At 59.2% G+C, this 114,118-nt stretch carries 103 protein-coding genes, 5 tRNA genes and 1 pseudogene (2 of these 109 running past the window's edge); 58 read left to right on the plus strand and 51 right to left on the minus strand.

Features of this window, described 5'->3' with window-relative positions:
- The 7 genes from trpD to rpe all read right to left on the minus strand — a co-directional run.
- On the minus strand, nt 1–487 hold the 5' portion of the coding sequence (gene trpD, locus BQ9846_RS05750; RefSeq protein ID WP_075879682.1) for an anthranilate phosphoribosyltransferase. Its footprint begins 533 nt before the window's first position; the window shows 487 of its 1,020 coding nt (coding positions 1–487); it begins with the start codon at nt 485–487; its stop codon lies beyond the left edge, outside the window.
- Between the two features lie 32 nt (nt 488–519).
- The gene (locus tag BQ9846_RS05755; RefSeq protein ID WP_075879684.1) at nt 520–1,110 is read right to left on the minus strand and encodes an anthranilate synthase component II; all 591 of its coding nucleotides are present in this window, start codon (nt 1,108–1,110) and stop codon (nt 520–522) included.
- A gap of 274 nt (nt 1,111–1,384) precedes the next feature.
- On the minus strand, nt 1,385–1,813 hold the full coding sequence (locus tag BQ9846_RS05760) for a type II toxin-antitoxin system death-on-curing family toxin (protein WP_075879687.1): 429 nt from the start codon (nt 1,811–1,813) through the stop codon (nt 1,385–1,387).
- 5 nt (nt 1,814–1,818) lie between these two features.
- Nucleotides 1,819–1,986, minus strand: a complete 168-nt coding sequence (locus BQ9846_RS16760; RefSeq protein WP_165697902.1) for a hypothetical protein — start codon at nt 1,984–1,986, stop codon at nt 1,819–1,821.
- A 209-nt stretch (nt 1,987–2,195) separates the two neighbouring features.
- On the minus strand, nt 2,196–3,680 hold the full coding sequence (trpE, locus tag BQ9846_RS05765; protein WP_075881657.1) for an anthranilate synthase component I: 1,485 nt from the start codon (nt 3,678–3,680) through the stop codon (nt 2,196–2,198).
- 2 nt (nt 3,681–3,682) lie between these two features.
- The gene (locus tag BQ9846_RS05770) at nt 3,683–4,369 is read right to left on the minus strand and encodes a phosphoglycolate phosphatase (RefSeq protein WP_075879690.1); all 687 of its coding nucleotides are present in this window, start codon (nt 4,367–4,369) and stop codon (nt 3,683–3,685) included.
- A 19-nt stretch (nt 4,370–4,388) separates the two neighbouring features.
- On the minus strand, nt 4,389–5,090 hold the full coding sequence (gene rpe / locus BQ9846_RS05775) for a ribulose-phosphate 3-epimerase (RefSeq protein WP_075879693.1): 702 nt from the start codon (nt 5,088–5,090) through the stop codon (nt 4,389–4,391).
- Nucleotides 5,091–5,321: 231 nt separating this feature from the next.
- Here rpe and cysP point away from each other — a divergent pair, with 231 nt between their 5' ends.
- The 5 genes from cysP to BQ9846_RS05800 all read left to right on the plus strand — a co-directional run bounded on the left by cysP (nt 5,322) and on the right by BQ9846_RS05800 (nt 9,887).
- Nucleotides 5,322–6,392 carry a thiosulfate ABC transporter substrate-binding protein CysP gene (gene cysP / locus BQ9846_RS05780; protein ID WP_083651486.1) on the plus strand — a complete coding sequence of 357 codons (1,071 nt, stop codon included), beginning with the start codon at nt 5,322–5,324 and terminating at the stop codon, nt 6,390–6,392.
- A gap of 8 nt (nt 6,393–6,400) precedes the next feature.
- The gene (cysT, locus tag BQ9846_RS05785) at nt 6,401–7,258 is read left to right on the plus strand and encodes a sulfate ABC transporter permease subunit CysT (RefSeq protein WP_075879695.1); all 858 of its coding nucleotides are present in this window, start codon (nt 6,401–6,403) and stop codon (nt 7,256–7,258) included.
- A complete protein-coding gene (gene cysW, locus BQ9846_RS05790) occupies nt 7,258–8,085 on the plus strand; it encodes a sulfate ABC transporter permease subunit CysW (protein ID WP_075879698.1) in 828 nt (275 codons plus the stop codon). Before cysT ends, cysW begins: the two co-directional genes overlap by 1 nt.
- Entirely contained in the window at nt 8,082–9,176 is a 1,095-nt protein-coding gene (locus tag BQ9846_RS05795) for a sulfate/molybdate ABC transporter ATP-binding protein (RefSeq protein ID WP_075879702.1), read from the plus strand. The genes cysW and BQ9846_RS05795 overlap by 4 nt, the downstream gene beginning before the upstream one ends.
- A 90-nt stretch (nt 9,177–9,266) precedes the next feature.
- A complete protein-coding gene (locus tag BQ9846_RS05800; protein WP_075881659.1) occupies nt 9,267–9,887 on the plus strand; it encodes a YajG family lipoprotein in 621 nt (206 codons plus the stop codon).
- An 18-nt stretch (nt 9,888–9,905) separates the two neighbouring features.
- On the opposite strand, the gene BQ9846_RS05805 is transcribed toward BQ9846_RS05800, so the two are convergent.
- The 3 genes from BQ9846_RS05805 to BQ9846_RS05815 form a co-directional block, all read right to left on the minus strand.
- On the minus strand, nt 9,906–10,538 hold the full coding sequence (locus tag BQ9846_RS05805; protein WP_075879704.1) for a thiopurine S-methyltransferase: 633 nt from the start codon (nt 10,536–10,538) through the stop codon (nt 9,906–9,908).
- An 11-nt stretch (nt 10,539–10,549) separates the two neighbouring features.
- Nucleotides 10,550–11,188: a TIGR04211 family SH3 domain-containing protein gene (locus BQ9846_RS05810; protein ID WP_075879707.1), complete on the minus strand. Its 639-nt coding sequence runs from the start codon at nt 11,186–11,188 to the stop codon at nt 10,550–10,552.
- A 61-nt stretch (nt 11,189–11,249) separates the two neighbouring features.
- Nucleotides 11,250–11,576, minus strand: coding sequence for a DUF1820 family protein (locus tag BQ9846_RS05815; RefSeq protein WP_075879711.1), 327 nt, complete (start codon nt 11,574–11,576; stop codon nt 11,250–11,252).
- 196 nt (nt 11,577–11,772) lie between these two features.
- Between BQ9846_RS05815 and BQ9846_RS05820 the strand changes: the two genes are divergently transcribed.
- Both BQ9846_RS05820 and BQ9846_RS05825 read left to right on the plus strand, forming a co-directional pair.
- Entirely contained in the window at nt 11,773–13,827 is a 2,055-nt protein-coding gene (locus BQ9846_RS05820; RefSeq protein ID WP_075879713.1) for a transporter permease, read from the plus strand.
- Nucleotides 13,828–13,830: 3 nt separating this feature from the next.
- Nucleotides 13,831–14,586: a TlyA family RNA methyltransferase gene (locus BQ9846_RS05825; protein ID WP_075879715.1), complete on the plus strand. Its 756-nt coding sequence runs from the start codon at nt 13,831–13,833 to the stop codon at nt 14,584–14,586.
- Here the strand turns inward: BQ9846_RS05825 and mscK are convergent.
- Entirely contained in the window at nt 14,583–17,864 is a 3,282-nt protein-coding gene (gene mscK / locus BQ9846_RS05830) for a mechanosensitive channel MscK (RefSeq protein ID WP_075881660.1), read from the minus strand. The two genes, BQ9846_RS05825 and mscK, sit on opposite strands and share 4 nt — an antisense overlap.
- 195 nt (nt 17,865–18,059) lie before the next feature.
- Here mscK and BQ9846_RS05835 point away from each other — a divergent pair, with 195 nt between their 5' ends.
- The 4 genes from BQ9846_RS05835 to BQ9846_RS05850 all read left to right on the plus strand — a co-directional run bounded on the left by BQ9846_RS05835 (nt 18,060) and on the right by BQ9846_RS05850 (nt 20,221).
- Nucleotides 18,060–19,124 carry a phospholipase A gene (locus tag BQ9846_RS05835; protein ID WP_075879717.1) on the plus strand — a complete coding sequence of 355 codons (1,065 nt, stop codon included), beginning with the start codon at nt 18,060–18,062 and terminating at the stop codon, nt 19,122–19,124.
- An 80-nt stretch (nt 19,125–19,204) separates the two neighbouring features.
- Nucleotides 19,205–19,537, plus strand: coding sequence for an ElaB/YgaM/YqjD family protein (locus BQ9846_RS05840; RefSeq protein WP_075879720.1), 333 nt, complete (start codon nt 19,205–19,207; stop codon nt 19,535–19,537).
- Entirely contained in the window at nt 19,537–19,941 is a 405-nt protein-coding gene (locus tag BQ9846_RS05845) for a phage holin family protein (RefSeq protein WP_075879723.1), read from the plus strand. The genes BQ9846_RS05840 and BQ9846_RS05845 overlap by 1 nt, the downstream gene beginning before the upstream one ends.
- On the plus strand, nt 19,916–20,221 hold the full coding sequence (locus tag BQ9846_RS05850) for a YqjK family protein (RefSeq protein ID WP_075879725.1): 306 nt from the start codon (nt 19,916–19,918) through the stop codon (nt 20,219–20,221). Before BQ9846_RS05845 ends, BQ9846_RS05850 begins: the two co-directional genes overlap by 26 nt.
- An 8-nt stretch (nt 20,222–20,229) precedes the next feature.
- On the opposite strand, the gene BQ9846_RS05855 is transcribed toward BQ9846_RS05850, so the two are convergent.
- Nucleotides 20,230–21,414: a BaiN/RdsA family NAD(P)/FAD-dependent oxidoreductase gene (locus BQ9846_RS05855; protein ID WP_075879728.1), complete on the minus strand. Its 1,185-nt coding sequence runs from the start codon at nt 21,412–21,414 to the stop codon at nt 20,230–20,232.
- Nucleotides 21,415–21,577: 163 nt separating this feature from the next.
- Between BQ9846_RS05855 and BQ9846_RS05860 the strand changes: the two genes are divergently transcribed.
- Together BQ9846_RS05860 and BQ9846_RS05865 are read left to right on the plus strand one after the other, a co-directional pair.
- Nucleotides 21,578–22,675, plus strand: coding sequence for an efflux RND transporter periplasmic adaptor subunit (locus tag BQ9846_RS05860; RefSeq protein WP_075879732.1), 1,098 nt, complete (start codon nt 21,578–21,580; stop codon nt 22,673–22,675).
- On the plus strand, nt 22,675–25,788 hold the full coding sequence (locus BQ9846_RS05865) for an efflux RND transporter permease subunit (RefSeq protein WP_075879734.1): 3,114 nt from the start codon (nt 22,675–22,677) through the stop codon (nt 25,786–25,788). Before BQ9846_RS05860 ends, BQ9846_RS05865 begins: the two co-directional genes overlap by 1 nt.
- Before the next feature lie 22 nt (nt 25,789–25,810).
- Here BQ9846_RS05865 and BQ9846_RS05870 read toward each other — a convergent pair whose 3' ends face one another.
- Nucleotides 25,811–26,236: a DUF3617 domain-containing protein gene (locus BQ9846_RS05870; protein ID WP_075879736.1), complete on the minus strand. Its 426-nt coding sequence runs from the start codon at nt 26,234–26,236 to the stop codon at nt 25,811–25,813.
- Nucleotides 26,237–26,464: 228 nt separating this feature from the next.
- Here BQ9846_RS05870 and ahpC point away from each other — a divergent pair, with 228 nt between their 5' ends.
- Complete coding sequence (gene ahpC, locus BQ9846_RS05875) at nt 26,465–27,028, plus strand: alkyl hydroperoxide reductase subunit C (RefSeq protein WP_075879738.1); 564 nt, start codon at nt 26,465–26,467, stop codon at nt 27,026–27,028.
- A 168-nt stretch (nt 27,029–27,196) separates the two neighbouring features.
- On the plus strand, nt 27,197–28,753 hold the full coding sequence (gene ahpF / locus BQ9846_RS05880; RefSeq protein ID WP_075879740.1) for an alkyl hydroperoxide reductase subunit F: 1,557 nt from the start codon (nt 27,197–27,199) through the stop codon (nt 28,751–28,753).
- 80 nt (nt 28,754–28,833) lie between these two features.
- Here the strand turns inward: ahpF and BQ9846_RS05885 are convergent, their stop codons facing one another.
- From BQ9846_RS05885 to hemA, 5 genes are read right to left on the minus strand one after another with little or no spacing between them, the layout of a single operon-like run.
- The gene (locus BQ9846_RS05885; protein WP_075879742.1) at nt 28,834–29,592 is read right to left on the minus strand and encodes a HesA/MoeB/ThiF family protein; all 759 of its coding nucleotides are present in this window, start codon (nt 29,590–29,592) and stop codon (nt 28,834–28,836) included.
- A gap of 13 nt (nt 29,593–29,605) precedes the next feature.
- Nucleotides 29,606–30,109 carry an Lrp/AsnC ligand binding domain-containing protein gene (locus tag BQ9846_RS05890; RefSeq protein WP_075879744.1) on the minus strand — a complete coding sequence of 168 codons (504 nt, stop codon included), beginning with the start codon at nt 30,107–30,109 and terminating at the stop codon, nt 29,606–29,608.
- 20 nt (nt 30,110–30,129) lie between these two features.
- The gene (gene prmC / locus BQ9846_RS05895; RefSeq protein WP_075879748.1) at nt 30,130–30,987 is read right to left on the minus strand and encodes a peptide chain release factor N(5)-glutamine methyltransferase; all 858 of its coding nucleotides are present in this window, start codon (nt 30,985–30,987) and stop codon (nt 30,130–30,132) included.
- On the minus strand, nt 30,984–32,075 hold the full coding sequence (gene prfA / locus BQ9846_RS05900) for a peptide chain release factor 1 (protein WP_075879750.1): 1,092 nt from the start codon (nt 32,073–32,075) through the stop codon (nt 30,984–30,986). The genes prmC and prfA overlap by 4 nt, the downstream gene beginning before the upstream one ends.
- Nucleotides 32,072–33,385 carry a glutamyl-tRNA reductase gene (gene hemA / locus BQ9846_RS05905; RefSeq protein WP_075879753.1) on the minus strand — a complete coding sequence of 438 codons (1,314 nt, stop codon included), beginning with the start codon at nt 33,383–33,385 and terminating at the stop codon, nt 32,072–32,074. Before hemA ends, prfA begins: the two co-directional genes overlap by 4 nt.
- A 171-nt stretch (nt 33,386–33,556) precedes the next feature.
- Between hemA and BQ9846_RS05910 the strand changes: the two genes are divergently transcribed.
- The 13 genes from BQ9846_RS05910 (at nt 33,557) to BQ9846_RS05970 (ending at nt 48,067) form a co-directional block, all read left to right on the plus strand.
- Nucleotides 33,557–35,335: a tetratricopeptide repeat protein gene (locus BQ9846_RS05910; protein ID WP_075879756.1), complete on the plus strand. Its 1,779-nt coding sequence runs from the start codon at nt 33,557–33,559 to the stop codon at nt 35,333–35,335.
- Nucleotides 35,336–35,393: 58 nt separating this feature from the next.
- Complete coding sequence (gene lolB, locus BQ9846_RS05915; protein ID WP_075879759.1) at nt 35,394–36,032, plus strand: lipoprotein insertase outer membrane protein LolB; 639 nt, start codon at nt 35,394–35,396, stop codon at nt 36,030–36,032.
- An 8-nt stretch (nt 36,033–36,040) separates the two neighbouring features.
- Nucleotides 36,041–36,892 (plus strand): 4-(cytidine 5'-diphospho)-2-C-methyl-D-erythritol kinase, encoded by an 852-nt coding sequence (gene ispE / locus BQ9846_RS05920; RefSeq protein ID WP_075879762.1) that lies wholly within the window; start codon nt 36,041–36,043, stop codon nt 36,890–36,892.
- Between the two features lie 23 nt (nt 36,893–36,915).
- Nucleotides 36,916–36,990, plus strand: a tRNA-Gln gene (locus BQ9846_RS05925).
- A gap of 58 nt (nt 36,991–37,048) precedes the next feature.
- Nucleotides 37,049–37,990: a ribose-phosphate pyrophosphokinase gene (locus BQ9846_RS05930; protein WP_210433173.1), complete on the plus strand. Its 942-nt coding sequence runs from the start codon at nt 37,049–37,051 to the stop codon at nt 37,988–37,990.
- 96 nt (nt 37,991–38,086) lie between these two features.
- Nucleotides 38,087–38,728 (plus strand): 50S ribosomal protein L25/general stress protein Ctc, encoded by a 642-nt coding sequence (locus BQ9846_RS05935; RefSeq protein ID WP_075879765.1) that lies wholly within the window; start codon nt 38,087–38,089, stop codon nt 38,726–38,728.
- A gap of 108 nt (nt 38,729–38,836) precedes the next feature.
- A complete protein-coding gene (gene pth, locus BQ9846_RS05940; protein ID WP_075879768.1) occupies nt 38,837–39,430 on the plus strand; it encodes an aminoacyl-tRNA hydrolase in 594 nt (197 codons plus the stop codon).
- 96 nt (nt 39,431–39,526) lie between these two features.
- Nucleotides 39,527–40,618: a redox-regulated ATPase YchF gene (gene ychF / locus BQ9846_RS05945; protein WP_075879771.1), complete on the plus strand. Its 1,092-nt coding sequence runs from the start codon at nt 39,527–39,529 to the stop codon at nt 40,616–40,618.
- A 143-nt stretch (nt 40,619–40,761) separates the two neighbouring features.
- A complete protein-coding gene (mltF, locus tag BQ9846_RS05950; protein WP_075879774.1) occupies nt 40,762–42,171 on the plus strand; it encodes a membrane-bound lytic murein transglycosylase MltF in 1,410 nt (469 codons plus the stop codon).
- 49 nt (nt 42,172–42,220) lie between these two features.
- A complete protein-coding gene (locus BQ9846_RS05955) occupies nt 42,221–43,555 on the plus strand; it encodes an efflux transporter outer membrane subunit (RefSeq protein ID WP_159437909.1) in 1,335 nt (444 codons plus the stop codon).
- Nucleotides 43,552–44,775 (plus strand): efflux RND transporter periplasmic adaptor subunit, encoded by a 1,224-nt coding sequence (locus tag BQ9846_RS05960; protein ID WP_083651488.1) that lies wholly within the window; start codon nt 43,552–43,554, stop codon nt 44,773–44,775. The genes BQ9846_RS05955 and BQ9846_RS05960 overlap by 4 nt, the downstream gene beginning before the upstream one ends.
- Nucleotides 44,772–47,894 (plus strand): efflux RND transporter permease subunit, encoded by a 3,123-nt coding sequence (locus tag BQ9846_RS05965; RefSeq protein WP_075879782.1) that lies wholly within the window; start codon nt 44,772–44,774, stop codon nt 47,892–47,894. The genes BQ9846_RS05960 and BQ9846_RS05965 overlap by 4 nt, the downstream gene beginning before the upstream one ends.
- Before the next feature lie 96 nt (nt 47,895–47,990).
- A tRNA-Met gene (locus tag BQ9846_RS05970) sits at nt 47,991–48,067 on the plus strand.
- Between the two features lie 84 nt (nt 48,068–48,151).
- Here BQ9846_RS05970 and BQ9846_RS05975 read toward each other — a convergent pair.
- Entirely contained in the window at nt 48,152–49,453 is a 1,302-nt protein-coding gene (locus BQ9846_RS05975) for a M18 family aminopeptidase (RefSeq protein ID WP_075879784.1), read from the minus strand.
- A gap of 233 nt (nt 49,454–49,686) precedes the next feature.
- Between BQ9846_RS05975 and BQ9846_RS05980 the strand changes: the two genes are divergently transcribed.
- Entirely contained in the window at nt 49,687–51,741 is a 2,055-nt protein-coding gene (locus BQ9846_RS05980) for a carboxy terminal-processing peptidase (RefSeq protein WP_075879786.1), read from the plus strand.
- A gap of 70 nt (nt 51,742–51,811) precedes the next feature.
- Here BQ9846_RS05980 and BQ9846_RS05985 read toward each other — a convergent pair whose 3' ends face one another.
- The 4 genes from BQ9846_RS05985 to BQ9846_RS06000 form a co-directional block, all read right to left on the minus strand.
- Entirely contained in the window at nt 51,812–52,174 is a 363-nt protein-coding gene (locus BQ9846_RS05985; RefSeq protein ID WP_075879788.1) for a metalloregulator ArsR/SmtB family transcription factor, read from the minus strand.
- A gap of 124 nt (nt 52,175–52,298) precedes the next feature.
- Nucleotides 52,299–52,374, minus strand: a tRNA-Asn gene (locus BQ9846_RS05990).
- A gap of 38 nt (nt 52,375–52,412) precedes the next feature.
- Nucleotides 52,413–52,488: transfer RNA gene (locus BQ9846_RS05995), tRNA-Asn, on the minus strand.
- Nucleotides 52,489–52,533: 45 nt separating this feature from the next.
- Nucleotides 52,534–52,609 (minus strand) — tRNA-Asn (locus BQ9846_RS06000).
- 191 nt (nt 52,610–52,800) lie between these two features.
- Here BQ9846_RS06000 and miaB point away from each other — a divergent pair.
- The 5 genes from miaB to lnt all read left to right on the plus strand — a co-directional run bounded on the left by miaB (nt 52,801) and on the right by lnt (nt 58,243).
- The gene (gene miaB, locus BQ9846_RS06005; protein ID WP_075879792.1) at nt 52,801–54,144 is read left to right on the plus strand and encodes a tRNA (N6-isopentenyl adenosine(37)-C2)-methylthiotransferase MiaB; all 1,344 of its coding nucleotides are present in this window, start codon (nt 52,801–52,803) and stop codon (nt 54,142–54,144) included.
- An 82-nt stretch (nt 54,145–54,226) separates the two neighbouring features.
- Entirely contained in the window at nt 54,227–55,291 is a 1,065-nt protein-coding gene (locus tag BQ9846_RS06010; RefSeq protein ID WP_075879795.1) for a PhoH family protein, read from the plus strand.
- Entirely contained in the window at nt 55,288–55,782 is a 495-nt protein-coding gene (gene ybeY, locus BQ9846_RS06015) for an rRNA maturation RNase YbeY (RefSeq protein ID WP_075879798.1), read from the plus strand. Before BQ9846_RS06010 ends, ybeY begins: the two co-directional genes overlap by 4 nt.
- A gap of 52 nt (nt 55,783–55,834) precedes the next feature.
- Nucleotides 55,835–56,710: an HlyC/CorC family transporter gene (locus BQ9846_RS06020; RefSeq protein WP_075879801.1), complete on the plus strand. Its 876-nt coding sequence runs from the start codon at nt 55,835–55,837 to the stop codon at nt 56,708–56,710.
- 45 nt (nt 56,711–56,755) lie between these two features.
- A complete protein-coding gene (gene lnt / locus BQ9846_RS06025) occupies nt 56,756–58,243 on the plus strand; it encodes an apolipoprotein N-acyltransferase (RefSeq protein WP_075879804.1) in 1,488 nt (495 codons plus the stop codon).
- Between the two features lie 65 nt (nt 58,244–58,308).
- On the opposite strand, the gene phaC is transcribed toward lnt, so the two are convergent.
- From phaC to prmB, 5 genes are all read right to left on the minus strand, one after another.
- Nucleotides 58,309–60,189 carry a class I poly(R)-hydroxyalkanoic acid synthase gene (gene phaC / locus BQ9846_RS06030; RefSeq protein WP_075879806.1) on the minus strand — a complete coding sequence of 627 codons (1,881 nt, stop codon included), beginning with the start codon at nt 60,187–60,189 and terminating at the stop codon, nt 58,309–58,311.
- 145 nt (nt 60,190–60,334) lie between these two features.
- Nucleotides 60,335–60,766, minus strand: a complete 432-nt coding sequence (locus BQ9846_RS06035; protein ID WP_075879808.1) for a phasin family protein — start codon at nt 60,764–60,766, stop codon at nt 60,335–60,337.
- A gap of 137 nt (nt 60,767–60,903) precedes the next feature.
- Nucleotides 60,904–61,368, minus strand: a complete 465-nt coding sequence (locus BQ9846_RS06040; protein ID WP_075879810.1) for a DUF6489 family protein — start codon at nt 61,366–61,368, stop codon at nt 60,904–60,906.
- Nucleotides 61,369–61,456: 88 nt separating this feature from the next.
- On the minus strand, nt 61,457–62,548 hold the full coding sequence (gene aroC / locus BQ9846_RS06045; protein WP_075879812.1) for a chorismate synthase: 1,092 nt from the start codon (nt 62,546–62,548) through the stop codon (nt 61,457–61,459).
- 13 nt (nt 62,549–62,561) lie between these two features.
- Nucleotides 62,562–63,539, minus strand: coding sequence for a 50S ribosomal protein L3 N(5)-glutamine methyltransferase (gene prmB / locus BQ9846_RS06050; protein ID WP_075879814.1), 978 nt, complete (start codon nt 63,537–63,539; stop codon nt 62,562–62,564).
- Between the two features lie 160 nt (nt 63,540–63,699).
- On the opposite strand from prmB, the gene BQ9846_RS06055 reads away from it, so the two are divergent.
- Nucleotides 63,700–64,266, plus strand: coding sequence for a Smr/MutS family protein (locus BQ9846_RS06055; RefSeq protein WP_075881663.1), 567 nt, complete (start codon nt 63,700–63,702; stop codon nt 64,264–64,266).
- Here the strand turns inward: BQ9846_RS06055 and BQ9846_RS06060 are convergent.
- Complete coding sequence (locus BQ9846_RS06060) at nt 64,189–65,250, minus strand: patatin-like phospholipase family protein (protein WP_083651489.1); 1,062 nt, start codon at nt 65,248–65,250, stop codon at nt 64,189–64,191. The genes BQ9846_RS06055 and BQ9846_RS06060 overlap by 78 nt on opposite strands.
- Nucleotides 65,243–66,208, minus strand: coding sequence for an alpha/beta fold hydrolase (locus BQ9846_RS06065; protein WP_075879816.1), 966 nt, complete (start codon nt 66,206–66,208; stop codon nt 65,243–65,245). The genes BQ9846_RS06060 and BQ9846_RS06065 overlap by 8 nt, the downstream gene beginning before the upstream one ends.
- Nucleotides 66,209–66,486: 278 nt before the next feature.
- On the opposite strand from BQ9846_RS06065, the gene BQ9846_RS06070 reads away from it, so the two are divergent.
- Nucleotides 66,487–66,912, plus strand: a complete 426-nt coding sequence (locus tag BQ9846_RS06070) for a LexA family protein (RefSeq protein ID WP_075879818.1) — start codon at nt 66,487–66,489, stop codon at nt 66,910–66,912.
- Nucleotides 66,909–68,216, plus strand: a complete 1,308-nt coding sequence (locus tag BQ9846_RS06075) for a Y-family DNA polymerase (protein ID WP_075879820.1) — start codon at nt 66,909–66,911, stop codon at nt 68,214–68,216. Before BQ9846_RS06070 ends, BQ9846_RS06075 begins: the two co-directional genes overlap by 4 nt.
- Here BQ9846_RS06075 and BQ9846_RS06080 read toward each other — a convergent pair.
- Together BQ9846_RS06080 and BQ9846_RS06085 are read right to left on the minus strand one after the other, a co-directional pair.
- Entirely contained in the window at nt 68,213–69,670 is a 1,458-nt protein-coding gene (locus BQ9846_RS06080; RefSeq protein ID WP_075879822.1) for a sodium-dependent transporter, read from the minus strand. The two genes, BQ9846_RS06075 and BQ9846_RS06080, sit on opposite strands and share 4 nt — an antisense overlap.
- A gap of 83 nt (nt 69,671–69,753) precedes the next feature.
- Nucleotides 69,754–70,977, minus strand: a complete 1,224-nt coding sequence (locus tag BQ9846_RS06085) for a YbfB/YjiJ family MFS transporter (RefSeq protein ID WP_422821878.1) — start codon at nt 70,975–70,977, stop codon at nt 69,754–69,756.
- Nucleotides 70,978–71,166: 189 nt separating this feature from the next.
- Between BQ9846_RS06085 and BQ9846_RS06090 the strand changes: the two genes are divergently transcribed.
- A complete protein-coding gene (locus tag BQ9846_RS06090; RefSeq protein ID WP_075879824.1) occupies nt 71,167–72,432 on the plus strand; it encodes a M20/M25/M40 family metallo-hydrolase in 1,266 nt (421 codons plus the stop codon).
- Between the two features lie 139 nt (nt 72,433–72,571).
- Entirely contained in the window at nt 72,572–73,345 is a 774-nt protein-coding gene (locus tag BQ9846_RS06095) for a metallophosphoesterase (protein ID WP_075879826.1), read from the plus strand.
- 9 nt (nt 73,346–73,354) lie between these two features.
- On the opposite strand, the gene BQ9846_RS06100 is transcribed toward BQ9846_RS06095, so the two are convergent.
- On the minus strand, nt 73,355–73,942 hold the full coding sequence (locus tag BQ9846_RS06100) for a TetR/AcrR family transcriptional regulator (protein ID WP_075879831.1): 588 nt from the start codon (nt 73,940–73,942) through the stop codon (nt 73,355–73,357).
- Between the two features lie 239 nt (nt 73,943–74,181).
- On the opposite strand from BQ9846_RS06100, the gene BQ9846_RS06105 reads away from it, so the two are divergent.
- On the plus strand, nt 74,182–76,065 hold the full coding sequence (locus BQ9846_RS06105) for a diguanylate cyclase domain-containing protein (RefSeq protein ID WP_075879833.1): 1,884 nt from the start codon (nt 74,182–74,184) through the stop codon (nt 76,063–76,065).
- Nucleotides 76,066–76,152: 87 nt separating this feature from the next.
- On the opposite strand, the gene BQ9846_RS06110 is transcribed toward BQ9846_RS06105, so the two are convergent.
- From BQ9846_RS06110 to BQ9846_RS06120, 3 genes are all read right to left on the minus strand, one after another.
- Nucleotides 76,153–76,896, minus strand: coding sequence for a cytochrome c peroxidase (locus tag BQ9846_RS06110; RefSeq protein ID WP_075879835.1), 744 nt, complete (start codon nt 76,894–76,896; stop codon nt 76,153–76,155).
- A gap of 218 nt (nt 76,897–77,114) precedes the next feature.
- The gene (locus BQ9846_RS06115; protein WP_144049385.1) at nt 77,115–78,143 is read right to left on the minus strand and encodes a hypothetical protein; all 1,029 of its coding nucleotides are present in this window, start codon (nt 78,141–78,143) and stop codon (nt 77,115–77,117) included.
- 221 nt (nt 78,144–78,364) lie between these two features.
- Nucleotides 78,365–80,122: a hypothetical protein gene (locus BQ9846_RS06120; protein WP_144049386.1), complete on the minus strand. Its 1,758-nt coding sequence runs from the start codon at nt 80,120–80,122 to the stop codon at nt 78,365–78,367.
- Between the two features lie 296 nt (nt 80,123–80,418).
- Between BQ9846_RS06120 and BQ9846_RS06125 the strand changes: the two genes are divergently transcribed.
- Nucleotides 80,419–81,414, plus strand: coding sequence for a hypothetical protein (locus tag BQ9846_RS06125; protein WP_075879841.1), 996 nt, complete (start codon nt 80,419–80,421; stop codon nt 81,412–81,414).
- A 153-nt stretch (nt 81,415–81,567) separates the two neighbouring features.
- Here the strand turns inward: BQ9846_RS06125 and BQ9846_RS06130 are convergent, their stop codons facing one another.
- The gene (locus BQ9846_RS06130) at nt 81,568–82,011 is read right to left on the minus strand and encodes a hypothetical protein (RefSeq protein ID WP_075879843.1); all 444 of its coding nucleotides are present in this window, start codon (nt 82,009–82,011) and stop codon (nt 81,568–81,570) included.
- 291 nt (nt 82,012–82,302) lie between these two features.
- On the opposite strand from BQ9846_RS06130, the gene BQ9846_RS06135 reads away from it, so the two are divergent.
- The 5 genes from BQ9846_RS06135 to BQ9846_RS06155 all read left to right on the plus strand — a co-directional run bounded on the left by BQ9846_RS06135 (nt 82,303) and on the right by BQ9846_RS06155 (nt 86,311).
- Complete coding sequence (locus BQ9846_RS06135; RefSeq protein WP_075879845.1) at nt 82,303–82,854, plus strand: carboxymuconolactone decarboxylase family protein; 552 nt, start codon at nt 82,303–82,305, stop codon at nt 82,852–82,854.
- Nucleotides 82,855–82,907: 53 nt separating this feature from the next.
- Entirely contained in the window at nt 82,908–83,519 is a 612-nt protein-coding gene (locus tag BQ9846_RS06140; protein ID WP_075879847.1) for a sigma-70 family RNA polymerase sigma factor, read from the plus strand.
- Between the two features lie 21 nt (nt 83,520–83,540).
- Nucleotides 83,541–85,319: a cation:proton antiporter gene (locus BQ9846_RS06145; protein WP_075879850.1), complete on the plus strand. Its 1,779-nt coding sequence runs from the start codon at nt 83,541–83,543 to the stop codon at nt 85,317–85,319.
- 120 nt (nt 85,320–85,439) lie between these two features.
- Nucleotides 85,440–85,637: a zf-HC2 domain-containing protein gene (locus tag BQ9846_RS06150; protein WP_075879854.1), complete on the plus strand. Its 198-nt coding sequence runs from the start codon at nt 85,440–85,442 to the stop codon at nt 85,635–85,637.
- Entirely contained in the window at nt 85,634–86,311 is a 678-nt protein-coding gene (locus BQ9846_RS06155) for a DUF3047 domain-containing protein (RefSeq protein WP_075879857.1), read from the plus strand. The genes BQ9846_RS06150 and BQ9846_RS06155 overlap by 4 nt, the downstream gene beginning before the upstream one ends.
- Nucleotides 86,312–86,321: 10 nt before the next feature.
- Here the strand turns inward: BQ9846_RS06155 and BQ9846_RS06160 are convergent, their stop codons facing one another.
- The 4 genes from BQ9846_RS06160 to BQ9846_RS06180 form a co-directional block, all read right to left on the minus strand.
- Nucleotides 86,322–90,497 carry a HEAT repeat domain-containing protein gene (locus BQ9846_RS06160; protein ID WP_075879860.1) on the minus strand — a complete coding sequence of 1,392 codons (4,176 nt, stop codon included), beginning with the start codon at nt 90,495–90,497 and terminating at the stop codon, nt 86,322–86,324.
- Between the two features lie 43 nt (nt 90,498–90,540).
- Complete coding sequence (locus BQ9846_RS06165) at nt 90,541–93,726, minus strand: hypothetical protein (RefSeq protein WP_144049387.1); 3,186 nt, start codon at nt 93,724–93,726, stop codon at nt 90,541–90,543.
- Between the two features lie 2,425 nt (nt 93,727–96,151).
- Nucleotides 96,152–97,039 carry a hypothetical protein gene (locus BQ9846_RS06175; RefSeq protein WP_075879865.1) on the minus strand — a complete coding sequence of 296 codons (888 nt, stop codon included), beginning with the start codon at nt 97,037–97,039 and terminating at the stop codon, nt 96,152–96,154.
- Nucleotides 97,036–97,710, minus strand: coding sequence for a hypothetical protein (locus BQ9846_RS06180; protein ID WP_075879867.1), 675 nt, complete (start codon nt 97,708–97,710; stop codon nt 97,036–97,038). Before BQ9846_RS06180 ends, BQ9846_RS06175 begins: the two co-directional genes overlap by 4 nt.
- Before the next feature lie 51 nt (nt 97,711–97,761).
- Between BQ9846_RS06180 and BQ9846_RS16940 the strand changes: the two genes are divergently transcribed.
- The 4 genes from BQ9846_RS16940 (at nt 97,762) to BQ9846_RS06195 (ending at nt 99,687) form a co-directional block, all read left to right on the plus strand.
- A complete protein-coding gene (locus tag BQ9846_RS16940; RefSeq protein ID WP_235818923.1) occupies nt 97,762–98,193 on the plus strand; it encodes an RpnC/YadD family protein in 432 nt (143 codons plus the stop codon).
- 23 nt (nt 98,194–98,216) lie between these two features.
- Nucleotides 98,217–98,705 carry a hypothetical protein gene (locus BQ9846_RS16945; RefSeq protein WP_235818924.1) on the plus strand — a complete coding sequence of 163 codons (489 nt, stop codon included), beginning with the start codon at nt 98,217–98,219 and terminating at the stop codon, nt 98,703–98,705.
- Between the two features lie 281 nt (nt 98,706–98,986).
- Nucleotides 98,987–99,337: a toxin-antitoxin system TumE family protein gene (locus tag BQ9846_RS06190; protein ID WP_075879869.1), complete on the plus strand. Its 351-nt coding sequence runs from the start codon at nt 98,987–98,989 to the stop codon at nt 99,335–99,337.
- Nucleotides 99,334–99,687, plus strand: coding sequence for an HVO_A0114 family putative DNA-binding protein (locus BQ9846_RS06195; protein WP_075879871.1), 354 nt, complete (start codon nt 99,334–99,336; stop codon nt 99,685–99,687). The genes BQ9846_RS06190 and BQ9846_RS06195 overlap by 4 nt, the downstream gene beginning before the upstream one ends.
- Before the next feature lie 143 nt (nt 99,688–99,830).
- Here BQ9846_RS06195 and BQ9846_RS06200 read toward each other — a convergent pair whose 3' ends face one another.
- From BQ9846_RS06200 to BQ9846_RS06215, 4 genes are read right to left on the minus strand one after another with little or no spacing between them, the layout of a single operon-like run.
- Nucleotides 99,831–100,103: a CopG family antitoxin gene (locus BQ9846_RS06200; RefSeq protein WP_075879875.1), complete on the minus strand. Its 273-nt coding sequence runs from the start codon at nt 100,101–100,103 to the stop codon at nt 99,831–99,833.
- Nucleotides 100,100–100,378 carry a BrnT family toxin gene (locus BQ9846_RS06205; RefSeq protein ID WP_075881665.1) on the minus strand — a complete coding sequence of 93 codons (279 nt, stop codon included), beginning with the start codon at nt 100,376–100,378 and terminating at the stop codon, nt 100,100–100,102. The genes BQ9846_RS06200 and BQ9846_RS06205 overlap by 4 nt, the downstream gene beginning before the upstream one ends.
- Nucleotides 100,379–100,412: 34 nt before the next feature.
- Nucleotides 100,413–100,607 (minus strand): hypothetical protein, encoded by a 195-nt coding sequence (locus BQ9846_RS06210; RefSeq protein ID WP_075879878.1) that lies wholly within the window; start codon nt 100,605–100,607, stop codon nt 100,413–100,415.
- Complete coding sequence (locus BQ9846_RS06215; protein WP_083651490.1) at nt 100,604–100,882, minus strand: hypothetical protein; 279 nt, start codon at nt 100,880–100,882, stop codon at nt 100,604–100,606. The genes BQ9846_RS06210 and BQ9846_RS06215 overlap by 4 nt, the downstream gene beginning before the upstream one ends.
- Before the next feature lie 240 nt (nt 100,883–101,122).
- On the opposite strand from BQ9846_RS06215, the pseudogene BQ9846_RS16480 reads away from it, so the two are divergent.
- Both BQ9846_RS16480 and BQ9846_RS06225 read left to right on the plus strand, forming a co-directional pair.
- Nucleotides 101,123–101,251 (plus strand): annotated as a pseudogene (locus BQ9846_RS16480) (JAB domain-containing protein); the annotation flags it as partial.
- Nucleotides 101,252–101,445: 194 nt separating this feature from the next.
- Entirely contained in the window at nt 101,446–102,405 is a 960-nt protein-coding gene (locus BQ9846_RS06225) for an Rpn family recombination-promoting nuclease/putative transposase (protein WP_075879880.1), read from the plus strand.
- A gap of 185 nt (nt 102,406–102,590) precedes the next feature.
- On the opposite strand, the gene BQ9846_RS17085 is transcribed toward BQ9846_RS06225, so the two are convergent.
- The 3 genes from BQ9846_RS17085 to BQ9846_RS06235 all read right to left on the minus strand — a co-directional run bounded on the left by BQ9846_RS17085 (nt 102,591) and on the right by BQ9846_RS06235 (nt 104,525).
- On the minus strand, nt 102,591–102,719 hold the full coding sequence (locus BQ9846_RS17085) for a hypothetical protein (protein WP_268874669.1): 129 nt from the start codon (nt 102,717–102,719) through the stop codon (nt 102,591–102,593).
- 75 nt (nt 102,720–102,794) lie between these two features.
- Entirely contained in the window at nt 102,795–103,148 is a 354-nt protein-coding gene (locus tag BQ9846_RS06230) for a hypothetical protein (protein ID WP_075879882.1), read from the minus strand.
- Between the two features lie 81 nt (nt 103,149–103,229).
- Entirely contained in the window at nt 103,230–104,525 is a 1,296-nt protein-coding gene (locus BQ9846_RS06235) for a FliC/FljB family flagellin (protein WP_075879884.1), read from the minus strand.
- A 245-nt stretch (nt 104,526–104,770) separates the two neighbouring features.
- Here BQ9846_RS06235 and BQ9846_RS06240 point away from each other — a divergent pair, with 245 nt between their 5' ends.
- Nucleotides 104,771–105,157: a hypothetical protein gene (locus BQ9846_RS06240; RefSeq protein WP_075879886.1), complete on the plus strand. Its 387-nt coding sequence runs from the start codon at nt 104,771–104,773 to the stop codon at nt 105,155–105,157.
- A 52-nt stretch (nt 105,158–105,209) separates the two neighbouring features.
- Here BQ9846_RS06240 and BQ9846_RS06245 read toward each other — a convergent pair whose 3' ends face one another.
- Nucleotides 105,210–105,770, minus strand: a complete 561-nt coding sequence (locus tag BQ9846_RS06245; protein ID WP_075879889.1) for a hypothetical protein — start codon at nt 105,768–105,770, stop codon at nt 105,210–105,212.
- Between the two features lie 187 nt (nt 105,771–105,957).
- Here BQ9846_RS06245 and BQ9846_RS06250 point away from each other — a divergent pair, with 187 nt between their 5' ends.
- From BQ9846_RS06250 to ligD, 4 genes are read left to right on the plus strand one after another with little or no spacing between them, the layout of a single operon-like run.
- Nucleotides 105,958–107,214: an exonuclease SbcCD subunit D gene (locus tag BQ9846_RS06250; protein WP_075879893.1), complete on the plus strand. Its 1,257-nt coding sequence runs from the start codon at nt 105,958–105,960 to the stop codon at nt 107,212–107,214.
- Nucleotides 107,211–110,129 carry an AAA family ATPase gene (locus BQ9846_RS06255; protein ID WP_075879895.1) on the plus strand — a complete coding sequence of 973 codons (2,919 nt, stop codon included), beginning with the start codon at nt 107,211–107,213 and terminating at the stop codon, nt 110,127–110,129. The genes BQ9846_RS06250 and BQ9846_RS06255 overlap by 4 nt, the downstream gene beginning before the upstream one ends.
- 41 nt (nt 110,130–110,170) lie before the next feature.
- The gene (locus BQ9846_RS06260; protein ID WP_075879899.1) at nt 110,171–110,671 is read left to right on the plus strand and encodes a DNA polymerase ligase N-terminal domain-containing protein; all 501 of its coding nucleotides are present in this window, start codon (nt 110,171–110,173) and stop codon (nt 110,669–110,671) included.
- A gap of 13 nt (nt 110,672–110,684) precedes the next feature.
- Nucleotides 110,685–111,614 (plus strand): non-homologous end-joining DNA ligase, encoded by a 930-nt coding sequence (gene ligD / locus BQ9846_RS06265; protein ID WP_075879901.1) that lies wholly within the window; start codon nt 110,685–110,687, stop codon nt 111,612–111,614.
- A 27-nt stretch (nt 111,615–111,641) separates the two neighbouring features.
- On the opposite strand, the gene BQ9846_RS06270 is transcribed toward ligD, so the two are convergent.
- Nucleotides 111,642–112,640 (minus strand): zinc-dependent alcohol dehydrogenase family protein, encoded by a 999-nt coding sequence (locus tag BQ9846_RS06270; RefSeq protein WP_210433175.1) that lies wholly within the window; start codon nt 112,638–112,640, stop codon nt 111,642–111,644.
- Nucleotides 112,641–112,774: 134 nt separating this feature from the next.
- Between BQ9846_RS06270 and BQ9846_RS06275 the strand changes: the two genes are divergently transcribed.
- Nucleotides 112,775–113,776, plus strand: a complete 1,002-nt coding sequence (locus BQ9846_RS06275) for an adenosine deaminase (protein WP_075879904.1) — start codon at nt 112,775–112,777, stop codon at nt 113,774–113,776.
- Here the strand turns inward: BQ9846_RS06275 and BQ9846_RS06280 are convergent.
- Nucleotides 113,770–114,118: the end of an aminotransferase class I/II-fold pyridoxal phosphate-dependent enzyme gene (locus BQ9846_RS06280; RefSeq protein ID WP_075879908.1), read on the minus strand. Its footprint extends 2,429 nt past the window's final position; the window shows 349 of its 2,778 coding nt (coding positions 2,430–2,778); its start codon lies off the right edge, out of view; the stop codon is at nt 113,770–113,772. The genes BQ9846_RS06275 and BQ9846_RS06280 overlap by 7 nt on opposite strands.

Below are 114,118 nucleotides of genomic sequence, written 5' to 3' on the forward strand. Positions count from 1 at the left end.
CGTGGCGCATCGCTGGGTGGTGGTTGGGCGCAAACATAAAGCCCACACCCACGCGCTCGATGCAGCGCGCGACTTGCTCGGGTTTTAAGTCGAGATAAATACCGGCGATATCAAAAAGATCAGCGCTGCCAGAGGAGGACGACACGCTGCGGTTGCCGTGCTTGGCGACATGCGCGCCGGCGGCGGCGGCGACGAAACTGGCGGCGGTGGAGACATTAAACAGGTTGGCCCCGTCGCCACCCGTGCCCACGATATCCACCACGTTGTCGGCGTTAAGTTCAACGCGATTCATCAGCTCACGCATCACCTTGGCCGCCGCGCTGATTTCCACGGCACTTTCCCCCTTCATGGCCAACCCCACTAGCAGGCCGCCAATCTGGGCATCGCTCGCCTCACCGGTCATGATCTGACGCATCAGCGCGTGCATCTGGTCAAAAGAGAGGTCTTCGCGGCACATGACCGCATGAATAGCGTCTCGCATCTGCATGAAAACGTGCGCCTCTTAGTTAAGAATGGCCGTTAAGCGCGCTCAAGGAAGTTAGCCAGTAACGCATGGCCTTGGCGGGTCAAAATGGATTCAGGATGGAACTGAACCCCTTCAATATCGAGTTCGCGGTGGCGAAGCCCCATAATAAGCCCAGGGGTAATATCATCGTCACTCGTCCAGGCGGTGACTTCCAAACACGCGGGCAGGCTCTCTTTCTCCACCACAAGCGAGTGGTAGCGCGTAACTTCTAAGGGGTTTTCAAGCCCGGCAAAAACACCCTGGCCGGTGTGCTCAATCACGGACGTTTTGCCGTGCATGACCTGCGGCGCACGCACCACCTTGCCGCCGTAAACCTGACCAATGGCTTGATGCCCGAGGCAAACGCCCAGAATGGGCAACTTGCCAGCGAAGTGACGAATCACCTCCATGGAAAGCCCCGCCTCACTTGGGGTGCAAGGCCCAGGAGAAATGACCAAATGGGTTGGCGCCAGTGCTTCCAGTTCGGCAATGCTAATTTCATCATTGCGATGCGTTAGCACCTCGGCACCCAGCTCACCGAGATACTGGACGATGTTGAATGTGAAGCTGTCGTAATTATCCAGCATGACTACTTTTTTCGACATAAGCCTTTGAAACTCCTGAAACCGGCTATCAAAAGGCTCATTCGTTACCCAGCCTGTTACCCAGGTTGATCATCGCGCCTTTTGCTAATGCTGATCATTGTAACGCTAGGCGCTGGCTGGTGCTACGCTAACGCCTTTACAGGAGATAACGCCACTGGCTGAATTTTGCAGGCAGTGCGCCCTGGAGATCTTGGGCGAAAAACAAGCAGAACATGCTACCGTTGAGGACGCAGAAGGCGAAACGTAGTGAAAGTCTGAAGGGGCCGGGTCGGGATTAGTGATTTAAGCGCGATGAGTCGTATTCTCGCACCCAGTAGGCGAGTAGGTTTGCTATATCCTCTTCATTATAGGCATGCATGGCCGCGCCTTCCCAGAGCTGCACAATGTCCTGTTCTGGCATTGTTAACTCGTACCCGTTCAGCAATAAAAAACGGTAAACAGCATCCGCCGCAGTGCGCTTATTCGCATTCATAAAGGGATGGTTCTGTACGATACCCAATACGCTCGCCAAAGTGGCCAAATCTTCAGTTTGATTGTAGTACCGATGCATGCAAGGCTTTTGCAGGGCGCTTTCTAATCCACCCTGATCACGGATACCAAAAGGCTCACCCGGGGTGAGCCTTAGCATTTCTTGATTTATCTGTATTAGCTCTGGAACAACTAGGTAGCGGATGCCATCACTCTCTGAACCACAGTCGCTCATGCCGCCTATACCTTGGCAAGCTCGCGGTAAGCATTCTCGTACCGCTCCAGCGACATTTTCCCGGCTTTTTCGAACTGAGCCTGCTTATCCCCAAGGCACGGACGCGCTTTCACTTGCTCACCCTCCTTACGTGCAGGAATGATAAGACGCCCCTGTTTAAGCAGTGCTGACATGGTGACCTCCAAAATTCTCTTTCATCTGAAAAAAGCCCCTAACGAGTTCGCCAGGGGTATTCAGATGACACATTAAACGTACGCCTCAGATAAAAATTATTCAACTCATTAATGGCGGGGATTACTACCGAGCCGCAACCTAACGCTCCTGGGTCAATCACTAAAGGCATAGCCATGATACTGCAACGCGGGCGCAGCGTGCAGGGGCGTTAAAGATTATCCAGCCCGCGTTCGGCCATCGCCACGGCACGGAACAGCGCACGCCCTTTGTTTAGCGTTTCCTGCCACTCCATTTCTGGCACCGAGTCCGCCACGATCCCGGCGCCTGCTTGAACGTGTACTTGACCATCTTTGATTACCGCGGTGCGAATGGCGATGGCGGTATCCATATTGCCGTGCCAAGAGAGGTATCCCACCGCGCCCGAGTAGATGCCCCGCTTGACCGGCTCGACCTCATCGATGATCTCCAGCGCGCGAATTTTCGACGCCCCGGACACCGTGCCCGCCGGGAAGGTCGCGCGAAGGGCGTCCATGGCCGTGAGCCCGGGTTTCAGCTTACCGGTGACATTGGAGACGATATGCATCACGTGCGAGTAGCGCTCCACCACCATCTGATCGGTGACCTCGACGCTGCCCACTTCGCTGATACGGCCGACATCGTTGCGGCCCAAGTCGATCAGCATCAGATGCTCGGCGCGCTCTTTGGGGTCGGCCAAGAGCTCTGCTTCCAGCGCCTTGTCTTCCTCTTCGGTTTTCCCCCGTTTGCGCGTACCCGCAATCGGCCGCACCGTGACCTCGCTCCCTTCGGTGCGGGTGAGGATTTCCGGTGACGAACCAACGACCTGATGATCATCGAGGTTGAGGTAGAACATATACGGCGAAGGGTTAAGGCTTCTCAGCGCGCGGTAAAGATCCAGCGGCGCGGCCTGATACGGCGTCGTCATGCGCTGAGAGGGCACGCACTGCATAATGTCACCCGCGAGTACGTACTCTTTTATTTTCTCCACCGCCGCTTTAAAGCCCTCCTGGGTAAAGCCGGAGTCAAAATCACTCTCCTCGACCGCACTGCGCCCCGTGCCACCGCCTTGTGGACGCGAGTAGGCATCGCGCAGGCGGCTTTCCAGATGCTCAAGATGGCGCTCGGCCTGCGCCAGCGCATCCGGCACGTCCGGGTCGGCGTGGGTCAAAAGCGTCAAGCGTCCCGACAGGTTATCGAACACCACCAGATCGTTGCACACCATCAGCAGGATATCCGGCACGCCGATAGGATCGGGCTTCTCCACGCCGCGCAGGCGGGGCTCGATATAGCGGATGGTGTCATAGCCAAAATAGCCAACCAAACCGCCATCAAAACGCGGCTGATCATCCAGTTTGGGCACCTTAAAACGCGCCTGGAACTGCTCAATCCAAGTTAAAGGATCGTCCACCTCGGTCACGCCCTGACTCTGATCATCCTTGATATGGTGAACGTTAAACCCACGCACTTCGATGCGCTCGTGACACGGCAGCCCGATAATCGAGTAGCGACCCCATTTCTCCCCTCCCTGCACGGATTCCAGCAGAAACGTCCAAGGCGTGTTGGCGAGCTTAAGGTAGGTGGAAAGCGGGGTGTCCAGATCCGCCAGTACGTCGCGGGAAACAGGAATGCGGTTGTAGCCCGCCTCGGCGAGCTCGGCAAAATAGTCCGGGGTCATCATCAGGCTTTCCCTGTCGTTGAACAAAGCAGATCGCTTAGGGTATCGAGTAGCATATCGGGATGGCTATCACCTATCGGCTCGCCGTGGTTATAGCCGTAGGGCAAAGCGAACGTCGTGAAGCCCGCTGCCTTACCGGCCTCTATATCGTGGCGCGAGTCCCCCACCATGGCGCACGCCCTCGCCGGAACGCCAAAACGCTTGGCGGCGTGCAAAAGCGGCAGCGGGTCGGGCTTTTTACGTGCCAGTGAATCGCCCCCTAGGCACAGGTCAAAATACGCCGCGAGCCCAAAGTGCTCAAGAATGGGAGCGATAAAGCACTTGGGCTTGTTGGTGACCAGCACCAGTATCAAACCGGCCTCTTTGAGGGTGGAGAGCACCTCGGAGGCACCGGGGTAAAGCCGCGTTAGCCGGTTAGGCGCCTCGGCGTAGTGGGCTAAAAAACCTTGATAGCTGCGCGCCTGCACCTCTTTGGAGGGCGCCTCATTCAGCGCCCAGGTAAGGGCTCGCTGCATCAGTATGGGGGCACCGTTGCCCACCCAGTCGCGAACGTGCGCCTCTTCAGGCGGCGTTAAGTCTTGGTCTTTCAGTGCTTTTTGTACCGCCACGGTAAGATCCGGCACGGAATCGATCAGCGTGCCGTCCAGGTCGAACGCGACCAACCGCTTATCCTTGAGCCATGAATGCACCGCGCTCCCCTCCCTTTTGCTAGCGCGCGGCGCTTTCGAGTTTGGCGCGCATTTCTTGGATCACCGTATCGTAACCGTTGGGGTCACCGGATTTGAAGGCGTTAAAAATCGCCGACCCCGCCACAAACGTATCCGCCCCGGCGGCGGCGACCTCGGCAATATTGTCCACTTTGACACCGCCATCCACTTCCAGGCGAATATCGCGCCCGGACGCATCGATTTTGGCCCGCGCCTCGCGCAGTTTGTCCAGTGTCCCGGGAATAAACGCCTGGCCACCAAACCCGGGGTTAACGCTCATCAATAGCACCATATCGACTTTATCCATCACATAGTCAAGATACGACAGCGGCGTGGCGGGATTGAACACCAGCCCCGCCTGGCATCCGCCGTCGCGGATAAGCTGCAGCGAGCGGTCGATATGTTCGGACGCTTCAGGGTGGAAGGTGATCATGCTCGCCCCGGCATCGATGAAATCGCCAATCAGCTGATCCACCGGCTTGACCATCAAATGCACGTCGATAGGCGCGCTCACGCCATGATCGCGCAGCGCCTGACACACCATCGGCCCAATCGTCAGATTGGGCACGTAGTGGTTATCCATGACATCGAAGTGAACCCAGTCCGCTCCCGAAGCGAGAACGTTATCCACTTCCTCCCCTAGGCGGGCGAAGTTCGCGGAGAGAATCGAAGGCGCTATCACAAAATCGCGGGAGGTCGTCATGAGGGAAACCTTGTCTAGCCAAAAAAACGCATGATACCAGAGCCAAGCCCCTCGGTTCTGCGTTTGCTATCGCATCGCGCCTATATACCCCACGGCGTAACACCCAACGCCGTACACATATATTCTTAAATAGAATATAAATCACGATTGTAATTCCACAAATGCAGGTTTACCCTTTCCTATTATTAGCCTGAGCACGTCAGGCCCACACGCTATCAAAGGAGCCTCATCATGCTATTCCTCAGCAAACCGCTATCTACCAAACAGCTCCCCACCCGCAAAAAACGTTTATGGGGTAAAAACCTTGGTCGCAGCGTCTTCGCGCTGGCGATTGCCGCTAGCGCCTCCACGACCGCCGTGGCACAGGAAGCGCCGCGCGAGCTATTGAACTCGTCTTACGATATCGCCCGCGAGCTTTTCGCGGCGATCAACCCAGAGTTTGAAGCCTGGTGGCAAGAAGAGCATGGCGAAGCGGTTGAGGTAAGCCAGTCCCATGGCGGTTCATCCGCCCAGGCGCGCGCCATTTTGCAGGGTTTGCGCGCGGACGTGGTGACGTTTAACCAAGTGACCGACGTGCAAGTGCTCGCCGATGCCGGCCTAGTCGCGAAAGATTGGCAAGACGCCTTCGATAACAATGCCTCGCCTTACTACTCCACCACCGCTTTTTTGGTGCGCGACGGCAACCCCAAAGAGATCGACAGCTGGGAAGACCTCGCCCGTGACGATGTCGAGATCGTTTTCCCCAACCCCAAAACCTCGGGTAACGGGCGCTATACCTACCTTGCCGCCTGGGGTTTTGCCGAGCAGCAGTTCGACGGGGACGAGGAGCAGATTCATGACTTTATGCGCACCTTCCTGAGCAATGTCGTGGTCTTCGATACCGGCGGCCGTGGCGCCACCACCAGCTTCATCGAGCGCGGCATGGGCGATGTCTTGATCAGCTTCGAATCCGAGGTCAACAACATTCGTGGCGAGTACGGCAGCGACGACTACGAAGTCGTGGTGCCGCCGGTGAGCATCCTAGCCGAATTCCCGGTGGCCGTGGTCGAGGAAAACGCCGAGCGCAACGGCAACGAGAAGCTGGCGCGTAGCTACCTGGAATACCTCTACACCGAAGAGATGCAGCGTCTGCTCGCCGGCTTTAACTACCGTGTGCACGACGAGGACGTGGTGGCCGAGTTTGCCGATCAATTCCCCGAGACCAAGCTTTTAGAAGTCGAAAATGTCTTTGGCAGCTGGGATAACGCCATGGAAACGCACTTCGGCAGCGGCGGCCTTCTCGACCAGCTCCAGCGCCGTTGAGGTCACCCATGAGCGCCACCCTTAGCCTTCGAATTAACCGCTCGAAACGGGTACTGCCGGGCTTCGGCCTCTCCATGGGCATCAGCGTGCTGTTTATTTCGCTGGTTTTGCTGCTGCCCATGACGGGCCTGTTTGGCCAGTTGGCCGAGCTAAGCCTCGCGGAATACTGGGCGATTGTGACCGAAGGCCGCGTCGTAGCGAGCTACATGGTCACTATCGGGGCAGCGGCGGTCGCCGCGATAGTGAACGCAATCTTCGGCCTGCTGCTGGCCTGGGTCCTGGTGCGTTACGACTTCCCGGGTAAGCGCCTTTTAGATGCGTTAATGGACTTGCCCTTTGCGCTGCCCACGGCGGTTGCCGGTATCACGCTCGCCACGCTCTACGCCAGTAATGGCTGGATGGGGCGTCTGCTGGAGCCACTCGGATTTCAGGTGGCTTACACCTGGGTTGGCATTGCGCTGGCCATGGCGTTCACCAGTATTCCTTTTGTGGTGCGCACGGTGCAGCCCGTGTTGGAGGATATGCCCACCGAGGTGGACGAAGCCGCGATGTCGCTGGGCGCACGCGATGGCGCCGCGTTCCGTCGCGTGATTCTTCCCCACCTGTGGCCCGCCATTGTCACCGGCACCGGGCTTGCGTTCGTGCGCTCGCTGGGCGAGTTCGGCGCGATCATTTTCATCGCCGGCAATACACCCTACGAGACCGAAATCACCGCCCTGATGATCTTCGTCAAACTCCAGGAGTATGACTACGCAGGCGCCTCGGCGATCGCGTCGGTCGTGCTCTTTGTATCGCTTGCGCTTCTGCTTGCTATTAACGTTTGGCAAGGCCGCTTTATTCGTCGCCTACACGGAGGAAAGGGTTAATGCGTCGCATCGGTGATGCCCCAGCGGTGCGCCGCGCGCTGATTGGCGCGGCGGTACTGCTATCGGCGCTGTTTCTGCTACTGCCGCTGGTAGCGATTTTCGCCCAGGCGTTTTCCCAGGGCGTCAGTGTATTCTGGGCCAACGTCAGCGACCCTTATACGCTGCACGCCATTGGCCTGACACTCGCCGTGGCGCTGATGACCATTCCGATCTGCCTGGTGTTTGGCGTCGCGCTGGCGTGGCTGGTGACACGCTTTAGCTTCCCCGGCCGGCGCGTTTTGCAAACGCTGATCGATATCCCCTTTGCCGTCTCGCCGGTGGTGGCGGGTCTTATTTACCTCTTGCTCTACGGGCGCAACGGCTGGATGGGCACCTGGCTGGATAGCTACGATATTCAGCTCATGTTCGCCTGGCCCGGCATCTTGATGGTGACGGTGTTTGTCACCTGCCCGTTTGTTGCCCGCGAACTGATTCCCTTGATGCAGGCGCAAGGGTCACGCGAAGAGGAAGCAGCGGTCACCCTCGGCGCCCGTGGCTGGACCACCTTTCGGCGCGTCACGCTGCCTAACATTCGCTGGGCGCTGCTGTACGGCGTGATTCTGACCAATGCCCGGGCCGTGGGTGAATTTGGTGCGGTATCGGTGGTTTCCGGCGCGATTCGCGGCCAAACCAACACCTTGCCGCTGCACTTAGAGCAGCTTTACCAGGATTACAACACCGTTGGCGCCTTCACCAGCGCCGCCCTATTGGCCCTCATTGCCCTACTGACACTGGCCGCCAAAGCTGGCCTTGAGTGGCGCGCATCGCGCCGGGAGGCACTTGCATGAGCATTCGCTTACACAATATTGGCAAACACTTCGGCGCCACCCGAGCGCTGGAACCGATCAACCTGGATATCCACGAAGGCGAACTGGTTGGCCTTTTGGGCCCTTCAGGCTCGGGCAAAACCACCCTGCTGCGGATTATCGCCGGGCTGGAAGATGCCGACCGCGCGCGCGAGTCCAGCAAGATTCTGTTTGGCGAGCGCGATGTGACCCATGTCCACGTGCGCGACCGCCGTATCGGGTTCGTATTTCAGCACTATGCCCTGTTTCGTCACATGACGGTATTCGATAACGTCGCCTTTGGCCTCACGGTGATGCCACGCAAGCAGCGCCCTAGCAGCGGAGAAATCCGTTCGCGGGTATTCCGTCTGCTGGAAATGGTTAAACTGGAGCACCTAGCGAACCGCTATCCGGCCCAGCTTTCCGGCGGTCAACAGCAGCGGGTGTCGCTTGCGCGCGCATTGGCAGTAAAGCCCGATGTGTTACTGCTGGACGAACCGTTTGGGGCGTTGGATGCCAAGGTGCGTCAGGAGCTGCGCCGCTGGTTGCGTCACTTGCACGATGAGCTTAACTTCACCAGCGTGTTTGTCACCCACGACCAGGAAGAAGCGCTTGAGCTCTCCGACCGGGTGGTGGTGATGAGCAACGGCCGCATCGAGCAGGTCGATTCGCCGGAAGCGCTCTACCGCGCACCGAAAAATCGCTTTGTGTTTGAATTTCTGGGTGATGTAAACCACCTGGAAGGCCGCGTGCGCGATGGTGTCCTCACCTGCGGCGACGCGCGTTTGAACGTTGACCTGCCCGATGGCCACGAGGAGCTGTTGCTGCGCCCACACGAGGTGCGCCTGGCAGAGTCGCCTTCCGCCGAGAGCCACCTACCGGTCACCATTACCGCCATTTCACCGGTGGGTGCCGAAGTACGGGTGGAACTCGAAGCGGACTGGCTGGCAAAGCCGTGGCTTGCCACCGTGCGCCACGCCGATTTCGAGCGCTTATCCCTACGCCGCGGGCTACGTCTCTACGCTCACCCACGCCAGTGGCACCGCTTCGAGGATGAGACCTCCGCCCATGAAGCCGCTGCACGCGCAGCGTGATGGTTGATACGCAATGACAGTATAATGACGCCGAAGGCCTACTTCCCTTTAACGTCGCGCGACTCGAAAGCGTTGCAAACGGAGATCACCATGCATCGGCGTCACTTCATCACACACAGTATCGTCACACGTGGCATCCAACTCTTGTGCGCACTCCTGGCGAGCCTCTGGCTTGCCGGCTGCGCTAGCCCCCACTACCTTACGCTCTCCCCCACCCGCAGTGTCGATGTGCCCCAAACCGGGCAAGGGCAAAGCGTGACGGTCATTGCCCAAGACGGCCGTGAATCGGATGTGATTGGTCGACGCAGCCATACGGGCATGTCCACCGCCACGATCACCGTTAGCAGTCACGAGCTAATACCGCGCTTACAGCAAGAAGCCGAACGCGCCGTGCGCGATATGGGCTTCTCGCCCACGACCGAAGAAGCCGAGGGTCGTCCCTTGTTGATTCTGGAGTTGGCACGCCTTGACTATCTGCATGGGGACAGCAGCCAGCCAGTGCTGGATGAAGCCCGGCTTGAAGGCGTTTTTCGCGCTATCGCCCAGCACAAAGGCACGACCTATACCGGCACCTACACCTCGCGGCGCACCCAGAGCTTCGCGGTTAAACCCGGCGAAGCCGCCAATACGCGCATGCTGAATGATTTATTAAGCGACGGGCTGAATCGTGCGTTCAGCGATCGCGACCTTGCCAAGCTGCTGGCACGATAGGATCTATATCAGCAGAGCCTATTCACGCGGCCCACGTCGCTCTAGCGCCCAGACACTCTCCGTGAAGCCACGCGCGTCGGGCGCTCCCTCTTCCCACTTTTCCAAGCGGAAATTCGGCCTAAACAGCTCATCAATCTCGGCGTGACTAACATGGTAGGGCGGGCCGGACTCCCCGGCATCATGGTGAAGGCTGATCAGTAGCCCTTTGGCACCGGGGGGCACCAGCTGCGCAAGATGAAACGCGTAGCGACGCCGAGTGGCCGGTGGCAGCGCAATCAGCGAGGCGCGGTCGTAAAACGCCTCCACTTCATCTACCTGCTGGATGTGCAGGTGAAAAAAATCGCCCTGCCATAGCTCAACGCTGCCTTGCCGGGCAATATCAAAACCGGCTTGCCGATAGCGCGACACTTCTCCGCGACGCTCAGCGAGAAACTGCTCGATCGCCTCGGGCGCAAGCTCCACGCCCAACACCGGGTGACCTTGCTCGGCGAGCCAGCGCATATCAAGGCTTTTGCCACACAGCGGCACCAGCACCTTGGCGCGGCTGGGTATTTCAAGCGCTTTCCAGTGGCGCACCAGCGCGGGATGGGTTTGGGCCAAATGAAAGCCAATGCGCCCTTCACGCCAGCGCTTTAGCCACTGCTCGCGCATTCAGACTCTCCTTACTGAAACCAACGGTCGCGTTTTTTACGTCGACGCGGCAAGTGCGGCACAATCAAACCCACCACCAGCCCGGCACCAGCGACCCCACCGCCGTACATAAAGTAGCGCAGCAGCAGATCTTCCTCTTGGGTATCAAGGCGCGCCTTGAGCGAGCGGACTTCTTGACGCAGCTCATCGGATTCCTGAACTAGGGCCGCATTGCGGGCCTCTAGCTCATCAATTCGCGCTTCGCGCACCTCAAGGGTTTCTCTCATTGAGACGACGCGCTGCTCCCACTCCTCGTTGATACCCGCAAGCTCTGCCGTCAGCGCCGCTACCTGCGCCTCCAACTCAGGCAATCGCTCACTTGCGCTCGGGGAGTCTTGAAGCTCGTTGCTTAACACCCATACGGTATCGCCGTCTCCATCGCGCACGCGGGTGTAATCGCCGCTGGTTTCGAGCACCTCAACCTGCTCCCCGGCGGTCAGCGTACCTACAATGCGATAGCCATCGGTCGGGCCACTACGCACGTAGGTGCTCAGCTCATCGGACACCCAGGCGGTACTCCCCGATTGAGCGACGGTGGTAGCGCTTACGACGCTAAGCCCGATACCAAGCGCCATGGCAGCGGCGCGCAAACGATAGGTTGTCACTCGCATAAACAGTGCCTTAAACGTTATGGACCTTTATACAAAGCGCTGCGCCGCCTCTGGCGCCGCCTCACTCGTTTCGTGGTGGCATGGGGAAGGGGCGCGGAAACTCTGCCACACGAGCATCACTTTTAACCGCTTTAAGTTGACCTTCTCGCTCAACTTCGTCAATGCGCACGATGGCATTCAGCGGCAAATAGCTGCGAGTAACGCCTTCAAACGTGCGCTCAAGCTTCTCGGTGGCCGGGTCAATCACCATGCGACCGGCATCGGCGAAGACAAACTCTTCCACTTCAATAAACCCCCATAGTTCGCTTTGAAAAATTTCGCGAACATAGAGTTCCCACACTTCACCTTGTTGGTGTACGACGACGCGGTAAATCGGCTTGGCCGCCATCTTGGCCCAGTCCTCTATTGACCATGATCAGGCCTGCTAGCCTACCATAGCTCGGCTTGTGGCGCCCAAAAGCGTTACGTGCGAACCTGGGGCATTACGCCTTATGACGGTGCAAAGCATCCGCGACTTGTTAAAACATCAAGAAGAACGAGACTTCTATGTATAATTCCCCCACTGGCTGGGATAAGGAGTCACCGTGACGTCGGAAAACGATACGTCTCCCCAGAGGGACGATAAACGTAATTTGCTAGTCGATAAGCTGGACGATGCGATTCACCAGCTCGCGCAAGAGCCCGCATTTTCCAAAGCAGCAAAATTGCCCCAAATGATGGAGTCTGCCCGGCAGGTCCTGCTTGAGCCAGGCGGGTGTGAGGCCATAGAAGCGCGCGCCGCTGAGCTGGAAGAAGCCGGCGTGTTTAGTGGTTCCGACTGGGAAACGCCGCAGTACCTTGTGCCATCCCTCACCACGTATGCGCTGAAAAGTCCCGACGCCAACATGGTAGTGATCGAAGCATTGAGCGAGCTACGCCTTCTGGCCGTGGCCAAAGGCAATTACGCCCACGACAGCGTTTCTGCCGAGCACGCTCACCACTACCTGACCCAGGTCATGGCGATCAACCTCTGGCTGCTGTTTTCCGCCCCCACAGAAGCCGAGCGTGAAACCCAGGGTAAGCTCGCCAATATCTCACGCCAACTGTTCCAGCATTTGGCCGAGCGTATCGGTTACGAACACATTGTCGATCAGCTTATTGATGAAATCTGGCGCATCCTGAAACAGCGCCCCATTCAGGTGGATGCCATCAAGTTGATGATCACCCAGATCGCCTTGTGTCAGACCAACCCGGAGATCGACCTTGGCGCCAGCGGCCAAGGGGCGGCGCGCCTGGTGAGCTCGCTCTACGGCCCCACACAAGCGTGCCAGGAGGACCCTGGGGTCGGCATTTATCGCGACCGCCTCGAGCGTATGGATAATGCGGCGCTGCAAGCCGAAGCGACCGGTTTTGCCCGCGCCATGCACGACACCGGCTTGGTCTCGCCCTACCACCCGGTGCTACTGCGCCACTTGCTGGAATCGGGCGATCATCTTGTCTCCGAGGCGCTGGGCCTCTCCTCCACCGGGCGCGACTGCTTGCTTTGCTACCGCGAACTGGTGCATGCGCTGATTCGCGGTGGCGTTTATCCTTCCACCCCGCAAGCGGTATACGGCCTTGCCTTGATGCTAGAGCGAGGCATTCTCTACCAGCCGCCCGTGGCACCGGCCATGTGGCGCCAGCTAGGGTTAAAGCTCTCCGAATGGTCACAAGCGCGGCTCAATATTGCCTTCGGCGAAACCGCCTCCCCACGCGCGCGACTCCTCGAAGGCGTGATGTGCATGCTCGGCCAGCCTTTGGGCGTGGGCCAAGGGAATAACCCCACCTGCCAATCCGCCCGCGCGCTTTCGATGTGGGCCTACAACGACCCCGACTATCTGTTGCAAATGGTCGCTTGGGCAGCACGGGACGACGAGATCATCATGCACTTTGAGGGCCAGCCTATCTCTTCGATGGCTAGCCTAACGGGCGTCGCCACTGAGCTGCCGATAGACCTTGACCCGGTGTCGCTGATTGTGGTGCCGCACCTCGATCGCATCTATGCCGAAATGGGGCGTCGCTGCATCTTCCGCGATGGCGATCCACACCGCTGGGTGAACCCCGAGTTTCACGGCTGGTGGTCGGGCCGGGGCTTTCGTATCAACGTCGACGTGGGTACCGGCCAGCTCACCGGCGTAGACGAATTTTTACGCCATTTCTACGCGAGCTACCACCCTTACTACAATGGCAATCAACCGCTCATACACCCGCAGCCTGCGGGCATTGCGGTCACCGACAGCGCCGCGCGCTTTATCGGCTGGCACGCCATTACCATTTTACGCGCCTCGCTCGACCCTGAAGGCCAGATGCGTATCTACTTCTACAACCCCAATAACGACAGTGGCCAAGACTGGGGTGACGATGTTGTGGTGAGCACAGCCGGTCATGGTGAACGCTTCGGCGAGGCCTCGCTACTTTTTGAGCAGTTTGCCTCACGGCTCTATATTTACCACTTCGACCCACTGGAGAGCGGTGAGTTAGCCACCATTAGCGAGGACGAGCTTGAACGCGTGAAAGGGTATTTGTACCGCAGCTGGGGCAGCGATCGCATCCCCCCCGCCGAGCGACAAGCCGACGAAGGCCCCGTTTCGCCTCCCCCTTCGGACGGATCCACAGAATAAGCCATGCCACGCCTCGACCAACTGCTGGTAAGCCAAGGGCTGGCCACGTCTCGCACACGCGCCCAGCGGCTCATCCGCCATGGACGCGTCTCGCGTCTGGATACCCACGCCATACTGACCAAAGCTAGCGAAAAACTGCCGGATGACACGCCACTACAGGTGGAAGACGACCCGGAGGAGCGCTACGTCTCACGGGCGGGGCTCAAGCTTGAAGCCGTACTCAGTGCGCTGAATAAGCGTTTCGATGGTCAGGTGGTGCTCGATGTCGGGCAGTCCACCGGCGGCTTTAGTGACTGCGCCCTGCGCGTTGGCGCGCGACACGTGATCGGTATCGAAGTCGGCCATGGGCAGCTGGCGCCTTCACTGCGCGACGATCCTCGCGTCACCTGTTTGGAGGGCATCAACGCCCGCGCCATGCGCGACCATCCAGCACTTGCGGACACGCTAAAAACGCATCCCCTCAACATAGCGGTGATGGATGTCTCTTTTATTTCGCAAACCTTAATCCTGCCGGAAATCGCCGCGCTGCTGTCGGCGGGTGGCGAGCTGATTTCCCTGGTGAAGCCGCAGTTCGAGCTTGACCCTGCGGCGCTGGATAAGCGTGGCGTGGTGCGCGACCCTCGCCGCTACCGCGAGGTGGAAGAGAAACTTCGCGCGGCCTGTGCTGCGTGCGGTTTTGCCATCGCCCACTGGCAGGAGAGCCCGATCACCGGCGGCGATGGTAATCGGGAATTTTTGCTCCATGCCATTAAAGACTAGCCACTTGGCTCACCACCAAGCGTAACGGACTGCACGCGCACAGGGGCTGTTTCGTCGCCGTGCAGCCATACGTCCATTTGTTCAAAAGCGACCCGTATACCCGCCTCACGAAACAACTCGTCGACACGGCAGTTCACTTCATCGGCGGCGTATAGGCGATCAAGCAGGTCATTAACAAAAATGCGCAGCTCGAAGTTGAGGCTATGAGGCCCGTAGCTGAGACAGAAGACTTGCGGCTCCGGGTCGCTTAAAACACGGGAGTTTTCTGCAGCCGCCTGGTGCAGCAACTCATGGACTTTAGGTAAATCCGAGCCGTGAGAGACGCCGTATGTGAGCACTACTCGGGTCACGTTGTCCGATAGCGACCAGTTGATCAACTGGTCGGTGACGAAGGTTTTATTGGGGATAATGATTTCCTTACGGTCGAAATCGGTCACCGTGGTGGCACGAATGCGAATCCGGCTCACCGTGCCATGCAGGTTCCCCAATGTAATCGTGTCCCCGATGCGAATTGGGCGTTCGAACAGAATAATCAAACCGGAAATGAAATTGGCGAAAATCTCTTGCAGCCCAAAGCCTAAGCCAACGCTAAGCGCGGCCACCAGCCACTGCAGCTTGTTCCACGAAACGCCAAGCGTGGCGAGCGCCATCACCACACCGGTACCCACAATCGTGTAAGAGAGTAGCGAGCTGATGGCATAGGCACTGCCCTGCTTTAGCGCCAGACGCGAGAGCACCATGACTTCTAAAAGCCCCGGCAGGTTACGCGCCATGATAAAGGTAATCCCGACAATCAATAGCGCCGTAAACAGATCCGACATGGAGAGTACATTTTCCACCAGCTCCCCTTCCGCCGCCTCTAGTAGGGTAACCTGATCCAGATATCTCAACACCCCCAACAAATCAGCCCAAACGACGTACAAAAGTGCGGAGAATGCCAGCAGCAGGATTAGCCGCGAAAGACGCAGCGATTGTGTGTTGATCTGCTCCATATCCAGCGGCGGCTCCTCCACGACTTCTAGCCCGCCCTCGGCCCCCTCTTGAACTTGCGCACTGCGTCGGGCTAAAGCACGACGGTAAGCCAGACGCCGAGCAGCTACGGCCAAACTGCGCACTGCCGTGGCTTCTACGACCACCCACAAACCCAAAATGTAGAGCGACACCACATAGCGCTCAATCAGCTTAAGCGCCGTATATTCATAGCCCCACGCGACAATACCCAATAGCACAAGCGGGATTACCGCCATCGACATCCCCAGCACAAGGCGCAACAGATTCACCCCGAAAAAAGGCACATGGGCCAACACCAGCTTTGCCAACAACAAGCTCATGGCCAAAAGCCCCAGCATAAAGAGCGCAAACGCCGTTGGACGCATCGCTAACGGGGTTTGTATGGCCTCGGTCATCGCCGCGATCGAGACCACCGGAATCAGGGCGATCCCCAGCCCAGTGAGTAAACGCCTTACACGGGCGTTATAAGCCGCGGGCCAATTGAAATGGCGCTCAGCTACGCCATCTGTCATCAATAAACGCCGCCCCAACGCAATCACTCCCCACAGCAGCGCGAGCTGTATCAATGCCGGGGCCTGCAAACCAAGACCCAATCCAGCCAGCAAACACCCTCCCGGCAGCGCCAAGAGCACGTTTAAGCACACGGCTTTGGGCGTATGTAGTTGGGTATCGCTTTTCAGCCGACCAATTTGCGCATGCAGCACCGCCAAGCGTTTTTTAATCCGCCGCCGCAGGGCCACCAGTACAGCCGCTAACAGCAGCAGTGGCCCACCGCTTACCCCCTTCCAAGCCTCACCCTTCCAAGCCTCAATGGAAAAGCGCGACGCCACGACTGAACGCCACTCCCCTTCGGACCATTCACTCTGCAGATAGTCGGGTAAGCTACGTAACCAATTCATATCAAGCGGTCGGCTATTGGCTACCCAGAACAGCTGCTCATCAATGGTTTCGCGCAGCTCGCGCGTGGTGTAAACAAGTTGCTGATGGTTGAGTTGAAGCTCAATGGCCGCACTCAACAGCGTGCCATAGGCCTGCTCAAGTGGCTCAACCAGTTCCCGCCGCGACTGATAGAGGCGTGTCAGGGAGTCCACCAAACCTGGCGTGACCTCAACGCCAGCCTCTTGCAGGCGTTGCGAGGCAAGCCGCTCGCCTTGGCGCAACTGATCCCGCTGGCGAATCAGGTCGAACTGCTTTAAGCGCAAATCAGCAATCTCATCTTGCAGTTCGCGCCGCGTGGTAACGTCCGGCAGTGCCTGGCGCTGCTCGCGAAGAATCCTCGACAACAGCTGACTGCCCCGAATCGCGTCGATTTGCTCGTTTAGCGTGCGTTGAAGCTGGCGGATATTATCGAGTTGCCGCTGGGTCTCCATATTTTCCCGCACTATGCTGCTGGCTCGATCAGTTGCCTGTAATAGCTCTAAGCTCAGCGTTTGGTTGACCTGCTGCGCACGGGCAACCACCGGATGCCCCCCCGCAATCAGTGGGTCATCTCTTGCGGCATCGGCAATCGCTTGCTCGGACAAAAGTCGCCGTTTACGCTCGATCTCCCCTTGCAGCCGCTCAAGGTATATTTCTTGGTGGGCAATCTGCAGGGCAATGAGCTCCTGCCGCTCTTGAGCTATCTCGCGAAGAAGACTGTTCGAACTTAATTCGCGCTGATGAAAGCTGATTTCGCGCTCTGCCACCGCGCGTTCTAACCGAATCTGGATCAGCTCTGGATCTTGCGACTCGGAAAGCTGGCGATCAGCCAAGCGGGATGCGTGAGCGTCATGCTCCCGGCGCAAACGCTCCACGCGCTGTAGCGCAGAAACGATCGCTTGCTGTGCCCGCTCCGGTAATGCTTGCGCGGCCAATAATTGTGCATTTATTTCCGCCAGTTGGTTTTGTTGCTGCTGCAGCGCGGTGACCGCTTGGGCCTGTTCCGCTTCAAGCACATCAAGCGGCTTTTCACTTAACTGCGCCATCGAGGGTTGCCCCGGGTCTTGCGCCATCTGTTTGATCGCACTTTCCAAGCGTCGCAGCTCACCGGGAGCACTCGCGATACGCTGCTCCAACGTTTCAAGGCGCGCTTTGAAGGTGGCTAAACGATCATAGGCTTGCAGCGATGCTTCAAGCGCGGCCTTATGGCGTGTTTGCTCAGCGCTTAGCTCGCTATCGCTTTGCGTTAACGGCTCTAAACGCTCGCGCAGCACCTCCTTGGAAGGCACGCCGTCCAAAGTGACCGCCCACGTCGCGTTGGACAAAAAGCTCAGACTTAGATAAAGCACACACAAAAAAACAGGACGCCGCCAGCCAAAAACTTTGCCCACCCCCTCCCCCCTTTATGAAGGCGCTTATAAGCAGCGCTCGAGCGTATTGTCAGCGCTTACTTTCGTCAGCGCAATCGAGATGAGTTGACATCACAGGGCAGCGTGATAGAAACAACCTTGGCATTTGCCATCCCCTCAATACGAGTCATTAACATGGTTACCCGTTTTCGATGGTTAGCGACGCTTATTGCCATGACGCTGGTTGTGGCGTTTGAAGTCAGTGCACAAGAAACCGAGCGTGAGGCCCAGGCCATTAAAGCGCGTATACAAGCGCTCAATAGCGAGCTAAACGCGCTGCAAGCCGAGCTTGATGCCTTGGAAAACCCAGCGGAGGATGGCGCTCAGCAGACATTTTTTAAGTACGCCGATACAACCCAAGCGGCAACCAGGGAGCAGGCGGTCGCCATCGAGGATATCAACGAGCGGCGTGATTTAGAGCAAGCCTCCAACCGTAACCCCTTTTCGATTACCACGCATCGCACCAACTATTTGCTTCCCCTTAGCTACAACACCAACCCGAACCGCGACAGCTTTCGCGCTATCGAGCCCGACACGGCGCCAAGCCCGACGGAGTTAAAGTTCCAGTTCAGCACCAAAGTAGACATTGCAAGCGGACTTTTTCTTGGCCACGGGGATCTTTACTTTGGTTACACACAGCGCAGTTGGTGGCAAGCCTTTAACACAGAGGCATCGTCCCCCTTTCGTGAAACCAATTACGAGCCAGAGCTTTTCATCGACTTTGATAACGCCTGGAGCGTATTCGGCTGGGTGAACGCGCGAAACCGCCTTGCCTTGAACCATCAGTCCAACGGTCGCTCTGACCCGCTGTCCCGCAGCTGGAATCGAATCTATCTCGAAAGCATTTTTCAGCGCGGCGATTGGGCGTTTATGCTCTCTCCTTACTGGCGCATTCCCGAAGCGGCAAGCGAGGATGATAACCCCAACATTCACCACTACATGGGGTATGGCGATATTAGCCTTGCGAAACGGCTTAATCACAATCACGAAATTATCGCGCAGTGGCGTGGTAACCCCAGCAAGGGCCATCACGGCGCCCAAATTGATTACAGCTGGCCCACGTTTAATAACCTGCGGGCACACGTGCAGTACTATTACGGCTACGGCGAGAGCTTGATTGATTACGACCACCGGGTACATCGGTTAAGCGTTGGCTTTAGCTTAAATCCGCTGTTTACCCCCAGCGGCTTAAATCGCTAGTGTCCGTCTTGTCTCATTCACTGTGACTGCTATGCTTAAAGTGACATTCACGTAAATACCGACCGTCAAAGGAAGACCTCATGGCAAAACGTCCGTCTAACTACTCTGCTCAGTCTGAACAGCTTAAAGAGGATCTGCGCCAGCTTAGCGACACCGTTGAAGAACTGGTCAACGCTACGGCCCAAGACGCAAGCTCTGAAATGAGCGACCTACGTGCTCGCGCTGAACGGCGTCTCAAAGACACGCGCGCTCGCTTGGAAGCCCGCGGTGAAAAGATCTATCACGACACGCGTGACACGCTTTCATCGCAAGCGGACTGTTGCGATCGCTACGTGCATGAAAACCCATGGACTAGCATTGGCCTCGGCGCGGCTGCCGGCGTTGTCGTAGGATTGCTGCTTGGGCGTAAATAATGGCGCTAGGGCCTAGCCAGCGCGTATTCGCCGCCGCCAAACGTCTCCTTACCACGCTGCTTGCCAACGGCGAAACGCGATTGCGTTTAGCGGTTCTGGAATTAGAAGAAGAGCGCGCCCGCTTACTTACGCTCATTCTGCTTGCCGGTGCGAGTCTCTTGTTGTTGCTTCTGGGAGTGGCCACACTCACAGCGCTAGTGATTATTCTCTTTTGGGACAGCTACCGCATCGCGGCGATTGGCGTAAGCGCCGGTGTTTTGCTTTTCGCCAGCCTCATACTGGGTATCATCGCTATTCGCCAAGCGAGACGTCACACGCTGCTAAAAGAGACGCTGAATCAACTCTCGACAGACCGAGCGCTAATGGAGCTAGACGACGATGCCGAGCCGCAAGAGAAACGCTGAGACGCAAGCCCTGTCGCGTGCTGAACGCAAACAAGAGCTATTAAACCGCTTAGAGCAGCAGCGTATCGACATGATGGTGGAAGGTTTGCGCCTGCAACGTGCAGGCGCCCCGTTAGACGCCACCTGGCAACGGCTCGCCCGCTATAAAACCCCACTGACCCTGCTTGGCGGCATTGTCGCGTGGAAAGTGTTACGCCAGCCCGACCGGCTCATCTATATCGGCAAGCGCGCCCTTACCGGCTACGTGGCGTTGAAAAAACTTAAGCGACTGACCCAATAGGCCAGTGTTCAGCACGCCTGCCCGCATGCCACACCACTTGCCCACGCCCATTGGAAGTTGAAACCGCCAAGTTCGCCCGTCACATCAAGCACTTCGCCAATAAAACGCAGCTGAGGCAACGCTTTCACGCTGAAGTCTTTAGAAGAGATCGCCGCGGTATCCACACCCCCCAGCGTGACCTCCGCCGTGCGCCACCCTTCCGTGCCCGAGGGCTTCAGCGCCCATGCATTCAGTCGCGCCGCCCAACTATCCAGCTCGACATTACTGTACTGGGCAAGCGGCCGGCTCTCCTGGGCAGACGCGTACCACGCCATAAGCGCCTGCGCTAAGCGCTTGGGAAAGCGCTCGCCTAACCAGGTCGAAAGCTGCCGTTTGGGGGTGGTATCACGGGCCTCGCGCAGCGTTGTGGCAACATCCTCATCGGGCAGCAGGTTAAGCATCAGCGTGTCCCCAGGCTGCCAGATACTCGAAATCTGCAGCATCACCGGGCCTGAAACGCCGCGATGGGTAAAGAGCATCGGCTCACGAAACTGCTTTTCTCGGCAACTCACCGATACCTCGAGGCTAACGCCTGAAAGCTCGGCAAAGCGTGACTTCCACGGCTCGCTCAGGGTGAACGGCACTAGTGCGGGGCGCGTCGGCAGCACATCGAGCCCGAACTGGCGGGCAATCTCATAGCCAAACCCGGTCGCCCCCATGGTAGGAATCGACAGCCCGCCGCTGGCGATCACCACCACGCCGGCATCAATCCGGCCTGCGGATGTCATCAAGCGCATGCCCTCTCCTTGGCGCTCGACGCTTTCAATTTGCGTTTTCAGCCGTACTTCTACGCCCGCCCACTCACATTCGGTGAGCAAAACGCGAACCACGTCTTTGGCCGAAGAGGCGCAAAATAGCTGCCCGGGGGCTTTTTCCACGTATTCAACGCCGTGGCGTTCGATGAGTTCGACGAAATGCTCAGGGCGATAGCGCTTAAGTGCCGAGATGCTGAAATAAGGATTTTCCGAGTAAAAGTGCTGTGGGGTGGTGGCGAGATTGGTAAAGTTACAGCGTCCGCCACCGGACATAAGAATTTTTTTACCCGCTTTATTCGCATGATCGAGCAGCAGTACACGACGCCCGGCATAGCCCGCTTGCGCCGCGCACATTAGGCCGGCGGCACCTGCGCCGATCACCACCACATCAAACGTCATCTTGGGTACCCCATGAATAAAGCGCCTAGGGTACCAGTTGCCCGCTGAATCGCCAGCGCAAAGAGCCTGCGGGGTTTTGATGTACATGCGGGTAAATGTGGTATAGCTTTTGCATAACTAACCAATGCCTATCCGGGCTCCACTGCAACTCGTTGAGACGCTCATGCAACGTACCCCTTCTCGTGATGCTCAGCGCTTAACGCTGGCATTTGTCTTGTTATTCACCCTTGGCGCTATATTGCCGAGCAGTGCTGCGTGGGCACAATCGCCCCCGCCAGTTATCGCCGCAAGCGCCACGTTGAAAAGTTGGTCAGATCCGATCGACGCGCTGGGTACCCTACGAGCAGACGAAAGCATCACGCTCTCTACCACAGTGACGGATACGGTGATGGAGATAAACTTTCGTGATGGCGAGCTCGTGGAAGCCGGGCAACATCTGATTCAACTCAACGATGCCGAAGAACGCGCGCAACTCCGCGCCGCCCGTGCGCTTGAGGATGAACGGCGCAATGCCCTGAATCGCGTTATGCAACTGCAAGAGCGCAACCTCTCGGCGCGCGCCGACGTCGAGGACAATCAAGCGCGCTTACGCCAAGCCACCGCCGAGGCCGAAGCATTAGAAGCGCGTTTAGCCAATTACCGCATAGAAGTCCCGTTTAGCGGTCGTGTCGGTTTTCGCGATATTAGCCTTGGCACCCTGGTCACACCGGGCATGGACCTGGTCACGCTGGATAAGCTTGACGTGATGCAGCTCGACTTTAGCGTCCCCGAAGTCTACCTCGGCGAGCTTTCTCCAGGGCTTACCCTCACTGCCACTAGCGCGGCCTACCCCAATAGTGACTTTGAAGGCGAGGTCGCGACAATCGGCACCCGGGTCGACCCCGTATCCCGCAGTGTTACCGTGCGCGCTGAAGTCGAAAATCCCTTGCTGCGCTTACGCCCGGGCATGCTCATGCAGGTAACGCTTGCGCCCGCACCGCGAGAAGCGCTGGTGATACCGGAATCGGCCATCGTGCCCGAAGGCGCGACCCATTATGTATGGTACCTGCACGCCGAGGATAATAATCGCGTTGCTTGGCGCGAGGTAGCACTCGGTTCGCGGCGCGAGGGTGAAGTGGAGATCGTCGCCGGGCTCGAACCTGGCGACTGGGTCGTTGCCCACGGCACCGAGCGCGTGCGTGAAGGCCAAACGCCCGACCTGCTTGGCGTGCTCGATGAGGAGACCAGCGTCTCTGAGCTGATACGCCAGGAGAGCCGCTGATGCGTTTATCGGACATTTCCGTTCAGCGCCCGGTACTTGCGACCGTATTAGCCGCGTTAATTGTCGCCTTTGGCCTGCTCGCCCTTGAGCGCTTGCCACTGCAAGAGTACCCCTCGATTGATCCCCCCGTGGTCGGCATTGATACGCGCTACCCCGGTGCCTCGGCAAGCATCGTCGAAACGCGCATTACGCAGTTATTGGAAGACCGCATTTCCGGGGTCGAAGGCATCGAGGTCATTTCATCAAGCAGCGAGGATGGGCGCTCCAGCATCAACGTCGAATTCAGCCTGGATATGGATATCGACGCGGCGGCAAACGATATTCGCGATCGCATTTCCGGCTCACTCGATAACCTCCCCGAAGAGGCCGACCCACCCGAAGTGCAAAAAGCCGACTCAAGCTCCGATGTGGTGCTGTGGCTAAGCCTCTCAGGCGAAAACTACAGCATGGCCGAGTTAACCGACTACGCCGACCGCTATCTGGTCGATCGTCTTTCGGTACTCCCCGGGGTTGCCCAAGTCCGCGTGGGTGGCGGGCGTGAATACGCCATGCGCGTCTGGCTCGACGCCAACGCCCTGGCGGCCCGCAAACTCACCGTGGGCGACGTGGAGCGGGTTCTGCGCGAGGAAAACGTGGAGCTGCCCGGCGGGGCGATTGAATCACGCGAGCGCCAATTCATCGTCCGGCTGCCGCGTAACTTCAGCACCCCCGCCGACTTTCGTTCACTGGTGTTGGCGGAAAGCGACAACGGCTATTTGATTCGCCTGGATGACGTCGCTCGCGTGGAAATCGGCGCGGTCGAGGAGCGCACTATTTTTCGCGGTAACGGCGTGCCAATGGTGGGCTTGGGGTTAATGAAGCAGTCCACCGCCAACGTGCTGGAAATTTCCCAAGGCGCCCGCGCCGAGATGAAACGCCTTCAGAACACCCTGCCCGATGGCATGACCTTGGGCATGAACTTCGATGCCTCGGTATTCGTATCCGGCGCGATCAAGGAAGTGGTGATCACGCTGTTTGTCTCGATGAGCTTGGTCGTGGTGGTGATCTTTCTCTTTTTGGGCAATATTCGCACCACCTTAATCCCCGCCGTGACAGTACCCATCGCGCTCATCGGCGCCTTTGCCGCCCTAGCCATGATGGGCTTCACCATCAACTTGCTGACGCTACTCGCGCTGGTACTCGCCATAGGGCTGATCGTGGATGACGCCATTGTGGTGCTGGAAAATATCCACCGACGCATGCAGGAGTACGGTGAATCCCCGCTGGTCGCCGCGTATCGCGGCTCACGTCAGATTGCCTTTGCGGTGATTGCAACCACCCTGGTGCTAATCGCCGTCTTTGTTCCCTTGAGCTTTTTGCAAGGCGATATTGGTCGACTTTTTTCGGAGTTCGCCCTGACCCTCGCAGCCGCCGTGGCGCTATCGAGCCTTCTGGCGCTAACGCTCACGCCGATGATGGCGTCGAAAATTCTTAAAGCCGATATGCATGACAGTCGTATCGCCGTCGCCGTACAAGCGGTGTTAACCGCTACCCGCAGTGCGTATCGCCGCCTGCTTAAGCGCGTACTCGCGCTACGCTTTTTGGTCGTCGCGCTTTTTGCCGCGTTGATGGCTGCCATGGTATGGCTAAACGCCGAAGTGCCCAACGAATACACCCCGCAGGAGGATCGCGGTAACTTTTTCGTCCTCGTCAACGGCCCGCCCGGCGCGACCTACAACTACATGCTCGACTACATGGATGAAATCGAAGCGCGCTTACTGCCGATGGTGGAGAAAGGCGAAATCGAGCGCGTGGTGGTGCGCGCGCCACGCGGCTGGGGCAACATCGAAAACTTCAACAGCGGCTTTGTGATCGTCAATTTGGCCGACTGGGATAGCCGACGCAGCGCCTGGCCGATCATGCAGGAAATTCGTCAAACCTTAAGCGACCTCCCTGGCGTGCGCGCCTTTCCGGTAATGCGCCAGGGCTTTGGCTCCAGTGCCGAAAAGCCCGTGCAGTTTGTGCTCGGCGGCGGTACGTATGAACAGCTTGCCGAGTGGCGCGATACACTCATGGAACATATCGAAAGCGATAACCCGCGCTTAACCGGGTTAGAGAGCGACTTTGAAGAGAACCAGCCGCAGCTGCGGGTGGATATCGACTACACCCGCGCCGCGGCGCTTGGCGTAACCATTAGCGAAATTGGCCGCACCTTGGAAACCCTGCTCGGTGGGCGCAGCGTTACCCGCTATGTCGATGATGGCCAGGAGTACGAGGTGATTCTGGAAGGGGAAACGGGTGCCCACCCAAGCCCCCGGGCGCTGGAAAACATCCAAGTGCGCTCGGCACGTTCAAATGAGCTGATTCCGCTGGCGAGCCTGGTTACCATGACCGACTTTGCCGGCCCTAGTACGCTGAATCGCTACAACCGGCTGCGGGCAGTCACCATTGAAGCCAACCTGGCCGACGGTTACTCGCTCGGCGAGGCGCTGACCTACCTCGAAGAAGCGGTCAATGAGGTGCTCCCCGCCGAAGCGCAAACGGATGTCAAAGGCGCCTCAAGGGACTACCAGGAAGCCAGCGGCGCGACGACATTTTTGTTAGGGCTGGGCATTTTGGTGGTGTTTTTGGTGCTGGCCGCGCAGTTCGAGAGTTTCGTGCATCCATTTGTGATCATGCTCACGGTGCCGTTGGCGATAAGCGGCGCCCTGCTCGCGCTCTATCTCACCGGGCAGTCGCTGAATATCTATAGCCAAGTAGGGCTGGTGATGTTGGTGGGACTTGCGGCGAAAAACGGGATTTTAATCGTGGAATTTGCCAACCAGCTACGCGATCAGGGCGTAAGCTTTCACGACGCCCTGGTGGAAGCCGCCGTTACTCGCCTGCGCCCCATTTTGATGACGGCGGTAACCACCATGGCGGGCGCGATTCCGCTGGTGATCTCCAGCGGTCCGGGTGCCGAATCACGCCTGGTCATTGGTACGGTGATCATCGCAGGGGTCGGTGCCGCGACGCTCTTCACACTCTTTGTGGTCCCGGTGGCGTACGATCTGCTCGCCCGCCGTACAGGTTCACCGGGTGCGGTGAAAGCCCGCCTCGATAACGAATTAGCGCACGCACCGGAAGGGCATTAACCGCACCCTGAAGTTCGAGCGCTTAGCAGTCACCTATGCGCTCGCCTTCGATATGCGTATTCATGGTCATTTCGCCCATGGGTGACTGAGTGAAAATTTCCACGTCGCCTTCGACTCGCTCACCCATGAAGCGCATTTCGCCGTCGATAGTGGCTTCGCCACCATCGGCCCGGCACACCATGCTGTAAGAGAGGCCATCGGCATTGATGTCCTGGTTTAGCAGCTCGCAGCCCTCTTCCTCTTCGATGAAACCGAAATCCGCGCTATCGAGCTCTTCTTGGGTAATACACTGGCGGTCGGTATCGGTCTGCTCGGGAATTTCCATATCGGCATCGATCTGGGTGACACTGACAAACTCCCAGTTACCCGGCGTCAAATTGGGGGTTTCAGCCTGAGCGGCCAACGGCAGCGCGAAAAGAGCCGCAACGGCTAATGGGCGTACAATCATCGTCATTCTCACTTTTGGCTATGGGTTGATAGCATCATCGTAACTGATTCACTGTACGGATGCCCGGCTCGCCCTCGTTCTTACGGTGTATGGGCGCACCAACATCGCCAACATAGTCACCCTCTATCGACTATATGGCATTTCTTAATTTCAGCTATTTCGCCTCTACGACTAAAATGGCAGCTCATTTAAGTCGTAGCGTATTAAATCCACAAGGAGATGAACTCGATGTCCCTTATCAACACCGAAGTAAAGCCGTTTAAAGCCACTGCCTACCACAACGGCGAGTTTGTTGATGTTTCCAGCGACAACCTAAAGGGCCAATGGTCAATCTTCTTCTTCTATCCGGCCGACTTCACCTTTGTTTGCCCGACCGAGCTAGGTGACCTGGCGGATAACTATGAAGCCTTTAAGAGCCTAGGCGTTGAAATCTACAGCGTCTCCACCGACACCCACTTCACCCACAAAGCGTGGCACGACAGCTCTGAAACCATCGGTAAGCTGCAGTTCCCGATGATTGCCGACCCGACGCTCACGATCTCGCGCAACTTTGAAGTGCTGATCGAAGAAGACGGCCTGGCCGAGCGCGGCACCTTCGTTGTCGACCCGGACGGCAAAGTCCAGATCGTTGAGATCAATGCCGGCAACATTGGCCGTAACGCTGAAGAACTGCTGCGCAAGGTGAAAGCGGCGCAGTACGTGCGTGCCAACCCGAACGAAGTCTGCCCGGCCAAATGGGAAGAAGGCGAAGAGACCCTCGCACCGTCTCTCGACCTGGTAGGCAAAATCTAAGGTTACGACAACCTTATCGCCTCACCGTAAGACAAAGCCCTACGCTGTTTCGAGCGCTTAGCGGGCTTTGCGAGACACCCGGGGCTCCCCGGGTGTTCTCTTTAGAGTTCGTGTTTTATCCCCACGTTTATCTTTTTTGATCGTTGCCATTGCGAGGAAAGCACTGTCATGCTGGACGCTAATCTAAAAAATCAGTTGAAAGCTTATCTGGAAAAAGTGACTCAACCGTTCGAGATCGTTGCGTCCCTCGATGACGGTGACAAGTCACGCGAACTACTCGGCTTGTTGGAAGAGATCAACGGCCTGTCCGACAAGATTTCTCTCTCCACCGACGGCCAAGACGCGCGCACGCCGTCGTTTGCGATCAACCGCCCGGGTGAAGAGACCGGCGTGGTGTTTGCCGGCATCCCCATGGGTCACGAGTTCACCTCGCTGGTGCTGGCCCTGCTGCAAGTCGGCGGCCACCCGCCGAAAGTCTCCGATGAGACGCTGGAGCAGATCAAATCCCTCGACAGCGACATGCAGTTTGAGACCTACTACTCGCTGTCGTGCCAGAACTGCCCTGACGTGGTGCAGGCACTGAACCTAATGGCGATTTTCAATCCCAAAATCCGCCACGTGGCGATCGACGGCGCGCTGTTCCAAGACGAAGTCCAACGCCGCGAAGTCATGTCGGTGCCGAGCATCTTCTTGAACGGTAAGCCGTTCGATCAGGGCCGTATGACCCTGGAGCAGATTCTGGCCAAGGTCGACACCGGTGCCGCTGAGCGCGAGGCCAAAGCGCTTAACGAAAAGGCAGCGTTCGACACCCTGGTGGTTGGTGGTGGCCCAGCCGGTGCGGCGGCAGCGATTTACTCAGCGCGTAAAGGCATCAACACTGGCGTTGCCGCCGAGCGCTTCGGCGGCCAAGTCTCCGATACCATGGGCATCGAGAACTTTATTTCGGTCGCCAAAACCGAAGGCCCCAAGCTCGTTGCCGCGATGGAAGAGCACGTCAAAGAGTACGACGTCGACGTGATGGGCCTGCAGCGCGCGGTGAAGTTCACCCCGGCGGAGCACGAAGGCGGGCTGCATCAGGTCACGTTTGAATCGGGCGCGACCCTTAAGAGCAAGACCCTGGTACTGGCCACCGGCGCACGCTGGCGGGAAATGAACGTGCCCGGCGAGCAGGAGTACCGCAACAAGGGCGTGGCGTACTGCCCGCACTGCGACGGGCCGCTGTTTAAAGGCAAGCACGTGGCGGTCATCGGCGGCGGTAACTCGGGTGTGGAAGCCGCCATTGACCTCGCCGGCATTGTCGGCCACGTGACGCTGATTGAGTTCATGGGCGAAATGCGCGCCGATGCCGTACTGCAGAAGAAGCTCAAAAGCTTGCCGAATGTCGATATCATTCTCAACGCGCAGACCACCGAGGTTACCGGCGACGGCAGCCGTGTGAACGGCCTGAGCTACAAAGACCGCACCAACGACGAGATCAAGCACGTGGCGTTGGAAGGTATCTTTGTTCAGATCGGCCTTGTGCCCAACACCGAGTGGCTCAAGGGCTCCCTGGTGGAGATGAGTCCGCGCGGCGAGATTATTGTCGACGCCCATGGCATGACATCCGTTCCGGGCGTATTTGCCGCCGGCGATGTCACCACGGTGCCGTACAAGCAGATCATTATCGCCATGGGCGAAGGCGCAAAAGCCTCGCTCGGTGCTTTCGACTATTTGATCCGCAACTAATACTCGTCCCGTGACTAACGAATGTTCCCCTGGACGTCGTCCCTGACGTCAGCCCGCTCGCCGAGCGGGCTTTTTTTATTTTACGCTCCGCGCTTAGCGCACACCGGGCAGGCGGGGTCGCGGGGCACCTGAAAGTGACGCCACTGGCCGCTTAGTCCATCGAAGGTGGAAAGACCGGTATGCGCCAGGCCGGCGCCACTGAGCAGCTTGAAGGCCTCCACGGCCTGAAAGCTGCCGATCAGCCCCACCAGCGGGGCCATGACACCGCTTTCGGCGCAGGAGAGCGCCTCATCGCCGCTCTCATCGGGTGGGTAGAGACAGGCGTAACAGGGGCACTCGGGGTCTCGCGGGTCGAATACCGCCAGCTGGCCGGAAAAGCGGATCGCCGCGCCAGAAACCAAGGGCACACCCGCCGCCTGGCAAGCGGCGTTAATCGCATAGCGACTAGAGAAACGATCAGTACAATCCAGCACCACGTCCGCACGTTGCACCAGCGCGGATAGCGCCTCCCCCGTGACGTGCTCGTCAATAGCGATCGCCTGGCACTCGGGGTTTAGCGCCCGGGCGCTCTCGCACGCCGAGGCCGCTTTATTACGCCCCAGATCCGCCTGCTGGTGGGCAATTTGGCGCTGTAGATTGGAAATTTCCACCGCATCGGCATCGGCGATGGAGAGACGGCCGACCCCGGCGGCGGCAAGATAAAGCGCGACCGGCGAGCCGAGCCCGCCCGCGCCGATAATCAGCGCATGGCCCGCGCGCAGGCGCTCTTGGCCATCGATCTCGACCCCGGGCAGCATAATTTGGCGGCTAAAGCGCAAAAGCGCCTGGTCGTCCATCATCGCTTAGCTATCCTCAGCCCTTGCTTTCAAGCTCGTCGATATCGGGAACGTGGAGACTAAAGCTCTCTTTCACCTCTTCCATCACCACGTAGCTTTTTGACTCTTTCACCCCGGGCAGGGTGAGCACCACATCGCCTAGAAGTTGACGATACGCCGACATTTCAGGAATCCGGCACTTCAGAATGTAATCGAACTGGCCGGAGACCAAATGGCACTCCTGAATCTGCGGCAGTGTCTCAACGGCGCGGCGAAACTCATCGAATACCGCCGGCGACTGCGTTTCCAGGCTGATTTCGACGAACACCAGCAAATTAGCTTTTAGCGCCCGCGGGTCGAGAAGAGCTTGATAGCCGCGAATGATACCGGTGCGCTCCAAGCGCTTAACGCGCTCTAAGCATGGCGTAGTGGAAAGCCCCACTTCAGATGCCAGGTCGACGTAAGAAATACGCGCGTTCTCCTGCAAACAGCGCAGGATTTTAAGGTCAATGCGGTCCAGTGTTCTGTTTTTGGATTTCATTACAGGATCCATTCCGGTCATTAATTCGGCTGACTTAAACGCCCAAGCGTAACGCGTTCGTGCCCTGCCAGGTCATGCAGGCTTTCAACGTTATGATAGCCGCCTTGGCGAAGTGCGGCGCGAACGCCGCCCGCTTGCGTGTGGCCATGCTCCAGTAACAGCCAGCCCGACTCGGCCAGAAACGCCTGCGCGCGTTCAATCAGATGCAGCAAATCGGCCATGCCAGCACTTCCTGCCACCAGCGCCGAGCGTGGCTCAAAGCGCACATCGCCGCGAGTTAAATGCGGATCATCCGCGGCGATATAGGGCGGGTTACTCACGATAATATCGAAACCGGGCGTCTCGTCGTCAGCGGCTAACGCGCTAAACCAATCGCTCTGCGCAAAGCGGGCGTTGGTAATACCGAGTCGCGCGGCATTGCGCTTGGCAAGCGCCACGGCCTCAGGGCGAATATCCACGCCCACGACCTGCCAGTGGGGTCGTTCAGAAGCGAAGGCAAGCGCAATGGCGCCGGTGCCCGTGCCAAGATCGAGCAGCGCGCCGCTTGAGGTGGTGGCCCGCGCGAGCGCGGCTTCAACCAGGGTTTCCGTATCCGGGCGCGGAATCAGCGTCTCCGGTGAGGTCATCAACGCCAAGCCCCAGAACTCACGGGCGCCAATCAGATAAGCCACCGGCTCCCCTTGCGCGCGAGCGGCGACAAGGGCGGCGAATCGCGCGTGCTGATAGCGCTCGCAGGGGCGATCCCCCCAGGTGTAAATCCAGGTGCGATCGCGCCCAATGGCGTGACACAGCAGCAGTTCCGCATCGAGGCGCGGGGTTGCTGAACCGGCCTGGGTAAGCCGCGCCGTGGCGGCCGCGAGCAGTGCATCCAGCGTCATTCGCCGCCCTGTAGCGCCGAGAGCTGCTCCGCCTGATATTCGTGGATCAGCGGGTCAATCACATCATCCAGCTGCTCGCCGCTAACCACTTCGTTGAGCTTGTAGAGGGTCAAATTGATGCGGTGGTCGGTAATCCGCCCTTGGGGGTAGTTATAGGTGCGAATCCGTTCACTGCGATCCCCCGAGCCCACCAACGACCGACGAGCATCCGCTTGCGTCTGACGCTGGGCATCTTCGGCGCTCTGTTTGAGCTTGGCGGCCAGTAGCGACATCGCTTTGGCGCGGTTTTTGTGCTGGCTGCGCTCTTCTTGACACTCCACCACCACACCGCTGGGCAAGTGGGTAATGCGAATGGCGGAATCGGTTGTGTTGACGTGCTGCCCACCCGCGCCGCTGGAGCGGAAGGTGTCGACGCGTAGGTCCGAGGGGTTGATATCGATATCGCCCACGTCCTCGACTTCGGGCATGACCGCGACGGTACACGCGGAGGTGTGAATACGGCCTTGGGATTCGGTCGCGGGGACGCGCTGCACGCGGTGAGCACCGGACTCAAATTTCAGGCGGGCATACACGCCCTCGCCCTTCACCCGGGAAATAATCTCTTTATAGCCGCCCATTTCCCCGTGATTGGCGCTGACCACCTCCACCCGCCAGCCGCGTTTTTCGGCATAGCGTGAGTACATCCGAAAGAGATCGCCGGCAAACAGCGCCGCTTCGTCGCCGCCGGTACCCGCGCGCACTTCGAGGAAAACGTTGCGGCTGTCGTCGGGATCTTTAGGCACCAGCAAGCGCTTGAGTTCGACTTCCAGTGTCTCGAGCTTCTCGCGTCCATCCTCTATTTCCATTTCCGCCAGCTCGCGCATCTCGGCGTCGCTGTCGCGGGTGAGCTGCTCTGCCGCCTGTATATCGTTTTCAATGCGCCGATAGCGCTGCCAGGCCGCGACCAGCTCCTCCAACTCGGCGTATTCGCGCGAGTAGTCACGAAAGCGTGCCTGATCGGTAATGACCTCGGGCTCCGCGAGCAACATCGCAAGCTCTTCAAAACGTTCGACAAAACTGTCTAGGCGTTGGCGCAGCGTCTCTTTCATGCGGGGGTATTATCCTTTCGGCGGCGAGGGGTCGCGGGTGTATGGGTTTCAAAGGCGGGTTTGGGCGGCATCAAAAGGCGTGGGACGGCGTCGAGCAGCGCGTGCTCCTCTTGGGAGGCCGCGTCGCGAATGGACTGGGTGGGCTGGTGCATCAGCCGGTTAGCAAGCTGATGCGCGAGACGCTCAACAACGGCCGCGGGATCTTCACCGCGGGCTAAGCGCTCAAGGGCCTGCTCCCGCGACAGATCGCGCAGGGCCTCACCGTGGCGGCGATACTCGCGAATCAGCTCCCCGCCGTTGCGGATTCGCCGCTCGTGCTGCCAGTGGCTGACCCCGTGCTCGATCAACGATTCGGCTTGATCCGCGGCGACTTGGCGATGGCGGCGGTTCTCTTCGATGACCTCTTGCAGATCGTCCACGGGATAAAGGAAGACATCGGAAAGCTCGCCCACCTCGGGTTCGATATCCCGGGGAACGGCGATATCGACCATAAACACCGGGCGATGGCGGCGCTTTTTCAGCGCGCGCTCCATCATCCCCTTTCCCACAATGGGCAGCGGCGAGGCGGTCGAGGAGATCACGATATCCGCCTCCATGAGCGCCTCAGGGATTTCGGTTAGGGTGATGGCTTCCCCCCCAAGGGCGGCGGAGATATTTTCGGCCCGCGCGCGGGTGCGGTTGGCGACCGTCAGCTTGCGCACACCGGCTTCGTGTAAATGCCGCGCCACCAACTCGATCGTTTCTCCCGCGCCAATCAATAGGGCTCGGGAGCGGCTAAAGTCATCGAAGATTCGGCTGGCCATGCTCACGGCCGCATAGGCGACCGATACCGGGTTTTTGCCAATACCGGTCTCGGTGCGTACCTGCTTGGCAATGGCGAAGGTATGCTGAAAAAGCCGCTCAAGCTCTCCGCCCAAACCGCGCGCCTGGCGCGCTTGCTGGTAGGCCTCTTTGAGCTGCCCGAGTATTTGTGGCTCACCGAGCACCATCGAATCAAGCCCTACCGCCACGCGCATCAAGTGGCGGGCAGCGTCGTTATCGAGGTAGTGATAGGCGCAGCGGGCAAGATCGTCGACACGCAAGTTATGAAAACGCCCCAACCAGTTGAGCACGGTTTGCTCGCCAGCGGCGTCGGTCACGCAGTAGAGCTCGGTGCGGTTGCAGGTCGACAGCACCGCAGCCTCGCTGATTTGCGGCAGGCTGCGTAACTCTTCCAGCGCACACTCTAGCTGCGTTGGCGTAAAAGCCACCTGCTCGCGCACGGCGACCGTGGCGGTACGATGATTGATTCCCAGGGCAAGAAGCGTCATGCGTTGTGCGTCTTCGCTCGTGTGTCGGTCTTAAACGTGTGGGTAAAAGCTTGCCGAGGCAAGCTAACCGGGCGAATATTCTATCACAGCCCGCCTTGATCTGATCACACCACTTTGCCATCACCGAGCAAGCCGCTATGCTGAGCAACCGGCCACCGAATCGAGACACGCATGCCACTTCGCTTGAGAGCCTTGACTATCGCCCTATTGCCGCTTGGTGCGACATTTTTACTCAGCGGCTGCCAGCTCGCGCCCCCCTTTAGTGGCGGTGGCGTGGAAGGTGCGCAGCTAAGCGACCCTATGGACTCGGCTCCTCCCATTACCCGTGGGCTGGACGCACAAGGGCTAAGCACCCTGCTGACCGCGGAACTCGCCGGTCAGCGCGGCAATTACACGGCGGCAACGCAAGGCTATCTTGAGGCATCAAAGCGCTACCCAAGCCCCCGGCTTGCCGAGCGCGCCACCTTTGCCGCGCGCTTTAGCGACTCTCCCACGCTTTTGCGCAGCGCGGCACAGCGCTGGCGTGAACTGGCCCCCGGCGATAGCGCGCCTAGCCGTCTCTTGGCGGCGATTACGCTACAGCAAGGCCGCTGGCTTGAGAGCCTAGAGCAGCGCTTAGCGGTGACCCGGGCCGGCGACGATGGTGAACTGACCGCCCTGGCGGAACTCGCCGTGGCCGAGGGCGTCCCACTTGAACCACTGCTTATACGCCTGCGTGAACACCTGGCAACGCCCGGCGTTGAAGCACTGCCTCACCATAGCGATGTCCTACTCGCCACCGCGCTTATCGAAGCGAGCACCGGGGAAACCCAAGCCGCCCGAGAGCGACTCGAAAAGGCCCAAGCCTTAGCGCCTGATGCCTTACCGCTGTGGCTTGCCAAGGCGCGCCTGGCGCTTGAAACCAACGCGTATGGGCAAGCCCGCCAAGCGGCCAAACGCGGGCTTGAGCTCAACCCCGGCGATGTGCGCTTTATTTTGCTGCTCGCGCAGGCGGAGATTCGCCTTAATAATATCAGCGCCGCCGAGGCGCAGACCGACGCGCTGTTAGACCGTCATGGCGGCAGCCACGATTTACGCCTCGCCCTCGCCCAGCTCTATCTAGAAGAGGGCCACAGCGCCCCGGCAAAACGGCTGCTTCAGCCGCTGATTGGCCAGGAGAACATTCCGAATTTAGCCTACTACCTGCTCGGCGCCATCGCCGAGGCCGAAGGCGATGTGGATAACGCCCTTCTTTATTATCGCCAGGTGAAAGAGGGTGAGCAGTTCATCCCTGCCCGCGCCAATGCCGCCCGCATGCTGATTGCCGAAGACCGCCTGCTTGATGCCCGCGCGTTCTTGCGCATTGAGCGGATGCGCTTTGACGAGCAGTTCAATGCCCTTCTCATGCTGGAAGTGCAGATGCTCGACGAACTCGGCCGCACAGAAGAAGCTGATGAACTCTTGAATCGCGAGCTTGAGCGCACCCCAGATGATAATGCCCTGCTCTATCAACGGGCGATGCGCGCCTGGGAGCAAGGCGATCTCGTGCAGATGGAAGCCGACATAAAGCGGTTGCTGGAAAACGACCCCGACAACGCCATGGCCCTCAACGCCCTGGGCTACACCTTGGCGGATGAAAACGTCAGCGGACGCCTGGACGAAGCCCAGGCGATGATAGAGCGCGCCCATGAACTCGACCCCGATAACCCGGCGGTCATGGATAGTCTTGGCTGGGTCTATTATCGCCAAGGCGAACCCGAACGCGCCCTGCCCTGGCTTGAGCGCGCCTACGCGCAAATGCCCGACCAAGAGATCGCCGCCCACCTCGCCGAGGTCCTTCACGCCCTGGGGCGCCTTGAGCAAGCGCGATCCATTCTGCGTGAGGTGATGGCGCATACCACCGACCACCCTGTTATCGATGCGCTACTAGAGCGCCACCCGGAACTCGCTCCAAAGGGGACGCAACCGTAGCGCCCCTTTACTTTTTATCTGGCGTTTTTACCTGCCGTTTCAGGAGTTAATAATCCCCATGCTCTTATCATGCCGTTTTTCGCCCGCACGTTTCGTCACGCCGCGTTTCACCGCCGTGGCACTGACCCTTTTACTGCTTAACGGTTGCGCGACCCCCACACCCACCGATGAAAGCGGGCGCCAGGCGGGGCAGTGGGAGGCTCAGAAAAGCGACGTGGAAGCGCTTGAAACCTGGTCGCTGATAGGCAAAGCGGGCTTGCGCACGCCGCAGGAGTCCACCAGCGCGAACCTGGATTGGAGCCAATACCCGCACTACTTCCGCATGCTGATCAGCGGCCCCTTTGGAGGCGGGCGTACGATGCTTGAAGGCCGCGACGGGCGCTTCTCGCTTAGCAACAATGAGGGCCGGTTCGAGGCAGAAACACCCGAGGCGCTGATGGAAGAGCAGCTGGGGTGGTCACTGCCCATTCGCGCGCTGCCCGACTGGGTGCGTGGCTTGCCCGATGACGACAGTGCTTATCAACTCGAAACGGACGAGTACGGCTTCCCTCTCCATTTGGAACAGGATGGCTGGGAAATCGACTATCGAGATTGGGAGCAAGTCGACGCATTATGGTTACCTCGCCGCCTGGCCATGCAGTACGGTGATATGCGCATCACCCTCGTGGTGAACCGCTGGCAGCCTGGCTCGGAGTAAGTCACCCCATGGCAGAGACGCTCTATCTTCCGGCGCCAGCCAAGCTCAACCGCCTTCTGAACATCATCAAACGGCGTGAGGATGGCTACCACGAGCTGCAGACGCTGTTTCAACTCGTTGACCTGTGCGACACCATCGGCTTAACCCCGCGCCAAGATGGGCGCATCGTATTAGAGAACGGTATCGATGATGTCCCTCACGATGACAACCTCGTCGTCCGCGCGGCGCGCCTGCTTCAGCAGACAACTAATAGCGATTATGGGGTTAGCCTCTCGATCGACAAGCGCCTCCCCATGGGGGGCGGGCTGGGCGGCGGCAGCTCCAACGCGGCGACGGTGCTCATCGGTCTTAACCACCTCTGGCAGCTGAACCTGGGCATGGATCAGCTCGCAAGCCTAGGCCTTCAGCTTGGCGCGGATGTGCCGGTGTTCGTCAACGGCCACTCGGCTTGGGCAGAGGGCGTGGGCGAAAAGCTTACCGCCGTCACTCTTGATACGCCCTGGTTTGTGATTATCCATCCCGAGGTGAGCGTCTCCACGCCGGGGGTGTTCCAAGATCCGCAATTGACACGCAACACACCGCCCATTACCATGGCGCGCGCACTGCAGGGGGGAGCGCCGACATGGCGCAATGACTGCGAAGCGGTGGTCAAAAAGCGCTATCCGCCCATAGCGGCCGCGCTGGATTGGCTGAGTCAGCACGCTTGTAGCCAACTGACGGGAACGGGTGCCTGTGTCTTTGCCGCGTTTGCAACGCAACAAGCGGCCGAGCGAATCGCACGCGACGCTTCCCTACGCTTTCCCACATGGGTAGCGAAGGGCCTTAACCGCTCTCCTCTTCATGATGCTCTGGGTGGTTAAACGCCCCCAACCGTGAATGTTAATGGGGTATCGCCAAGTGGTAAGGCACCGGTTTTTGGTATCGGCATTCCCAGGTTCGAATCCTGGTACCCCAGCCATTGCGACGGTAAACCGCGTTTTCTCCCAAGATCCCCAACACTGCAAAGGTGGCTGCGCGTGTCAAAATTGATGGTTTTCGCCGGGAACGCTAATCCCGAACTCGCTCACAAGATTGCCGAGAGTCTGGATAGCCGTATGGGTAACGCCACGGTTGGCCAATTCAGCGACGGTGAAATCGCGGTCGAAATCAATGAAAACGTGCGCGGTAAGGATGTTTTCATCCTGCAGTCCACCTGTGCACCGACCAACGACAACTTGATGGAGTTGATCTTGATGGTCGACGCCCTGCGTCGAGCCTCAGCAACCCGGATCACGGCGGTACTCCCCTACTTCGGCTATGCACGCCAAGATCGTCGCGTGCGTTCCGCCCGGGTACCCATCTCCGCCAAAGTGGTCGCCGATATGATGGTTAAGGCCGGCGTTGACCGCGTCATGACCATGGACCTGCACGCCGACCAGATTCAGGGCTTTTTCGATGTGCCGGTCGATAACGTCTACGGCTCACCGATTCTGCTCGACGATATCGAGCGCCAGAACTATAGCGACCTCGTCGTTGTCTCCCCGGATGTCGGCGGCGTGGTGCGCGCCCGTGCTATCGCCAAACAGCTTAACGCGGACCTAGCGATCATCGATAAGCGCCGTCCGCAGGCGAACCAAGCGCAAGTCATGCATATCATTGGCGAAATTGAAGGCCGCACCTGCGTGGTGGTGGACGATATGATCGACACTGCCGGCACCCTGTGTAAAGCAGGTGAGGCCCTTAAAGACCACGGCGCGAAGCGCGTGGTCGCCTACGCGACTCACCCAATCTTGTCGGGCCCGGCGGTTGATAACATCGTCAACTCCGTGCTCGATGAAGTGGTGGTGACCGACACCATCCCGCTCTCAGACACCGCACGCCGCAGCGGGCGCATTCGCCAGCTCAGCGTGGCCGGTTTGATCGCGGAAGCCATTCGTCGGGTGAGTAACGAGGAATCCGTCAGCGCGATGTTCCACTAATCGGCTGACACCCACAGCTCTGATCGAGCTCCTGGAAGCGTCGTCGTCTGGTCGCGGGCGGCGACGTTTCCTTACTTTAACTAAGAGGCAACCTCAATGTCTGATTTTATTCTTAACGCCACCGTTCGTCACGACCTGGGGAAAGGTGCGAGCCGCCGCCTGCGTCGTGCGAACCAGCAAGTGCCCGCTGTCGTTTACGGCGGCGAGAAAGCGCCGCAGTCTATCTCCGTTGAAAAGACCGCTTTCTACAAGGCGATCGAAGACGAGTCTTTCTTCTCTTCTGTGATCAAGCTCGTTATCGAAGGCAGCGAAGAGCAGGTAGTGGTACGTGACCTGCAGCGTCACCCCTTCAAGCCGCTTTTGACCCACGCTGACTTCCTGCGCGTTGACGCGACGCACGAAATCACCATGAACGTGCCGCTGCACGTGGTGGGCGAAGAGTCTTGCGTGGGCATCAAAGACCAAGGCGGTGAGCTGCACGTCCTGGCAAACGAAGTGGCCATCAGCTGCTTGCCGAAAGACCTGCCCGACTACCTGGAAATCGATATTTCCGCCGTCGAGCTGGGCACTACCCTGCACCTGTCTGACCTGACCCTGCCGGCCGGTGTCACCTCGGTTGACCTGTCTCACGGTGAAGATCACGACAACGCCATCCTCAGCATCACTAAAATGAAAGTTCGCGCAAGCGACAGCGATGACGCGGAAGAAGGCGGTAGCGAAGAAGGCAGCGCCGAGTAAGCGCTGACGCGCACCTTGGGCCATGCCTGCCATGGCCCTTGTCATGCTACGATCAAGCGCTTCGGCGCTTGATTTTTTTTGCGGTGCTGCCTGTTAAGAGGGGTTAAAATGAGTCAGGTGTTAGCGATTATCGGCCTAGGCAATCCCGGCGCGGAGTACGCCGCCACGCGTCACAATGCCGGCGCCTGGTTGGTGGAAGCGGTTGCCCGAGAGGCTCACGTGGAACTCCGGCCTGAAAAGAAGTTTCTTGGCCTTTACGCGAAAGCCATCTTTGCCGGCCATACCGTTCATTTGCTCAACCCCACGACGTTTATGAACCGTAGCGGCGCCTCGATCGCGGCGTTATGTCAGTTTTTTAAACTCACCCCAGAGCAGCTTTTGGTAGCCCACGACGAGCTTGACTTGCCTTGCGGCCAAGCGCGCTATAAAACCGGTGGCGGTCACGGCGGCCATAATGGTCTCCGCGATACGATCAGCGCTCTGGGCAACCAAAAGCAGTTCCATCGTCTGCGGATAGGCATTGGCCACCCGGGCAGTGCCAAGCAGGTGGTCCACTACGTGTTGAATCGCCCCGGCAAATCGGAGTTAAGCGCCATTGAGCACGCCATTGAGGAGTGCCTCGCTACGCTTCCACTGGCGCTTGAAGGCGACTGGGCAAAAGCCATGAACCGCCTGCATAGCGTAAAATCGTCACCCAGTTGACTGACGTCTCTTGCATACGTACCTGACTTACTAAACTTTGAGCAGCGCTGGCGCCTTTAATACGCCACTGCGCCCCAAGCGGCTAGGAATGATCTTATGGGTTTTAACTGCGGTATCGTCGGCCTCCCCAATGTCGGCAAATCCACCCTCTTTAACGCGCTGACCAAATCGGGCATCGACGCGGAAAACTTCCCCTTTTGCACCATCGAGCCCAATGTCGGCATTGTGCCCATGCCGGACCCGCGCCTCGACAAACTCGCCGAGATCGTCAAACCGGAAAAAGTCATCCCCACGACGATGGAGTTCGTGGATATTGCGGGCCTGGTCGCCGGCGCCTCCAAGGGCGAAGGCCTGGGCAATAAGTTTCTGGCCAACATCCGCGAAACACAGGCGATTGCGCACGTGGTGCGCTGCTTTGATAACGACAACGTCATCCACGTGGCCAACGCGATCGACCCACGCGCCGATATCGAAACCATCAACCTGGAACTGGCGTTAGCGGATCTGGATACCGTCGAAAAAGCCAGCCAGCGTTTGGTGCGCGTAGTGAAAGGCGGCGATAAAGACGCCATCGCCACCAAGGCCGTGCTCGATAAGATCCAGCCGCACCTCGCCGAAGGCCAACCGCTGAGAAGCTTCGGACTTAGCGACGATGAAAAGCGCCAGGTCAAAAGCTTCGGCTTTTTGACGTTGAAGCCGACCATGTACATCGCCAACGTCAACGAGGACGGGTTTGACAACAACCCCTACCTCGATATTGTCAATGAAATCGCCGCCGAGGAAGACGCTGTGGTGGTACCGGTGTGCAACCAGATCGAAGCGGAAATTGCCGAGCTCGAAGACGAAGAGCGCGCCATGTTCCTGGATGAAATGGGCATGGAAGAGCCCGGCTTGGACCGCGTCATTCGCGCGGGCTACGGCCTACTCGGTTTGCAAACCTACTTCACGGCTGGCGTTAAAGAGGTGCGCGCCTGGACGGTTAAAGAGGGCGCCACCGCACCGGAAGCGGCCGGCGTTATCCATACCGACTTCCAGAAAGGTTTTATCCGCGCCGAGGTTATCGCGTATGAGGACTTCGTGGCGCTTGGCGGCGAGCAGGGCGCCAAAGACGCCGGCAAGTGGCGCCTAGAGGGTAAGGATTACATCGTCAAAGACGGTGACGTGATTCATTTCCGCTTTAATGTGTAAGCGGTAGGGTCTTTCCCGAAGAAGGCAGCAAGCGACCACTACGCCTCTGGGCGAATGAGCGCTGCCTTCCTAGCAGTACGAAAGCCTGCTAGTCTGGAAATATGCCTTTATCTTGCCTCCCCCATGATCGGGGTATCAGCCTCATGCCCCGATCTCGCCTATGGATTGTCACCTTGCTGCTGCCAGTGCTCATGCTTCTTGGCTGCGAGCAAGGCGATCCCCTAAACGAGTCACCTCCCGTCACGCAGCTTGAGCCGCCCGAACCGGGCGGAACCCTCACCGTGGCGACCCGCAATAGCGCCACCACGTACTACCTTGACCGTGACCAGACACCGGCCGGCCCGGAGCACGACCTGGTCGAGTCGTTCGCGCAGGCGCACGGCTGGGAGGTCGAGTGGATACTACTCGAATCGACTGCCGAGGTGCTTCAAGCCCTGAAAGAGGATGAGGCTCAGCTTGCCGCGGCCGGCCTGACCCACCTCCCCTCCCGCGATGAACATTTCCAGCGCGGCCCGACCCACACCGATATCGTCGAGCAGTTGGTCTGCCACCGCGATATGCGCCCTTTGCCGCGCCAGGTAGAGGAAATGACCGGGCTCGACATCCGTGTCACGGCGGATTCCAGCTACGCGGAAAAGCTCCAGAGCTTGGTGAACCAGCACACCGGCATTACCTTCAAGGAGGATCCTCGTACCACTGAAATGCTGCTGACCGAGGTGGCCGAAAAACGCATCGACTGCACCTTGGCCGACTCCAATATCGTGCGGGTCGTGCGCCGGCACTTTCCGCATCTGGAAGTCGCCATGAACCTCACCAGCGGCGATCGGCTGGGCTGGTATGTGCGCCCCGAACACCAGGCCCTCGCTGAGCTTGCAAGCCAATGGATGGAAAGCGCCGACGGCCAAGAGCGCATCGCAGAGGTGCAGCAGCGCTACTACGCCTACATCGGTGAATTCGACTTCGTCGATCTGCGCGCGCTCAACCGGCGCATCGATGAGCGCCTGCCTACTTTCCTGGATCTTTTTCTTGAGGCCGAGAGCGAGACCGGCATGCCCGCCGACTTGCTCGCCGCCTTGTCTTACCAAGAGTCGCACTGGGATCCTCAGGCCGTCTCCCCTACCGGGGTGCGCGGTATCATGATGCTGACCCAGAACACCGCTCAATCTCTCGGCGTCGCGAATCGCCTCGACCCGGCAGAAGCGATCGACGGCGGGGCCCGCTATCTTGCCGACCGCCACCAGCGCCTGCCCGATACCCTTCCCGAGCCGGATCGCACCTATCTGGCGCTGGCCAGCTACAACATTGGCCGCGGCCATGTGCTTGACGCGCGAAAGCTCGCCCGCGAGCTGGGCAAGAACCCGGACTCCTGGGACGACATGAAAGAGGTACTGCCGCTCAAGGCCGACAAGCGCTACTACCCGCAGACGCGCTACGGCTATGCGCGGGGCTACGAGCCGGTGCACTACGTACAGCGAATCCGCAACTACCAGGACGTGATCAGTGCCGCGATCGAGTGGACACCGCTAGAGGAAGCCGTGAATCAGGAGGATTAACGTCATCACCTACCATCTTCGCCATGTAGCCCTTCTGCTGGCAACGGTATTGCTGACCGCCTGTGCCAGCCAGCAGGAGCCCGTCTCGCCGCCGGTCAACCTCCCCGAGACGTTCTCCCAAAGCGGGGAGCTGCCGACTCCCAAACGCTGGTGGACAGCCTTTGACGACGAACGCCTGAACACCCTGATTGACCAGGCTCTAGAGCGCAATCTCAGTCTCAAAGCGACCTACCAGCGGCTGCAGCAGGCACGCGCGGTGGTGGACCGGGAAGCGGCGGGTCTGTTTCCCACTGTCAATGCGTCGGCTGGCGCCGAACGGCGCGAGACCGATACCACCGACATCGACACCTTCAGTGCCGAACTCAGCGCCGACTACGAGGTAGACCTATGGGGCCGGGTTCGTGCTCAGGTTGAAGCCGAGGAGTTTCGCGCCCGCGCTAGCCTCGCGGACTACCAGGCCGCCTCTCTTTCGCTTGCCGGCGAGGTATCCACGACCTGGTTTCGGATACTGGCGCAACGCGCCCAGCAGCAGTTGGCGCAGTCCCAACGGCAAACCAATCAAGACATTCTGACCTTGATCGAGAGCCGCTTCGCCAGCGGCCTGAGTGACAGCGCCGATGTACTGCGCCAGCGCCAGCTGGTAGCGGCTTCCCAGGAGCGGCTTGTCAACGTGGAAGCCGAGCGGCGCGTGCTTGAACATCAGTTAGCGCTACTACTGGGCCAGCCCCCGGCGGGAAGCACACCACCTGAAGGGGCTACGCTGCCCGAATTGCCGCCCCTGCCAGATACCGGACTGCCATTGGCGCTGGTCCAGCGCCGACCGGACCTGGAGCAGGCTTTTCGCCAGCTTCAGGCCGCCGACGCCGAGCTGGCGGCGGCCATCAGCAACCGCTTCCCACGGTTGACGCTTTCTGCTTCCACCGCGTCGCAGGCACGAAGCACCGATGAACTCTTCACCGATTGGCTCTCTACCATTGCCGGCAACCTGATTCTGCCGTTGATCGATGGCGGACAGCGCCGAGCCGAGGTCGAGCGCCAGCGCTCGCTGCGTGAGCAGCGCTTGTATGAATATGGCCAGGCAACGCTTACCGCCATTCAGGAAGTGGAAGATGCCCTGGTGCAGGAGCAGCAGGAGCGGCAGCGTATCGAAAGCCTTGAGCAGCAGATCGCACTGTCGGAAACCACGATCCAACAGCTGCGCCTTCGCTATTTCAATGGCAGCGCCAACTATATCGATGTTCTTAACGCCCTGCAGGAAGGCCAGGATTTGCGCCGTACCCTGATCACGGCACACCAACAGTTGCTGGGATTCCGGGTGGCGCTTTACCGCGCCTTGGCAGGCAGTATCGAAACATCACCCATGGAAATTGGTGACAAAGCATGACCCACTCGGTAGATGAGCCCTCAGCACGCCCCGAGACCGCGCCGGCAAGCCGCTGGAAAACCGCCTTAATCACCCTGCTGATCGTGCTTGTGGGTGCCGGGCTTATTTGGTTGACGTTCAAGACCGAACCCTCTGCCCGCCGTGGTGACGCGGCGCGTGACACCGCCATGCTGGTGGATGTCAAGACGGCCGAAAAGGGCAGCTTTCGCCCTACCATTGAGGTCTTGGGCCAAGTGGCTCCCGCCCAGGAAGTGATCCTCCGCCCCCGGGTGGGCGGGCAGGTAATTGAGCAGGCGGACGCCTTTACCCCAGGAGGGCGCGCCAGTCAAGGAGAGACGCTGCTACGCATCGACCCGGCGGACTACCAAGCGGTACTGCGAGAGCGCCAAAGCGATCTCCAGCAGGCCCAAGCTGACCTGGCACTGGAACAGGGCCGCCAGACCGTTGCCCAACAGGAGTTTGAGCTGCTGGGCGACGACATTCCCCAGGGCAACGAGGCGCTGATGCTTCGAGAGCCGCAGCGCGAACAGGCCCGCGCCCGGGTGATCGCCGCCGAGGCGGCCCTTGAGCGGGCACAATTTGACCTTGAACGCACCCGCATCAAGGCGCCCTTCAATGCCCAAGTCCAGAGCCGTGAAGTGACCCTGGGCTCCCAGGTCAACGCCGGCGATACCCTGGCAAGGCTGGTGGCCACCGACCGCTACTGGGTGGAAGCAACCGTCCCCCTCTCCAAGCTGCGCTGGCTCCACTTTGGCGACGAAAGCGACAGCGAGACCTTGGGCGCTCCCGTCACCCTGCGCCACGACAATTTCTGGCCCGAAGGCGCGTCACGCGCCGCGCGTTTGTCGCGTTTAGTCGGTGAGCTGGATAGCGACACCCGCATGGCACGCGTCATCGTGACCGTGGACGATCCTTTGGCCCTTGCGCCAGAAAACAGCGACGCGCCTCGGCTAATACTGGACGCGTTCGTCAACACTTCGATACAGGGGCGTCGGCTTGACGACGTGGTGCGTCTTGAGCGAGAGCTTATTCGGCGCGACAACACTGTCTGGGTCATGGAGGAGGATAAACTCTCCATCCGCGACGTGACCATCGCCTTCCAGGATGCCCACTACGCCTATGTCGAAAGCGGCGTTGAAGCGGGCGAACAAGTCGTCGTTAGTGATCTGGTATCGGTCGTTGAGGGCGCCGCCCTGCGCCTGGAGGGAGATGAGCCATGAGCCAGGCACGCCGACGCCGGGGCTGGGTTGGCCCCATCGAGTGGATGGCGCGCAATTCCATCGCCGCCAACCTGTTAATGATTCTATTGCTCGGTGGCGGCACCTGGATGGCGCTGCAGGTGCAGAAGGAAGTCTTCCCCCAGTTTTTGCTCGATGTGGTGCAGGTGGAAGTCACCTACCCGGGCGCCGCCCCCGCCGAGGTGGAAAAGGGCATCCTGCTGCCGGTGGAGGAGGCCGTCCAGGGCCTTGAAAGCATCAAGGAGATGACCTCCACCGCCCGCGAGGGCAGCGGCACCATCGAGCTTGAGCTGATCGCCGGCAGCAACCGCATGCAGGCGTTGATGGATATCGAACAGGCGGTGGACCGGGTGCGCACCTTTCCCGAGCAGGCGGAAGAGCCCCGGGTCAGACTCCAGACCCAGAGCCGGGATGTTATGGAGCTGGTGCTCTACGGCGACGTCGACTATTGGACCCTACGCCAGCTCGGCGAGCAGGTGCGTAACCGGCTGCTTAGCGAGGAGACGATCACCCAGGCCGTGATCAGCGACGTGCCGGCCTACCTGACGCAGGTAGAAATTCCCCACCAAACCCTGCGCGAATTCAACCTGACCCTGGCCGAGGTGGCCCGCCGGATCGAGCAATCCAGCCGCGATATACCCGCCGGCTCGATCGCCACGGATAATGGCGACATCCTGCTACGGCTCCAGGAGCGCAAGCAGTGGGCCGAAAGTTTTGCTGATATTGTCATTCGCTCGGCCGCTTCGGGAGGGAGGGTGACGCTAGGGGAGATCGCTAGCGTCCGCGACGGCTTTGAGGAGAGCGGCTTTCCTTCTCACTTTAATGGTCAGCCCTCGGTAGAGATCGAGATATTCCGTACCGGCTCGCAGTCCCCGCTGGAGATCGACGCTGCCGTGACGTCGGTGATGGCCGAGCTCGCGTCTACCCTGCCCGAGCCGGTACAGGTACGCATCGACAGCAACCGCGCCGAACACTTTGAAGAGCGCATGAGCATGCTCCTGGAGAACGGCGTACTGGCCATGGCCATCGTGCTGGTGATCCTGAGCCTGTTTCTGGAGTACCGCCTGGCCTTCTGGATCATGATGGGCATGACCATTTCCTTCGTGGGCAGCATGCTCTTTTTGCCAGCCCTCGGGGTGAGTATCAACATGATCTCCATGTTCGGCTTTTTGATGGTGCTGGGCATCGTGGTGGATGACGCCATCGTGGTAGGCGAGAACATCTACGACTACCGCGAAAAGGGAATGGATTTCATGACCGCCGCCATCCAGGGCGCGCGTGATATTGCAGCCCCGGTGACTTTCAGCATCCTGACCAATATTGTCGCCTTCATGCCGCTGCTGTTCATTCCAGGGGTAACCGGCAACTTCTGGTGGCCGATGGGGGCGGTCGTGATCACGGTGCTCGCCATTTCGCTGATCGAGGCGCTGTTTATTCTGCCGGCCCATCTGGCCCATAGCGGCCGCGGCACGGTTAGCCTTTACGGTCGCTGGCTCCACGCCGTGCAAAAGGCGTTCTCTCGCGGATTTACAGCCGTGACCGAACGCGGTTATCGGCCGCTGTTGGCGCTGTCCCTGCGCTTTCGCTCTATCACCCTAACCGCTTCCTTCACCCTTCTGCTGGTGGTGGGCGCCTATGCTTTTAGCGATCACATGGGCATGATCATGATGCCAGAGCCACCGGCCGATGAAATTGAAGCGGCGGTCAACCTGCCGGTAGGCACCACCGCTCGCCGCGCGGGAGAGCTTGCCATGGCCATCACCCGCGATACCCAACGGCTGCTTGACGAGCAGAACCTGACCGACAGCGTGGAGGGCATCAAGACCAATGTGCGCGGTGAATCCTTCATCGATGTAGAGCTGGTGCTGAAACCGGAAAACCAACGAGAGAGGAGCGTTGGCGAAATTGTCGAGCTGTGGCGAAACCAAATTGGCGACTTCAAGGGCGTGGATCAGATTACCTTCGAGACCGAGACGGGGCCCGGCAGCTGGCGTGACGATATCAGCGTGGATTTAAGCCATACCGATATCGATACCCTAGCTGATGCCAGCGAGCGCTTTTTCACTGCGCTGGAACAGATCTCCCAAACCCGCAACGTCAATGACAGCTATACCCCTGGCAAGCCCCAGTTCGACCTGAGCCTGACCGCCGAGGGCCACGCCCTTGGCCTGACCGGCGCCGAGGTGGGTGGCCAGCTACGCGATGCCTTCTTCGGGGCGATCGCCCTGCGCCAGCTGCGTGGCCTCAACGAAAACGAGATCCGCGTGCGCCTGCCCGAGAGCGAGCGCCAGCAACTGGCCTATATGGAAGAGTTCGTCATCCAACTCCCCGAAGGCGGGGAGGTGCCGCTGATGGACATCGCCCGCGTCACCAAAGGTGAATCGCTGCGCTCGATCAGCCGCCGCGACGGGCGGCGGGTCATTACCGTAGGCACCGATGTGATACCCAAGAGTGCCACCGGCCAGGTACTGGCGCTGATCGAAAGCGATATTTTGCCCGAGCTTGCCGGCGAATTTCCCGGTCTCACCTGGAGCTTTCAAGGCAGCCAGGCCGACATGCGCGAATCCACCTCGGCCCTATGGGGCGGCTTTGCCTTGGCCATGGGCGTCATTTTTGCCCTTCTGGCCATCGCCTTCGGTAGCTATCTGCAGCCGCTGATTGTCATGCTGGCCATTCCCTTTGGCGCGGTGGGCGCAGTGATCGGCCACATTCTCCTGGGCCTGGACCTGTCACTGGTCAGTCTCATGGGCATCGTCGCGCTCTCCGGGGTGATGGTGAACGATTCGTTGATCATGGTGGATTACGCCAATCGCCAGCGTGAGCAGTTAAGCGCGGCCGAGGCCATTTTCCACGCCGGCCAGCGCCGCTTCCGGCCCATCGTGCTGACCACCCTGACCACGTTCTGTGGCCTATCACCGATCATCTTCGAGACCTCGTTGCAAGCGACCTACTTGATTCCCATGGCGGTCTCGCTGGGGTTTGGTATCGTCTTTGCCACGGCCCTTATTCTCTTTGTGGTGCCCTGTCTTTACCTGACCGTAGAGCAGACCAAAGCCAGGCTGCAGCCACATTCAAGCACGCCTCCTGCGCCCGCTCGGTGATGCAAGCGCCCTGCGCGTTTCCGTTCTGAGCGAATGGCGGCGGGTTTAAGGGCTTGACGCGGCAAAGGGGGATGCGTATTATCCGCTTCCGTAATTGGCTACGTAGCTCAGTTGGTTAGAGCACATCACTCATAATGATGGGGTCCCCTGTTCAAATCAGGGCGTAGCCACCAAATCTTAAAAAGCCCCACTGATGCGTCAGCGGGGCTTTTTTGTTGTCTGCGCCTTGTGTTTAAGCGCTTTTTAAAGCATTTCTCTTAAAGCCTCTTGCGGTTAAGAAACTGCATGAGCGCGTCGGTCAAATAGCCCACATCTTGGGTGCCTGCGGTTTCGCGGATCGAATGCATGGCCCACTGCGCTATCCCCACATCCATGGTGGGCACGCCAACCTCGGTGGCGGTAATCGGCCCAATGGTGCTGCCGCAGCCCATGTCTGCCCGGGTCACAAACGCTTGCACCGGCACCTTGGCCTCGCGACACACATCGCGAAACAGCGCACTCGTGGCGCTATTGGTGGCGTAACGCTGGTTGGCGTTAATCTTGATCACAGGCCCCCCATTGATGGCGGGGCCGTGGTGCTCGTCGTGTTTATCGCGAAAGTTGGGGTGTAGCGCGTGGGCATTATCGCAGGAGAGCATGCACGACGACTGAACCAGCTGGATCAGCGACTCTTCACTCCCACCGCCCACCTGGGCATTGATGCGCTTTAACACATCGCCCAAAAACGGCCCTTGGGCACCACAGGCACTGGCACTGCCGACCTCTTCGTGATCGTTGGCGACAAAAAGCGCCCCCTGCTCGCCATCGCTGGCTAACAGCGCTTCTAGCCCCATAAAGCATGACAGCAGGTTATCCAGCCGGGCGCTGGCCACAAGCTCTTGGTTAACCCCAATGAGCGACGGCGGCTGAAGATCGTAAAAACTGAGCTCAAAATCCACCACATCCACATCGGTGAGGCCGTGCTGCTCGCGCAGCCACGTCGCGAGCAGTGGCGTAAGCTCAGCGCTGTCGCTCTGCATCAGCACGGGCGCCATTTGCGTCTGAGCATTGATGGCGCGGCCATTGTTGGCGTCACGATCCAAGTGGATCGCCAGGCTCGGCACCATCGCCACGGGTTGATCGACATTTAACAGCACGCCCTCTAAGCGCCCATCGGCGTGACGCACATGCACCCGCCCAGCAATGCCTAGATCACGGTCAAACCACGGCGCCAACAAGGCGCCTCCGTACACCTCCACCCCTAGCTGCAGCCAACCTGCCGCGTGCTGGGTGGCGTTGGGCTTTAAGCGCAGGCCGGGGCTATCGGTATGCGCGCCGATCATCCGCAGCGACGCCACTCGGTCTCGCGGCAATTGAAAGGCGATGATAGAGGAGTCATTGCGGGTAACGTAGTAGCGCTGCCCCGGCGTTAGCTGCCAAGCGGCGGTTTCCTGCAAAGGCGTAAATCCCGCCTGCTCCAAACGCGTCGCCATATTTTGTGTTGCGTGCCAAGGGGTCGGTGAAACGCGTAAAAATTCACACAGTCTTGCCAAAAGGTGCGTATTAACAGCACTGGGCATAGCATTCCTCTATATAGTGAACAGCGAAGATGAAACATCGATAATGGGAGACGAGAACAGCGCGCGAAATCGCGATGAAGAGGTCTCCGCCAAGCAAGCGACCTGCTACAATGCGCTTTCGGTCAATACCCTGTTTTTGTAATGCAAGTTTCGCAACTCAATCGCAGATAACAGGTCTAGAACGCATGAGCCGTCTAAAGGTGAGTGTACACAAATCCGGGAGAGCTTGATTGATGAGCTTGTTTGCCACCCTATCGCGCTCAATTGCTTTGACTGCAATGCTAGTGATTGCCAGCCCCGCTGTCTTAGCGCTTGAGCCGACCGATGAACAGCGTCAGGCCACCATAGAAATCGCGGACTCGCTGCGCTATGGCCACTATGCCGACGTTGAGTTTGACCAAGCCTGGTCTGAAAACGCCTTTCGCCGTTATCTGGATATCCTAGATGGCCAGCGTGCGTACCTTTTACACAGTGATATTAAACCTTACCGGCACCTGGAAACTCGCTTCGCTGAAGCGCTATTTGATGGTGACCTTGACGACGCTTTCGCCCTCCACGAAAAAGCCGAAGCGCGCCGGAAGGCCCGCTTAGCGTGGTTGCTCGCGCGCCTTGATGAGGGCCTAGCGCTAGACTTCGACGGCAATGAGCGTCTTGAGGTGGAGCGTAAAGACGCGCCCTGGGCACGAAGCGAAAGCGAATTGGACACCTTGTGGCAAAAACGCCTAAAAAACGATGCACTCACCCTATTACTGAGTGATCAGGATAGCGAGCAGATCGAAACCAACTTGCGCCAGCGCTATAAAGGCCAGCTCTCGCGTATCGAGCAGACTGAACCCGAAGATGTGTTTGGCTTGGTGATGGCCGCGGTCACCGGCACTATCGACCCACATACCGGCTATCTCTCCCCGCGCCAGGGCGAATCTTTTGATATCCAAATGAGCCTTTCGCTTGAAGGGATCGGCGCCATGCTGCAATCCGATGGCGAGTACGTCAAAGTCTCAAGCCTCGTTCCAGGAGGCCCCGCCGACCGCGCGGACGCGCTGGAGCCCGCTGACCGAATCATTGGCGTGGGACAGGAAGACGAAGACGAAATGGTCAATGTGATTGGCATGCGCCTGGATAACGTGGTTGACCTTATTCGCGGCCCTAAGGGCTCGGTGGTGCGCTTGGAAGTCATCCCCGCGCAGGCGGTCGATATGACACGCTCACATACGGTTGAGATCACCCGCGATACGGTCAACCTGGAGGATCAAGCCGCGCAGAGCGAAATTATTGACGTTGAACGCGACGGCACAACGCGCCAAATTGGGGTGATTACGGTGCCCACGTTTTACGTCGATTTCGACGCCTGGCAAGAGGGCGAAGAGGATTTCCGCAGCACCACTCGCGACGTGGCCATTGAGGTGGAAAAACTCAAAGAGGCCGGCGTGGAAGGCATTGTCTTAGACCTGCGCGACAACGGCGGCGGTGCGCTGCAAGAAGCCAACTCGCTTTTGGGCCTGTTCATTGATCGCGGCCCCACGGTGCAAGTACGCGACGCCCAAGGTCGCATTCAGCTTTACGGTGACAGCGACGCGGGCACGCTCTACGACGGCCCGCTTACGGTGCTGGTGAACCGACTCTCGGCCTCGGCCTCGGAAATTTTTGCTGGTGCCATCCAAGACTACGGGCGTGGCATTGTCGTAGGCTCACAAACCTTTGGTAAAGGCACCGTGCAGACCCTGAGCGACCTGAGTCACGGCGAAATCAAGCTGACCCGCGCCAAGTTCTACCGCATATCGGGGGATAGCACGCAAAATCGCGGCGTCGAGCCGGACATTGCGTTTCCCAGCCTAATCGACCCGGAGCGAATTGGCGAAAGCAGCCTGGATAACGCGCTAGCATGGGATACGGTGCAGAACGTGCAGTATCGCCGTTACGGCGAGCCGGAAGACTATCTCGGCACCCTAACGTCGCGCCATGAATCCCGCGCCAAGGATAACCCCAACTTCAACTACCTAGCGCAGCAGTCGACACTGGCTCGCCAGCTGCGCGAACAGCACGTCAGCGTAAGCTTGAACCGTGAACAGCGCGAACGCGAAATGCAGGCGCAAGAAGCCGAACAGTTGGCGCTGGAAAATCAGCGTCGCCTCGCACTCGGCCAAGATGCCTTGGAAGAGTGGAGCGACGCTCGCGACGAGAGCGACGATGACGTGATGCCGGCGGAGTATGCCCATGTACTGGAAGCCGCAGAGATTCTCCTCGACTATTCGCAGCTCAAAAGCGCACAGCGCATGGTGAAGCGGTAAGCGAGGCGTCACCAACAACCAAGCCAAAAACCGAGGCCAGCGCCTCGGTTTTTGTTTTTTTAAGTGTGTTTTAACACAGCGCCGCGCGGCGTGTGGGTCGGTCACCCATATCGGCCAAACGCTGGGTGAGCGCTTTTATCTTTTGGCGGCTGCCTTCACGTCCGGCGGCAATGGCGGCAGTGGCCCAAGGGGGCAAGTCGCGCGCGATACGGTAGTAGACCCACTGCCCTTCACGCTGGTCGTGGAGCAGCCCGCACTGACGCAGCTGCGCGAGATGGCGTGACACTTTCGGCTGCGACTCTTGCAGCGCGTGGGTCATTTCACACACGCAAAGCTCGCCCTCTTCGGCGATTAACAGCACCAGAAAAAGGCGCGTTTCATCGCTGAGGCATTTGAACGTTTGCAGGGGGGTTAAAGGTATTGCGTTGCTCACAGGCTCATTTTCCGTTGACGCGCAAAAAACCGACACAGAAGATACGGTGTCGTGCGTGAGTATACCTAAGCGGAATAGGAAGCGAAATCAGTGGGAAAGACGTATTAGGAAAGGCGATGTCAGATGGCTCCCCGAGCAGGACTCGAACCTGCGACCCAATGATTAACAGTCATTTGCTCTACCAACTGAGCTATCGGGGAATTACCGGAGCTTTTAGACAAGTCAGCTTAGAGCGCTTTGGCTCCTCGAGCAGGACTCGAACCTGCGACCCAATGATTAACAGTCATTTGCTCTACCAACTGAGCTATCGAGGAATAGCGTAAGCACTGTCTTTAATAGCAACGTGTTTAAGCTGTTTTTGGCTCCCCGAGCAGGACTCGAACCTGCGACCCAATGATTAACAGTCATTTGCTCTACCAACTGAGCTATCGGGGAACTGCCGAAACACGGAGCGTAGTATACGGATACAGGCGCGCCGGTCAAGTATCGATTTCGGCCAACGCTAGCCGGGGGTTTCTTGTGTCCGTATAATGCGGCCATTCACCCACGCGGCATCTTCTCCTACGAAGATCAGCCGCGCCACCATTCATCCTCGTCCCCCGACGACTCATAGATGACAGGTACCGATGGCGAAGAAACTCTTCATCAAGACGCACGGCTGCCAAATGAACGAGTACGACTCCTCGCGCATGGCAGATCTGCTCGGCGAATCGCACCAACTGGAACTCACCGATAACGAGCGTGAAGCCGACGTCATTTTGTTAAACACCTGCTCCATCCGCGAGAAAGCCCAGGAGAAGGTGTTTCATCAGCTGGGACGCTGGAAAAAGCTCAAAGACGCCAACCCTGATCTTGTGATTGGTGTTGGCGGCTGCGTGGCGAGCCAAGAGGGCGAAGCGCTGCGCAAACGCGCGCCGTTTGTCGATATGGTCTTCGGCCCGCAAACGCTGCACCGTGTGCCCTCCATGCTCAACGCCCGCGCGGATAACCAGATCGCGGCGGTGGATGTCACCTTCCCCGAGATCGAAAAGTTCGACCACCTACCGCAACCTCAGGCCGACGGCGCCACCGCGTTCGTTTCGATCATGGAGGGCTGCTCCAAGTACTGCACTTTCTGCGTAGTGCCTTATACCCGCGGAGAAGAAGTGTCGCGCCCGTTCGAGGCGGTGATGGACGAAATCATTCATCTCGCCGACCAGGGGGTGCGCGAGATCAACCTGCTTGGCCAGAACGTCAACGCCTATCGAGGGGAAAACCAGCTAGGCGATGAGATCGACCTTGCCGAGCTCATTGCTTGCGTTGCCGCCGTGGAGGGGATTGATCGCGTTCGCTTCACCACCTCGCACCCGGTCGAGTTCACCGACAGTCTCGTCGATGCCTACGCCGATATTCCGGAGTTGGTCAGCCATCTGCACCTGCCCGTACAGTCTGGCTCGGATCGTATTCTCAGCGCTATGAAGCGCGGTCATACCGCGGAAGAGTACATCGAGAAGATGGAGCGCATCCGTGCCAACCGCCCGGATATCAGCTTCTCGTCGGACTTTATTATTGGCTTCCCCGGTGAGACCGAGGAAGATTTTGAAGCCACGATGGACCTGATTCACCGCATCGGCTTCGATCACTCCTTCAGCTTTGTTTATTCGGCGCGCCCGGGCACGCCCGCCGCCTCGCTGGCCGATGAGACGCCAGAAAGCGTCAAAAAGCAGCGCCTCGCGATCCTGCAAGAGCGCATTATCCAGCAAACCATGCAAATCAGCCGCCGCATGGTGGATACCACTCAGCGCATTCTGGTAACCGGGTTTTCGCCCAAAGACCCCGGCCAGCTCTCTGGACGCACTGAGAATAACCGCGTCGTCAACTTTCGTGCGGCCAACCCCACGGAGTTGATCGGTTACTTTGTCGATGTCGACATCACCGAAGCGCTGCCCAACTCGCTGCGCGGCGAACTCGCCTCTCCCGAGCGCTACTAACGATTCCCTTAACAGACAATTGCCCCGACACCGGTCGGGGCAGTAAGCTTGCTGATACATCCACTAACCGACGAGTTTTTCTTTGAGCCAGCCATCCTCTCAGGCAAATCGTATTATTACGTTAAGCCTTGAACCCAATGATCCTCAGCGGCTTGCGAGCCTTTGTGGCCAGCAAGATGAGCATCTAAAGCTGATTGAAAGCCGTTTGGATGTCACCCTGCGCAATCGCGGCAATATTTTCCAACTCGCGGGTGCCGCCAATCGCATCAAGGCGGCCGCCAACGTACTTGAGCACCTTTACCGCGAAACTGCAGCGAGCGAGCTTGAGCCCGATACGGTACACCTGTTTCTCCAGGAGTCTGGGCTTGAAGCTCTAGAGGATGAGGAAGAGAGCGAGGACGGCGATGTCGTCATTCGCACCCCGCGGACCATGATCAAGCCACGCGGTCTCAACCAGCAGCGCTATGTCACCAGCATCCGCGAACACGACATCAACTTTGGTATCGGCCCGGCGGGCACGGGTAAAACCTACCTGGCGGTCGCCGCCGCTGTCGAAGCGCTCAATCAACAGGAGGTGCGCCGCATTCTCCTGGTGCGCCCGGCGGTGGAGGCCGGCGAAAAGCTCGGCTTTTTGCCCGGCGATCTGGCCCAGAAAATCGATCCTTACCTGCGTCCGCTTTACGACGCGCTCTACGAGATGATCGGCTTTGAGCAGGTCGCGAAGCTCATTGAGCGCCAGGTCATTGAAATCGCCCCGCTGGCCTATATGCGTGGCCGCACGCTCAATAACGCCTACATCATTCTGGATGAGAGCCAAAACACCACGCCGGAGCAGATGAAAATGTTCCTGACGCGTATCGGCTTTGGCTCCACTGCCGTGATTACCGGTGACGTCACCCAGGTAGATCTTCCGCGCGGCCAGCGCTCGGGGCTCATTCAGGTACTGGACGTACTCAAAGACACGCCCGGCATTGGCGTGACCCACTTTGCCGCCAAAGACGTGGTGCGCCACCCGCTGGTACAACGCATTATTGAAGCCTACGACGCCTTTGAATCGCAGCAAGAAGCCGAAGAGCGTGATCGGCGCGAAAAGCGCCAGCAGGAGCGCGACGCCCGCTTGCAAGCGCGAGAGGACAGTTCGCGATGAGCACGCCCCCGTCGAGTCACGCACCGTCAAACCTGGCCGTGATCGACCGCCAGGTGGCCATCGAAGCAGAGGAACTGCCCGGCGAATCTGAGCTCGTCGACTGGGTGAGTCGCGTACTGGCGCACCACCCCGAGGAGTCGCGCCATGAAGTGACGGTGCGACTGGTGGAGGTCTCCGAGAGCCAGGCGCTCAACCGCGACTATCGCGGCAAGGACAAGCCTACCAACGTGCTTTCGTTTCCCTTTGATGCGCCGCCCGAAGTTCCGCTCCCGTTACTGGGCGATCTTGTGATCTGCCACGCTATTGTCGTGGCAGAGGCGCAACACCAAGCGAAACCCCTCGCGCAGCATTATGCCCATATGGTGGTACATGGCACCTTGCATTTGTTGGGCTACGATCATATAGACGATGACGAGGCCGAGGTAATGGAGCAGATGGAGCGCGATATCTTGGCCGACCTGGGCATTCCAGATCCTTACCAAACGTCTTAAACGACGCCCTCGTTGTCCGACGGCTAATGTCCGCAAATAAGAGATCAACCGCATGAGTGAAGACCGATCGAGCACGCCAACGTCAAAAACCTGGATCGAAAAACTCTTAGGCGCCCTCTCCGGCGATAGCGAGGAGCCTAGCTCCCGCGATGAATTAATGGCTTTTTTGCGCCACACCGCTGGGCGCTTAAAGCTGGATCAAGACGCCATGACGATCATTGAAGGCGCGCTGCAAATCAGTGATCAACAGGTGCGTGAAATCTTGATTCCCCGCTCACAAGTCGCCGCGATTCCGCTCGATCAATCCAGCGACGACTACCTCCCGCTCATCCAGGAAACCGGTCACTCCCGCTACCCGGTCATCGGTGAGAATCTTGACGATGTGAAGGGTATTTTACTGGTGAAGGATTTGCTGCCGCTTTTGTCGCAAACCCAAGCCCAGCGCGATGCCTTCAAGCTAGACGACATCCTGCGCCCGGCGATGTTCATCCCCGAATCCAAGCGTTTAAACAGCTTGCTCAAAGAGTTTCGCGACACCCATAACCACATGGCGGTTGTGGTGGACGAGTACGGCGGTACCGCCGGCATCATCACCATTGAAGACATCCTTGAGCAAATCGTCGGCGACATCGAAGACGAGCACGATACCGACGAAGAGGACGATATTCGCGCGCTTGAAGATGGCCGCTACGCCGTGCGCGCGCTAACGCCTATCGAAGACTTCAACGAGCGTTTTGGCACCCACTTTTCCGATGACGAGTTCGACACCCTCGGTGGCCTGGTGATGCAGCAATTTGGTCACCTTCCCCGTCGTGGTGAGGAAACATCGCTTAGCGGCTGGCACTTTAGCGTGATGAATGCCGACAATCGTCGCATTCGCCTGTTAGAGGTCTACTACGACGATAGCGACCCAGAGAGCGATGACTAACGCCACTGATCTTACGCGCGACTCACTTCGATAGGATATCCGCTGATGAAGACGGGACTCTCTTCAGGACGCTCTTTCACGCTTGGCGTTCAGCTTATCGCCGCGCTCGTCGCCGGTGGCTTTACGACCCTGACCGCCTCCCCCTTTGAGCTTTGGTGGCTTGGCCCTATCGCAGCGGGCCTGATGTACCTTGGCATTCATGGGTTAACCCCGGTTCAAGCGGCACTGAAAGGGTGGTGTTACGGCGTCGGGCTTTTCGCCAGCGGCACCTCCTGGGTCTACGTGTCGATTCACGACTACGGCTACACCGGCGTTCCACTGGCAGTATTTTTAACCGGGCTGTTTGTGGTAATCCTCGCCCTTTTTTTTGCGGGCACTTTTTGGCTCTACCGGCGCTTTACCCTGGCACGCTTTGCACTGTTAACCTTTGCCGGCACTTGGGTCCTGGGGGAAGTGCTACGCACCTACCTGTTTACCGGCTTTCCCTGGCTGCTGCTCGGCGCCAGTCACGTCGACTCGCCTCTGGCCCCCTGGGCGCCGATTGGCGGTGTGTACCTGTTATCGCTGTTTGTCGCCTTTAGCGGCGCACTCGGCGCCGAATTGCTCTTTCGCCGCCGAGTATGGACACTCCTCCCCTTGGCGGCTATCTGGGTCACCCCGTTTCTGCTGCCCACGCAGTGGACGAAGCCGAGCGAGACACCCCAACAGGTCGCGCTTTTACAAGGCAACCTTCCCCAACTCATCAAGTGGACGCCCGAAGGCCAGCGCAAAGCGGCCAACACCTACATGGAGCTGACCAACGCCCTTGATGACGATATCGACCTGATTGTGTGGCCCGAGACCGCGCTCCCCATGGTCGAAACGCAGGCGCGGCCCGTACTGGAGCGCGTTCAAGCCAATCTTCCTGATGACACGGCCCTTCTCACCGGCATCGTTCAGCGCGACCGTGAGGGAAACTATTTCAATGGCGTGATTGGCTTGGGTAACACCGAAGGAAGCTACCAGAAAGAACACCTGGTCCCTTTCGGCGAATACTTGCCTCTTGAGAGCGTTTTGCGCGGAGCCATTAACTTTTTTGACCTTCCTATGTCGACCTTTAGGCCCGGTGAGGATGACCCGGCCCCGATACACGCCGCCGGCATGGCACTGGGAAACGCCATTTGTTATGAAATTATCTACCCGCAACTCGTGGCTGAACGCGCCCACGACAGCGACGTGCTTTTAACCGTCTCAAACGATACCTGGTTTGGCGCCTCTATCGGCCCGCACCAGCATTTGCAAATGGCGAGGTTGCGCGCCCTGGAAAACGGCCGCTACGTGATCCGCGCCACCAGTAATGGCATTACCGCGATCATCGACCCACAGGGCCATATCACCGCGCGCGCGCCGCAGTTTGAAACCGCCACCCTCACCGGTGACGTATATGCCATGGAGGGTCTCACGCCCTTTACCCGTATGGGTAGCTGGCCTATCTGGCTGCTCGCTGGGCTCTTGGTACTGCCGGGTCTGCGTTTAAGAACAGGGCAACGCTAACAGCAAGAAGGTGCCATTAAAGGCACCTTCTGCTTACCACGTTTGCTACTTTGCCGGTACGAGGACTACTCCTGCACTTTAGAGTAACGGCTAGTGGCCGAGGCGCTCTCAACGACCTCCTCGACCATCTCCCCCAACACCTCGGGAATGGTCTGGCGCACGTAGCGGCCCGGAGCGGGCTCAATCACCGAGAGTTCACCCTCGCCCGGCTGACGTGCCGGCACCATTTTTTCTGTATCGGCATAGCCATTGTCGGTCATCCATGCCTGCCAGTGCGGCCACCAGGAGCCTTCGTTGAAGGTTGCCCCTTCGAACCACTCTTGATGCGTGTCTGGCAGTTCGCTATTGGTCCAGTAACCGTACTTGTTTTTACGCGGTGGATTCACGATTCCCGCAATATGGCCCGAGCCGCCGAGCACGAAGGTCACCGGCCCTTTAGGCAGCAGCGCGCCATAGTAGGTGCTGTTCCACTTGGCGATGTGATCCTCTTTTGTCGAGATAAAGTAGCTTGGCGTTGAGACTTTGCGCAGATCGATCTTCACGCCGTCCAACTCAATGCCACCCGGCTCGACCAGGCGATTTTCCAGGTACATATGGCGCAGGTACCAGGCATGGGTACCTGCCGGTAAGTTGGTACCGTCGGTGTTCCAATACAGCAGGTCAAAAGCGGCGGGCATTTCACCTTTTAAGTAGTTGCTGATATAGAACGACCAGAACAGGTCATTCTCTTTCAACAAATTAAAGGTATACGCCATCGAACGGCCATCTAAATAGCCCTTGGTCTGAAGGGTTTTCTCAATACCCTGAACGACTTGTTCATTGAGGAAAACGCCCAGCTCACCTGGATCGCGGAAGTCTTGCAATGTGGCCATATAAGTGACCGACTTCACCTTGCGACCGCGACGCGTGCTGGTGAGATACGCTACCGTCGACGCGGTGAGCGTTCCGCCAATACAGTAACTCACCATGTTGACCGACTTTTCACCACAGGCGTTTTCGATGGCCTCGATCGCACTGATCGGCCCCATCTGCATGTAATCGGCCCAGGTAAGGTCACTCTGCGCAGGGCCAGGGTTGCGCCAGGAGATCAAAAACACCGTATGCCCTTGATCCACCAACCACTTCACAAAGGAGTTATCCTGGCGCAAATCCAGGATGTAATACTTATTGATCCAGGGCGGCACGATCAGCAGCGGCGTTTTAAACGTGCTCTCCGTGGTCGGCGTGTACTGAATCAGCTGAATCAGGGTGTTTTCATACACCACCGACCCCGGCGTGACGGCGATATTGTCGCCCACGCCAAAGGCGCTGCGGTCGGTCATGCGCACGTTGATGCCTTCTGCCGAGTTGGCCAGGTCTTCGCGCAAACGCGCCAATCCCTCGATCAGGTTTTTCCCTTTTGTTTCCAGCGTTTCGCGCATCACTTCCGGGTTAGTCGCAACAAAGTTAGTGGGCGACATCGCGCTCACTAACTGGCGGGCATAAAAGTGTAAGTGCTGCTTTCGGGTCTCATCCAAGCCGTCGAGGTTATCAATGAGCTCATCGACAAGCTGAGAAAACAGCAAGTACTGCTGCATGATCGCGAGGTAGTAAGGCTCTTTTGTCCAAGCCTCATCTCTAAAACGACGATCCCCTTTGGCAGGCTGAATCAGCGGCTCAACCTCTTCTCCCGCCATGGCGCGGGCATTTTGCTGCCACAGCAACCACTGGTCTTGAAGCAAACGTGCCTGCGTTTGCCACAGTAGCGTAGGGTTTTGTGCCAGCGCTTGAGCAGCAGCTTCAAAGCTTTCGCGCATATCGTTGTGCACGGACTCTGCGGCTTCGCTTGGTGCAAGGCGCGTGAACATGTCCTGCATCAAGGCTTGGTAATGCTCACCGACCTCTTTCAGTTGAGCGTTCCAGGCTTGTGTATCGACCTGAGACGGCATTTCCCACCCTGACTGCATACTCACTCTCCCGTAATACTCGCACAAGCTAGCGCCTCGAGCGCTCCGCTCTATCGAGCTTAGCTAAACAACAAGACGACAATGTCTCATTAACCATACATGATAATAATACGGCGCCCTAGGGCGCCGTATGAATAACACTGACTTAACTTTTCGTGCTATTTGAGCTACCGCTACGCGACGGCTGGCTGGATGCCTTCGCGGTTGGCTGGGCTTTTGCTGCGGCGCTCGCCTGCTCGCTCATCTGCTTGCCGGTTTCGCTAAAGAGTTTTTCCATTTCCGCCTTGAATTCAAGGCTCATCTCGCTCATAGCGCGAGCATCTTCCTGCATTTGCTGCGAAAGCTCGTTAAGCATTTCGGCTTGCTTGGCACCGAACTCGCGCAGACTTTCGGCATCTTCGATATCGGTCGCGCTGCGGATGCGCTGAGTCCCCATCTGGCTGTAACGCTTCATTGCCTCCAGCTGGTACTGGGTCATTTTTTCCATGTTATTGAGCATCAGCGAGTTCACTTTACGCATCGGCTCAAAGAGTTGGCGTGTTTGCGTGTTGAAAGCGTTCATCATGTTATCTTGCATGGTATGTACCCCTTGGTTGAGTCGTTACCTGCTTGAAAATAGGCGGCGTTTAAATTGTTATAAGCGACAACCTTGCTGCAGCGCAACAAGAATAATCTCTACCCTCTGCCTTTGCAACTGTCAATACCGCAGCCATGCTAGCTGCTCTCCCGCTTAGTACGCGAACGGGCCGATGCGGTCTTCGCTTTACTGCTGGAACTGCTTTTGCTTGCGCTGTTTTGGGCGGCCTGGCCGGCGCCCGAGGAGGCATCGCTAGTTGCCTGCGATGAGGTGGCGCTGCCTCTCTTTCCCGTTTCTGCGTTTTCGTTGGCGTCGTCATTACTACCGCTGGAGTAACTCGCATTACCGGCTTGCTTCAGCATATCCATCATCATCTGCTGATACGTGCCGAAGCTTGCGAGACCTTGCGACAACCCCTGCTGCATCATGGGCTGCTGTAGATAGGGTCGCATGAGGCTCATGGGGTCATAACCATCAACCCCGGACTCCATTTGCCGCTGGATATTGGCCAAAAGGCTCTGCTGAAACGCCTCCACGTCCGGCAAACCGAGTGCGCGACGAAACTCATCCGGCGTTAGGTCAAATTCCACGTTTATTTTCATGGCTTGCTCCTCATTCCTTACCCCTGAGTGTAGCAGTCATACCCCATCTTCACCGCGTATGCGTTTAAGCGCTTTTTCGTTCACGTCGTCAGCATTGACCCAGCCTTGGCGTGGTCACGCTGACATCCGCATTCTGCCCCCGGTGGCGTAGCCAATGATCCATCACAGTGATCGCCATCATCGCCTCGGCAATGGGTGTCGCGCGGATGCCCACGCAGGGGTCGTGGCGCCCTTTGGTCACCACCTCAACCGGCTCACCGTGTACATCTATCGAGCGCCCCGGGGTGGTAATACTTGAGGTTGGCTTAAGCGCCAGGCGCGCCACAATCGGCTGCCCACTAGAAATGCCGCCGAGCACACCGCCGGCGTGATTGGAAAGAAACCCCTCCGGCGTCATCTCGTCGCGATGTTCGCTGCCACGCTGAGACACGCTGGCAAAACCGGCGCCGATCTCGATTCCCTTAACGGCGTTAATGCTCATCAAACCGTGGGCGAGTTCGGCGTCCAAACGGTCGAATACCGGCTCTCCCAGCCCCACGGGCACGCCTTCCGCGACCACGGTGATCTCCGCGCCCACGGAGTCTTGATCGCGGCGTAGTTGATCCATGTACGCCTCAAGCTCGGGCACTTTCTCCGGGTCGGGGCTAAAAAATGCATTCTGATCCACCGATTCCCAGGTTTTAAAGTCAATTTTAATCGGCCCGAGCTGGCTCATGTAGCCACGAACCTGCACGCCCTGCGCGGCGAGAAACTGCTTAGCGATAGCCCCCGCCGCCACACGCATGGCGGTTTCCCGGGCGCTTGAGCGACCGCCGCCGCGATAATCGCGATGACCGTATTTGTGGTGATAGGTGTAGTCGGCGTGCGCGGGACGAAACTGGTCCTTGATCTTGGAGTAATCTTTGGAGCGCTGGTCGGTGTTTTCGATCAAAAGCCCAATCGCGCATCCCGTGGTTTTACCCTCGAAAACCCCCGAAAGAATGCGCACCTGATCGGCCTCTTGCCGCTGGGTCGTGTGGCGCGAGCTGCCAGGGCGACGGCGGTCCAAATCACGCTGCAGGTCCTCTTCCGTGAGCGCCAGCCCCGGTGGGCAGCCGTCGACAATGGCGCCGAGCGCGGCGCCATGGCTCTCGCCAAAGGTGGTCACGGTAAATAGCTTGCCAAACGTATTGCCAGACATGGGCGTTATTTCCTCACGCAAAAGACGCCGCATGGGCGTCGAGTTCAGCGGCGGAAAGGGCAAACACGCCCTGGCCGCCACGCTCGAATTCCAACCAGATAAAGGGTACCTCGGGGAAGGCCGCCTCAACGTGACGGTCAGAGTTTCCCACCTCTACAATCAACCAGCCATCGTCGCTTAAGTGTTCGCGGGCCTGGCGCAGAATACGCCGGACGATATCCAGGCCATCGCTACCGGCGCCGAGCGCCAAGGCGGGCTCGTGACGGAATTCGGCGGGCATGGTGGCGAGATCACGCGCATCCACATAGGGCGGGTTGGAGACAATCAGGTCAAAGCGCTGCCCCGTTAAGCCATCGAAGACATCCGACGCCACCGCACGCACCCGGTCGCCCACGTCGTGGCGAGTGATGTTCTCGCGCGCAACGGCAAGTGCCTCTGGGCTGATGTCGGCCAGGGTCACGCGGCTTGTGGGCAAGTAGAGGGCGGTAGCAATGCCGATACAGCCTGAGCCAGTGCAGAGATCCAACACGTTCTCAGGCGGCTCCTGTGGAAACCAGGCGGCAAAGCCATCTTCGATCAGCTCGGCAATCGGCGAGCGCGGAATCAAGACCCGCTCATCGACGTTAAACGGAACACCAGCGAAGAAGGCCTCGCCAAGCAAGTACGGCAAGGGCCGGCGCGTTTCAATGCGTGCACGGGCAAGGGCCACGATGCGTTCGCGCTCCATGGGCAAAAGCCTCGCATCCAGCACCGCGGGATCAATATTCCAGGGCAGATGCAGCGCCCCCAAGCACAGCGCCACGGCCTCATCCCACGCCGAGTCGGTACCGTGACCGTAATGCAGGCCGGCAAGATGAAACTCGCTCGCGACCCAGCGCACATAGTCGCGCAGCGAATAAAGCGCTTGAGTCAGCTCGGCGTTGCTCAGCGCGAGCGTTGACGCCGCTTGAAGCGGGGGCGTTTGTGTAGAAGAAGAAAGCGTGGCGGCCACGGTGGCTCCTGGTTAGCAGGCGGTCATCAAATACGTCGATTGGTTAGGAAAAGGATTGTACCTTTCACACCGCCCGGTTCACAGCGGCGCTAAGGTCGCTATACTGTGCGCTTTCGCTACCGCTACACTAACGCTCACCGCCTTCGCCTTAGAGTTTGCCATGACACGCCGCCACCAACCCGATGAGGAAGAGATCAGCGCCTTTCGCCAAGCGCTAAAAGCGGCCGGCGTGCGTCGCATCAACGCCAACCAGGCCGACCCCGGCAAACCCAAACGCAACGCGGTCGCCCAGGCGGCGCGGCGGCAAGCGGCGGTGGAAAGCCAAAGCCTGCAAACCACCGGGCGCACCTCCGATGGTCGCGTCGAAGCGGTACGCCCCTCGGAGTATCTCGAATTCTCCGTGCCCGACCTGCCGTGGCGCACGCTTAGCCAACTCAAGCGCGGCCAAACCGGGTGGCAAGCCGGGCTCGACCTTCACGGCTACACCCTGGAAGAAGCCCGTACCGAGCTAGAAAGCTTTCTGCGCGATGCCGTCGCCCAGCATATGCGCTGCGTGCTGATCGTTCATGGCAAGGCCTGGGGCACCACCGCGGACTACCCCGTGCTGAAAAGCCACACCAACGCATGGCTTCGCGAATGGCCTGGCGTGTTAGCGTTCTGCTCCGCCATCGAGATCGACGGCGGTACCGGCGCCGTTTACGTGCTGCTGCGCAAACCTGGGCGGTAGTGAGGCATCCAACGCTTTATCGGCTAAATGGCGACCTAAGCGAATCAGCTCATTGGCGCGATGAAACTCATAGGCGCTGCACACCGTTTTGGGCACTTCGATCAACACATCCGGCGGATAACCGGCGATTTTGTATTTCGCCAGCGCTGCTTGGGTAATATCGAACGACTCCAGGATCATATCCAGCTTGCCCCACTCGCGCTTACCACGCTCCTCGGCGCTTTCGCTGCTGCTATTTTCACTCGCCAAGCTGCCAAGCCCCTCCCACAGCCGACGAGTGGCATCGCGCACCTCCGATAGCCAACCGCCGATACTTTCATCACGCTCGCGCTCGTCATCGCTGCGGGTATCTTCGGCGGTGCCTTCCGGCAGCATGTCCGTCAGCGACACCGGCTGCGGGCTGTGAGCGGTAACATTGACCGCCACAACAAGATCCGCCTCGTGGGCGGCCACGGCGGGCAAGATGGGCAGCGGGTTGAGCAAGCCGCCGTCAACGAGCACCTGATCCCCCAAGTGCTCCGGCGTAATAACGCCCGGCACGGCAATGGAGGCGCGAATGGCACGCAAAAGCGGGCCATTTTGGAACCAGACCTCGCGCTGTCGCACCAGGTCAGTGGCCACGGTGGTCACGGGAATGGCGAGGTCTTCGATCTGTGTTTCTCCCACCAGACTCTCCAGCTTCTGCATGACCTTATTGGCACGCATCGCCCCCATCGGGCTCCACGTCACGTCCACCAGCTTAAGCACATCAAGGTAATCCAGCTGGCACACCCAGTCGCGGTACTCAGGCAGCTTACCCGCCGCGTAAATACCGCCTATCAGCGCACCCATTGAGCAGCCGGAAACGGAGATAATCTCAAAACCGCGCGCCTCTAGGGCTTCAATCACCCCGATGTGGGCGTAGCCCCGCGCGCCGCCACTCCCCAAGACCAGCGCGACTTTATGACCCGAGCTCGCCTGCTCTCGCCGCTTTCTCTCACCCATGGTGCCTCTCCTGATTGCCACAGCGCGCTGTGATGGTGTGCTGAACGATCGTATTCGCAACGGCCTCGACGGATTGCGCTTCCAAATGCAGGTGGTGCCCTCCGGCGAGCACGTGTCGGGTGAGCGTGGGCACCGCCTGACGGGCTTTTTGCGCCCAGGCACGCTCGCCCAAAATACCGCTATCACCTTCGATCAGCAGCACTGGGCAGTGTATTTCTGCCAAAAGCGCCAACACCTGCTCCGGGGTAAAGCGCACCAGCGACGGCTTGAGTAGCCGGCCATCGGTACGTAGCCAAACATGGCCGTCATCATCCACGCGGCTATTACGTGCGACCAGCGGGCGTGCCGTATCCGCGTCAATCGGCGTGACACCTCCCGCCACACGTGCGGCCACAGCCGTCTCGATGTCTACATAGCGCGGTGGACGCGAACGTGGGCGACGATGCGCGATCAACCCCTTGCGCAGCTGCCCGGCCGTCTGCTCCGGCGGCGTGCTGATGGCACCCAGACCATCGATCAGCACAAGCTGTTCCACCCGCTCAGGCAGTGCGGCGGCCAGAAGACAGCTGACAGCGGCCCCCATGGAGTGCGCTAACAGCGTCGTTTTATTTATCGCCAGCGCATCCATGGCGTCCAGCACATCATGGCAGTAGTCCCACAGGGCATAGTCTTGATGAGCATAGTCTTGATGGGCATGCTCTTGTGGAACATTCTCCTCCTTTGATGAATGGCCGTGACCACGAAAATCGAGTGCCACGATGCGGATATCCAGCGCCTTCGCTAAGCGCGGTGCCAGCCGGGAAAAGCTCGCGGCGTTATCCAACCAACCGTGAAGCGCAAGCCAGGTAGGGGCATCGCGCCGGCCCCAACTCAACGCTGCCAATCGACCATTCGCCAGGGTCAAAGGCTCGCCCGCCTGCAGGGGTATCTCCGTTTCTGTTTGTGACGCGGTTGTCATTGGAATTCCTTCACCCGGTACGCCAGAGTCGCTACCATTCGTCGCCTCGCCATCCCATTATTGTCTGAGCGGTATTGGCTCCTATCCACCCTAAAATTGCAAGAGGTCAACATGAAACCCCATCGCGATACACGCAGCCGTAACTGGGTATTTTTCATCACTGTTTTGAGCGCCATTGTGGTCGGCATGTGGCTTGCCCGCTAAGGAGGCTTGAGAAAGACAGCCAATTACTGTATATATAAATATATTGATCAATTATACAGTTAATGGTGATTGTGATGCTTTCTCTCCCTCACGCCTGCGCACCGCTTGCGTTGCCACTCCTGCCGGTTTGTGCCCAGGCGGGGTTTAGTGGCTTTCCCTCACCCGCGCAAGATTACGAGTCACCCACCCTTGATCTGAATACCCGACTCATCAAGAACCCCGCCACCACGTTCTACCTCACCGCCGCAGGCGAGAGCATGCAGGGCTGGGGCATCTTTCACGGTGACCTGCTGGTGGTGGATCGCAGCATTACGCCGCGCTTGGGGCATATCGTGGTGGCGCTGCTGGAGGGCGAACTGCTGATCAAACGCTACGCGCTGCACCGCAATGAGCCGCATCTGTGCTCAGGGCACCCCCACTACGGGCCTGTCGCCTTGCGCGAGCGCGAATGTGAAATATGGGGCGTGGTGCGCGCCGTGGTCCACGAGTACCTCTCGTGATCGGCCTGGTCGATGCCAACAATTTTTACGTTAGCTGCGAGCGCATTTTTCAGCCGCAGCTTGACGGCCTACCAGTCGGGGTGATGTCGAATAATGACGGCTGCGTGATTGCTCGCTCGGAGGAGTTGAAAGCACTAGGGGTGGAAATGGGCACACCCGCCTTCCAGCTTGAAGGCCCCTGGCAGCGCGGTGAGCTGCACTTGCTCTCCTCCAATTACGCCCTTTATGGCGATATGTCGGCACGTCTAACGCAGCTGCTTCAGGCCGCCTGCCCAAAGGTGGCGCCGTACTCGATCGATGAGATGTTCCTCTATCTGGATGGGCTCGATCACACCGCGTGCCAAGCCCTCGGAACGGCCCTTCGCCAACGTATTTGGCACGGGTTGCGTCTGCCCGTATGCGTGGGGCTAGCACCGACACATACGCTGGCCAAACTCGCCAACCACTACGCCAAGCGCGATAGCCACTACCAAGGCGCCTGCCTGCTGGACGGCCACGACGCCACCACCGCATCGCTTCTCAAACGCACACCAGTCGATAAGGTATGGGGGATCGGCAGACGCCTCGCCGAGCGTCTGGCGCTCTGCGGTATCACCACGGCCTGGGCGCTACGCGAAAGCGACACTCAACGGCTGCGGCGGCGCTTTTCCGTTGTCGTGGCTAGAACCGCGCTGGAGCTACGCGGCACGCCGTGCTTGGCGATGAATGCCGCGGATGAGCCGCGCCAGCGCATAATGACGTCGCGCTCGTTTGGTCGCGCGACCGGCGCCTGGGAGGATCTTTACGGGGCCCTTAACCGCCACGCCCAACGCAGCGCGGAAAAGCTGCGTCAGCAGAAAGGCCTCGCCCGGGCGGTCATGCTGCTTTTGCACACCAACCGCCACCGCCGCGACCTTGCGCAGTATCATCCGCAAACGCTGATCGCGCTGCCCTACCCCACCGATGACACACGCGAGATTCTGGCCGCCGTGCGCCAAGGGCTTCAGCATATATACCGCCCGGGCTACGCGTTTATGAAGGCGGGGGTCATGCTCGTCGATCTTGTCGACGCTGAGCAGTATCAGATGACGCTGCTCAACCCACCGCCAAAAACAAGCCACCTCCAGCAGCGATTGATGGCCACGCTCGACCGCATCAATCAGCGTCACGGCCAAGGCACCATCACTTTTGGCGTACCCCCAAAGCGAGCGGTGTGGCATCTACGCTGCGCGCACCGCTCACCCCGCTATACCAGCCATTGGGGCGAACTCTGCCAAGCGGGCACGCACCCCGGCGCCATCGCCGAAACGCGCAACCGCCTTTAGCGCAGCGCTTGGCGCAAGCGCGGGCTGAGCCCTTCACCGAGGGCGACCATCGCCACCAGAATCGCCAGTAGCCACGGCCAGTGAGCGGCAAAGGAGACCGAATAGACCCCTAACGCATCGACAAAAACCACCAGAATACCCAGCGGACTGACGTAACGCACCATCGCCAGCCACAGCGTATAGGGCAGTGGCGACAGCCCCAGCTCATCACGCAAGACCTCAGACTTCAGCACGAAGCCCGCCAGTACCACGATGCCTAGCCCACCGAGCGGCATCATCCAGCGTGCGGTGAGGTAATCGAGCCAATCGAAGACGTTTTTCCCCGCGAGCGTCCATTCAGCCCCGACGTTGAACGACAGCATCGCCAAGGTGCTGACTAGCCACAGCACGATACCGGTCCCCCATGCCGCCGCGCGACGGGAGAGCCCTTTGTTATCGCACAGCCAGGACACCGTTGCCTCCACCATGGAGATTGACGAGGTCAATGCCGCCATCGACAGCATGACAAAAAAGAGGATGCCGAATAGCGTGCCTAGCGGCATGGCGTCAAACGCCAGCGGCAGGCTCATAAAAATCAGCCCCGGCCCTTGGCCTGGGTTCATGCCGTTGGCAAAAATCACCGGGAAGATTGCCAACCCCGCCATCAGCGCCACCACGGTGTCCGCTGCCGCCACGCCCAAGGTGGTGCGGGTAATGGATGCACTCTTGGGGAGGTAGCTGCCATAGGTGAGAATAGCGCCAGAGGCCAGCGACAAGGTGAAAAACGCATGCCCTAAGGCAGCCAGCATTCCCTCACTGGAGAGGCTTCCCGCGTTGAAGGAGAAGAGAAAACGCACCGCCTCGCCAAAGCCGCCGGAAGTCATGCCGTAAGCGATCAGCACCAGCAGCATCACCACCAGCCCGGGCATCATCCAGCTGACATTTTTTTCGATACCTTCCTGAACGCCTTTACCCACGATCAGCATGGTGAGCAGCGTCACCAACGTGCTCCAAAAACCCAGATTAAGCGGGTTTTGGTTATTCGCCACAAAGACCGCGATCATGTCATCGACGCTCTCGCCGCTCAAACCACCGCTCAGCATTTTCCAAAGATAAGAGAACGACCAGCCCGCCACCACGACATAAAATGACAGGATCAAAAAGCCGCACAGCATCGCCATCCAGCCGATCAGCGACCACGCCGAACCACCACCGGACTCACTGACAACACGGCGGATGGCATCAATGGGGCTACCGCGCCCACGACGCCCAAAGGCGATTTCGGTCATCATCACCGGTACGCCGACGGCCAAAATGCAAGCCAGGTAGACCAGCACAAAGGCACCGCCGCCGAACTCGCCGGTGATGTAAGGGAACTTCCAGATGTTGCCCAGCCCCACGGCGGAGCCGGTGGCCGCGAGCAGAAAGCCCCAGCGGCCAAGCCACTGAGTTCGAGGTTGCGCAGCGGAGGTCATCGTTTGTCCTTCCTATGGGGAAAAACGCGCCATCCTAGACGATTTTGGTACAAATGCCTAAGACCGCCGGCAAAATTTCCTCTTCAGACGTAAGTGGTCGCTTTCGCCTCGGCGTCAAGGCGCTGTGCGGTCTGGTCCACCCAGCGCAACCACGCCAATAGCACCGCTCCCAAGGCGACAAAACCACCCGCGAGCCACAGCCCAATGCCGTAGTGGCCGGTGGCCTCCGCGAGCATGCCGGTGAGCGCGGGCGCGGCAATCTGCGCCACGCCATACGCCAGGGTCATGCGTCCCATCAACCGCGCCGGGCTTGCCGGGTAAAGCCGCCCGGCCATGGTCAGTACGAGGCTCACACAACCCAAAAAGGTGCCACCGTAAAGCACCGCGCTCAACAGCACGGCGGGCAGGCTTGCGGTCATCGCGGGCAGCACGATACCCACCACCTGCAGCAGCATCGCGGCAATTAACGCGCCCAAATAGCCGATGCGCCGGGCGATCAAGTCCCACAGCATTACCGCCGGCGCGGCCGCCAACCCCACCAAGGCAAACGCCCAGTTACCCGCCCCCGAGAGCAGCGGCTCGCGCTCCACGATGGTGACAATAAAGGTGGCGCTGATCACATAGCCGTAACCGGCGCAGAAGTACGCCGCCATCATCAGGCGCATAAAGGTGCGACCCGGCGGCTTATTCTGTTCCGCTGAGGCCGACTCCCCGCCCGCCACTGGCTTGACCGGGCGCGGGAGCCAGCGCCAAGCGGGGATTAACAGCACCACCGCCAACAGGCTAAAGCCCCACCACTGCAGCCGCCAATCCATGGAGAGGCGCAGCATGGCCTCCACCGCCACCGCCGCGAGTAAAATCCCCACGCCCACGCCGGCAAAATGGATACCCAGCTCGCCACGCTGGCGGTGCTGAATCAGCCAGTGCAAAATCAGCCCCGAGGCAAGCAGCATAGAGGCGCTACTGGCGAGCCCCGCCAAAAAGCGCAACCCCGCCCAGAGCCAGAAATTCTCGGCCAGTGCCATCCCGGCGGTGGTGACCACGGCGAGTAGAAGCCCCGCGCGGTAGAGCCCATCCTTGACGTCAACAGTGCGCACCGTCATGGCCAGCACCGCGCCAAGCATGTAGCCCGCATAGTTAAGGGCCGCCAACCAGCCGCCATCGGCGTCGCTAAGCCCGGTCTGCTGCTGCATGACCGGCAACAGCGGCGTATAGGCAAAGCGCGCCACGCCAATGCACAGCAGTTGGCTGAACACGCCGGCCAGCAAGACCTTAAAGCGCTGTGCACGCAGATCTGTTTCTGCCACGCGGATCTCCTTATTCATGACATTGATTAGCCGTCTTATTATCTTGCTTTACGCTATCCTACGAGGTTTCCGCCCTTTGCGACTACACGACCTACGCACAAGCGCCCCGGTTCTGGCAGACTGTGTATAAGAGCGTCCATGTCCTTTAACCATTCGCTGCTACCACAGCAACCCTCAAGGAGATCGTGAATGAGCGATAGCAACAATGCCAACACCCCCTGGACACAACCCATGCCCGACGCGCAGTTTAAGCTGATGCGCGATATCCTCGCCGCCCCAAGCCCGGTCGGCTTGGAAGGCGCGATGACCTACGGCGTGTTAAAACCCCATTTCGATACCTTTGCCCCGAGCGACTGGCACCTGCACCAGTTTCGCGGAAACGCCGGCGTGGTGCTCGACACCCACCCGGGCCGCGACGATATGTTCAAACTGATGATCATCGGCCACGCCGACAAGATCCGCATGCAGGTGCGCTCGATCGGCGAGGACGGCAAGATCTGGATCAATACCGACTCCTTCTTGCCCACAGTGCTCATCGGCCATGAGGTCAAGCTGTTCAGCGAAGACCCCGAGGCGCCGGGCAGCTACCGCAGCATTGAAGGCGGCACCGTGGAAGCGCTTGGTGCGATCCACTTCTCCGACCCGGCAATGCGTGATGGCAGTAAGGGCATCAAAAAAGAGCAGATCTACCTGGATTTACAGATCCATGGCGAGAACAAAAAACAGCAGGTATTGAATCTAGGCGTGAAGCCCGGCGATTCGATCATTTTCGACCGTCCGATTCGTCACGGTTTCAGTCCCAATACCTTCTACGGTGCCTACTTGGATAACGGCCTGGGCTGCTTCGTCACCGCCGAAGTCGCACGCCTAATCAGTGAGGCCGGCGGCACCGAGCAGGTACGCGTGATGTTCGCGATCGCCAGCTACGAGGAGATTGGCCGCTTTGGTAGCCGCGTATTCGCTGGCGAGCTCAAGCCGGATGCCCTAATCGGGGTCGATGTGAACCACGACTACGTCGCCGCCCCCGGCATTGGCGATAAGCGCATGCAGCCGCTGGAAATGGGCAAAGGCTTCACCATGGCGGTTGGCTCCATTGCCAGCGAGCAATTAAACCGCGTCATCGCTCAGGCCGCGAAAGAGAATGATATCCCCCTGCAGCGCGACATCGTAGGGGTGGATACCGGCACCGACGGCATGGCGGGCGTGCTAGCCTCCATCGACAGCGCGGCCACCTCGATTGGCTTTCCGATCCGCAACATGCACACCATCTCGGAAACCGGCAACACCCAGGATGTGCTCGCGGCGATTCACGCGCTCACCCGCACGATTCAGGCGCTAGACAAACTGCCCGATATCAAGCGCGAGTTTCTCGATAATCACCCGCGCCTGGATCAAGCCAGCCCGCTTTCTCATCAAGGCAGCGATAAGCCCGAAAGCGAAAAAGACGATCAATAATCACCGTTTTGCTGGTTCTTATCGACAAAATGCCCCGTTAAAGCGGGGCATTTTTGTCGTTTCAGTCAGAGACAAGCGCTAGGCGCGTTCCAGCCAAGCAACCAGCGCCTCGGCGGCGAGCGCCGAAAAGGGAGTGCCCGTGAAACTGAGAGTCTTATCCGACCTGCACCTTGAACATTTCGATGACGGGCGCACGCTACCCGACGTACCTGCCGACGTGGTGGTGTTAGCCGGAGATATTCACGAAGGGACACGAGGGCTTGCTTGGGCGGCGGCACGTTTTCCCGATCAACCGATTCTCTACGTGCCCGGCAACCATGAATTTTACGGCCACAGCATGCCCTTGCTACGCGAGCAGCTGCGCGCTGAGGCTCAGCGCCTTGGGATTCACCTGCTGGATAACAGCAGCGTGGCCATAGACGGCGTTAAGTTTCTCGGCAGTACGCTCTGGACGGATTTTGCGCTCTATGCCGATGCATCGGTTGAAGATACCGAACGAACTTTCCAGAGAGCACTCGCCTATATGCCGGACTTTCACCTCATCGAGCAGCCCGAGGGCAACACGTTCTCTCCTGAAGAGAGCCAACGGCTGCACCGCAAAGCAGCAACGTGGCTAATGCGCGAACTTGCCGCTCACTTCGACGGCCCCAAGGTCGTGATCACTCACCACGCGCCGCTTGCCGACTGTATTCCGCCACGCTATCAAGGCGATAGTCTCTCCCCCGCCTTCGCGTCACATCTGCCACACCTCATGGGAAACGCCGCGCTGTGGGTTCACGGCCACGTGCATGAAACGGTCGACTTGGATTGCCAAGGTACATGGGTGATGGCCAATCCTGGCGGCTACCCGAATGAGTTCGACGCACCCAGCTTTGTGCCGGATCGGGTAGTTGAGGTACCCCAAGGACGGTAGGCTGCGCCTTTAACGCAAGCCTTGCAGAATGTGCTTGACCGTTTGCTGAGCTTGAGCGGTTGTCGCGCCGCTTTTGAGCAAAAGCCGCAGCCCGGACATGGAGAGGGTTAAGAATTGCGCCGTGCTGGCAGGGTCGTAATCGGCGCTGATACTGCCTTCGCGCTGGGCACGCGCGATGACCTCAGCGAAAAAACCGCTGATGTCGTCAACGCACTCACGGGCGGTTTGCGCTGGCAAGGACGTTTCGCCGCCCAGCTCCGTGGCGGAGTTGAAAATCAAACAGCCAAGCGCTGCCTGCTCGCTTTGCGCATCCAGCGCCGCTTGGGTCAGAAGGCTTTCGATAAACGCCCACGCCGACGGCGCCTGATCAAACGCCGCCGCCAAGTTATCCAGCAACTGTTTGCGGTAACGCCCCAGCACCGCCAAAAAGAGCGCTTCTTTATTGCCATAAAGCTGATACAGCGAACTACGCGAAATCCCCATCGCCTTGAGCAAGTCACGCAGCGACGCATGGTGATACCCCAATCGCCAAAAGGTATCCATCGCCGCGGTTAACGCTACATCGGGTTGATGTTGTAAGGGTCTGCCCGCCGCCATCACTAACACTCTGTCTGATCAATTCGTGTTCAATTTAACATGCAAGCGCCATTCAGGGGGAACACATGACGATAAAGGTTGCCGATCACACCCATAGCCTACCTTTATGGCCACGCGCACTTAAAACCGCGCTGGTGGTGGGGCCGCTTTTAACGATCATTAACCAATTAGCCACATGGCCAGCAGCAACGTGGCGATCGCAACACCGGCACCTACACTGACATTAACAGGAGGTCAACATGGCATGGCGTGAATGGCTCAACCTCTCTCGACACGTGGCCAACTGCTCTCAAGCGCTACACGACGCCAACCGCCGGCTTCGACAAGAGATCGCGGAGCGCCGTGAAGCGCAAGCACGCGTGGCAAGCCTTGCCCGCTTTCCCGAGGAAAATCGCCAACCGGTGCTGCGTATCGACCAGCGTGGGGAGCTGCTTTACGCCAACACTGCTGCTCGTCCGTTGCTTAACCACTGGCGCTGCGATGCCCCGAGCGACGATGCTCAAAGAGACGATGAGCCACAATCGCTGCGAGTGCCTGAGGCGTGGCGGTCACGCATTGAGAGCGCGCTAAAAAGCGGTGAACTTGTCGAGGAGGAGTATTACCTTGACCAGCGCTGGCTATTAATCACGCTTACCCCGCTTGTCGATGCGGGCTACGTCAATCTCTACGGCACCGATATCACCGATCGCAAAGCCTACGAACAGGCACTTGAGAAGCGCAACCGCTACGACGAACTCACTGGGTTGATTAACCGCCACGTGCTTTACGACCGCGTTGATCAAGCCTACCGCACCGCCGTTAGTCAGAGCGGCTTTGCGCTCATCGTGTTGGATCTGGAGAATTTTCGTCTGGTGAATAGTTTATTGGGCCACCAAGGCGGGGATGAGGTGCTTGCCGCACTGGCCAAACGCTTACGCCAGCAGGTCGATGCGTCCACCACTCCTGCCCGATTAGACGGTGACACGTTCGCGGTGCTCCTCCCGGTTACCGCCTCGCTCTCCCGCGTCACGGCAGACGTTGAGCGCTGGCTGAGCGCCCTGGCCGAACCGCTTGAGGTTGACGGCGAACGCATCGAGTGCCAAATCGTGGCCGGTATCGCCCTGGGCCCGCAAGATGGCGAAGACGCCCGTGAGCTTTTGCGCCACGCCCACTTAGCGGCCCACCGTGCGCGGCAAACCCAGCAGCGCTATCACTTCTTCGTTCACGAGCTCAACACCCACCTGCATCAACGCCACCAGCGTTTACAGGCGCTAAAAGACGCCATTCATGATGATGTGCTGGTGATGCATTACCAGCTGCAATTCGACGCCCAGGGCGAAGCGGTCGGCGCGGAGGCGTTAATCCGCTGGCCCCAGCCGGATGGCAGCATGGTGTCACCGGGGGAGTTTATCCCATTGGCAGAGGAGAACGGCCTGATTGTGCCCATTGGTCGGTTAGCGCTAACTCACGCCTGCGCGCAAGCGACCACCTGGCGACAAAGCGGCCATCCGCTACGTGTAGCGGTCAACTTGGGCGCCGAGCCCGCAAGTCAGCGAACGCCTCAGGGCGTCCGCTTCAGAAACGGTGACTTTTTAGCCGCCACCCACTGCCGGAGCGTTTTTATGACACACCCTTTTAAACACCTTTACAGCGTAACGTATCGGGTAGCGTCGTTTTTTGTCTTAAGCGTGCTGCTCACCGTCTCTTTCACCGTCAACGCCGATGAGCACGGCGACTGGCCTCAGGAGGGCTGGGAGGTGATTGAGACCGACAAGGGCTATAGCCAACTCATAGAAAACCTTCACGAGGCGGTGCTTGAAGCCAATATGTTTGTCGTGACCGAAGCAAGCCCCACAGCGGCGGCCGCTGCACGCGGCGAAACCATCCCGGGTAACCGAGTGATCGGCGTCTTTCGCAACGATTTTGCCGTGCGCATTATCCGCCTAAGCGTGCCGGCCATGATCGAGGCGCCGCTGCGTTTTTATGTCACGGAAACCCCCACGGGAACCGCAACGCTTTCGTGGAAAACGCCAAGTGCTGTTTTTGCTTCCTACACGCAGGATAGCGATAGCGAGCTCACTGAGATTGCCAGCGAACTCGACGAGATTTTCGCCCGTATCGCCGACCTAGCCACACAGCCATAACGCTAAAAAGCCGGCAATAAAGCGGCGCAGGATTAAAGCCTGCGCCGCTTTGTTGAGTTGAGCGCTTAAGTAAAACCAGTGCAACGCTCACCTCTCGTCGTTGCAGTCGCCTTCTGCTTCGCCGGCAAAGCGCGCTCTGGCATGCACCACATACGCCGACAGGGCGGCTAAGTCATCGGAGGCCCAATCCAGGGGCTCGGCGGCCATGGGAGCGACCATACAGAGCTGAACCATCTCATCGGCATGCACGGTCTCCATACCAAACTGATTCACCCCCATACTCACCTGATGGGGATAAGGTTGGTTGAAAGAATCTTGATAGCCCGACTGGCCATCCGGCCCGTGGCAGCTAGCACACGATAGCCCGTTGGTGCTTAATGAAGGATCATTGAACAACGCTTTGCCACGCTCAATGAGGTCTTTCGGGTTGTCTCCGCTTTCGTCGTAACCGGGCTCGTAACCCTCTGGGCGGGAGACTTGCGCAGTGCGCTCACCGGTCCCTGAGCTCCCTTCAGCTTCGCCCTCACCTTCGGCTTGCGCTTCGCCTTCACCCTCTCCTTCGGCTTCGCCCTCACCTTCCGCTTGTGATTCGCCTTCCGCTTCTCCCTCAGCTTCCCCCTCTGCCTGCGCTTCGCCTTCCGCTTGCGCATGGTTGCTAGCCAACAGTAACGCGCTCGGCGCCTCACTGGGCGTGGCGTCAACGCTTTGATCGCTTGCCATGGCATCAAGCGCCCCACCGCTTGCCACCAGTGCGAGCGCAGGCGCGGTATAGCGGAACTGACGGCTCAGTTTGCCGAGTAAATCTTGGCGTTTTTGCTGATCAATGGACATAGTGCCATCTCCCTTGATGGTATTGCCGTGAATGACATCACGCTGTTTTCAGCGTAGACGACACTCCTGCGGTGCTGCTTGATTGTTCTGTGGCAGCACTTGATCAGTGAACCGAACCGCGTATTCCTTACAGGCAAAGCGTAAAACGCCTCCTCGGCGACCTGTCGATGGATCAGTGCAGACGATCGATCCACCTGCAATCCCCTGCTCATTGCTGATCACTGAAGCTCGCCATTGACATAAATATCGGCATTCGCGGGTTGGTCAAGCGATATTTGAGGACGCTCTCCGTAAACGCGAAAGCCGTCTGCCGCGCCTGCAACGTGGCCTTGGGCGCGATTGCCGCTAACGTTGTCGTTTGCCTGTATCGAAACGTCCTTTGCGTCCAGGCGGCCACTTACCTGTTCCAACCTTCCTCCGCCGGAAATTGTATAGTCGGTACCACCCTGGGTGTCGCGACCGCTGATAACGATTGTGTAAAATGGTTGCCCATCGACGTAAATATCGGCGTTGCCAGGTTCATTCAGCAATATTCCGGGCATCTTGCCGAATACGCGGAAGCCATCGGCAGCTCCGCCAACTTGGCCCTGAGCCAAATTACCGTCGACCGTGTCATTTCCCTGAATCGAGACTTGGCGACCATCGAGGGTTCCGCTGACCTGCTCAAGATCTCCGCCGCCCGAGATAGTGTATCCGGTGCTGCCGGATGTATTGCGGCCACTGATGACGATAGTATGCTGAGCGCGCTGCGCTGATTGCCTGGTTTTCGCGTCGGACGTTTTAATGGTAATCCAGCAACACCCGGCATGCTCATCAAAACTTGCTGGGAAACTGGGGTTAGGGTACTCGACGTATACCTTGTATTTTTCACCCTCCACCAATTCTCCGGACGGCACGCTGTGGTCGAGCAGCAGCATGCCGGTCGTGTACCCCCTACCAGTAAACAGCCCCTCGCCGCGCGTTTTTTCATAGGTATAGACGGTGTTGTTATTCTCGACGTGCGTTATCTCAAGCTTGACTCGCTTTGCGTTCGGGTTGCAGTTGGAACCACTCTCTGCCGTTGCCTGTATGGTTGGGGTTGTGGACGTGACGGCTTCTGGTTCCGGGCTAACGATTTTTGGCGCACAGAACTCCGCCCATGACGGTGAAGCGACCAAAAACGATGCTGCAAAAATGGCAATACTGAGTATCGGAATTCTCTTAGAGGTCACCATTTTCGTATCCTCCTGAGGTTGCGGCTTTTTCATTTGATCGCGCCGAAGGGCAGGAACTTATCTGCAAATGCGTGATTTGAGCGCGAATTCCTAATCAAATATCCGTTCAGCCTGTCACAGCTTTTGCTTACCCTTAAAGTAGACCCTTAGTGAATCTTTGACTGCCCACAGTAATCAAAAATGCTCAGATGACTGAAAAATAACCAAATTTGTCGTGAAAGAGGTGCCGTTCGATAAGGGTAGCCACCGGTCTGCTAATGCCTGACTTCCCTTTTAGGAAGTGCCTCCTCTGTCTCTGTGGCTATCGAAGTGTCTTCGGCTTGTAAGAACTGTTGCTTCAGGCGCCGCGCCTTCGTAACGCTGATCCAGGCAGCGCTCACCAGGTCGTCCCAGGCCAGCTTCCGTTCCTGGAGGACCGCTCCGGATGAACGGTCGATCAGGCGCAGCCTTTCAGTGTCGAGTACGACGCGTAGCGCTTGGTCGAAGCTGGTAAAGGTGAGCCGAGCGTTTGCATCGTCACGCTCAGCAGTTGTATTGGCGGCCGCCTCGGCTTGCGCTGGCGGCTGCGAAACCCTACCGGCAGGTACTTTCACTTGCACATCGTAGGTTTCCGAAAGTGCATACGGCGCAAAGGCGTCCGCTATGACGAACGCCTGGAGCGTGCCGTTTTGATGCTCTAATAGCAGGCGCATGCTCGACAGCTTCAGCTGTCCCACCGCCTCCATAGCCCGAGAAGGGAGGGAGTTCTCGAATTGCCCAGACGCGTAGCGTTCTTTAATCCGCTCGCGTACCTGTTTCAGCTCTGCTTCGGATAGTAGGTGCTCGGGAGGCAAGGGGCCATCGGCGAACGTTAAGCGACCTTTGGTGAGCGGTATGCAGCCACGACGTTCTATATGCGTTGGGTGGGGCGCGCTGGATTCCCATCGCGCACGCGTATGCCCGCAGACAATGCTCTTAGCGACTGAGAGTATCACTGTCTCGCGCCGGTAATTACCATCCGAGCTACCTTGCATGGCTGATTGCATTTCCTGACGTATCGATGCACGGGTATTCACTGGCGTGAGTCTCTGTCCCCATGGCGCAGCGAACACCGTGCGGGATATACCACGGCAGTTTTTGTCCAGGCAGCCTTCAGGCAATCGCACTGTTAGCGTCTGAAGGCGCATTAAACCCTCTGGTTGTGGCGATACGATCATCCCTTCAATCTCGTGAATACCTGAACTGTTCCCAAATTGGGCGTCAATGTCGCGGTACACGAGAAAGGAGCGGTAGTTCTCGCCAGTACGCAGACCCAGCAAAAGAGCGCTAGCCCTGTTTTGGGCATCCTGGTGCGAGCTTGATGCGCTGCTATCTCGCTGCTCGGTATCGGCGGGGCTGAATGCCTTTGGTCCTGGCCGCACGTAGCCCATTGACGGGTCCAAGTACCAGGCAGCTTCACTACGATCGCCCACTACCAGCGGCTTGCTGCCGCAGTTGAAACCTGACGCCAAGCGATCGGCCGCTCGCCGTGCCAGCACATTGGCCGAGGGGTTGGCGCGAGCGTCGACATACGCCACATGACAGGCCTCGTCGTCACTCACCCTAGTGACGACGAGAATCTCGCCATCAGGCGTGCCGCTATGCTCCGTATGCCAACGTAGGATAGTCGCGAAGGGATGCTGCTGCGGCATCTCCAGCCGCCACTCAAGTGTGTTACCAAGCCGCGTGAAAGGCGGTAGTGACTGCTCGGCGGCGGGTTGTTCGGCGGCATTTGCACCGAAGGAGACGAGATAGCGCGAATCGTCCTCGGCTACCCAGACCGGGATGCCGCCGTAGCCTGGGCAGCGCCACACGTAAGAATATGATTGCTGCTGGATTTGCTGGCACTCATCGAGATTCAACTGAGTGTAGGCACTGGTCTTTGTCAGCCCATTGGCACCGTATGCCTGTGGCAACCAGACACTTATGAGCAGTGCGAGCAGGATGCTGGCTAGCTTGTTGGTTTCGCGGGTAGCTTGATTCGTATCGGACATGAAAATCATCAATTTCTTGTACCTTTGCACCAGTGATTTCGGAGGCTTTGTTCTAAGCGAGGTTGTGGCACATCTAAAGCTGAGATCGAAGGCGGGATAACATTCGATCAGAAGGCTGTTTGACGGGACCAAGCAGTAGACCCACATTGAAATGTAGGGCAATTTTGAAAAAAAGGGGGGTTTTAGCGATGACCTTGGAGTTGAAACCACTTATGAGCGCGTCTGCGCTCATAGGGTTAGGTCTAACGGTGATGCCCGCTGGTGCGGCTGATGAAAAAGCATGAGGAGGAGTTCTTATGAATTGCTTGACCAGAATGCTTCTGGCGACACCCACCATTTTGGCTTTGTCGCTTTTGTCCACGACCGGGGCGCAAGCCAAGGATGCTTGCCCACCTGAATTCGACAGCCCCAATCCGGGCGAACTGGTCTCGACGACCCCGACCATTAAGGCAACGGCCGATACCACGGGAAACTGTGATCCGAATGTTAAGATTATCCGCCTGTACATTAATCATCGCGATAGCGGTAATCAAGTTTATTCAATGGAACATAAGCGCGGGAAAGGTCTTTCGACGGGGCGTATGTGGACGTCGGGTATGCTTCTGATTGACCATAAGATTCCCGCGGGCGAACTGGGGAAGAGCGAAGGTTATCGGGCTGTCGTTCAATACGACATGGCAGTTTTTGCGGGCAAGCCCGCCTCGGCGTATGTGGACTTCCGTACTCACGGCCCCAATACGGCAGATACCGGTGGCGATCCAACGCACACGATCGTTATTAGTGGGCAGAAGGCGTTGAACACGCTAGGAGGAACCGACTATACCATCCGCGGAGGTGGTCGGCTTGAGCAGGTCAGTGGCACGTTGAATAGCCACCAGGTCTCGATACAGCCCAATGACACCAGCAGCGGAGACCATGCCAGTGGCCATGTCGGCGGCGGCGCCGACGGGTACCTCGTTTTTGGTGCGATGCCGCAAATTAGCCTGAAGAAGCCGGGGAACGCCAATGTCTTCGTGAACGGTGAGCAGTTCCACACCGTCGTCATCAGCGGCACGAACACGGCTGGGGGAACCGATTATATCCTCCATGGCGGCGGCCGGCTGGAGCAGGTTGAGGGCGAACTGAATGGTCATAGCGTTTCCATCCAGGGCAATGACAATGTCAGCGGAAACCGAGCCGAGGGTCATGTTGCTGGTGCCAAGGATGGCTTCATGGTGTTTGGTCCGATACCGCAGGTCGAACTCAATCAATCGAGCAATGCTATCGTTTATGTCGATGGTAAGCAGCAGTAGTGTGGCGAACGAAAATTGAAAACGTCTTCATGATGCAGAAGTGCGAAACTGGCTGACAAAAAAAGCGCCATGTTGGCACACATCACAACGATAAATAGCTTGGCGACCAGCTCCTCATACCCAGATGAGCTGGTCGCGTTCTATTTTTCTTTATTAGCGTTCTTGACTAAAGCTTAAGCCATAATCCGTATCATTCCACTGTGAGCTGCCCGAGATGATATCCGTGTCCCAAGTGTGCAGTAGCAGGCGGTTTACGTCTTTTTGTCCCGATCCACCGACCTCTTTAAGAGGTATGACCTGCATGATGTGCCCCACGCCATGGGGATTGACGAATTTGGTTTGCCCTGAACCTGTGAATGTCTGGTTCCGGTCGAGGTCTTCCAAGGTCACGTTGAAATCGTGGATCATCTCGGTCGTGCTGTTGTGCTCTATTGTGAGCTTTGCACGACGTCCATCACTGTACCCCGTATAAGTGCCGCTCCAGTGTTCGGTCTGCTGACCCGGATGATCATGGGGGAATTCAGCTGCTACAGCTGGCATCACTGCAGCTGCTGCAATGGTTACCATAGTGGTTGCAATGATGTGAAATCTAAGCATTTTACCCACCCTCCTTTAATCATAATTATGTCTTATGTATATAAATCAATCATTAGTAAATCAAGATCTGTAGTGATAGCTACCAAGACCTATACTTTAGCGTAGGCCGTGGTGGGCTGAATGAGCAAACACGGTGCGTCGTCGTTACCCAGGGGAAACATCAACAGGTCCTAGCGTGATTAATTCGGTCAAGAAATATTTTCTGGAAACGCATTTGCCATTTATGGACCACATATTCCATAATCAATTTACCGTGTTAGGCAACGTGATCATCCACTGAAGGAGCTTGATATGACCGATTTCACCCTGCACACCACCGACAGCGCACCGGAAGCGGCGAAAGAGCACCTGCAAGCCGCGGAGAAAAAAATGGGCTTTCTGCCCAATATCTTCGGCAAAATGGCGGAAGCCCCGGCGCTTTTAGAGGCTTACCTCACCCTGGACGGCATTTACGCCAAAACCAGCCTGAGCCCGGTAGAGCAGCAAGCAGCACTGTTGGCCATCAGTGCCGACAACAAGTGTAACTTCTGCGTGGCCGCGCATTCAGGCGGTATCAAACAAGCGGGTGCCGATGATGACTTGGTGAAAGATCTACGCGAGCGCACTGCACCAGATGATGCCAAGGTCGCGGCGGTGACGCGCTTCGCCCGCCACCTCAACGAAAAACGCGGCTGGGCCGAGCAAGCCGAGTTAGACGCCTTCTTCGATGCGGGCTTCAGCCAACAGCAAGCGCTGGAGTTGGTCATTGCCTGCGCCCTCAAAACCCTCTCGAACTACACCAACCACATGGCCGAGACGCCCCTGAACGAAGAGTTCAAGCCGCTTGAGTGGGAAGCCCCCTGATACCGAGAGCTAGCCCGTAGCCTGGGCTGCGGGCGTTGATTGTGAGGATTTCCATGACCACCGCCACGCCCTCTTCCCATGACTCCGCTACCCATGATCATATCGCGGCGCTGCGGCCCAAACTTGTCGCCTTTGCACGTTTGCAGCTACGCGATGGCGCGGCGGCAGAAGATGCGGTGCAAGACACCTTAATCGTCGCGCTGGAAAAACACGCGGCTTTTGAAGGGCGCTCGGCGTTTGAAACCTGGGTTTTCGGCATCTTGAAAAACAAAATCCTGGAACGACTTCGCCAGCAAAAACGCTACGCCAACTGGCACGCTTTTGATGACCAAAGCGACGATGATGCTTTCGACACGCTACTCCAAGACAATTTATTTCAAACCAACGGCCGCTGGCAGGCTGCCGCTCGTCCTCAACCCTGGGGCGAACCCGATCAAGTGTTGGAAAACCAAGGCTTTTGGCGCGTCCTTGACGCATGCATGATGGCCCTACCCGATAACATTGCCCGGGTGTTTACCCTGCGCGAATTTATGGGTTTCTCAACGGAGCAGATCTGTCAGGAAGTCGGGGTAACGGAAACCAACTGCTGGGTCATTCTCCATCGCGCGCGCCTACGGCTGCGCGACTGCATCGAAAAAGGGTGGCTCAACTCCCCCGAGCGATAGAAAGTCCGGCAGGAGTGCAAAATGGATGCGTTTGGCCAGCACCATCGCCTTTTGATTGCCGCGTTATGCGGCTTTTTTATCCTGGTGGCAATGATCCGGCATTATGCACGCCGCTCGGTGCTACCGGCAGAATCCTGGCTCTTGGCAGTGGGCATCGGCTACGGCTTGCTCGCCGCCGAGACGACTACGCTTCCCGCTATCCGACTCAACCCGGAGCTGGTGATCGGCATGCTCCTGCCAGTGCTGGTGTTTGCCGAAGGAAGGCACCTGCCCATCGGCTTAGTGCTGCGCGCCGCCCTCCCCATTGCGCTTCTCGTTCTGCTGAGCATGCCGCTTGCTCTTGCCGTCATTGGTTTGCCCATCGCTTGGCTGGCTGAGATTCCCTTATGGCACGGCCTGCTGTTTGGCGCCGCCGTGGCCGCCACCGATCCGACCACGGCAGGGCCCGTGCTCGGGCGCTTCACGATTCCACAACGCCTGGCGCTTCTGCTGCAGGGCGAGTCCATCTTCAACGATGCGATTACCGTTGTGGTGTTTACCACGCTGGTCGGCGTAGTGCTCGGTGCCGGCGACTTCTCGCTGGGCAAAGTCACCATTGCGACGTTGCGCAGCATGCTGCTGGCAGTGCCCATCGGCCTACTGATGGGCTGGCTTCTGGGGCTTTTGGTCCGCCATTGGGGAGAGCAGAACTGCATGCCGGGGCTAACCCTGACTCTGGCGCTGCCCATCGGTACCTTTCTTTTAAGCGAACATCTGCTGCATGCCTCGGGCATCATTGCGGTGGTATTTTCTGCCCTGGCCTTCAGTCACAGTCGGCATCGGCAAAGAACAAGTGAGCACGAACTTTACAACGACTTTTGGGAATACCTGGGAACACTGGGCTCGAGCGCGCTCTACTTTGCGCTCGGCGCGTCTATGGGGCCTCAACTGCTCGCGCTCAACTGGCGCCTGGCCCTGGTGATCCCACTATTGCTTATCAGCCGGGCGGTGCTGATCTATGGGCTGGGCCCGCTACTGCGCCTGCAAAATTGCTCGCTGCCGGCTAACTGGAGCCATGTATTGATGCTCGGTGGCCTACGGGGCGCCGTGCCAGCGGCACTGATACTGATGCTGCCGCTTGATTACGCCTATCGTGACGAGCTTCTGGTGATGGGGTTCTCGCTTGTGGCCTACAGCATTATCGTGCACCCCGTGCTGCTCAACCTCTATCTGAAAAACTACTCCGTTTCCGAGCTGCCCGCCCAGAACGCCCCCACTTCCACTCAGCCCGAGGCCGTTATGTCGGGTCTGTCACCTTGGCTTTCCGAGCGTTTTGAAGCCAGTGCTTGGGGCATGGCGGCGATTGCCGGCGTAGTCGCAGGGGTTGTGTTTCTTATTTTGAAAATGGCCTTGGTTCTCCTTTTTCAACAGGTAGGCCCCTGGGTACCGGTGCGCATGATGGCTGCGATTGGTCTGGGGCCTGAGGTATTACCCCCACCGGCAGGCATCGCCCTCGATGTGGGCCTCGCCGCCATGGTGGTGCATTTTACCCTGTCGTTAAGCTATGCCTGGCTTCTCGCGCCCTTTTTGGAAGGCATTGGTCTTTTTAAAGGCATATTGAGGGGTAGCCTTTTCGGGCTTTTAATCTATGCCGTCAATTTCTATCTGTTTACCGTGCTCTTCCCTTGGTTTTTACAAGCGCGAACCTGGGACACCATCGTCGCCCACCTGGTCTTTGGGGCTGTGCTGGCCATGAGCTACTGCGGTTTGCGGGCCGCGGCGCGCAAAAGGGCCGTCTCGCGTAAGAGAGGAAATGTGTAAGGAAGCCGGTGCGACAGCAACCAACCGCTGAGCCAGCATCCATCGTGCGCATTTACGACTGCGTCACTACATTAAAATAAGCCGGCTCAACTCCCCTAACGCCAATTTCAAGAGGCGCCTATGATGATCATGTGCCGCGAAGCTACCAAGCTGATGTCGCTCTCGCTTGATCGCCCCTTAAACCGGCGAGAACGCTTAAAGCTCCGTCTGCACACCATGATGTGCGGCCCCTGTCGTCGTTGCCAGGCGCAATTTGAGCTGCTGCATCGCGCCGGGGAAACGCCCCCCAAAACCGACGACACCGGAGGCGATGCATGAAGTCACTCTCCCCCTCGCTGCGCTGGCTCTTTTTTCCCTGGTTGGCCGTTGTCATCAGTCCCGTGGTGGGAAGCGATCCCATCGCCTTCACACCCACCCAAATGGAGCGCTGGCCTACCCGCAGCTTTGAAGGGGAAACCGATTACCGGCTCACCGAGAAAGATGGCGAGCGTGTGCTGCAGGCGCGCGCCAATGGCCAAGCCTCGGCGCTCTACCTGGAGCGTGAAATCGACTTGACGCAAACGCCGTACCTGAAGTGGTGCTGGCAAGTAGACCGTGTTTACCCCGGTTTGGACGAAACCACCAAAGCCGGCGACGACTACCCCGGGCGCGTTTACGTCGCGCATAAAACCGGGCTACTGCCGTGGCAGGTGCAGTCGGTTAACTACGTTTGGTCATCAACGCAGGCGCCCGGCACTGCCTGGACCAATGCCTTCACCGACCGCGCCCAGCTCCTTGCCCTACAGGGCGGCGATGCTAAAGTGGGCGAGTGGGTCGCCGAGGTGCGCGACGTCCGCGAGGATTACCAGCGCCTGTTTGGCGAGAAGTACGACCATATTGACGGCGTCGCCATCATGAGCGATGGCGATAACGCCGGCGGCGATGCCACCGCTTGGTTTACCGGCTTAACGTTTTCCGCCGATGCCACGCCGCCCACCTGCCCGTCACCCTAGGTATTGACCCTCACCGCCGCATCAGCCAGCCGCCCTTCTGGCGTTTGGTCAGGTACTGCAGCTCGTCGGCGGCGCGGGCCGTGCTGATGCGCTGGCTGACCATGTCGCGATAGATTTGATCGGCCTTGCGCCGGCGGCGCACGGCATCGCCCACGTCGAGAAACTTCTCCACCCAGCTCACGAGCGTCATCCAGAGCCCGCCCGAGGGCTCGCTGGATGACAGGCCCTCCTCCTCTTCCTCGGGCCTGTTTTTGGCCTCGAGATTGGCGGCGATCAAGCGCAACTCCGCCTGAAAGCTCTCGCTCTGGGCCACCGGCAGCTCCCGTGCGCGGCTCAGCAGCGCCTGCATGTACTCCGCCGAGAGCAGGCCGTACTCCTGGAAACTCGCCAGGAACTGCAGACCCCGGGTTGCCTCGCCGCGATTGCCGTTCAGGATCATCTCGCCGGCGGCGTGGATTTTGTCCCAGGCCTGCCAGCGGTAGACCCAGTCAAGCCCTGGGCCCTTGATGTTCTGCATGCCAAGGATGCGGTTGGTGTAGCCGGGCGGGGTCTGCTCGCAGATCAGGTTGACCAGCTGCTCGCCGGTCACAAAAGGTGAGCGCACGATCTCGATACGCGAGCGAAACCAGGTCCAGAGCAGGTCGCGCGCCTGTTCATCGAGCGAATCGGACGGGGCCGGGTGCTTGGCGATCCGTCCTTCGAGTTCGCGGAACGCCTGCCACTCCCGATAGTAAGCCTGATGCTGGGCAAGGATCGTCTCGAGATGGCGTGAAAGCGATGCCTTCCCCGGGTTGCCTTCTTGGGTGAGCGTTTTTAGGTACTCCCCGGGGTCGGCGAGGTGTTTCAACAGCGCCTGGGGGTCATGTTCCACCTTAAGCCCCTCGAGCATGGCCGAGAGCCTGCCGAGCACTGCCTCTTCGGTAACACAAACGCGCATTTGGCGGGCCAGGCGGTGCCACTCCACGCAAGGGTCGGGGTTCTCCTGAGAGCGCGGCCAGAGCGTGGTTTCCTCGCGGCGCACCGCCCAAGACTCCTCGATATAACCCATCAGGCCCTCAAGGTTGGTGCCGATGAGAAAGTGCCGATCGGCGCTGATATCGTTGACCAAAATGTCGGCGAAGACCCTTGAGCGTGCCACCCGGTCAGCGCGATTGTTGATCACCGTCGAAATCCAGACGCCGGGCTCGGCCTCCGGGTCCTGCTTGTCGAAGCCCAGCCGATTCCAGTTGCCCAGCGCCCCCAGGCGCTCGTTGGCGGACATGCCGTTGGTGAACTGCAGCCAGCGCCCCCGGGCATGGGCCAGCGGATAGACCTTGAGCACGCCGAGATCGAGAATCACGTGATCGGCCATGGCCTTGAGCGCGAACAGGTGCGAAATGCCGAACTCATCGGCCATGCGCAGCACAAGGGCGATGTTGGTGGGGTGCTCTTCATAGGGAAAGCGGGACAACGTATCACCAGGCAAGAGTTCGGACTCGATCCAGCCGATGTGATGACACTCGGTGCCGAGTTGTTGCGAGGCCTGCTGCAGAATCGGCAGCATCTCCGCTTCACTGGTGATCAGCGTCGAGTTCTTGGGGATGAACTCGGTCATCACCATGGGGATATTGATACCCGCCGGTCCCTGGATATCCTCGTGGTCGGGGTAGGTATTGGTGATGGTGGAGATGTCGTCGCGCATCCACTGCTTCTGCAGGATGCGCACATAGGCAGGCGTGAGTCCCATGCACTCCCAGAGAAATACATCCGCGTCGAGCTTTTTGGACAGCTTCACCAGGTCCGCCTGCTCCCAGATGGTGGCCTTGTCGTAGGGCCGGAACAGGAACATCTCCTGGAGATCGCGGTGGCTGTAGCCGTGCAAAAACATCGCCTCGCAGCCGGTGGTCTTGGAGATCACATGAAAGCCAAGACCATTGAAAAGTGCGGCCTTCAAGCGCTCGGTGCCCGACTTGCCCCGGGTACCCCAGCCGCCGATCACCAGCGGCAGCTTGTTGCGCGCGCGCCGGGTGGTCAGGTTGACGTAGACGTGCCGCCCGACGAACAGCGCCAGCATGCCGGCCAGAAAGAAGCTCAGCTGGCGCAGGGTGTTCTGGTAAACCGATACAAAGTAGCCGGTGTAATCCTGCCACCAACCCACCAGCAACGGCGGAAAGGCAAGCGCGTGAAAGAAGCGCCGCACCGCCGGGTCTTCGGGCAGCGGCTTGGCATCCGGGTCGGTATGGGTGCGAAAGCCGACCTTGAAGCCCAGCGACTGAAGTGCGGTCACGTAGCCGTTCGCCGCCCCGCCGCTGTCGGCTTCCCAGTTGCGCAGCCGCGCGTAGTGGGCAAAGCGGAAGGTGAGCTTGAGTCGCGCGCGCAGCCGGGCAATAAGCCCGCCAGGCGGGGTGATTTCGGTCACGCCCTCGCTGGTGTAGAGCTTCATCGGCCGGGTCGGCCAGGATTGATCGAGGCTCGAGATCACCTGATCCACCAGCGGTAGATAGGGCCGCCAGCCATCCTCGTCGCTCATGTGCAAAGGTTCGCCAGGCACCTTGGTGGGACTTAGCTCCGACATCCGCGCCGAGGGCACCTGAAAGAGGCCGTAATACACCCGCCCGATGGTGTGGTGGCCCGCCTGGCGCTTGTCCGGCGAGGAGTGCATCAGCTCGTACCAGGCCCGCCAGAGGCGAAAGCGGAAGCGCTCCCAGCGCCGAAACGCGAGCTTGCCCGATGCGCGGCTGGCATCCAGGCCAAAGTCATCCTGGGTCAGAGCACTCAGCACCCGACCCAAGCGGTCATCGTCTGCTCCCTCGGGCACCTTGAGGCGCCGCCGCTTGCGCACCGGTGACTCTTTGAGGCGCGTACGAAGCTGCGCGTGCAAATCCCGCGCCTCTGGGTCGGCCATGCACCAGAGGGTTTCCCGCGCCTGGGCCGCCCAGCGCCGCACGCGCAGGTCAAGCGCCTGGGTATGCAACCGGGTGAGCAGGGCAAAGCCGGTTTCCGCCCACCTTTCAAGCGCTGCCTCTTCGCCCTTCTCAAGCAGGACGGCGGCGATGGCCGGCATGAGGTGGCAATAGAGCCGCAGGGTGATGGGCAGACGTTCATGGCGAGCGCCGCGCTCGGCAAGCGCGCGACTGAAATCGACACAAGAGGCGTCGTTCTCCACCAGCCGGATCAGGCCATGAACCGCATAGCCGCGCACTTCCTGGGCGCTGTCCTCCAGGGCAAGCGCTGACAGGTGCTGCTCAAGCGTCGCCGGGCGCCGCTTGATCAGCAGGTCGATCAGCGCCTGGCGCACCGTGGGGCTCGGGTCGTTCAGAGCGGTCTCGAGCAGGGTCTCGAATCTCGTGTCATCGCTGTGATCACCCAGTACCTGCACCGCGTGCTGGCGCACGAAGAAGTCGTCGCCCTCGACAACGCGGGTCAGGCGGCGCTCGATGATATCCACCACGGCGGGATAGCCCATAACGCTCAGAAGCGACAGCGCCTCGGTCTGGAGCCACACCGGCTGGCGGGAGTCCATGGCCAGGCGGTAGCTGTAGTTCAGGGTACTGTCGCCCAGATAGCGCCCCCGGCCTTCCGGCGGCAGGGCACGGGCAACCCGGGCCAGGCCATGAAAGGCCGCAATACGCACGCGCAGGTCGCCCTCGTAAGCGAGTAGCTCGCCAATGCTCCCTTCAAGATTAAGCTTTCGCCAGCGCTGAATGCCCTCCTCCGGCGTGACGCGCTCCGCGCCCATATAGCGCGCGCCCAGCTCCCCCAGCCGTTCCAGGCTGAAGCTTAGGTGGCGCTCGCAATCGGCGAACTGCTTCTGGTAGCGCTCGCTAACCGCATCGGGGCCGAACCAGCGCCCGAAGGCTTGGCGATCCCCCAGCAGTTGGCGCCGCCCTGCCCCCAGAGTGCGAGCATAATCGAGCACGTGCCCGCGAATCTCATCTTCCGAGCGGGCGCTGGCGAGCCTTGCGGTGAACTCATGGTGGTTGGCATGCAGGCGCGCGATGTCACGGCGCTGCACCTCGATCCAGTCCAGCAACGTCTCCAGCAGCACCCGATAGAGGGCGTCGGGGTCGTCCTTGGGCAGTTGACGCCCGCTTTTATGCAAAAAGGCCAGAATGGCGGCAATCTGGCGCCGGCTCACCCGCTGCCAAGGCGCGGAGAGCCCATCAGTCAAACACTGCTCAAGGGATACATTGGCGTTACGCTTCATGATACTTTCCCATCGTCCCCTGTCCTTTAGGCTCTGCCCGCGCTTACTCACGCTTCACCATAAACGTCTCGGCATACCCCAAAGCGCTTAGCCGCTGACGCAGCGCCGCGACGCCATGCGCATGGGTACCGACCTGCACGCGATGAAAGCCGCCGCCGCTCACCAAGCGCGTGGGTGCGTCGAGCTTTGGATCAAGCGTTTGTTGCAGCTTAAGCGCAGCGGCGTGGGTGCTCAATGCCATCACCTGGATATAGCGATCCACGGCGTGATCGACGGCAATACCGCCGCTCGCTCGCGTCATCGAGTTCGCGCGTGCCGACGAGGCGCCTTCGTGCGACGCCTGTGGCACCAGACGGTTGGTGTCAACGCGCGCTCGCTGCTGGGCGCGCCTCAAGGGCAAAAACGCGCGCTCATCCGGGCGTCGGGCCGGGCTCAAACGCCCCTCGTTGGCCTCAAAGCCAACGTCCAGCTGGAAACCGAAATCGCGGCGCTCGATGTCGTAGTTCCCCCGCGCACTCAGCGTCCAGGCATTGGCACCGCTATCAAAGCGCAGCAGATCAGCGCCCACAAAGAGCCGCTGCTGATCAATGCTCGCGCCACGGTCGTCGTCGTTGAAGTAGTGACGCCAACGCACGCCCGCCTCCCCGGCGACGTTGCCAAATAGCTGCCTGGCCGCCGTGGTGACTTCCCCATAATCGGGATCAAAGGGGTTGAGCGATTCATTGCTTACCAGCGCTCCCTCAAGATAGACCCGCTGATCCAGATGGGGCGACCAAGTGAGGCGGTCGGATAGCACCAGACTTCGCTGGTGATCGTCCTTGTAGGGCGAGTACACATCGGGGTCTATGGCGGATAAGTCGGCCAGGGGCACCGAATCCAAGCTCAACCAGCGCTGGTTGAGGGTAATACCGGCCTCGTGCCGAAGCCGTGGCGAAAGATGGAAAGTTCGCTCGGCGCTGCCCTGTAGCCGCGCCGCCCAGTGATTGTTACCGGCTACCCCCTCGACGCGCTCAGGCTGAAGGTAGGCCTCGCCGAAAAAGCCGAGCTGCCAGTCGCTTTCGTCGGGGTAGAAATCCACCCACTGTTTGGCGCCCACGACGCCATGGCCGCCCTCAAGCCGACGCATCAGGACGTCGCTGCGGCTGAAAAGCCGCCTATCGGGCTGACGAACGCGGTAGCTGACGCCGGCCTCGAGCGCACTTGTCCCTTGAACGGGCGCGACGGCATCCTCACTGCCGTCGATACGCTCGACAAAGCGCAAATAGCCGCCCCCGCTATCCAGGCCGGCACCGGGCGAGTGATGATCCTCCAGCTTCCAGGCGACCGGCTCTGCCGGTGCCGGCGGTGGCGAAGGCCCCCGAGCGGGAACGGCAAGGCTTGCCTTGATCACGCTCGACTCAAGCGGCAACTCGGCCTCGGGCGAGGCGCGCAACGCATGCAGCCGAAAATAGCGATCCTCGTCACCTCTCGCCTCAAAGGTCAGGGTCTGCCATCCCGGCGCCACGAAGCGATAAGACGTCGCATCTTGGCGCGGCGACCACTCGTCCACCCGCACCCAGGCCGGCCCTTTGACATAAAAACTCGCCGGCTGACCAGGGGCGGCGATGTGGTAGGTGCGCGTTTCGTCTTCCAGCAGCGGCGCCCCGCTCCCAGCCCGGGTAAGCTGGGCAGTCACGAACTGCTGCTGGCGCGGGTCATCCAGCCACAGCCGCAGGGCGTGCTCTCCCGGCTCCAGGCGAATGCGCTCAAGGGTCTCTCTTTCCGATAAGCGCACCCGCCGGGGCTCGCGATCGTCAAGCTGTATCATCACCTCGGCGGGCACCCTTGCCTCGTAGGGCATCACCCGCTGAGCGAGGCGCAGTTCGATGGTCAGGGGGTCAGGCGTGAAAAGCTCCACGCCTTCGGTGCCTCTGCCACTCAAGAGCATCGCGGCGTTGGAAAGCTCGGGCAACAGGGCCTGACGCACGCGCCTAAAAGGCGAATGCATCGATTCTTCCAAAGGCAGCTGGCGCACCCCAGCACTCTCAAAGCTGCTGCTGATGCGCTCCCAGCGATACCCTTGACGCAGCCTATCGGCAAGCGCGCGGATGGCTGGCACGTCGGCGTGCACCTCGGCCAGCTGCGCCAGGCGCGCACTCACCGAATCTTGCATGCCTGGGTGCTGCTCAAGCTGCCAGAGCAGCGCCACGGCGAGGGCATGGGCCTTTTCAGGCGAATCGGGCACACCGGTACTCGTTACGATGTTATCGACCTGAACAGCATGGCTCCCTGTCGGCCAGCTTGCCGGTCCGCCACTCCCTTCTTGAGCGTCAGCTGGATCGGGAAAGTCGAGGGTCTCCAGCGTACTTTTGAGGCTGACTGCGTCCAGGTCGGCAAGCTCGCGGCTATAGAGTTGCGCCGAGGGCCTGACCGCCAGCGGCTCAAGCTCGCCGTCGCGCACCTGAAAGTAGTCAGGCACCGGGGAGGAGAGGAAAGCATCCCTTCCAGGAGACGCGTGCAGCAGGTCCTTCAAGGCCAAGGGCGTCACCGGCGGCAATACCGCCCAGGGGTGCGCCGGCTGCCACTGCCACAGCTGGGTCAGGTAGTCGTGTTGTTGAGGCCTAATCCGCACGCGGTGAAGGCCGGGGGGCACCGCCACCAAGGTGTCATCGCCGGTGGCCGTGGCGGCGCCTTGATGGATCGCTTGAAGGTATGGGTTTTCCGCGCGGCTTAAAATCGGCGCGTTGAGCGTGGTCGTCTTGCCCGCAACATCGATAAGCTCGGCGGAAAGCCAATCGAGCTCTCCTGCTTCACGGGTTTCCGGCGCCACTCGTCGAAGCTGCACGCGCAGTACCGCCGGCCCCACCACCTCGACTTCCACTGGCGCATCGTGGCTTGCCTGTGGCAGCGCAAAGGGCTTTTGCGTGACCTCGCTGAACAGGGTCGAGAAGCCGCGAGCGCGCTCGATGCGGCTATCCAGCGAGACCCAATCGAAGGCTTGTTCTTGCGACCGCGACCACTCAAGCCAGCGCTCAACCCCTGCCAGGCGCCGCTCTCGGTTCGGGCTTTCAAGGGCACGGGCGATGGATTCACCAGCACGCATTCGCTCTCTCCGTGCATGGCCTGCCTCTCCCGCTTTTTGCCAATGCGCCATGGCCTGGTCGGTATCGCCCTCGCGGGCGGCGCGATCGCCCCGGTGCAACGCCTGCTCGGCCAGGGTGCGCTCGAAGCTGTCCGCAGTATCGAGCACTGAGGAGAAAGTTTTTTTTTTTTTCAAGCAGAAGACGGCATACGAGATACGGAACTGTGACTGGAGTTCAGACGTGTGCTCTTCCGATCTTGCTCGGCCGCCGCCGGCAGCCAAGCGGGGGTGGCCCCTTCATGGGCAAGCATCAAGCCAAGCTGCGTGGCCCAGAGGGCGTCGCCGGCACGATGCAGCGCCTCGCCTAAGGGGTCGAGAAGCGCTTGATCGCCTTCGCGCACAAAACGTGCGGCCAGCAGACGTACCTGACTGCCCCAGCGCTGGGTCTTGGCGTACTCCGCCAACATATCATCGGTCGCCAGGCGCCTCGTGGCTGCGTCTTGCCCCAATACCGCCGAGGCCAAACGCTGGCGACGGGCCAGGTAGTGTTCACCGAGTGTTTCAAGCGCCTGCTGCGATAGCCGGTAGGCCTCCGGGTGCTGCCCGTAGCCGGCGTGCCCGAGCGCTTCCAGCACGCCAATCCACTTCTTGCGCCCTGCTTCTGCCCATGCCTTTCTCAGGCGCGCATCCAGGTCGGGAGCACCAGGCGGAGTCTTCGGGCTTATGTCATCCAAATAAGCCGCCTGGGCGGCGTGCAGATAGCGCAGCATGGGGTACCACTGATTCTCCAGCGCCTGCGCCGGTGTGGGCTCAAGAGGAAGTGGCCTTGATGCCGGGCTCGGTGCGGCTTCAAGCGCCCGGTGCAGCTGTTCGGCAAGGAGAGAATCGGTCTTTTCCAGCAGCGCACGGTAAGCGCTCTCGCCGGCATCAAAAGGCTGACTTGCGCGGTACTGCAGCGCGACGGAAAGCGGCGCGTCACTCCAAACACGCACCGCGTCGATATCGGCCGGCAGGGGAAGCTCCACGCTGGCTGTCGGCCAGTAGTGGCCAGGTTCCCGGCTGGCGGTAAAGTCACCGCCCAGGGTGGGGTGTACCAGTGCCTGCCCCGGCGCTTTTCGCTGTGACAGCACGGCATCCTCGGGGGTGGGGAGTGACGCGCCCTTGGCAGGCTCTGAGAGCCTAAGCCGCTGGGCCGGTGCCTCGTCGTACTGCACCCAGAGTTCGGCCTCTTGGAGTGCCAGCCGCGCCACGGCAAGTCGCAGCCGGGAAGGCCCGGCCCGCTCGGGCAAGGGGTAACGCAGCGCTTCCTGGCTCACCTCGACAAAAACGCCACGACCCAGCCGCTCAAGCACGCCCTTCCCTAGGTAGTAGCGCTCATCAATTTCTAGGTCTAGCGGGCTGGTGGTGGCAAACCAGGCCGTGTTCAGGGCAAGGGGCGCACGCTTTGTACCCGCGCCGGCCTCGGGAAAGAGGCTACGAAAAAAGCGTTGGCTGCGTTCGATCTCCCCGGCGAGGGCCTGTCTTGCCCTCTGAGGCCGAGCGCCGGGGAACGCGGACGCCTCCTGATCAAGACGGCTTTGTTCAAGACGCTGTGTCTCAAGAAAGCCCAGGGCAATATCGGCGGCACCCTCGAGGTGATTCGACTGGCTAAGTGCCTTCAGCGCTTGCAGTGTTCTGCCCTCGGCGCGCAGAGGGTGGTCGAGAAGCCCCTGGGTCAGCTCGGCCGTGGTCGGCTCGGGCTCGTTGAAACCGAGAAAATAGTCCGCTTCGGCCTGCTCGACGCGAGCAAAAAGCGGCTGCGAGGCCTTGAGCTCCAGTCGGTGCTCCCCCTCGGGAATCGTCAGATAGCGCCGGTCCATGCCGCCGTGAAAGCGCGAGTTGCCCGCCTCCTGATAGAGCGTGCTCAACTGGGTTCGCTCGACGCTGAGCTGTCGCCAGGGCGACGCATTCAAGCGCCAGCTCAGCGAGTACTGCTGCTGTTCGGCCGCCTCGGCCGGCCGGCTGGCCACGGCGAGCACCCGGGGGCCTTCCACCTCAAGCGCAATCACCTCCCCTTGTGCCAGACGCTGAACGTCACGCCGCTCGCCGTCTTCATCCATCAGCGAGACCTGCTCAAACTCGTGCGCCGTATGGGTTTGCTGGTAGGTAGTCGGCGCGTCCACGGGGTCGAGTTCGGCGACAAACAGCCGGCCACGAATGTCCGACTCCGCCTCCAGACGTGCCAATAGAGGCGATGGCTTGTCCTTCACATGCAGCCACTCATCGCCTTCGCTGCTAGGCGTCCAGGGCGCCTGCCACCAGAGCTTGCCGTCGCGGGAGAGCCATAGCAGCGGCGGTGTCTGGTCGTCGTCCAGTTGCAGGCGCAGATGCCCCTGCGCGGCAAGCGCGAAGGTCGCGGTGTCGCTGGCATCGAGTCTCACTCGGCTGTCTCGTGTGTGATCCAGCCGCTTGGCCTGCTCCCACATCAGCCGGGGCGCCTGACTGGCGCGTTCGCGTTCGGCCAGCGGATCTGCCCCGTAAGGATAACCCTCGGGCTGATTTTCACCGGCCGCACTCAAGGGCAGCGCAGCGGCCACGATCACCGCAAGCCATCTCATGGGGTCGTCTCCGTCACGCACTGGATAAGGGTATGTCGGGCACCCGCGTCCTTGATCAGGCGTTTGCGCAGATCGGCGTCAAGCTCCAGATGCACAAAGCCCTCAAAATCGCGACGGCGCAAGTCGGCAGCCAACGTATTGGTGGTGGCGCCAAGTTCGCGAACATCCCGGGGGTAAAGCAGTGCGCGGATGTCGAGTCGGTCGGACAAACACGCGGTCAGCTGCACCAGCGCCTTAGGCGGATAACTCGTGCCGTCGCTTAGGATGGCTTGGGCCTCACGCCCGGCTCGGCTGTCGCGCTTGGCGCGGCTGTAGCCATGCAGCTGGAGTATCCGCCCTTCTGGATGCACATCGGCAAAGGCGCGGCTCAAGGCGTGCAGGTAGCTGTCGGCAATGTGCACCAAGTCGGTGTCATCGCTCTCGTAGCGATGCGTGGTGTTCCAAGCCGCGGCCATGGCATCGCTTTCCAGAAAGAGCTGGCGCGCGAGGGTGCCGGTGCGTAGATCAAAGTACTGGTGCGGCGCCTGGATCAAAAGCGGTGAGCCGCCTGCCACGCGCGCGGCAAAGAGCCCTCGTCCCCGGCGCGCGTTTTCCTCTTCGGTCAAGACCACGATGTCCGACTGCGACAGGGCAATCGACTCGTAGTCCAGGTCCTTGAAATCGCGCTCCCCCTCGCTTCGCTTGTCCGCGGCAAGCCACTGCCTAAAGCCCTCCTGGGCTAGGAGGATGCTATTTGCGGGGGGCACGGCGTACGCTTCGCTGCGCGCCTGATCAAGCAGTGTCTCAAGGCTCGGCTCGGCGGAAGCCAGCGTCAGCGTGCCGGGAACCACCAGCAGTGCCGCCGCCATCAGTAAGGTTTTTTTCATCGCGTTTGCCCCTTTCATTCACCCTCCTCGCGAAAACTGCGCGTTCGCTCGTGCTCGCCCGGCAGCACTTCATGGAAAACGATATAGCCCGGTGCCCCGCTCGTGAGCGAAAACTCCACGCCCAAGGGGCCATCGGGAAGGTCTCTGCCCAAGTCGATCAGAATCGGCTGACCGTGGGCAAGCCGTTCACGCTGCTGGTCGAGCACATAGCCGACGCCAGCCTCCTCGGCGGTGGGCGTCACCTGATAGTGCCGCTCAAGATGCGTCCACTCCTGCGTCGGCCCTGGGTTCAGCGTCTCGGGCGTGATGCGCACGCGCACCGTGCTCGCTTCGCCGGCGTCACCCAGCGAGTAGAAGCGCGCCCCGACCAGCTGGCCATCCTCACGCTTATTGACAGGATAGCGCAGCGTCTCCTCTTGAAGTCGGAAGGCCATGCGGCGCAGGTAGCCCGACTCATCCGGGTAGCGGTAGTTCATTAGCCAAGTCCCCGAGGTACTGGCATCAAGTGCCACTTCGTGCTGGCCCGGCGAGAGCGGCGGCAAGCCGATCTCTCCGCGCCTGCCAATCAGCTCGTGGCGCACGGTTCTGCCGTCGATACGCAGCGTTAAGCTGAACGGAGCGGAGGCATCACGCAGATAAATCAGCTGTGGCGAGAGGCTTCGTGTTACGCCGGGCGCGGCGATGTCCACGCGCTGACTGCCCTGCCGTAGTAGAATCGACCTATTGAAATAGGAGTGCGCATGAGCGAAACGGATACCTCCCGAACCGCTGACCACGACAGTCCGTGGAAGATGGCGTTGGAAGGGTACTTTCAGGAGTTTTTGGATCTGCTATTCCCTCCGATTCATGAGCAGGTGGACTGGTCGAAGGGCTACAGTTTTCTCGACAAGGAGCTGCAGCAGATCACGCCGGATGCCAATAGCGGTAGGCGCTACGCCGATAAGCTGACCAAGGTCTACGCTAACGACGGTAGTGAAACCTGGGTGCTGATTCATCTTGAAGTCCAGGGCGAGCCGGAAGACACCTTTGCCGAGCGCATGTACACCTACCAGTACCGGCTACGAGATCGCTATGGGGTGGACGTGGTGAGCTTGGCGGTGCTGGCCGACACCCGTGACAGCTTTCGGCCTACCACCTTCCATTATCTTATCAACGCTGGTGGTGCAAGCTGACGTTTACCTTCCCCACGGCTAAATTGATCGATTGGGAAGCGCGCTGGGCGGCGTTGGAAGCCAGCAATAACGTCTTCGCTCTGGTGGTCATGGCCCAGATTAAGGCTAAGCGAGTGAAAGACGGTGCCACACGCAAGGACGTCAAAGTAGCGCTGATACGGCTGTTGTATGAGCGGGGCTATAACCGCGACCAGGTCGTAACGTTATTTATCATCATCGACTGGATGCTCCAGCTGCCGAGCGCCCTGGAACCCGAGTTTGTACAGGCAGTCTACGCCATACAGGAGGAAAACCATATGCCTTACGTGAATACGATTGAGCGCTATGAGCGAGCGAAAGCAGTCCATGAAGGTGTAGAGGGCACCTTGCGCAAGCAGATAGCTCTGAAATTTGGTGAGTTGCCTGATTGGGCTGACAAGCACATTGCCTCCGCTTCTGATGCACAACTTGATGACTGGGTAGAGCAGATTCTGACAGCGGATAATTTGGAGACGCTACTGGGCAAGCACTGATCCCACCTTCACCTGCAGCGGCTCGGAGCTGAGGTCAATTTAGATCAGCTCAACAGTTTGGTGGAGGATAGAGATATGTTGGCAGAAAATTTGGAAAACTGAGCGCAGCAAGAGCGCCAGAAGGTTCCTTCGACAGGCTCAGAGTGATCGTTCCTCGAAAAGCCCGAGGCGCGAACCCGCTCACGCTGAGCTTGTCGAAGTGTCACCCTTTCCCATGTATATACAGTTGACACCTGATATCAACCAACCTACATTCCAGCTATGGTGCAAGGAAGAAGTGTATGGATGATCAAGGATTAGATACTTTATTAGCGCTCAACGGTATTCAATACGGCATCCAAGGTGATTTTTGGGTCAAATTTGAGGTCCGGCGAGTCAATGCAACATCGAATATTCCCCATGGAATAAAATATAGCTTGACGCTTCACCATAAGAGCGGGACACGGCTACTTGGTTTTGACAACGCGCATGCACCTAAAATTAAACGCAAAAAGTTTGCGGGGCGACGCGCAGAGTGGGATCACCGTCATTATCGCAGCGTCGTTAGTGATTACTTCTTTGATTCTGCAGCTCAGCTAATTGAAGATTTTTGGAAACAGGTCGACGAAATACTCCGAGAGGAAGGAATATGACAACCGTCAAAATCGGCATCATGAATCGTGATGAATTCCGCCAGCGCACGATCTCGATTGCCAAAGGTCTCTATAAGCCTGCGGCTGAAGAACCTAAAATATGGTTCGATAGTGTCGAGTCCATGTCTCGTCTGTTGAATACGAAAAACCTTGAGCTTCTTAAAACGATTCGCCAATGCAAGCCGCAGTCACTAGGAGAGCTTGCCGAACTAACAGGGCGTCGAAAAGAAAGCTTGAGCCGCACCATTAAAAAGATGGGCGACTATGGCTTGGTAGAAATCAAGGAAGGCCCTCGGCATGCCAAGACGCCTGTTGTTACGGCTGACAGATTTGAAGTCACGTTAATGTGAAAATCGCCATTTTTTCATCAAAGCCGTGCCTGCTCCCCCACTCACGCTGAGCCTGTCGAAGCGTAACCCTGAACCCGCTACCCCGCTCACCCTGAGCCTGTCGAAGGGTGACCGTCCGATAACATCACCCTTGTCCCGACCCGTTATCGGTCTTCGTGCAAGCGGCCTTCTACATACTTGTGCAGAATGCTGGCCACAAGCGTCTGATAAGGTATGCCTTCCTTGAGGGCCTTTTTTTGAAGGCCACGGAGGTCCTTTGAAGAAAGCCTGATATTAATGCGGGCATCTTTTTTGAACATGGCTTCAGCGTATTGCTGATGCTGTGCTTTTCGCTCTTCAAACTCCGGCGCTCGCTTGAGTTCCCCGGCATCGAAGGCATCCAGAATTTCCTGCTCTTCTTTATGCAGCCTGCTCATTTTGGGCCTCCCAAATAGGCTCTGGTCGCTTTCCGGCTGGGAATGATCGTTTTTAGAAAAACCTCATCCTCTGACTCCACGAAGGGAACCAGGTAAGCATACCCTTCCATTTCAATAACATGGATTTTTTGACCTGGATATCGCGCCTGGTTTGGATGCTCAAAGGTATCCAGAATACCTCCAATCGAAATGTGCAATACCGCATCTTCGAAGGAGATATTCCTGTCCTCTTGGAGAAGCTGGTTCTTCTCCAGGTTCCATGTGATGGTTTTCATGAATAGAATATAGCACATTGTGTGCTTTTTGTACTCACCAATCCAGCATCACTCGCGTATGCTCACGCTGCTGCTTTACCGCGTCATCCAGAATCACGAGCAACTTCTCGTAATCCTCTGGCATCTCGCCTTCCAAGCCAGCATTCTCAAAGCGCTCAATCGTTTGCTGAGTCTCGTTGATCACGGCTTGCAGTTCATCGATGACACGCTGGTGCTCTTCATTGGTCATACGCTTCCACGGTTTTGCAGCGCTTGTACGCGCTGATAAAGCGTCTTGGCGTTTTGGATCGCGGTGGCTTCGTGCTCATCCAGCGTCAGGTAAATTTCTTGACGATCGTCTTTCGCCACGGCGGCTAACTCGTGCTGGTAACGCTGAAAAAGGTGCTTAAGGTTCATATCGATCATCATCAGCTCCAGCTCGAACTCGATTTTTAGCTTTTCAACCCGGGCTTTTTCCTCCGCTGTTTGCCCCGACGCCACCATCGCGTGCAGCGTGCCGTTCACCTCTTTTCCAACGTTTTTAGCTTGGGGCTCAGGTCGTATATCACTTCGTAGGCGGAGATTTTAACGCTGTGCTGGCTCACTGGCTGACCTTTTTTTGTTCAAGAATTGCACCGCTTGCTGGCCACTGCCAGCCCGCAAGCGTTTTATACTCATTTAACTGCGTTGTAATAGCCAATATTCACGGTAGTTGAGCCTATCATCACACAGGCTGCCCTTATCCACCACGGTGAAACCAACGCTCGCGATGCCGACCGGCGCATTACCCAGCGGCTCAAGGAAGCCCTGGGCTTGGTGGATATTCGGGTCTTGGATCATATTGTCGTTGGCCATGAAGGCTACACGTCGTTTGCCCAACGCGGATGGCTATAAAGGCACTCTTACCCAGCCTCTTCGACACTGCCTGCCCCACGCTTGCCCTGACCGGCAGCGTGGGGCGGGGCTTTTCTGGTGGGCATCTTTTTTCGCGCATGGGCTATTGGATGAGAGAAAAAAGCTAAGCGCTGGCATGAGCTTGGAATAGGGCGTGCTGTGGTAAAATAAAACGCATTAGGAGAGGAAAGCGCATGGCGGATACTACCCACAAGCCGCATGATACGGGCTATAAAGAGTTATTCAGTTACCCCGAGTTCGTGCAGCAGCTGATTGAAGGCTTCGCGCCGACTGAAATCGCTGAACTAATGGACTTCTCGACACTCAGTAACCACAGCGGTAACTACATCACACCGCTGTTTGAGGAAAAGTTTGAGGACGTGGTGTGGTCAGTGGAGGTGACCTGGCAGGGCACTACTCAAACCGTGTTTCTCTATATTTTGCTGGAGTTTCAGTCGAGGGTGGATCGCACGATGCCGATCCGGCTGATGCACTACGTGGCCTGTTTTTATGATCACTTGCTGAAAAATGGCAAGACAACACCGCACAAGGGCTTACCGCCCATTCTGCCTATCGTGCTCTATAATGGGTCTGAGAACTGGACGGCCCGGCAAGATATCTACGACATGGTGCGCCCGGAACCGCCTGCGTTTCTGCAGGTCTACCAGCCACACTTACGCTATTACTTAGTCGATGAAGGTCGCTATACTGACGAACAGTTAGGGTTGGTACAGACACCGCTGAGCGGGGTGTTCAGTATTGAAAAAGCCTCCAAAGATCGCCAGGGGTTGCAGCAGGCGGTAGATAGGATCGTGGCGATCATCCAGGCCGATCCGAATAAAGAGCGCATCGACAAAATCATCACCCGCTGGCTCAAGCGTCACCTGCAGCGGCTCGGGGCTGAGGTCAATCTGGATCAGCTCAACAGTTTGGTGGAGGATAAAGATATGTTGGCAGAGAATCTCGAAAGTTGGGCGAAGAGAGAACAGCACCAAGGTGAAACTCGCGTGCTAACGAAGCAGATCAAAATGAAGTTTGGTGAAGTTCCTGAGTGGGTTTTGCAGCGACTTAACCAAGCTACTACAGAGCAACTGGATGAGTGGTCATTAGCCATCTTGGCTGCGAACTCGCTCGACGAGATGTTCAAACACTGACAGTACTTTCCTTCGCATACCGCGGCTCGGGGCTGAGGTTAATCTGGATCAGCTCAACAGTTTGGTGGAGGATAGAGATATGTTGGCAGAGAATTTAGAAAACTGGGCGCAGCAAGAGCGCCAGAAGGTTCCTTCGACAGGCTCAGGATGATCGTTCCTCGAAAAGCCCCGAGGCGCGAACCCGCTCACGCTGAGCTTGTCGAAGCGTCATCCTCGCCCAACATCACCTTTTTATGCTTTCTTTGCTGGGTCACGGCATCATCCAGAATCGCGAGCAGCTCATCGATAACGCGCTGATGCTCTTCATTGGTCATATCATCCCCATAAAAAACCGACCCTGAAATGAGCCGGCTTATCACTCTCTATTCCGTCAATCTAAAACAGTAGCGCTACTCATTCACTAGATCACGAATTCGCTCTACCACTGCTGCGTAATCCACTCCCTCTTCGCCCAAGCGTTCAACAAGCTGCCGATCATTTTGCTCTCCGGGCTCTAGCATTGTAACAATCATTTTTCCCACAGCCGTCCCATGTTTGTATAGGCGCACCTGCTCATAATGATTAAGTGGCAACTCAACGGGAACATGCCCCAATCCCATACCGGCAAGAGTGCTGCTAATGCCATCGCGAACATTAACGCCTAAACGACTTGCACTGGCTGCGTCTCGCAACTCCACCATTGGAAGAGTTAGCACATTACCATTTTTTTCAACTTCGGCTTTGATTTCGTCCCAGTTCATCATGCGTTCCCTCCATTAGAAAAAACGGGGACCCGAAGGCCCCCGTCATTACTTACCACTTCAGCCTTGCGGCTAGACTTCAGATTAACCCAGCAGAGACAGAACGTTCTGCGGCAGCTGGTTAGCCTGTGCAAGAACGGATGTACCGGCCTGCTGTAGGATCTGGTTCTTGGTCATATCAGCCACTTCCGTTGCGTAGTCGGCATCTTCGATGCGCGAACGAGCAGCAGAGAGGTTAGTTTCGTTGGTGCTCAAGTTAGTGATGGCAGATTCAAAACGGTTTTGCACCGCACCCAGCTCAGAACGAAGGCTATCCACTTGACTCAGAGCAGCATCAATAGTTGCAAGAGGGTCATTGGTGCTTGCACCTTCAAACTCATCAGTTGGAGTAGCGCCACTCAACTCTATAGTTGTACCTGCTGCAACGTTAGCGGTTGGAGTGCCACCGCCATTGGCTAAAGTAGCATCTGCAATTTCGTAGTTACCACCCTGAATTTCGGTGTAAGCAGTCGCTGCTCCAGCATCATCAGCGCCTACTTTAACTAGCTGTCCAGTCAAAGTAATTTCGCTGCCGCTGGCAATACCGTTATCTACATCATTGTACTGAACATCTGTGGTATTGAGAACAACAGCACCATTAGTATCATCTACTGATGCTGCATAGAAGTCATCACCAGACTTGACTACAAATTGATTAGTCGCATTGCCATCAGAGTCTAAGGTATTGTGCAATGACAAATTAGATGCATCATCGAGATTCAATGTTGAAGCAACACCACTTAAGTCAACATCTTGAGGTATGCCACCGCCATTTGTTGTTTGAGTTATCTCTTCGCTAACACCTAAGGCATTGCCAGATACTGAGAAGCCTTCCATTCCAAGTGTATTAGAAGTAATTTCCTGCAAAGACACTTCAATGGTCTGACCATCGTCAGCACCGACCTGAATACTCAAGCCTTGGTCACTGGCAAGAACTTTAGTTCCGTTGAAGTCGGTCTCTTCTGAGATTCGATCAATTTCGTTTAGGCGTTGATTAATCTCGTCTTGAATAGAGTTCAAGTCATCTTGGCTATTCGTACCGTTTTGAGCCTGAACAGACAATTCACGTACACGTTGCAAGTTGTCGTTGATCTGATCCAAACCACCTTCGGCGGTTTGTGCAGCAGAAATACCATCGTTGGCATTTCGCTGCGCCTGACCCAGACCGGTGATCTGTGCAGACATACGGTTGGCGATGGCTTGGCCGGCCGCATCATCCTTGGCACTGTTGATACGCAGGCCAGAGCTCAAACGCTCCATGGAAGTCTGCAGTGCGTTTTGTGACTCACGCAGGTTCTGCTGGCCGATCATTGAAGTGATGTTGGTATTGATCACTGACATGGTGATTCTCCTTTCCTTTTGACACTGGCCTAGAAGGCCCGCTTTTCGGCCACATTGTGTGCCGTTATTACTAACTACGGCACAGGCGGGAAAACCTTTAGGCTTTCTACCAAAAAATAATGTAATTCTTGGTAACAGGCGCTGAGCTTTCTCATGCTTGCTGAAATGCGCCGCGAGGGCGAGTAGAATGCGCGCTTTGGTTGCCCCACCCACGATAGCGCCCTGTGCCTTATGACCCACGCCTTATGAGCAGCACCTACCCCCACTATGAAGCCCCCATTCAGCTGTATGACGTGGTGTTTATCATCGTCCCCCGGTTGGATCGGGCGCAGAAGCTGGTGAACAGAACCCTCGATACACTGATTGAGGGCGCCACCGACCCCAAGGATTTAACCAAGCGGCTGGAACAGCGCCGGGATTTCACGCTGGAACTGCAGGCGATTCACACCAACCTGGAGCACCTTTTAGAGCGCTACCGGCCGGATGTGAAAGACTTGCTGCGCACCAGTGGCATGAGCGGCAACCGCACGGTGGAGCCGGATGACATGGAGCAGGACGCGATCGAGCGCGCGAAGGAGATTTACCGCAAGGTGGTGGAGTTTCAAACCGGGCGAAGGAACGTGCCGTTTTAGGGGGGAGGTAGGTTCGCACTTCGATAAGCTCAGTGTGAACGGGCCAGAAGCGCTACCCCATAAAACGTAGCGCGGCGAGAGTGAGCCCCAGCGAGGTGGCGATAAAGCCCAGCAGCCAGTAGAACTGCTTATCCTGGCGCTTGAGCACGGCTTCAAAGCGCTCGTCCTGCTTGTCAAAACGCTTGTTCATATCGTCACGCATACCTTCAAAGCGCTTATCCATCTGCTCAAAGCGCTTATCCATCTGCTCAAAGCGTTTATCTACCTGCTCAAAGCGCTTGTCGACCTGCTCAAAGCGCTTGTCGACTTGTTCGAAGCGCTTAACCATATCTTCACGCATGGCTTCAAAGCGCTTGTCGACCTGTTCAAAGCGCTTATCCATATCTTCACGCATGGCTTCAAAACGCTTGTCGATCTGCTCAAAGCGCTTTTCCATGAGGTGAAAGCCTTGCTGCATCAGTTCGCGCTGGTGTCTTAATTCATCTTCCACGCGCACCATGCGTTCGCGCAGTTCAATTTCGTACACTGCAGGCGGCTTGCCCAGGCTCTGCTCGGCCAGCCATTCGCCCAGGTGGGCTTTGATATACTCAATGTCGCTTTCACCCAGGTTCATAGGGGTGGCTCCGTGCTATATCCAATGCTAATAGTATCGCGTGAGGGGTTGTGCGAGGCAAGGTGATGGACATTTCCCAAACCGGTCACCCTGAGTCTGTCGAAGGGTGGCAGGGTTCACACTTCGACAAGCTCAGACCGAACGGGGAAAATCTCGATGTCAACAATCTTAAAGGGAACGGACACCCATGCAGCTGATCCACACCGCTGACTGGCACCTGGGCCAGAGCTTCCACGGCCAGGAGCGCCACGCCGAGCATCGTGCTTTTCTCGCCTGGCTGCTGGATACCCTCACCGAGCGCGAGCCGGATGCGCTGCTGGTGGCTGGGGATATTTTCGATGTGGTCAACCCGTCGCTGCGCGCGCAGGGGCTTTTCTATGACTTCATCGTTGACGCCCATGAGCGGCTGCCGCGCTTGGATATCGTACTGATCGCCGGCAACCACGACAGCGGCAACCGCATCGAGCTACCCGCCCCCCTGATGAAGCGCCTGCGCACCCACGCCCTCGGTCGGGTGAGTTGGCACGAGGATGGCACCCTCGACGCCGAGCGACTGCTGGTGCCGCTGACCGATGCCAAAGGCACCCCCCGCGCCTGGTGCCTGGCGCTGCCCTTCTTGCGCCCGTCTGAAGTCACCGGCGGCGAAAACCAAGAGGCCGAAAGCGACTACGTCAGCGGCATGCACCGCGTTCACCGCGAGCTGATCGCGGCCGCGAAAGCCGCGCGTGCGCCCGGCCAGGCGCTCGTCGCCATGAGCCATGCCCACCTGCACGGCGCGGCGGTGTCAGAGGCGAGCGAGCGCCCCATCGTGATCGGCGGCGAGGAGTCGATCTCCGCCGCGCTCTTCCCGCCGGAGGTCGCCTACGTGGCATTGGGCCACCTGCACCGCGCGCAGCAGGTCGGCGAGCCGCGCATCCGCTACAGCGGCAGCCCCCTGCCGCTGGATTTCAGCGAGGTCCACTACCCCCACCAGGTGGTGGCGGTCACCCTCGACGACGAGACGCTTGCCGGTATTGATACGATCCCGGTGCCGCGTCCGGTGGCCATGCACCGCATCGGCCCCGCCCCGCTCAATGACGTGCTCAAAGGGCTTGCCGCGCTGGACGACGACCCGGCGCTGCCTAAAGATTCATGGCCCTGGCTTGAGGTGCGAGTGGAGCTCGACGCGCCGCTGCCAGACCTGCGCGCCCGCATCGATGCCGCCCTGGAAGGCCGCGCCCTGCGCCTTTTGCGCCTGGAACGGCGACTGCCCCACGTCAGCGCAGCGGGCACACCCACGCCGATCAGCCTGGAAACCCTCGGCCCACGCACGCTGTTCGCCGATACCTGGAAAAAGCGCTGGGGCGCACCGCCCGATGATGACGTGCTCGCCGATTTCGACCGCCTGCAGCAGGAGGTGCTCGATTCAGACGACAGCGACGACACACCGGAGGGCCGCCCGTGAAGATTCTCGCTCTGCGCTTGGAAAACCTGGCTTCGATCCCCGGCCCGCTTGCGCTCGACTTCACCGCCGCGCCGCTGGCGGAGGCCGGGCTTTTTGCCATCACCGGCCCCACCGGCGCCGGCAAGAGCACGCTTTTAGATGCGCTGTGCCTGGCGCTCTACGGCAGCACGCCGAGGCTGCGCCAGGCACCGGGGCAGAATGCCCCACTGCCGGATGTCGGCGGGGAAACGATCGGTACCAGCGACCCGCGCACCCTGCTGCGCCGGGGCACCGCCAGCGGCTACGCCGAGGTGGATTTTCTCGGCCGCGATGGCCGGCGCTACCGCGCGCGCTGGTTCGTGCGCCGCGCCCGAAAAAGAGTCGATGGCAAGTTGCAGAGCGTCGAGCAGTCGCTGCGCGACCTTGACGCCGACCGCCTATTGACCACCCAGAAGCGCGAATTTGACCGCCTGCTCGTCGAGCGGCTGGGGCTGAATTTTGACCAGTTCACCCGCGCGGTGCTGCTCGCCCAGAGCGAGTTCGCAGCCTTTCTCAAGGCCGACGACAACACCCGAAGCGATCTATTGGAGCGCCTGACCGGCACCGCCGAATACTCCGAGATCTCCAAGGCCGCTTACCGCCGCTCAAGCGAGGCCAAGCGCACGGTGGAGGCGCTACAGGCGCGCTTGGCCGACGACCTACCCGCCGATACCAACACCCGCGCCGAGCTTGAGCGCGCCGCCGACACAAGCCAACAAGCCCTGAACGCGCTGACGGAGAAGCGCCAGGCGCTCGCCCGCCAGGTGCAGATCGCCACCGAAACGTCACGCCTGACCGCCGCGCTGGAAGAGACCCGCCGCGCCCAAGCGCGGGCGGATAGCGAACACGACGAGGCCACGGCGGCGCTCAAGCAGGCCGATGCCGAGCTGGCCAGCGCCCAAGAAGCGCGAACCCGCGCTACCCCCGCCGTGAACCAGGCGCGCGAGCAAGCGCTGACGCTGTCAAACCTGGAAGCGCAGCTCAACAAGCAGCAGGCGGCGCAGCGCAAACAGCAGGGCCTTGTGCAAACACTCACCGAGCAAGTTCACGCCGCGCGTCAAGCGCAGCAAGAGCACCAGCGCGAACTCGATGCCTGGCAGGCCAGGTTAAAGGCGCTGCTTGGCGATGAAGCAAACCTGGACAATGCCCGCCGCGCCCATCGCGCCGCCCTTGAACAGGCCGCCAACCGCACCCTTGCGCTGGATGCACTCACCCACCGCTGGCAGGCGTTTACCCAGGCGAAGCGCGGCTTTCAGCGCCTGAGCGCGCAGATCGAAGAGGCGCAAACCCAGCACGAGAAGCTATTAGAAGCGGGGAAAACGGCGCGCCAGCAGCTGGACGACGCCCAGCGCCATTTCGACAGCGTCAGCGCCTTTGTCGAGCGCGCCCGCGCCGTGCGCAGCGAGAGCGTGCTCACCCTGCGCGCCGCGCTGCAGCAAGATGAACCCTGCCCGGTGTGCGGCGCTCTTGAGCACCCCTTTCGCCACCACCCGCCCGCAACGCCAGAAGCCGCGCAGCTCGCCGCCCAGGAGGCTGATGAAAAGCGCCAGCTCAGTGAGGCCCAGGCAGCCCGGGACGCCGCCCACGAACACCGCGAAGCACTGGTGAGCGACTACCGCGCCGTGGACGCCGCGCTCAAGCAGCGAACGCTTGAGCAGGAAGAGGCGCGCACAGCGTATGGCACCGCCGAGCACGCGCTTACCGCGCATCCGCTCTATACCGAGCTTGCCGCCATTGACGCGCCCAAGCGCGATGGCTGGCTGCAGGCGCAGCGCGACGAGAGCGATACCCAGCGCACGCAGCATGAACGCACGCTCGATCAACTCAACCAGGCCGCCAACGCCCTGGCGCCGCTGGAAAACGCCCTGCGCGACGATGCCCTGACGCTTGCGCGACTCGACGCCGAAAAGCGCGGCGCGAAGCAGCAGCTAAACGCCATCGACGCTGAGCTTTCACCGCTTGAAACCCAGCGCGATAGCAGCCGCGAAACGCTCACCGCCTTACTCGGTGACTACCCAAGCGCGGAAGCCTGGCAGCAAGCGCTCGATACCCAGGTAACGCAAGCGCAAACAGCGCGCGACAGTACCCGCGAGCAACAGCACGCCGCCGCGCAAACCAAGCTGCCGCTAGAAGAGCGAGCCAACACCACCGCCGAGCAGTTAACCACACTGCAAAGCGAACAGGCCCGACTAGAGCAGGAGAAAACCAGCGCGAAAAGCGCGGCCGCCCCAAGCCTTGCCGCGCTCGAAGCCGAGCAGCAGGCGCTAACACCCCGGCTCGACGAGGCGCAGCAGCAGCGCGACCAAGCCGCCCACGCCCTTGCCGACGACGACCGCAAGCGCGAACGCCAGCAGGCAGGCCAAGCCGAACTCGACGCAGCGCAGGCCGAATACCGCCGTTGGGGGCAGATCAGCGAGTTGATCGGCTCCGCCGATGGCAAGGCGTTCCGGCGCATCGCGCAAGCCTACAACCTGGAGCAGCTGATCGTGCATGCCAGCGCGCACCTTGGCGGGCTTAGCCGCCGCTACCGGCTGGTGCGCGGCGGTAGCGAGCTGGGCCTTCTGGTGGAGGACGTGGACATGGCCGACGAGCGCCGTTCGGTACACTCGCTCTCCGGCGGCGAGACGTTTCTGGTGTCGCTGGCACTCGCCCTGGGGCTGGCGTCGATGGCCTCGGGGGAGCTTACGATCGAGTCGCTGTTTATCGACGAGGGCTTTGGCAGCCTCGACCCGCAGTCGCTGGCGCTGGCCATGGACGCCCTCGACGGCCTACAGGCGCTCGGCCGCCGCGTTGGGGTGATCTCGCATGTACAGGAGATGCACGAGCGCATCCCGGTACAGATTCAGATCGAGCCGCTCGGCAACGGCACCAGCCAAGCACGGCTGGTGAGTGTGTGAAGTGTAAGCAAAAGCGCTCTATTCCGACTAAACTGAACGCCATGAAAACACCCATCTTCGTGATCCAGAAGCACGACGCCTCGAACCTGCACTACGACTTTCGCTTGGAGGTTGAGGGCGTGCTCAAGTCATGGGCGGTGCCCAAGGGGCCGTCCACCGACCCGCGCGACAAGCGCCTGGCCATGCCCACCGACGATCACCCGCTGGATTACGCCGACTTCGAGGGCGTGATCCCTGAGGGAGAGTACGGCGCGGGCACGGTGCTGATCTGGGATCGCGGCCCCTACCGGCTGATCGAGGAAGATGACGACACCCCTTCCATGGCCGAGCAGCTCAAGCGCGGCCACGCCAAGTTCTGGCTTGAGGGTAAGAAGCTTGCCGGCGGTTATGCCCTGACGCGCACGGGTAGCGGTGACGACGAGCGCTGGCTGCTGGTCAAGATGGACGACGACAAGGCCGATGCCAGGCGCAACCCGATCTCCACCGAGCCCGAATCCGTGGCTTCCGGGCGGAGCTTGAAGGCGATCGCCGAGGAGCGCTAACCCGGAGGCAGGCATGGAAATTGACGGACGCCACGTCGAATTTTCCCACCGCGACAAGGTCTTTTTTCCCGAGGCAGGGCTGTCCAAGGGCGATTTGATCGACTACTACCTGGCCGTGGCGGAGACGATGTTGCCCCATGTGAAAGGCCACCCAGTGAGCCTGGAGCGCTTTCCCGACGGTATCGAGGGCAAGGGCTTCTTTAATAAGGACACCCCGGAGCACTTCCCCGACTGGATCGAGACCGTCACCTTCCCCCGGCGCGAAGGAGGGAGCTTCCACGCGCCCGTCATTGAGAGCCGCGCGGCCCTGGCCTATCTCGCCGACCAGGCGGTGCTCACGCCCCACCTCTACCTTGCCCCGGTCGGAAATCTCGAATGCCCCGACCGGATGATCTTCGACCTAGACCCACCGGAAGGGACACGGGACTTCGCGGCGGTGCGCCGAGCGGCCCTTGATCTACATGAACTTCTTGATGAACCGGGCCTTGCGGCCTGGGTGCAGACCTCAGGCTCCAAGGGCTTTCACCTACTGGTGCCGCTGGACGGTAAGCGCGACTTCGACGAGGTGCGTGACTTCGCCCGGCAAACGGCGCGGCTGTTGGTCCGCCGCGACCCGAAGCGCTACACCCTCGAGCAGCGCAAGGAGAAGCGCGGGTGCAAGGTGTTTCTGGATGTGCTGCGCAACAGCTACGGGACCACCTCGGTGGCGCCCTATGCGGTGCGGGCAAAGCCCGGCGCGCCGGTGGCCACGCCGCTGGAGTGGTCAGAGGTCGAGCGCGGCGCCGAGCCGCAGGGCTGGACGCTTGAAAGCGTGCCCCGTCGCCTGACCCAGAAAGAAGATCCCTGGGCCAAACTGGCGAAGCACGCCTTTTCACTGGAGAAGCCCTGGAAAAAGCTCAAGGCGCTGCTTGAGGATACCCCGCCTGCCGAGGAGGAAGACTGATCGAGGCTGATCCGGCGGCAAGCACTCTCAGGGAATCAGCACCGCCGCCCCGGACAGCCGCCCCTCGCGCAGATCCTCCAATGCCTGGTTGGCCTCTTCCAGGGGGTAGGCGCGGGTCTCGGTACGGATCGGCACCTTGGGGGCAAGCGCCAAAAACGCCTCGCCGTCGTGACGGGTGAGGTTGGCCACCGAGTGCAGGCTGCGCTCCTCCCAGAGCAGATGATAAGGGAAGGAGGGAATATCGGACATGTGAATGCCGCCGGAGACCACCCGGGCGCCGGGGCGCACATGGGAAAGCGCCGCGGGCACGAGTTCGCCCACCGGCGCGAAGAGCAGGGCGGCATCCAGGGTGTCGGGCGGGTTCTCGTCGGAGCCGCCGGCCCAGGCCGCGCCCAGACGCCGGGCGAATTCTTGAGCCTGAGTATCCCCCGGGCGGGTGAAGGCGTAGATTTCCTGACCGCGTGAGAGTGCCAGCTGGGCAAGAATGTGGGCGGCGGCGCCGAAGCCGTAGATGCCGAGCTTGCGGGGCTCGTCGCCACCGGCCATGCGCCAGGTGCGATAGCCGATCAGCCCGGCGCAGAGCAGGGGCGCGCTGGCCTCGGGGTCATCGGTGTCGATGGGAAAACAGTAGCGGGCATCGGCCACGCAGTACTCGGCATAGCCGCCATCCAGGGTGTAGCCGGTGAAGCGGGCCTTTGAGCAGAGGTTCTCGCGCCCGGCCCGGCACTGCTCGCACTCACCGCAGGTCCACCCGAGCCAGGGCACGCCGACCCGATCACCCACGGAGAGCCCTTCGATGCCCTCCCCTAGCCCCGTGACCTCGCCGACGATCTCGTGGCCGGGAATGCGCGGGAACTCGGGCTTTTCCAGTTCGCCATCGATTAGGTGCAGATCGGTGCGACAGACACCGCAGGCCAGCACTCTGACCTGCACCTGCCCCGCTTGCGGCTGGGGGCGCTCAATCCGGTCAAGCTCAAGCGGCTTGCCGATAGCGTGCAGGCGCATCGCGCGCATTGTCTCGCCCATGAAGGTCTCCTTGTGCTCGAAATATCACCCATACTCGATACGTCACCCACAGTATAGCCCGCGAGCCGATAGCCGAAACGGCATCTGTTAGCGGCATGCTAGACTGCGGAGACACGCAACCAAAGGTGAGCCACATGCGAGATTTTTTAACGCGGTTACCCAACGTCGAGCTCCACTTGCACATTGAAGGCTCGCTTGAGCCTGAGCTGATGTTCGCGCTGGCCAAGCGCAATAACATCGACCTGCCCTACGCCACGGTGGAAGAGGCGAAAGCCGCTTATCACTTCGATGACTTGCAAGCCTTTTTAAATCTCTACTACCAGGGCATGAGCGTACTGCGCAGCGAGCAGGATTTTTACGATCTGGCCATGGACTACTTCCAACGCGCTAGTCAAGAGGGCGTGGTGCATATCGACATGCACTTCGACCCGCAGGCGCACCTGCAAAGGGGCGTGGCGTTTGACACCGTCATGGCGGGGCTTTTGCGCGCCAAGCAGGACGCCGAGGCGTCGTTGGATTTGTCGGTGGGAATGATCATGGCCTTTTTGCGTGACCGGCCCGCCGACGAAGCCCTTGAAGTGCTGGAGCAAGCCAAGCCGTACTGGGCATCGTTGGACGCGATCGGCTTGGACAGCGCGGAGCGCGATAACCCGCCGGCGAAATTTGCGGCGCTGTTTGCCCGCGCCAAGGCACTTGGCCTCGCTCGGGTGGCCCATGCCGGCGAGGAGGGGCCAGCCGACTATATCAGCCAGGCGCTGGATCTTCTCGACGTGCAGCGCATCGATCACGGTGTGCGCTGCCTGGAGAGCGAGGCCTTGGTGCGGCGCCTGCGCGAAAGTCAAACCGTGCTGACCGTCTGCCCGCTCTCCAATGTCAGCCTGAACGTCGTCGACGACCTTCGCGACCACCCGCTGCCCCGGCTGCTGGCGGAAAAACTAAAGGTGACGATTAGCTCCGACGACCCGGCCTATTTCGGCGGTGGGCTTCTGACCAACCATCTGGCGTGTGCAGAAGCGTTTGGCTGGGGAGAAGGCGTCTTTCGCCAGCTCAACCGCCATGCCATCGAAGAAGCGTTTATGCGCGAAGATCGGCGCCAAGCGCTTCTTCAACGGCTCGCCGAGGTGAGCGCTCAGTAGACGGGGGAATCCGTCAGCGCCTGCTCGGTAAACACCAAAAGCCCCAGTTCCGGGCGGTAACCGTGGATCTCCTTGACGTCCAGGGCCTGCAGGAAGGCGAGGATCTCCTCGCTGATGACCTGCCCTGGCACCAGCACCGGGAAGCCCGGCGGATAGGGGATCACGAAGCTCGCCGACACTACGTCGCGGCCGGCACGCATCTGCTTTTGCAACTCGCCGTTATCAAAGCGCAGGTACTCGGTGTTCTCCTCGTCGTAGGCCAGGAAGTAGGCGCTGCGGATATCGCCTTGGGGCGTCTCGCTGCACTGACGGAAGGCGTCGTGAAAACGGCTAAAATCGGGC

Origin of the sequence: Vreelandella massiliensis, assembly GCF_900155385.1 — a bacterium.
In the GTDB taxonomy this organism is placed as follows: Bacteria; Pseudomonadota; Gammaproteobacteria; order Pseudomonadales; family Halomonadaceae; genus Vreelandella; species Vreelandella massiliensis.

Excerpts from the sequence above, each read along its gene's own strand:
- BQ9846_RS05855 (WP_075879728.1), bottom strand. The coding sequence starts at position 21,414 with ATGACGTTTGATGTGGTGGTGATCGGCGCAGGTGCCGCCGGCCTAATG.
- BQ9846_RS05810 (WP_075879707.1), bottom strand. The coding sequence starts at position 11,188 with ATGCGAGTGACAACCTATCGTTTGCGCGCCGCTGCCATGGCGCTTGGT.
- BQ9846_RS06245 (WP_075879889.1), bottom strand. The coding sequence starts at position 105,770 with ATGAACCTGGGTGAAAGCGACATTGAGTATATCAAAGCCCACCTGGGC.
- BQ9846_RS06210 (WP_075879878.1), bottom strand. The coding sequence starts at position 100,607 with ATGACCAATGAAGAGCACCAGCGTGTCATCGATGAACTGCAAGCCGTG.
- BQ9846_RS06230 (WP_075879882.1), bottom strand. The coding sequence starts at position 103,148 with ATGATGAACTGGGACGAAATCAAAGCCGAAGTTGAAAAAAATGGTAAT.
- BQ9846_RS06205 (WP_075881665.1), bottom strand. The coding sequence starts at position 100,378 with ATGAAAACCATCACATGGAACCTGGAGAAGAACCAGCTTCTCCAAGAG.
- ispE (WP_075879762.1), top strand. The coding sequence starts at position 36,041 with ATGGCAGAGACGCTCTATCTTCCGGCGCCAGCCAAGCTCAACCGCCTT.
- BQ9846_RS05825 (WP_075879715.1), top strand. The coding sequence starts at position 13,831 with ATGCCACGCCTCGACCAACTGCTGGTAAGCCAAGGGCTGGCCACGTCT.
- BQ9846_RS06130 (WP_075879843.1), bottom strand. The coding sequence starts at position 82,011 with ATGCTTAGATTTCACATCATTGCAACCACTATGGTAACCATTGCAGCA.
- BQ9846_RS06040 (WP_075879810.1), bottom strand. The coding sequence starts at position 61,368 with ATGAAAATAAACGTGGAATTTGACCTAACGCCGGATGAGTTTCGTCGC.
- BQ9846_RS06160 (WP_075879860.1), bottom strand. The coding sequence starts at position 90,497 with ATGAAGCGTAACGCCAATGTATCCCTTGAGCAGTGTTTGACTGATGGG.
- BQ9846_RS05870 (WP_075879736.1), bottom strand. The coding sequence starts at position 26,236 with ATGATTGTACGCCCATTAGCCGTTGCGGCTCTTTTCGCGCTGCCGTTG.
- BQ9846_RS16760 (WP_165697902.1), bottom strand. The coding sequence starts at position 1,986 with ATGTCAGCACTGCTTAAACAGGGGCGTCTTATCATTCCTGCACGTAAG.
- BQ9846_RS06235 (WP_075879884.1), bottom strand. The coding sequence starts at position 104,525 with ATGTCAGTGATCAATACCAACATCACTTCAATGATCGGCCAGCAGAAC.
- BQ9846_RS05845 (WP_075879723.1), top strand. The coding sequence starts at position 19,537 with ATGGCGCTAGGGCCTAGCCAGCGCGTATTCGCCGCCGCCAAACGTCTC.
- lnt (WP_075879804.1), top strand. The coding sequence starts at position 56,756 with ATGAAGACGGGACTCTCTTCAGGACGCTCTTTCACGCTTGGCGTTCAG.
- ligD (WP_075879901.1), top strand. The coding sequence starts at position 110,685 with ATGGAAATTGACGGACGCCACGTCGAATTTTCCCACCGCGACAAGGTC.
- ahpF (WP_075879740.1), top strand. The coding sequence starts at position 27,197 with ATGCTGGACGCTAATCTAAAAAATCAGTTGAAAGCTTATCTGGAAAAA.
- ybeY (WP_075879798.1), top strand. The coding sequence starts at position 55,288 with ATGAGCACGCCCCCGTCGAGTCACGCACCGTCAAACCTGGCCGTGATC.
- BQ9846_RS06150 (WP_075879854.1), top strand. The coding sequence starts at position 85,440 with ATGATGATCATGTGCCGCGAAGCTACCAAGCTGATGTCGCTCTCGCTT.
- trpE (WP_075881657.1), bottom strand. The coding sequence starts at position 3,680 with ATGACCCCGGACTATTTTGCCGAGCTCGCCGAGGCGGGCTACAACCGC.
- cysW (WP_075879698.1), top strand. The coding sequence starts at position 7,258 with ATGCGTCGCATCGGTGATGCCCCAGCGGTGCGCCGCGCGCTGATTGGC.
- rpe (WP_075879693.1), bottom strand. The coding sequence starts at position 5,090 with ATGACGACCTCCCGCGATTTTGTGATAGCGCCTTCGATTCTCTCCGCG.
- ychF (WP_075879771.1), top strand. The coding sequence starts at position 39,527 with ATGGGTTTTAACTGCGGTATCGTCGGCCTCCCCAATGTCGGCAAATCC.
- BQ9846_RS05815 (WP_075879711.1), bottom strand. The coding sequence starts at position 11,576 with ATGGCGGCCAAGCCGATTTACCGCGTCGTCGTACACCAACAAGGTGAA.
- BQ9846_RS05760 (WP_075879687.1), bottom strand. The coding sequence starts at position 1,813 with ATGAGCGACTGTGGTTCAGAGAGTGATGGCATCCGCTACCTAGTTGTT.
- BQ9846_RS06140 (WP_075879847.1), top strand. The coding sequence starts at position 82,908 with ATGACCACCGCCACGCCCTCTTCCCATGACTCCGCTACCCATGATCAT.
- BQ9846_RS05835 (WP_075879717.1), top strand. The coding sequence starts at position 18,060 with ATGGTTACCCGTTTTCGATGGTTAGCGACGCTTATTGCCATGACGCTG.
- cysT (WP_075879695.1), top strand. The coding sequence starts at position 6,401 with ATGAGCGCCACCCTTAGCCTTCGAATTAACCGCTCGAAACGGGTACTG.
- BQ9846_RS05755 (WP_075879684.1), bottom strand. The coding sequence starts at position 1,110 with ATGTCGAAAAAAGTAGTCATGCTGGATAATTACGACAGCTTCACATTC.
- pth (WP_075879768.1), top strand. The coding sequence starts at position 38,837 with ATGAGTCAGGTGTTAGCGATTATCGGCCTAGGCAATCCCGGCGCGGAG.
- BQ9846_RS06200 (WP_075879875.1), bottom strand. The coding sequence starts at position 100,103 with ATGAGCAGGCTGCATAAAGAAGAGCAGGAAATTCTGGATGCCTTCGAT.
- BQ9846_RS06145 (WP_075879850.1), top strand. The coding sequence starts at position 83,541 with ATGGATGCGTTTGGCCAGCACCATCGCCTTTTGATTGCCGCGTTATGC.
- prmC (WP_075879748.1), bottom strand. The coding sequence starts at position 30,987 with ATGACGCTGGATGCACTGCTCGCGGCCGCCACGGCGCGGCTTACCCAG.
- aroC (WP_075879812.1), bottom strand. The coding sequence starts at position 62,548 with ATGTCTGGCAATACGTTTGGCAAGCTATTTACCGTGACCACCTTTGGC.
- BQ9846_RS06110 (WP_075879835.1), bottom strand. The coding sequence starts at position 76,896 with ATGTCCATTGATCAGCAAAAACGCCAAGATTTACTCGGCAAACTGAGC.
- prfA (WP_075879750.1), bottom strand. The coding sequence starts at position 32,075 with ATGAAAGAGACGCTGCGCCAACGCCTAGACAGTTTTGTCGAACGTTTT.
- BQ9846_RS05805 (WP_075879704.1), bottom strand. The coding sequence starts at position 10,538 with ATGCGCGAGCAGTGGCTAAAGCGCTGGCGTGAAGGGCGCATTGGCTTT.
- BQ9846_RS05935 (WP_075879765.1), top strand. The coding sequence starts at position 38,087 with ATGTCTGATTTTATTCTTAACGCCACCGTTCGTCACGACCTGGGGAAA.
- BQ9846_RS06065 (WP_075879816.1), bottom strand. The coding sequence starts at position 66,208 with ATGACAACCGCGTCACAAACAGAAACGGAGATACCCCTGCAGGCGGGC.
- BQ9846_RS06100 (WP_075879831.1), bottom strand. The coding sequence starts at position 73,942 with ATGGCGGCGGGCAGACCCTTACAACATCAACCCGATGTAGCGTTAACC.
- BQ9846_RS06035 (WP_075879808.1), bottom strand. The coding sequence starts at position 60,766 with ATGCAAGATAACATGATGAACGCTTTCAACACGCAAACACGCCAACTC.
- BQ9846_RS06080 (WP_075879822.1), bottom strand. The coding sequence starts at position 69,670 with ATGACCTCCGCTGCGCAACCTCGAACTCAGTGGCTTGGCCGCTGGGGC.
- BQ9846_RS05795 (WP_075879702.1), top strand. The coding sequence starts at position 8,082 with ATGAGCATTCGCTTACACAATATTGGCAAACACTTCGGCGCCACCCGA.
- hemA (WP_075879753.1), bottom strand. The coding sequence starts at position 33,385 with ATGACGCTTCTTGCCCTGGGAATCAATCATCGTACCGCCACGGTCGCC.
- BQ9846_RS06250 (WP_075879893.1), top strand. The coding sequence starts at position 105,958 with ATGCAGCTGATCCACACCGCTGACTGGCACCTGGGCCAGAGCTTCCAC.
- BQ9846_RS05890 (WP_075879744.1), bottom strand. The coding sequence starts at position 30,109 with ATGAAATCCAAAAACAGAACACTGGACCGCATTGACCTTAAAATCCTG.
- BQ9846_RS06120 (WP_144049386.1), bottom strand. The coding sequence starts at position 80,122 with ATGTCCGATACGAATCAAGCTACCCGCGAAACCAACAAGCTAGCCAGC.
- BQ9846_RS05885 (WP_075879742.1), bottom strand. The coding sequence starts at position 29,592 with ATGATGGACGACCAGGCGCTTTTGCGCTTTAGCCGCCAAATTATGCTG.
- BQ9846_RS06060 (WP_083651489.1), bottom strand. The coding sequence starts at position 65,250 with ATGGGTGAGAGAAAGCGGCGAGAGCAGGCGAGCTCGGGTCATAAAGTC.
- BQ9846_RS16940 (WP_235818923.1), top strand. The coding sequence starts at position 97,762 with ATGAGCGAAACGGATACCTCCCGAACCGCTGACCACGACAGTCCGTGG.
- BQ9846_RS05980 (WP_075879786.1), top strand. The coding sequence starts at position 49,687 with ATGAGCTTGTTTGCCACCCTATCGCGCTCAATTGCTTTGACTGCAATG.
- BQ9846_RS06225 (WP_075879880.1), top strand. The coding sequence starts at position 101,446 with ATGGCGGATACTACCCACAAGCCGCATGATACGGGCTATAAAGAGTTA.
- BQ9846_RS06175 (WP_075879865.1), bottom strand. The coding sequence starts at position 97,039 with ATGAAAGGGGCAAACGCGATGAAAAAAACCTTACTGATGGCGGCGGCA.
- BQ9846_RS06090 (WP_075879824.1), top strand. The coding sequence starts at position 71,167 with ATGAGCGATAGCAACAATGCCAACACCCCCTGGACACAACCCATGCCC.
- cysP (WP_083651486.1), top strand. The coding sequence starts at position 5,322 with ATGCTATTCCTCAGCAAACCGCTATCTACCAAACAGCTCCCCACCCGC.
- BQ9846_RS06240 (WP_075879886.1), top strand. The coding sequence starts at position 104,771 with ATGAGCAGCACCTACCCCCACTATGAAGCCCCCATTCAGCTGTATGAC.
- BQ9846_RS06135 (WP_075879845.1), top strand. The coding sequence starts at position 82,303 with ATGACCGATTTCACCCTGCACACCACCGACAGCGCACCGGAAGCGGCG.
- BQ9846_RS06125 (WP_075879841.1), top strand. The coding sequence starts at position 80,419 with ATGAATTGCTTGACCAGAATGCTTCTGGCGACACCCACCATTTTGGCT.
- BQ9846_RS05840 (WP_075879720.1), top strand. The coding sequence starts at position 19,205 with ATGGCAAAACGTCCGTCTAACTACTCTGCTCAGTCTGAACAGCTTAAA.
- BQ9846_RS05800 (WP_075881659.1), top strand. The coding sequence starts at position 9,267 with ATGCATCGGCGTCACTTCATCACACACAGTATCGTCACACGTGGCATC.
- miaB (WP_075879792.1), top strand. The coding sequence starts at position 52,801 with ATGGCGAAGAAACTCTTCATCAAGACGCACGGCTGCCAAATGAACGAG.
- BQ9846_RS05910 (WP_075879756.1), top strand. The coding sequence starts at position 33,557 with ATGCCACTTCGCTTGAGAGCCTTGACTATCGCCCTATTGCCGCTTGGT.
- BQ9846_RS17085 (WP_268874669.1), bottom strand. The coding sequence starts at position 102,719 with ATGACCAATGAAGAGCATCAGCGCGTTATCGATGAGCTGCTCGCGATT.
- BQ9846_RS06070 (WP_075879818.1), top strand. The coding sequence starts at position 66,487 with ATGCTTTCTCTCCCTCACGCCTGCGCACCGCTTGCGTTGCCACTCCTG.
- BQ9846_RS06190 (WP_075879869.1), top strand. The coding sequence starts at position 98,987 with ATGGATGATCAAGGATTAGATACTTTATTAGCGCTCAACGGTATTCAA.
- BQ9846_RS05865 (WP_075879734.1), top strand. The coding sequence starts at position 22,675 with ATGCGTTTATCGGACATTTCCGTTCAGCGCCCGGTACTTGCGACCGTA.
- BQ9846_RS05965 (WP_075879782.1), top strand. The coding sequence starts at position 44,772 with ATGAGCCAGGCACGCCGACGCCGGGGCTGGGTTGGCCCCATCGAGTGG.
- BQ9846_RS06105 (WP_075879833.1), top strand. The coding sequence starts at position 74,182 with ATGGCATGGCGTGAATGGCTCAACCTCTCTCGACACGTGGCCAACTGC.
- BQ9846_RS06115 (WP_144049385.1), bottom strand. The coding sequence starts at position 78,143 with ATGAAAAAGCCGCAACCTCAGGAGGATACGAAAATGGTGACCTCTAAG.
- BQ9846_RS05850 (WP_075879725.1), top strand. The coding sequence starts at position 19,916 with ATGCCGAGCCGCAAGAGAAACGCTGAGACGCAAGCCCTGTCGCGTGCT.
- BQ9846_RS06055 (WP_075881663.1), top strand. The coding sequence starts at position 63,700 with ATGACACGCCGCCACCAACCCGATGAGGAAGAGATCAGCGCCTTTCGC.
- BQ9846_RS06195 (WP_075879871.1), top strand. The coding sequence starts at position 99,334 with ATGACAACCGTCAAAATCGGCATCATGAATCGTGATGAATTCCGCCAG.
- BQ9846_RS06020 (WP_075879801.1), top strand. The coding sequence starts at position 55,835 with ATGAGTGAAGACCGATCGAGCACGCCAACGTCAAAAACCTGGATCGAA.
- phaC (WP_075879806.1), bottom strand. The coding sequence starts at position 60,189 with ATGCAGTCAGGGTGGGAAATGCCGTCTCAGGTCGATACACAAGCCTGG.
- BQ9846_RS06155 (WP_075879857.1), top strand. The coding sequence starts at position 85,634 with ATGAAGTCACTCTCCCCCTCGCTGCGCTGGCTCTTTTTTCCCTGGTTG.
- BQ9846_RS05975 (WP_075879784.1), bottom strand. The coding sequence starts at position 49,453 with ATGCCCAGTGCTGTTAATACGCACCTTTTGGCAAGACTGTGTGAATTT.
- BQ9846_RS05860 (WP_075879732.1), top strand. The coding sequence starts at position 21,578 with ATGCAACGTACCCCTTCTCGTGATGCTCAGCGCTTAACGCTGGCATTT.
- ahpC (WP_075879738.1), top strand. The coding sequence starts at position 26,465 with ATGTCCCTTATCAACACCGAAGTAAAGCCGTTTAAAGCCACTGCCTAC.
- BQ9846_RS06270 (WP_210433175.1), bottom strand. The coding sequence starts at position 112,640 with ATGGGCGAGACAATGCGCGCGATGCGCCTGCACGCTATCGGCAAGCCG.
- BQ9846_RS05960 (WP_083651488.1), top strand. The coding sequence starts at position 43,552 with ATGACCCACTCGGTAGATGAGCCCTCAGCACGCCCCGAGACCGCGCCG.
- mltF (WP_075879774.1), top strand. The coding sequence starts at position 40,762 with ATGCCCCGATCTCGCCTATGGATTGTCACCTTGCTGCTGCCAGTGCTC.
- BQ9846_RS06260 (WP_075879899.1), top strand. The coding sequence starts at position 110,171 with ATGAAAACACCCATCTTCGTGATCCAGAAGCACGACGCCTCGAACCTG.
- lolB (WP_075879759.1), top strand. The coding sequence starts at position 35,394 with ATGCTCTTATCATGCCGTTTTTCGCCCGCACGTTTCGTCACGCCGCGT.
- BQ9846_RS06275 (WP_075879904.1), top strand. The coding sequence starts at position 112,775 with ATGCGAGATTTTTTAACGCGGTTACCCAACGTCGAGCTCCACTTGCAC.